97 protein-coding genes (1 of these 97 running past the window's edge) are annotated in these 115343 nt (G+C 35.6%); 46 read left to right on the top strand and 51 right to left on the bottom strand.

Translation table 11 applies throughout. The annotated features are described in order from the left end of the window. Together secDF and VB264_RS02555 are read right to left on the bottom strand one after the other, a co-directional pair. A protein-coding gene (secDF, locus tag VB264_RS02560; protein WP_323246488.1) for a protein translocase subunit SecDF crosses the window boundary here: on the bottom strand, positions 1–1120 show its beginning. Its footprint begins 1835 nt before the window's first position; the window shows 1120 of its 2955 coding nt (coding positions 1–1120); it begins with the start codon at positions 1118–1120; the stop codon falls past the left edge of the window. Between the two features lie 123 nt (positions 1121–1243). Further along, positions 1244–1606, bottom strand: coding sequence for a hypothetical protein (locus tag VB264_RS02555; protein ID WP_323246486.1), 363 nt, complete (start codon positions 1604–1606; stop codon positions 1244–1246). A gap of 119 nt (positions 1607–1725) precedes the next feature. On the opposite strand from VB264_RS02555, the gene nadC reads away from it, so the two are divergent. Continuing rightward, positions 1726–2580 carry a carboxylating nicotinate-nucleotide diphosphorylase gene (nadC, locus tag VB264_RS02550; RefSeq protein ID WP_407654639.1) on the top strand — a complete coding sequence of 285 codons (855 nt, stop codon included), beginning with the start codon at positions 1726–1728 and terminating at the stop codon, positions 2578–2580. An 80-nt stretch (positions 2581–2660) separates the two neighbouring features. Beyond that, positions 2661–3653 (top strand): quinolinate synthase NadA, encoded by a 993-nt coding sequence (gene nadA, locus VB264_RS02545; RefSeq protein WP_323246700.1) that lies wholly within the window; start codon positions 2661–2663, stop codon positions 3651–3653. 308 nt (positions 3654–3961) lie between these two features. On the opposite strand, the gene VB264_RS02540 is transcribed toward nadA, so the two are convergent. Further along, complete coding sequence (locus VB264_RS02540) at positions 3962–4429, bottom strand: hypothetical protein (protein WP_323246483.1); 468 nt, start codon at positions 4427–4429, stop codon at positions 3962–3964. A gap of 156 nt (positions 4430–4585) precedes the next feature. After that, complete coding sequence (locus VB264_RS02535) at positions 4586–7066, bottom strand: ribonucleoside-diphosphate reductase subunit alpha (RefSeq protein ID WP_323246481.1); 2481 nt, start codon at positions 7064–7066, stop codon at positions 4586–4588. 747 nt (positions 7067–7813) lie between these two features. On the opposite strand from VB264_RS02535, the gene VB264_RS02530 reads away from it, so the two are divergent. The 5 genes from VB264_RS02530 to VB264_RS02510 all read left to right on the top strand — a co-directional run bounded on the left by VB264_RS02530 (position 7814) and on the right by VB264_RS02510 (position 12135). Beyond that, positions 7814–8059: a type B 50S ribosomal protein L31 gene (locus VB264_RS02530; RefSeq protein WP_309913032.1), complete on the top strand. Its 246-nt coding sequence runs from the start codon at positions 7814–7816 to the stop codon at positions 8057–8059. Between the two features lie 237 nt (positions 8060–8296). Then, positions 8297–9457: a GlmU family protein gene (locus VB264_RS02525; protein ID WP_323246479.1), complete on the top strand. Its 1161-nt coding sequence runs from the start codon at positions 8297–8299 to the stop codon at positions 9455–9457. A gap of 137 nt (positions 9458–9594) precedes the next feature. Then, positions 9595–10704: a DNA polymerase III subunit gene (locus VB264_RS02520; protein ID WP_323246477.1), complete on the top strand. Its 1110-nt coding sequence runs from the start codon at positions 9595–9597 to the stop codon at positions 10702–10704. A gap of 56 nt (positions 10705–10760) precedes the next feature. Then, on the top strand, positions 10761–11690 hold the full coding sequence (gene hemC / locus VB264_RS02515; protein WP_323246475.1) for a hydroxymethylbilane synthase: 930 nt from the start codon (positions 10761–10763) through the stop codon (positions 11688–11690). A 52-nt stretch (positions 11691–11742) separates the two neighbouring features. Beyond that, positions 11743–12135, top strand: a complete 393-nt coding sequence (locus tag VB264_RS02510) for a hypothetical protein (RefSeq protein WP_323246473.1) — start codon at positions 11743–11745, stop codon at positions 12133–12135. Between the two features lie 97 nt (positions 12136–12232). Here VB264_RS02510 and VB264_RS02505 read toward each other — a convergent pair whose 3' ends face one another. After that, complete coding sequence (locus VB264_RS02505) at positions 12233–13813, bottom strand: GDSL-type esterase/lipase family protein (protein WP_323246471.1); 1581 nt, start codon at positions 13811–13813, stop codon at positions 12233–12235. 228 nt (positions 13814–14041) lie between these two features. On the opposite strand from VB264_RS02505, the gene VB264_RS02500 reads away from it, so the two are divergent. Both VB264_RS02500 and VB264_RS02495 read left to right on the top strand, forming a co-directional pair. Continuing rightward, entirely contained in the window at positions 14042–14752 is a 711-nt protein-coding gene (locus VB264_RS02500; protein WP_323246469.1) for a peptidylprolyl isomerase, read from the top strand. A 24-nt stretch (positions 14753–14776) separates the two neighbouring features. Continuing rightward, a complete protein-coding gene (locus VB264_RS02495; protein WP_323246467.1) occupies positions 14777–15691 on the top strand; it encodes an SDR family oxidoreductase in 915 nt (304 codons plus the stop codon). 258 nt (positions 15692–15949) lie between these two features. Here VB264_RS02495 and VB264_RS02490 read toward each other — a convergent pair whose 3' ends face one another. From VB264_RS02490 to VB264_RS02455, 8 genes are all read right to left on the bottom strand, one after another. Then, complete coding sequence (locus VB264_RS02490) at positions 15950–17665, bottom strand: GMC family oxidoreductase (protein ID WP_323246465.1); 1716 nt, start codon at positions 17663–17665, stop codon at positions 15950–15952. 143 nt (positions 17666–17808) lie between these two features. Beyond that, positions 17809–18339 carry a gluconate 2-dehydrogenase subunit 3 family protein gene (locus tag VB264_RS02485; RefSeq protein WP_323246463.1) on the bottom strand — a complete coding sequence of 177 codons (531 nt, stop codon included), beginning with the start codon at positions 18337–18339 and terminating at the stop codon, positions 17809–17811. A gap of 189 nt (positions 18340–18528) precedes the next feature. Further along, the gene (locus tag VB264_RS02480) at positions 18529–20775 is read right to left on the bottom strand and encodes a GH92 family glycosyl hydrolase (protein WP_323246461.1); all 2247 of its coding nucleotides are present in this window, start codon (positions 20773–20775) and stop codon (positions 18529–18531) included. Positions 20776–20843: 68 nt separating this feature from the next. After that, a complete protein-coding gene (locus VB264_RS02475; RefSeq protein ID WP_323246459.1) occupies positions 20844–21956 on the bottom strand; it encodes an acyltransferase family protein in 1113 nt (370 codons plus the stop codon). Between the two features lie 111 nt (positions 21957–22067). Further along, positions 22068–23651, bottom strand: a complete 1584-nt coding sequence (locus VB264_RS02470) for a RagB/SusD family nutrient uptake outer membrane protein (RefSeq protein ID WP_323246458.1) — start codon at positions 23649–23651, stop codon at positions 22068–22070. Positions 23652–23766: 115 nt separating this feature from the next. After that, positions 23767–27117, bottom strand: a complete 3351-nt coding sequence (locus tag VB264_RS02465; protein WP_323246457.1) for a TonB-dependent receptor — start codon at positions 27115–27117, stop codon at positions 23767–23769. Between the two features lie 254 nt (positions 27118–27371). Then, entirely contained in the window at positions 27372–28376 is a 1005-nt protein-coding gene (locus tag VB264_RS02460) for a FecR family protein (protein ID WP_323246455.1), read from the bottom strand. Positions 28377–28462: 86 nt separating this feature from the next. Then, a complete protein-coding gene (locus VB264_RS02455) occupies positions 28463–29020 on the bottom strand; it encodes an RNA polymerase sigma factor (RefSeq protein ID WP_323246453.1) in 558 nt (185 codons plus the stop codon). Between the two features lie 197 nt (positions 29021–29217). Here VB264_RS02455 and VB264_RS02450 point away from each other — a divergent pair, with 197 nt between their 5' ends. From VB264_RS02450 to VB264_RS02440, 3 genes are all read left to right on the top strand, one after another. Next, positions 29218–30336: a glycoside hydrolase family 26 protein gene (locus VB264_RS02450; RefSeq protein WP_323246451.1), complete on the top strand. Its 1119-nt coding sequence runs from the start codon at positions 29218–29220 to the stop codon at positions 30334–30336. Between the two features lie 200 nt (positions 30337–30536). Further along, positions 30537–31655, top strand: a complete 1119-nt coding sequence (locus VB264_RS02445) for a TolB family protein (protein WP_323246449.1) — start codon at positions 30537–30539, stop codon at positions 31653–31655. Positions 31656–31675: 20 nt separating this feature from the next. Beyond that, positions 31676–32533 (top strand): sugar phosphate isomerase/epimerase family protein, encoded by an 858-nt coding sequence (locus VB264_RS02440; protein ID WP_323246447.1) that lies wholly within the window; start codon positions 31676–31678, stop codon positions 32531–32533. Between the two features lie 55 nt (positions 32534–32588). Here VB264_RS02440 and VB264_RS02435 read toward each other — a convergent pair whose 3' ends face one another. The 9 genes from VB264_RS02435 to mgrA all read right to left on the bottom strand — a co-directional run bounded on the left by VB264_RS02435 (position 32589) and on the right by mgrA (position 40603). Continuing rightward, positions 32589–34037: a nicotinate phosphoribosyltransferase gene (locus tag VB264_RS02435; RefSeq protein WP_323246445.1), complete on the bottom strand. Its 1449-nt coding sequence runs from the start codon at positions 34035–34037 to the stop codon at positions 32589–32591. Between the two features lie 4 nt (positions 34038–34041). Further along, entirely contained in the window at positions 34042–34425 is a 384-nt protein-coding gene (locus VB264_RS02430; protein WP_323246443.1) for a hypothetical protein, read from the bottom strand. Beyond that, on the bottom strand, positions 34409–35248 hold the full coding sequence (gene prs / locus VB264_RS02425) for a ribose-phosphate diphosphokinase (protein WP_323246441.1): 840 nt from the start codon (positions 35246–35248) through the stop codon (positions 34409–34411). Before prs ends, VB264_RS02430 begins: the two co-directional genes overlap by 17 nt. Before the next feature lie 73 nt (positions 35249–35321). Then, positions 35322–36014, bottom strand: a complete 693-nt coding sequence (locus tag VB264_RS02420) for an NUDIX hydrolase (protein WP_323246439.1) — start codon at positions 36012–36014, stop codon at positions 35322–35324. 141 nt (positions 36015–36155) lie between these two features. Further along, positions 36156–37079: an alpha/beta fold hydrolase gene (locus tag VB264_RS02415; RefSeq protein WP_323246437.1), complete on the bottom strand. Its 924-nt coding sequence runs from the start codon at positions 37077–37079 to the stop codon at positions 36156–36158. Positions 37080–37214: 135 nt separating this feature from the next. After that, the gene (locus tag VB264_RS02410) at positions 37215–37979 is read right to left on the bottom strand and encodes a ThuA domain-containing protein (RefSeq protein ID WP_323246436.1); all 765 of its coding nucleotides are present in this window, start codon (positions 37977–37979) and stop codon (positions 37215–37217) included. 35 nt (positions 37980–38014) lie between these two features. Continuing rightward, positions 38015–39001 (bottom strand): aldo/keto reductase, encoded by a 987-nt coding sequence (locus VB264_RS02405; RefSeq protein WP_323246435.1) that lies wholly within the window; start codon positions 38999–39001, stop codon positions 38015–38017. An 11-nt stretch (positions 39002–39012) separates the two neighbouring features. Continuing rightward, on the bottom strand, positions 39013–39435 hold the full coding sequence (locus VB264_RS02400) for a Dabb family protein (RefSeq protein WP_323246433.1): 423 nt from the start codon (positions 39433–39435) through the stop codon (positions 39013–39015). Between the two features lie 163 nt (positions 39436–39598). Further along, complete coding sequence (gene mgrA / locus VB264_RS02395; RefSeq protein ID WP_323246432.1) at positions 39599–40603, bottom strand: L-glyceraldehyde 3-phosphate reductase; 1005 nt, start codon at positions 40601–40603, stop codon at positions 39599–39601. Between the two features lie 825 nt (positions 40604–41428). Here mgrA and ilvD point away from each other — a divergent pair. From ilvD to ilvN, 3 genes are all read left to right on the top strand, one after another. Continuing rightward, the gene (ilvD, locus tag VB264_RS02390; protein ID WP_323246430.1) at positions 41429–43111 is read left to right on the top strand and encodes a dihydroxy-acid dehydratase; all 1683 of its coding nucleotides are present in this window, start codon (positions 41429–41431) and stop codon (positions 43109–43111) included. An 82-nt stretch (positions 43112–43193) separates the two neighbouring features. Further along, entirely contained in the window at positions 43194–44936 is a 1743-nt protein-coding gene (gene ilvB, locus VB264_RS02385; RefSeq protein WP_323246428.1) for a biosynthetic-type acetolactate synthase large subunit, read from the top strand. A 114-nt stretch (positions 44937–45050) separates the two neighbouring features. Further along, positions 45051–45581 carry an acetolactate synthase small subunit gene (ilvN, locus tag VB264_RS02380; protein WP_309912936.1) on the top strand — a complete coding sequence of 177 codons (531 nt, stop codon included), beginning with the start codon at positions 45051–45053 and terminating at the stop codon, positions 45579–45581. Between the two features lie 102 nt (positions 45582–45683). Here the strand turns inward: ilvN and VB264_RS02375 are convergent, their stop codons facing one another. The 14 genes from VB264_RS02375 to VB264_RS02310 form a co-directional block, all read right to left on the bottom strand. Further along, positions 45684–46262 (bottom strand): YdeI/OmpD-associated family protein, encoded by a 579-nt coding sequence (locus tag VB264_RS02375; RefSeq protein WP_323246426.1) that lies wholly within the window; start codon positions 46260–46262, stop codon positions 45684–45686. A gap of 10 nt (positions 46263–46272) precedes the next feature. Beyond that, positions 46273–46686, bottom strand: a complete 414-nt coding sequence (locus VB264_RS02370; RefSeq protein ID WP_323246424.1) for a DUF1761 domain-containing protein — start codon at positions 46684–46686, stop codon at positions 46273–46275. A gap of 75 nt (positions 46687–46761) precedes the next feature. Beyond that, complete coding sequence (locus VB264_RS02365; RefSeq protein WP_323246422.1) at positions 46762–47454, bottom strand: helix-turn-helix transcriptional regulator; 693 nt, start codon at positions 47452–47454, stop codon at positions 46762–46764. A 137-nt stretch (positions 47455–47591) separates the two neighbouring features. Next, the gene (locus tag VB264_RS02360; RefSeq protein WP_323246699.1) at positions 47592–49031 is read right to left on the bottom strand and encodes a TolC family protein; all 1440 of its coding nucleotides are present in this window, start codon (positions 49029–49031) and stop codon (positions 47592–47594) included. Further along, positions 49024–52230 (bottom strand): efflux RND transporter permease subunit, encoded by a 3207-nt coding sequence (locus VB264_RS02355; RefSeq protein ID WP_323246419.1) that lies wholly within the window; start codon positions 52228–52230, stop codon positions 49024–49026. The genes VB264_RS02360 and VB264_RS02355 overlap by 8 nt, the downstream gene beginning before the upstream one ends. A 140-nt stretch (positions 52231–52370) precedes the next feature. Next, positions 52371–53456, bottom strand: a complete 1086-nt coding sequence (locus tag VB264_RS02350) for an efflux RND transporter periplasmic adaptor subunit (protein WP_323246417.1) — start codon at positions 53454–53456, stop codon at positions 52371–52373. 149 nt (positions 53457–53605) lie between these two features. Continuing rightward, a complete protein-coding gene (locus tag VB264_RS02345) occupies positions 53606–54028 on the bottom strand; it encodes a hypothetical protein (RefSeq protein WP_323246415.1) in 423 nt (140 codons plus the stop codon). A 494-nt stretch (positions 54029–54522) separates the two neighbouring features. Then, on the bottom strand, positions 54523–56100 hold the full coding sequence (rny, locus tag VB264_RS02340; RefSeq protein ID WP_323246414.1) for a ribonuclease Y: 1578 nt from the start codon (positions 56098–56100) through the stop codon (positions 54523–54525). 347 nt (positions 56101–56447) lie between these two features. Then, the gene (locus VB264_RS02335) at positions 56448–56738 is read right to left on the bottom strand and encodes a cell division protein ZapA (RefSeq protein WP_323246413.1); all 291 of its coding nucleotides are present in this window, start codon (positions 56736–56738) and stop codon (positions 56448–56450) included. Positions 56739–56822: 84 nt separating this feature from the next. Beyond that, entirely contained in the window at positions 56823–57152 is a 330-nt protein-coding gene (locus VB264_RS02330; RefSeq protein ID WP_323246412.1) for a hypothetical protein, read from the bottom strand. A 140-nt stretch (positions 57153–57292) separates the two neighbouring features. Then, a complete protein-coding gene (locus tag VB264_RS02325) occupies positions 57293–58810 on the bottom strand; it encodes a lipopolysaccharide biosynthesis protein (protein WP_323246411.1) in 1518 nt (505 codons plus the stop codon). Between the two features lie 533 nt (positions 58811–59343). Next, positions 59344–60738 carry an FGGY-family carbohydrate kinase gene (locus VB264_RS02320; protein WP_323246410.1) on the bottom strand — a complete coding sequence of 465 codons (1395 nt, stop codon included), beginning with the start codon at positions 60736–60738 and terminating at the stop codon, positions 59344–59346. A 6-nt stretch (positions 60739–60744) separates the two neighbouring features. Then, positions 60745–62019, bottom strand: a complete 1275-nt coding sequence (locus VB264_RS02315; protein WP_323246408.1) for a TIM barrel protein — start codon at positions 62017–62019, stop codon at positions 60745–60747. Between the two features lie 315 nt (positions 62020–62334). Then, entirely contained in the window at positions 62335–64461 is a 2127-nt protein-coding gene (locus tag VB264_RS02310) for a bifunctional aldolase/short-chain dehydrogenase (protein ID WP_323246406.1), read from the bottom strand. Positions 64462–64916: 455 nt separating this feature from the next. Between VB264_RS02310 and VB264_RS02305 the strand changes: the two genes are divergently transcribed. Beyond that, positions 64917–67589 (top strand): MGH1-like glycoside hydrolase domain-containing protein, encoded by a 2673-nt coding sequence (locus tag VB264_RS02305; protein ID WP_323246404.1) that lies wholly within the window; start codon positions 64917–64919, stop codon positions 67587–67589. Between the two features lie 58 nt (positions 67590–67647). Here VB264_RS02305 and ilvA read toward each other — a convergent pair whose 3' ends face one another. After that, positions 67648–68925: a threonine ammonia-lyase IlvA gene (gene ilvA, locus VB264_RS02300; RefSeq protein WP_323246403.1), complete on the bottom strand. Its 1278-nt coding sequence runs from the start codon at positions 68923–68925 to the stop codon at positions 67648–67650. Positions 68926–69008: 83 nt separating this feature from the next. Then, on the bottom strand, positions 69009–69893 hold the full coding sequence (locus VB264_RS02295) for an AraC family transcriptional regulator (protein WP_323246401.1): 885 nt from the start codon (positions 69891–69893) through the stop codon (positions 69009–69011). A gap of 222 nt (positions 69894–70115) precedes the next feature. On the opposite strand from VB264_RS02295, the gene ilvC reads away from it, so the two are divergent. Beyond that, complete coding sequence (ilvC, locus tag VB264_RS02290; protein ID WP_323246399.1) at positions 70116–71600, top strand: ketol-acid reductoisomerase; 1485 nt, start codon at positions 70116–70118, stop codon at positions 71598–71600. A gap of 69 nt (positions 71601–71669) precedes the next feature. On the opposite strand, the gene VB264_RS02285 is transcribed toward ilvC, so the two are convergent. After that, entirely contained in the window at positions 71670–72164 is a 495-nt protein-coding gene (locus VB264_RS02285) for a hypothetical protein (protein WP_323246397.1), read from the bottom strand. Between the two features lie 293 nt (positions 72165–72457). On the opposite strand from VB264_RS02285, the gene VB264_RS02280 reads away from it, so the two are divergent. The 11 genes from VB264_RS02280 to rnc all read left to right on the top strand — a co-directional run bounded on the left by VB264_RS02280 (position 72458) and on the right by rnc (position 84314). Then, entirely contained in the window at positions 72458–73465 is a 1008-nt protein-coding gene (locus VB264_RS02280; protein ID WP_323246395.1) for a DUF6089 family protein, read from the top strand. A gap of 174 nt (positions 73466–73639) precedes the next feature. Continuing rightward, positions 73640–75886: a RelA/SpoT family protein gene (locus VB264_RS02275; RefSeq protein WP_323246393.1), complete on the top strand. Its 2247-nt coding sequence runs from the start codon at positions 73640–73642 to the stop codon at positions 75884–75886. A 106-nt stretch (positions 75887–75992) separates the two neighbouring features. Then, positions 75993–76493, top strand: a complete 501-nt coding sequence (locus VB264_RS02270) for a Fur family transcriptional regulator (RefSeq protein ID WP_309912874.1) — start codon at positions 75993–75995, stop codon at positions 76491–76493. 283 nt (positions 76494–76776) lie between these two features. Further along, positions 76777–78057: an adenylosuccinate synthase gene (locus VB264_RS02265; protein ID WP_309912871.1), complete on the top strand. Its 1281-nt coding sequence runs from the start codon at positions 76777–76779 to the stop codon at positions 78055–78057. A gap of 75 nt (positions 78058–78132) precedes the next feature. Then, positions 78133–79323 carry an AAA family ATPase gene (locus tag VB264_RS02260; protein ID WP_323246391.1) on the top strand — a complete coding sequence of 397 codons (1191 nt, stop codon included), beginning with the start codon at positions 78133–78135 and terminating at the stop codon, positions 79321–79323. A 4-nt stretch (positions 79324–79327) separates the two neighbouring features. Beyond that, positions 79328–79987, top strand: coding sequence for a hypothetical protein (locus VB264_RS02255; protein WP_323246389.1), 660 nt, complete (start codon positions 79328–79330; stop codon positions 79985–79987). Beyond that, positions 79984–80508 (top strand): YkgJ family cysteine cluster protein, encoded by a 525-nt coding sequence (locus VB264_RS02250; protein WP_323246387.1) that lies wholly within the window; start codon positions 79984–79986, stop codon positions 80506–80508. Before VB264_RS02255 ends, VB264_RS02250 begins: the two co-directional genes overlap by 4 nt. A gap of 163 nt (positions 80509–80671) precedes the next feature. After that, positions 80672–81583, top strand: a complete 912-nt coding sequence (locus tag VB264_RS02245) for an ROK family protein (RefSeq protein ID WP_323246385.1) — start codon at positions 80672–80674, stop codon at positions 81581–81583. Positions 81584–81705: 122 nt separating this feature from the next. Then, complete coding sequence (locus VB264_RS02240; RefSeq protein WP_184128888.1) at positions 81706–81942, top strand: acyl carrier protein; 237 nt, start codon at positions 81706–81708, stop codon at positions 81940–81942. A gap of 257 nt (positions 81943–82199) precedes the next feature. Then, positions 82200–83450: a beta-ketoacyl-ACP synthase II gene (gene fabF, locus VB264_RS02235; RefSeq protein WP_309912862.1), complete on the top strand. Its 1251-nt coding sequence runs from the start codon at positions 82200–82202 to the stop codon at positions 83448–83450. Between the two features lie 132 nt (positions 83451–83582). Then, on the top strand, positions 83583–84314 hold the full coding sequence (rnc, locus tag VB264_RS02230; RefSeq protein ID WP_184128894.1) for a ribonuclease III: 732 nt from the start codon (positions 83583–83585) through the stop codon (positions 84312–84314). A gap of 66 nt (positions 84315–84380) precedes the next feature. Here rnc and VB264_RS02225 read toward each other — a convergent pair whose 3' ends face one another. Next, positions 84381–84776 (bottom strand): hypothetical protein, encoded by a 396-nt coding sequence (locus VB264_RS02225; RefSeq protein WP_323246383.1) that lies wholly within the window; start codon positions 84774–84776, stop codon positions 84381–84383. 331 nt (positions 84777–85107) lie between these two features. Between VB264_RS02225 and VB264_RS02220 the strand changes: the two genes are divergently transcribed. The 5 genes from VB264_RS02220 to VB264_RS02200 all read left to right on the top strand — a co-directional run bounded on the left by VB264_RS02220 (position 85108) and on the right by VB264_RS02200 (position 92836). After that, a complete protein-coding gene (locus VB264_RS02220; protein WP_323246381.1) occupies positions 85108–86235 on the top strand; it encodes a hypothetical protein in 1128 nt (375 codons plus the stop codon). Between the two features lie 97 nt (positions 86236–86332). Next, the gene (locus VB264_RS02215; RefSeq protein ID WP_323246379.1) at positions 86333–88402 is read left to right on the top strand and encodes a ComEA family DNA-binding protein; all 2070 of its coding nucleotides are present in this window, start codon (positions 86333–86335) and stop codon (positions 88400–88402) included. Positions 88403–88618: 216 nt separating this feature from the next. Next, on the top strand, positions 88619–89164 hold the full coding sequence (locus VB264_RS02210) for a GNAT family N-acetyltransferase (protein WP_323246377.1): 546 nt from the start codon (positions 88619–88621) through the stop codon (positions 89162–89164). A 99-nt stretch (positions 89165–89263) separates the two neighbouring features. Continuing rightward, positions 89264–92206 carry an HD domain-containing protein gene (locus tag VB264_RS02205; RefSeq protein WP_323246375.1) on the top strand — a complete coding sequence of 981 codons (2943 nt, stop codon included), beginning with the start codon at positions 89264–89266 and terminating at the stop codon, positions 92204–92206. Positions 92207–92359: 153 nt separating this feature from the next. Continuing rightward, on the top strand, positions 92360–92836 hold the full coding sequence (locus VB264_RS02200) for a hypothetical protein (protein WP_323246373.1): 477 nt from the start codon (positions 92360–92362) through the stop codon (positions 92834–92836). Between the two features lie 185 nt (positions 92837–93021). On the opposite strand, the gene VB264_RS02195 is transcribed toward VB264_RS02200, so the two are convergent. Together VB264_RS02195 and VB264_RS02190 are read right to left on the bottom strand one after the other, a co-directional pair. Beyond that, on the bottom strand, positions 93022–93642 hold the full coding sequence (locus VB264_RS02195) for a hypothetical protein (protein ID WP_323246371.1): 621 nt from the start codon (positions 93640–93642) through the stop codon (positions 93022–93024). 66 nt (positions 93643–93708) lie between these two features. Continuing rightward, complete coding sequence (locus VB264_RS02190) at positions 93709–94701, bottom strand: YHYH protein (protein ID WP_323246369.1); 993 nt, start codon at positions 94699–94701, stop codon at positions 93709–93711. Between the two features lie 557 nt (positions 94702–95258). Between VB264_RS02190 and VB264_RS02185 the strand changes: the two genes are divergently transcribed. Next, the gene (locus VB264_RS02185) at positions 95259–95618 is read left to right on the top strand and encodes a bleomycin resistance protein (protein WP_323246367.1); all 360 of its coding nucleotides are present in this window, start codon (positions 95259–95261) and stop codon (positions 95616–95618) included. A 133-nt stretch (positions 95619–95751) separates the two neighbouring features. Here VB264_RS02185 and VB264_RS02180 read toward each other — a convergent pair whose 3' ends face one another. From VB264_RS02180 to VB264_RS02160, 5 genes are all read right to left on the bottom strand, one after another. Continuing rightward, a complete protein-coding gene (locus tag VB264_RS02180) occupies positions 95752–96156 on the bottom strand; it encodes a putative toxin-antitoxin system toxin component, PIN family (protein ID WP_309912833.1) in 405 nt (134 codons plus the stop codon). A 4-nt stretch (positions 96157–96160) separates the two neighbouring features. After that, on the bottom strand, positions 96161–96364 hold the full coding sequence (locus VB264_RS02175; RefSeq protein ID WP_309912831.1) for a hypothetical protein: 204 nt from the start codon (positions 96362–96364) through the stop codon (positions 96161–96163). 93 nt (positions 96365–96457) lie between these two features. Continuing rightward, positions 96458–96937: a 2-C-methyl-D-erythritol 2,4-cyclodiphosphate synthase gene (ispF, locus tag VB264_RS02170; RefSeq protein ID WP_323246365.1), complete on the bottom strand. Its 480-nt coding sequence runs from the start codon at positions 96935–96937 to the stop codon at positions 96458–96460. 134 nt (positions 96938–97071) lie between these two features. After that, on the bottom strand, positions 97072–97845 hold the full coding sequence (locus VB264_RS02165; protein WP_323246363.1) for an alpha/beta fold hydrolase: 774 nt from the start codon (positions 97843–97845) through the stop codon (positions 97072–97074). A gap of 379 nt (positions 97846–98224) precedes the next feature. Then, complete coding sequence (locus VB264_RS02160; protein ID WP_323246362.1) at positions 98225–99442, bottom strand: MFS transporter; 1218 nt, start codon at positions 99440–99442, stop codon at positions 98225–98227. 261 nt (positions 99443–99703) lie between these two features. On the opposite strand from VB264_RS02160, the gene VB264_RS02155 reads away from it, so the two are divergent. Next, positions 99704–100894 carry a Gfo/Idh/MocA family protein gene (locus tag VB264_RS02155; protein ID WP_323246697.1) on the top strand — a complete coding sequence of 397 codons (1191 nt, stop codon included), beginning with the start codon at positions 99704–99706 and terminating at the stop codon, positions 100892–100894. A 76-nt stretch (positions 100895–100970) separates the two neighbouring features. On the opposite strand, the gene VB264_RS02150 is transcribed toward VB264_RS02155, so the two are convergent. From VB264_RS02150 to VB264_RS02140, 3 genes are all read right to left on the bottom strand, one after another. Beyond that, positions 100971–101192, bottom strand: coding sequence for a hypothetical protein (locus VB264_RS02150; RefSeq protein WP_323246361.1), 222 nt, complete (start codon positions 101190–101192; stop codon positions 100971–100973). Positions 101193–101200: 8 nt separating this feature from the next. Continuing rightward, positions 101201–101359 carry a hypothetical protein gene (locus tag VB264_RS02145; protein WP_323246359.1) on the bottom strand — a complete coding sequence of 53 codons (159 nt, stop codon included), beginning with the start codon at positions 101357–101359 and terminating at the stop codon, positions 101201–101203. Between the two features lie 85 nt (positions 101360–101444). Then, a complete protein-coding gene (locus VB264_RS02140) occupies positions 101445–101717 on the bottom strand; it encodes a YHS domain-containing protein (RefSeq protein WP_323246357.1) in 273 nt (90 codons plus the stop codon). A gap of 196 nt (positions 101718–101913) precedes the next feature. Between VB264_RS02140 and VB264_RS02135 the strand changes: the two genes are divergently transcribed. From VB264_RS02135 to VB264_RS02115, 5 genes are all read left to right on the top strand, one after another. Next, positions 101914–102966: a sensor histidine kinase gene (locus tag VB264_RS02135; protein ID WP_323246355.1), complete on the top strand. Its 1053-nt coding sequence runs from the start codon at positions 101914–101916 to the stop codon at positions 102964–102966. A 105-nt stretch (positions 102967–103071) separates the two neighbouring features. Continuing rightward, positions 103072–103785, top strand: coding sequence for a LytR/AlgR family response regulator transcription factor (locus VB264_RS02130; RefSeq protein WP_309912815.1), 714 nt, complete (start codon positions 103072–103074; stop codon positions 103783–103785). A gap of 161 nt (positions 103786–103946) precedes the next feature. Beyond that, complete coding sequence (locus VB264_RS02125) at positions 103947–106793, top strand: TonB-dependent receptor (RefSeq protein ID WP_323246353.1); 2847 nt, start codon at positions 103947–103949, stop codon at positions 106791–106793. A 59-nt stretch (positions 106794–106852) separates the two neighbouring features. Then, positions 106853–107713: a DUF4249 family protein gene (locus tag VB264_RS02120; protein ID WP_323246351.1), complete on the top strand. Its 861-nt coding sequence runs from the start codon at positions 106853–106855 to the stop codon at positions 107711–107713. A gap of 7 nt (positions 107714–107720) precedes the next feature. After that, positions 107721–108692: a GSCFA domain-containing protein gene (locus VB264_RS02115; RefSeq protein ID WP_323246350.1), complete on the top strand. Its 972-nt coding sequence runs from the start codon at positions 107721–107723 to the stop codon at positions 108690–108692. Here the strand turns inward: VB264_RS02115 and VB264_RS02110 are convergent. Beyond that, the gene (locus tag VB264_RS02110; protein WP_323246348.1) at positions 108689–111907 is read right to left on the bottom strand and encodes an efflux RND transporter permease subunit; all 3219 of its coding nucleotides are present in this window, start codon (positions 111905–111907) and stop codon (positions 108689–108691) included. The two genes, VB264_RS02115 and VB264_RS02110, sit on opposite strands and share 4 nt — an antisense overlap. Positions 111908–112053: 146 nt before the next feature. On the opposite strand from VB264_RS02110, the gene VB264_RS02105 reads away from it, so the two are divergent. From VB264_RS02105 to VB264_RS02080, 6 genes are all read left to right on the top strand, one after another. After that, entirely contained in the window at positions 112054–112230 is a 177-nt protein-coding gene (locus tag VB264_RS02105; RefSeq protein ID WP_323246346.1) for a hypothetical protein, read from the top strand. Positions 112231–112416: 186 nt separating this feature from the next. Then, positions 112417–112632, top strand: a complete 216-nt coding sequence (locus VB264_RS02100; protein WP_323246345.1) for a hypothetical protein — start codon at positions 112417–112419, stop codon at positions 112630–112632. A gap of 20 nt (positions 112633–112652) precedes the next feature. Beyond that, positions 112653–112853 carry a hypothetical protein gene (locus VB264_RS02095; RefSeq protein ID WP_323246344.1) on the top strand — a complete coding sequence of 67 codons (201 nt, stop codon included), beginning with the start codon at positions 112653–112655 and terminating at the stop codon, positions 112851–112853. A gap of 82 nt (positions 112854–112935) precedes the next feature. Next, complete coding sequence (locus VB264_RS02090; protein ID WP_323246342.1) at positions 112936–113133, top strand: hypothetical protein; 198 nt, start codon at positions 112936–112938, stop codon at positions 113131–113133. A 111-nt stretch (positions 113134–113244) separates the two neighbouring features. Continuing rightward, on the top strand, positions 113245–114312 hold the full coding sequence (locus tag VB264_RS02085) for a hypothetical protein (RefSeq protein ID WP_323246341.1): 1068 nt from the start codon (positions 113245–113247) through the stop codon (positions 114310–114312). Between the two features lie 10 nt (positions 114313–114322). Further along, complete coding sequence (locus tag VB264_RS02080) at positions 114323–114745, top strand: MauE/DoxX family redox-associated membrane protein (RefSeq protein WP_323246339.1); 423 nt, start codon at positions 114323–114325, stop codon at positions 114743–114745. Positions 114746–115343 lie beyond the last annotated feature (598 nt).

Raw genomic sequence — 115343 nt, 5'->3', positions numbered from 1 at the left:
CTTTTTTCAAGAATTCAAAAGGAATAATTTCATCACCATTTGTAGCAGGAATTCCAATTGCATTCCAAGCGAATTGAAGATCCGAAGGGAACATGATTTTTACTTCTGGGCGTCTGAATAATTCGTTTACACGAGCAGTATCTTTACGGAAAACACCCCAAGATCTTCCTTGTCCATCCAAAGGCAAGAACAGTTTAGTAAGTGCTGAACCTGTAGTAGTATCTTTCGCAGCAGAATCTTTCTTGGCTACTTTCGCTGCACCAGATAGCTGGCTAGCTAAGCCGCTTGCTTTAGTCGTATCTGTTGCTGTAGTTTTAGTAGCAGTAGCCGCTTTTTTAGCTTTTTCTTCTGCGGTCAAATATTCGCCCAAACTATTTAAGCCAGGACCCCATTCTGAAATCTCAGCTACTTCGATGAATTCTAATTTTGAAGCAGCAGATAATAATTTTCTAGCACGTTCTGGATTATCAACACCTGGTAATTCAACTTGGATACGGTTGGTACCTGGCAAACGTTGAATGTTCGGGTTGGCAACCCCTAATTTATCAATACGCGTTTGAATCGTTTTATAAACACGATCAACAGCACCATCAATTTCGTCGTTAATTACTTTTTTTACTTGTGAATCAGAAGAATTAGAATTTAATTTTTCACGGTTAATTGAATTAGCAAAAATTGTTGCCAATTTTTGATTCGGAGCAATTTTTGCAAAAGCTTCATAAAACAAATCATTGAATGTTTTTGTCGAAGTTGCTTGTGCAGTAGTTGCTAGGTCAAGAGCTTTGATAAAGTTAGGGTCATTGCTTTTGCCTGATAATGCACGAAGGATTTCTACTGGAGAAACCTCTAATACGGCATGAAGACCACCTTCTAAGTCCAAACCTTTATGCAATGCATAAGTAGTTACTTCTTGTAATGTAAAGCCTAAATAGATAGGTTGTTTCCACAACGAATCAATATAGTGAGTTTTCTTAGCAGGATCTAATTCACCAGATTTTGAAGTAGCATAAGCAAGAGCATCTTCACGAACTGAGCTTGCTTTCCATGTGAATGAAAGAAAAAATAGACATAAGGCCGAAATAATTCCAGTCAGCCAAACTATGGCACTTTTATAACGCATTTTTGTAGGGAAAAAGTAATTGTGAGTAAATAAACGGATGATTAGGGTTGTAACAGCTTAGCCAGACATGGCAAAACGTCTTTACTTTGATAGGGAATCTATCAAAAATATGTACGAGAAAAATTATGGGGCGTTGGTAACGATAAAATGTTCGAAGAGGACTTCGAGATGTGGTAGGCGAAATGCTAAATTTTGAACCGCTTGAATAGGGCGTTGTACTGATAAAAAAGCAAATTCGCAGGGACTAAAAATAAATTCTTGTGCAAAATCAATGTTGACAGGTACAGAAACCTGCATGACCGAAAGCTCTGAAATAGAACATTGCTTAGGCGTATTATTATCCTGAGTTTGTTCTGTTTTGACTTTAGATACCGCTATTTGGTTTCTTTGTGAAGCATTGATTGTTTTACCAAAAACGGTAAATACAATAACCAGCGACATAAAAAAGACGCTTACCAAACGAGCTATGTGAGAATTTTTTTGCATTTTGAATTACAAAACTATCACTTTTTGTTTGGTATTTCCAAATTCTGACTTAAAATAATTGTTCTGCCTGTTTGAAAATATTTCTTACTTTTGAGCCATCATTCATAAATTGCTCAGAAATGTTTAATTATTTAGAACCAATATATATCAAGAAATTCATTCAAACAGCCCTAGCCGAGGATATTGGTGATGGTGACCATACGTCATTATCAACCATTCCGAGTACTGCTACTGGACGAGCAAGATTGCTTGTGAAAGAAGACGGGATTTTAGCGGGTGTGGCTTTGGCAACAATGATTTTTGAAGAAGTAGATAAAAATCTTGAAGTACAAATATTACTTGAAGATGGCATAGCAATTAAAAAGGGCGAAGTTGTTTTAACCGTTGCGGGTTCTTCGCAATCTATTCTTAAGGCAGAGCGACTAGTACTAAATTGTATGCAGCGAATGTCGGGTATTGCTACTTATACGGCTTCAATGGTAAAATTGTTGGAAGGAACAAATACAAAATTATTAGATACCCGTAAGACAACACCCAATTTTCGACTTTGCGAAAAGTGGGCTTGTAAGATAGGCGGAGCTGAAAATCATCGTTATGCCTTGTTCGACATGATTTTGATTAAAGATAACCATGTTGATTATGCTGGAGGTATTAAAAATGCTATCAACCAAGCCAATGAATACTTGAAAGAAACAGGCCGTGATTTAAGAATAGAAATTGAAGTAAGAAACTTAACAGAGCTTCAAGAGGTTTTAGCTATAGGCAATATCCATAGAATTATGCTAGATAATTTTTCTTTTGAAGATTTGCGTGAAGCCGTACGATTGATTGATGGGAAATATCCTACGGAGGCATCTGGAGGCATCAATGAAAAAACCGTCAGACAATATGCTGAATGTGGGGTAGATTATATTTCTTGTGGTGCTTTAACACACCATGTAAATAGTTTAGATTTGAGTTTAAAAGCATACTAGGGTCATTAGTGATTGGTGAATAGGAGAGGAATTTGTCCCCAATCAATAAAAGATGTCTTTTCTTACGGTATAAAATTTTAATAATGAATTTATTAGACGAATCACAAAGAGTAGGCTATGTTAGTCGCTCGGTGCCCTTTAAAGGAGATGATTTAAAGGAACAAATTTTAAAACTGAAAAAGGAAAAAAATGCGGTAATCTTAGCGCACTATTATGTAGATGCTGAGATTCAGGAAATCGCAGATTTTTTAGGGGATAGTTTGGGGTTAGCACAGGCGGCAGAACAAACAGATGCAGATATGATTGTATTCTGTGGGGTGCATTTCATGGGCGAAACAGCTAAAATTTTAAACCCAAATAAAAAGGTGGTTTTGCCAGACTTAAATGCGGGTTGTTCTTTGGCAGATGCTGCTCCCAAAGAAGAATTTGCCGCCTTTAAAGCAAAGTATCCTGATGCGGTAGTAGTAAGTTACATTAATTGCACGGCCGATATCAAAGCCATGACTGATATTATCTGTACTTCATCCAATGCGGTAAAAGTAGTAGAATCGATTCCTGCTGATAAGCAAATTATTTTTGCCCCAGATGCTAATTTAGGTCGATATGTAGCCAAGAAAACAGGCCGCGAGTTGATTTTATGGGAAGGTGCTTGTATCGTTCATATTGATATTTCTTTAGAGAAATTAAAGAAAGCCAAAGAAGAAAACCCTAATGCGTTGTTGATTGCTCACCCAGAATGTAAAGAGGTTATTTTATCTCAAGCTGATTTTGTGGGTTCGACTACAGCATTGTTGAGCTTTGTACAAACATCAGACTGTCAGGAGTTTATTGTGGCGACGGAAGCAGGTATTTTACATAAAATGAAAATGGCTGTGCCTCATAAAAAGCTTATTCCTGCGCCAGCTAATGAGAAAAACTCTTGTGCTTGTTCAGAATGCCCATACATGAAAATGAATACAATGGAAAAATTATACAACGCTATGTTCTATGAATTACCAGAAATTCAGGTACCAGAAGAAGTAAGGATTCCAGCCTTGAAAGCACTAAAAGCGATGTTAGAAATTAGTAAATAGTTTGTTGCAAATATAAAATAAACATGAGTCATCCCGAATTTTTCCTAAAATTGTGCGTTTTGGAGACAATTTGTGAGGTTTTCTACTTAATTATCGTCTAGTCCTTACTTTTCTTTCCTTGATGAAAGAAAAGTAACCGCGCGGCGGACCGCAAAAGAAAATCAAGAATTCCTAATCGCATCGGCGAACCGACTCGCTCCGCTCAAACAGTAGGAATTCGGTGTTCATCAATCATAAAAAAGCGGTCGAAATTTGTTTTTCGACCGCTTTTTTATGATTTTGAAATTCGGGATGACTCATGCTTGTGTTTAATAATTATCCTTCTTTTTCAAATAAATTTGAAACTGTTCTTCTGTTAAAATCGCTTTCAGTTCTTTATCTCTCTCTTCTTTTATGCTTAAAGCTTTTGTCCTAATTTTTGTACGAACTTCTTCTGATATAGGCGGTACAAGTTTTTTTACCTCTTCTGAAAAATCCATTCTTTTAAAAGCATAGTTAATATTGGCATTCTCTATTTTGGGTAGTTGCTCTTCTGTTAATTTAAGTTTTTTGGTCATCCAACGGGTTTCTTCAGTAGCAATTTTTTCTGGGTCCATACTTTCTGGTTTCCTTTGCATACCTTCTCCTGCTTGTGGAAGCCTGCCACCACCTAAGCCACCTCTTCCGTATCCTCCTTGTCCATATCCTTGCCCGTATTGCGCTTTGCTTTCATTGATATGTAAAAAAATAGAAACAGATAACACAATTAAAAATGATAAATAATTATTTGATTTCATTGGAATCTCGACTGTTTTAGTGATTTTTTGATGTTACTTCAAAGAACAGACGGTTAAATTAATAATTTTCTGGAATTGTTTTAAGTTATTTTATATGAAGTTTATAAAAAAGCCCTCAACCTGTTAAGATTGAGGGCTTCCATTACACTGAAACTATTAAGACCCGCAGGCTTCGCATCCATCAGGATCGTCAATTGAGCATTGCATCGCCGACCAGTTTTGTTCGACTACGGTGTCTAAACCTCCTACAACGAGAGAGGCAGCTGATGATTTTGCTTGTGCGGCTTGTGCGGCATAAGCTTCATAACTCATCTCGTGCTCTTGCACAACATTTGCTTGCTCAATGGCCACTTCGGCTTGTTTTTCGACAGTAAACTTGATAGCATCGGCAGCAGCTTTTGTTCTAAGATAATACATCCCAGTTTTCAAGCCTTTTTCCCATGCGTAGAAGTGCATCGAAGTAAGTTTACCAAAGTTCGGGTCTTGAATATGTATATTTAATGATTGCGACTGGCAGATATAAGCACCTCTGTCGGCAGCCATTTCAATAATTACCTTTTGTTTAATTTCCCAAACTGTTTTGTACAAATCTTTCATATCCTGAGGAATCTCAGCAATGTTTTGTACTGAACCGTTAGCAGAAATCAATTTGTTTTTCATCGAATCGTTCCATAGGTTCAATTTCACCAAGTCACGAAGAAGGTGTTTGTTCACTACCGCAAATTCGCCTGAAAGTACTCTACGGGCATAAATGTTTGAAGTATAAGGTTCAAAACATTCGTTGTTACCCAAGATTTGAGAGGTCGAAGCTGTTGGCATTGGTGCTACTAACAATGAGTTTCTTACACCATGTTCTTTTACTTTCGCTCTTAATTCTTCCCAATTCCAACGTCCTGATTCTGGCGTTACTCCCCACATATCAAATTGGAAAATACCTTGTGAGATAGGTGAACCAGCCCAAGTTTCATAAGGGCCTTCTTTGATTGCCAACTCCATCGATGCTTCCATGGCGGCATAATACATTGTTTCAAAGATGTCTTTATTTAATTGTTTTGCTCCTTCCGATTCAAAAGGCATTCTTAACAAAATAAATACATCTGCCAAGCCCTGTACTCCTAAACCGATTGGGCGGTGACGCATATTTGAACGTCTTGCTTCCTCAACAGGATAATAGTTACGGTCGATGATTTTATTTAAGTTTTTAGTCGCAACCTTCGTTACTTTATACAAAGCTTCGTGGTCAAACTCTTGAAAACCTCTTGCGTTAGTTTTTAAGAATTTTGGTAAAGCCAAAGAAGCTAAATTACAAACAGCTACTTCGTCTTTAGAAGTATACTCCATAATTTCAGTACATAAGTTTGAAGACTTAATAGTACCTAAATTCTTTTGGTTTGATTTGCGGTTTGCATGGTCTTTAAACAACATATAAGGCGTACCTGTTTCTGTTTGAGATTCTAAAATCTCGAACCATAAATCTTGAGCCTTAATTACTTTGCGAGCTTTACCCGCTAACTCATAACTTGTATAAAGTTTTTCAAATTCTTCACCATAAGTATCTGCCATACCTGGGCATTCGTGTGGACAGAATAACGACCAAGTATCATTGTCTTTTACACGCTTCATGAATAAATCTGGAATCCACAATGCATAGAATAAATCTCTTGCACGCATTTCTTCTTTACCATGATTTTTCTTTAATTCTAAGAAATCAAAAATATCAGCATGCCAAGGTTCTAAGTAAACAGCAAAAGAACCTTTTCTTTTTCCACCGCCTTGGTCAACGTAGCGAGCAGTATCATTGAATACTTTCAACATCGGCACAATACCGTTTGAAGTACCGTTTGTTCCTTTGATATAAGACCCCGTAGCACGGACATTATGGATAGACAAGCCAATACCACCAGCAGACTGAGAAATTTTTGCACATTGTTTTAATGTATCATAAATTCCTTCGATAGAATCGTCTTGCATCGTTAATAAGAAACAAGATGACATCTGTGGTTTTTGTGTACCTGCGTTGAAAAGCGTAGGGGTAGCATGCGTAAACCAACGTTCTGAGAGCAAATTGTAGGTTTCAATAGCACTTTCAACGTCAGCACCGTGAATACCAATCGCTACACGCATCAACATGTGTTGCGGGCGCTCAGCAATCTTACCTTCCATTTTTAGAAGATATGACTTTTCTAAAGTTTTGAAACCAAAGTAATCATACCCAAAGTCTCTATCATAAATAATAGCAGCATCTAATTCTCCTGCATTTTTCTTGATGACATCATATACTTCTTTAGATAATAACGCTGCGTTTTCTCCAGTTTTCGGGTCTGTATAATTATAAAGGCGTTTCATTGTTGCTGAAAACGACTTCAAAGTCTCTTTATGCAAATTAGAGACAGCAATTCTAGCTGCGAGCACAGCATAGTCTGGGTGCTTGGTTGTCATCGAAGCCGCCGTCTCTGCTGCTAAATTGTCTAATTCGCTCGTGGTTACTCCATCATAGAGCCCCGTAATAACTTTTTTAGCTACTTCGAGAGGCTGCACAAAGAATGGATCGAGACTATAGCAAAGTTTTTCGATTCGGGCTGTAATCTTGTCAAACTTTACAGACTCACGTCTGCCATCTCTTTTTATAACGTACATAATAACTCGGGTTTTTGTTGTGTTTGATTCAGAAAAATAATAAAACAGGTTTAAATATAATCATTTTAAGAAATCAAATAATCATACCATGACTATATCATTCATACCAATTTGGTGGTGTTCAGATGAACACAAACTGTTTGTTTTTCATTCCGCAATCTCCATTATTTTTTATTCAAATCATTGTTTTTTCTTTGAAAGGGAAAAATGATTTAAAATGATTGAATCTAAAATTTTGAGAATTTATATAATAGCTATCGCAAAGAAATCAAAATCTGATTCGATAGGCTAAATCTTTAAATAACTGCAAAGGCTTTTTGCTGGATGGTTTCGGTATGCACTTCAAAGATAACAATTTCTTAATCTATTCGCAATGTACAATTGACTAAGAAAAACATTCATAAAAAGTAAACTATTCGTTATGTACAATAAGTTTTGGTTTTTTGCCACGCTACGAAGTATTCAACTTGGAATAATTATACGGGAGCACACGAAAAAAAAATCGAAAAAAAATCGATTACTTTTTCTTAAAAACTTAAATCAAATTACCTTAAAAAAGTTTTTGAAACCACCAAAAAAAATGTAATTTTGCACCCTCAAATAGAAAAGTGCCTTTGTCGATTGTTATCAGTAATTCGTTTAATTTACCTTAAACACTTTGAATACTGTATCTCCCAATTTAACAACAGACTAATTATATACAAATACAGAGACGGCGGGGAATCGTCTCAAAATCAAAATATTACCATGAAACAAGGAATTCATCCAGATTACAGACCAGTGGTTTTCCATGATTTGTCTGCTGATTACAAGTTTTTAACGCAGTCATGTGTTAAAACTACTGAAACTACTGAATTTGAAGGAGAAACTTATCCAGTATTCAAAATCGAAGTTTCTTCTCAATCACACCCATTCTATACAGGTAAAAACGTATTGTTGGATACTGCGGGTCGTGTTGATAAATTCTACAAGCGTTTCGGTGGAAAGAAATAATTCTTCCGCTCAACAGGAGTCGAAATTAACAAAAAGCCTTTTAGAGAAATCTGAAAGGCTTTTTTGTTGTAAAATATCGGCAATATATCACGTATCTTTGTAGGCATAAACCTGTTGATGATAAACAGATAATATTTAAGGTATAAAGTGGCTGTTATTCATCTGCTAATTTTGTATCATTACAACATATCATAAAATAATCTTGCCCTGCGGACGGGACCGTCCGTGCTAAGCTTTATGAATTTTATTCTTTTTGATGAAATACAGATTCGTCAGTCTTTGTTGCCTCTAACTTTTACGCGCCCTGTTAGTGAAATCCGCATAGGGATACAAACCATCAGTCAGAAATGGCAGGACTTCCTAGGGAGCGATGTGTCATTTTATACACAAGATTATTTACAAGCCAAATATCCCCTCGTGTTGGCTGATGATAATGTATTTATCAATGGTGCTGTTTGCCCTACCGCATTATTAACAGAAGCTATTTTAGGGTTAGCACCCGCTACTGCTTTAGTACAAGGAGAACTTATTCTTGCTTATAGAAGCAAAGCTGTAACTGATGTATTTGACGATACAGTGGCTTTTGAAGGAGAACTCAGAATCATCCGCCAAGCGATTGATATTTATACACACAATGGCGAGCAAATTATGAGTGACTTCCAAAGAATTACTAAAAACAGGACTTCACAGCCCATTAATGATAGATTTACGGCTTTTTATAATGAATCACAGATTTTTATTGAAGAAGGAGTAGAGCTGAAAGCAGTCGTATTGGATGCTAGCAATGGTCCTATCTATCTAGGGAAAGGAGTAAATATCCAAGCGGGAGCCTTGATTCAAGGACCTTTTGCTATCTGCGAAGACTCGGTGATAAATATGGGAGCTAAGATGAGGAGAAATACTACGATTGGTCCGTTCTCTAAAGTGGGCGGAGAAATCAGTAATTCCGTTATCTTTGGCAATTCAAACAAAGGGCACGAAGGTTTCATGGGTAATTCCGTGATAGGAGAATGGTGTAATTGGGGGGCAGATACGAATAATTCTAACTTGAAAAATGATTATTCAAAAGTAGAATTATGGAGTTATGTTACCAATCGATATGAAAATACAGGGTCGCAATTTGTGGGCTTAATCATGGCCGACCATTCTAAATGTGGTATCAATACGATGTTTAATACGGGTACGGTAGTAGGCGTGAATTGCAATATTTTTGGAGCTGATTTTCAACCGAAACATATTCCTTCGTTTTCGTGGAGTAATGGCAACGGAACGTTTAAAACTTATCATCTTCGCAAGGCAAACCAAGTAGCACGTGCTGTATTGGAACGTAGAGGCAAAGCGTTTGATGGAATAGAAGAACAAATATTAAAAGCAGTTTTTGAGCAAACTAGTGTTTAATTTGAAAATTTGAGAATTTGAAGATTTGAAAATGTGGATGGAAGAAAAATTAATTATTTTCAAATTTTCAAATCATCAAATGATGAGAGAACTCACTTTCAAATTTTCAAATCATCAAATTTTCAAATCGAAAGTAAATGTTATTTAAAGATATTCCAGGGTTAAGGGCTATTAAAGATACGCTGATTCGATCGGTGCAGATGAACCATGTGGCTCATGCCCAATTGTTTCATGGAGCAGTTGGTGGAGCCAATCTGGCTTTAGCATGGGCTTATGCCACTTATATAAATTGCGAAGAAAGAGGCGAGGAGGATGCTTGCGGGCGTTGTGCTTCGTGTGTCAAAATGGCAAAAATGGTGCATCCAGATATTCACCATATTTTCCCAACGCCTAGTGCCAAAGAAACCATCTTAGAATTATTGCCTACTTGGCGGAAGTTTTTAATTGAAAGTCCGTATCGTAGCCTGACCGACTGGCTAGAATTTACAGGAGCAACGGGTAATAAACAAGGTATTATTCCGATTAAGGAAGCACATAATATCATTGATAAAATCTCGCTGAAAGCTTTTGAGGCTGAATATAAAATATTGATTATCTGGCAACCAGAGTTAATGAACATAGAATCGGCGAATTCTTTATTGAAAATTTTAGAAGAACCGCCTATCAAAACCTTGTTTATTCTCGTATGTAATGATGCGAATAAGTTATTAACAACCATACTTTCTAGAACCCAAAGGGTGATGATTCCTGCACTTTCGGATGAAGACACTGTTGAGTATCTGGTTCAGAAAGAAGGCGTCGTTAAAGAAAGAGCCAAGCAGATTGCTTATTTATCAGAAGGGAATATTTCAAAAGCCGTTGCCCTGACAGGTCAAGATGGACAAGCACAACATGAGTGGTTTGCTAAATGGATGCGGATGGCTTATAAGCTCGATGCGGCCACCTTGATAAAATTAGCCGACGAATTTGATACATTACCCAAAGAAGAGCAAAAAGGAATGATGGAATACGGATTGAATATTTTCAGAGATTTGTTACTGTGGAAAAACGGTGCGGAGGTTTTAGTAAGGTTAGAAGGAGAGGAGCTTACTTTCGTTCAGAATTTTTCGAAAGCAGTAAAAATAGAAGCCATCGAACAGATTGTACAGGAATTCAGTCAAGTATATTATTATTTAGAACGAAACGCAAGGGCGAAGATTTTACATTTAGATTTATCACTAACCGTCGGTAGATTGTTTAAAAGTTAATAAAAACATTCATCATAAAAGCTTACAGCTTACAGCTCAAAGCTAATAAGTCAACCATGAGTACAATAAAATTAGGAACGAGAGGGTCAAAACTAGCCCTTTGGCAAGCATACTTCATCAAAGAAACACTAGAAAAAGGCGGTTTAGCCGTTGAGATTGTCATTATTAATACTAAAGGAGACCAAATTTTAGACCGCTCGTTGTCAAAAATTGGCTCAAAAGGTGTATTTACAGAGGAATTAGAAGAGAAACTTCGTTCTGGAGAAATTGATATAGCACAGCATTCTGCCAAAGACTTGCAGTCGGAATTAGCAGATGATTTAGAATTGATTGCTTTTACCGAACGTGAAAAAGTAAACGACGTTTTGGTAAGTTTTAATAAAAATATTTCTTTAGAAAGTGGACAGCCCTTTGTAGTGGGAACTTCTTCTACACGTAGAGTGGCAATGTTGAAACACTTTTACCCACATATCCACACGGTAGATATGCGTGGTAATTTACAAACACGTTTAGCTAAACTAGAAAGTGGCGTTTGTGATGCTTTATTATTGGCTTATGCAGGCGTACATCGCATGGGTTATGAAGAACATATCGCAGAATTGATTTCGCTTGATACCTTTACGCCTGCGGTGGGACAAGGCTCTGTTGCCATAGAATGTGCAGCGAGTTTGGATGCTGAAAAGAAAGCCAAAATCAGAGCATTGTGTAACCATCCTGAAACTGAACAGCAATTATTAGCAGAACGTGCTTATCTGAGACGTTTGCAGGGAGGCTGTAGTATTCCTGTTTTTGGACTAGCTCAGCCTACTGAAAATAATGAATTAGCTATGACAGGGGGAATCATCAGTTTAGATGGGCAAGAAATCTTAAAAGAGACTATTACAGGAACAGATGCTATTGCCGTGGGCGAAGCCCTAGCTGAAAAGATTTTGACTTTGGGGGGAGACAGAATTTTGAAAGATATTCGTGCGGGGTTGAATAATTAGTGAGTTTGTGAATTGTGATTTAGTGATTACAGTAATATAACGGTTTTTACTTATGTCTGCTGAAAAGATATTCAAAAAACTTCGTTTAGATAGCGATAAAGCATTATTGATTGTGAATGCTCCGTCAGAGTATGGTTCGTTATTAGAAGGTGTAAATTATGATACTGAACCAAGAGCGGAGGGCATTTATGATTTTGTCCAAGTGTTTGCTATTCAACAAGCTGAATTAGAGACTTTGATGAAATCTGTGGGTAAGGCTGGTAAATTTGATTGTGTTTTCTGGGCTTGTTACCCTAAAGGCACAGGAAAAATAAAAAGTGACATCAAACGTGAAACAGTTTGGACAGCATTTGATTTGATTGAACTTCAAGCGGTATCGCAAGTAGCCATTGATGAAACTTGGTCAGCCTTGCGTGGCAGACCTACAACAATGGTAGGAAAGTAACTAATTTGAAGATTTGAAAATGTGAGAATTTGAAAATTAAATATTTATCAAAAAAATTTTCAAATCTTCAAATTCCCACATTTTCAAATTAAAAGAATTATTTCAAGGCTTTATTAATTGCCTCATTCGCTAATTTCTCCATGATTTTATAGCAACTGATGGTAGGATGTACGCCATCTTCAGCCATTTCTTTACTCAATCCATTTCTTTCATCTTTCAGAGGAGTAAAATAGTCAAGATAAACTAAATTGTTTTGTTTAGCTAATTGTTTAATCCCTTCATTTAATGCTATTACTTTAGCTGGAACGTCTTGAATTTCTTTTCTCCAAGGAAACGCAAATGCAGGCATTACCGAAGCCAAGATTACTTTGATATGATTAGCTTTAGCAATTTCTATCATAGATTGATAGTTTGACAACGTATAGTCTTGCATATAATCACCCGTATTTTCGGCAATATCGTTGATACCAATATTGATGATAACCACTTTTGGTTTCAAAGCCACTACATCCTGACGAAAACGGAGTAATGTTTGCGGAGACGTTTGTCCGCTGATGCCTCTTCCTACATAATTATTGGTGTTGAAAAAATCAGGGTCGGCCGATACCCATCCTTCGGTGATAGAATCTCCTGTAAATACTACCCTTGTTTTACCTTGTTTAGGTTCGCCAATTTCGGCATTGGCTTTTTTGTATTTTACTAGATTTGCCCAATCTCTTTTTTCTCTTTCAGCATTTTGTTTTGAAAACGTTTCTAATTGCTCTTCGCTAAATTGCTGTTCCCATTTGTTTGGGTAACGTTTTTTGAGATAACCTTGTAGCTTCAACCAATCGCCAAAACGTTCGTACCAAGTATCCGTCGGTATTTTTTGTTTATTCATGCCAAAACCATGACCGCCCCTTTCGTAAATATGTATTTCTACAGGTTGACCAGCGGCTTTCCAGTCTAGGTACAACTGTGCATTAGCAGGAGCAAAGCCTAGCTGGTCGTCAGAAGCTAAAGCGATAAAAATGGGCGTTTTGGCTTTAGGAATATTTTTGATGTCGTCTAGTGCTTTGGTATATGGATAAATCGGTGCAATAAAATTGGGTTTACTCTCTTCAGTAGCTTGATAAATAGCGCCTAATGTTAACGTTCCTCCTGCCGAAAAGCCCATCATGCCTATTTTAGTAGGGTCAATGTCATATTTTTCAGCATTTTTTCTAATGTATTTAATGGCTGTTGAAGCATCTTGAATGGCTAAAGGAATAATGGGGGCGTTTTCTTCATCCAAGGTTTTAAAATTAGACATTTTACCCGTTAATTCTTTTACAGGGTCATTTGTGAAACTTCTGGCAACCCTGTATTTCAAGACAAAGGCAGCAATACCTTTTGAGTTTAAATATTTGGCTACCTCAATGCCTTCATTATCAATCGAAAGCGTATGAAAAGCACCGCCTGGAGCAATCAATATGGCTGTTCCTGTAGCTTTTTCTTTATCAGGTAAATAGGCAGTAATACTTGGAGATGATACGTTATAGATAACTCTGGTATTAAATACATTCGTGTTATTTTCGGCTTCTGACCATGTCCAGCTTTCTGAACCTGGGGCTTTGTCTGAATACAATTTGATGACTTCTTGGGCGAATAATGAGGCACTCGTTAACAAGATGCTACAGAAGGTAAATAAAATTTTCATGGTTTGATTTAACATTTGAGAGGGTTTTGTTGAGCGATATTTTGGATAACCAATGTTAGCCAAAAATTCCTTAATATTCATCATGTCTTACGATTTTTTAATGATGACGAAACCAGTCTATTCCTTGAAAACTGCAAGAGGTTTTATCAACAAGATTCTGGCTATCCATTCAAAAAATAGTATATTGAGTTTTCATCCATTCATCCAACTAAATACGCATCGTTTGACATGAATTCAAACAAAAAAATACTCTTATACTTTATTGTATCGTCTATTGCTTTTCAAACTTTCTCACAGCGTAAAAGAAAAGACTACCTCGTAACTTTTACTACTCCTTTTGGAAAAATGCATGCTATTTTGCACAACGAAACACCCCAGCACAAAAAGAATTTTTTGAAACTAGTAGATGATAAATTCTATGATGGATTACTGTTTCATCGTATCATCAACACATTTATGATTCAGGGAGGTGACCCAAATTCAAAAAAAGCCAAAGCAGGAGAATTGCTCGGTAATGGTGATGTGGGCTATAAAGTGCCAGCGGAAATCACGCCTGAATTGTTTCATAAAAAAGGAGTAATAGCCGCCGCTCGTGATAATAATCCCGAAAAAGCCTCCTCGGGGTGTCAGTATTATATTGTGCAAGGACAGGTTTGGAATGATTCAACTTTGGCTAGACAAATGGCTAGGAGTCCGTTGAGAACTTATACTGAAGAGCAAAAAAATGTTTATAAAACCATTGGTGGAACACCTCATTTGGATGGTAATTACACAGTTTTCGGACAGGTGATTGATAACTTATGGGTGATAGATTCAGTGGCTAGTCAGCCAAGAGATAAGAATAATCGTCCTTTGAAAGATATTGCCATGAAAATTACCTGTAAAAAGATGCGTAAAAAGAAGATTACTAAATTGTATGCATATACGTTTGGAGAGTAAATTTTGAAATACAGAAGTAATAATATGTTAAAAAAGAAAATACTAATCACAGGATCAAATGGGCTGTTGGGACAAAAGCTAGTTTCATTACTGGCGAATCACGCTGATATTCATTTGATTGCTACTGCCCGTGGTAACAATCGTTTGTCATTTACAGAGGGCTACGAATATCAGGAAATGGATATTACTAATCCCGAACAAGTAGCGGAGGTAATTGAAAGGATTCAGCCTAATGCCATTATCAACACTGCAGCCATGACGAACGTTGACCAATGTGAATTTGAAAAAGATTTGTGTTGGGCAATGAATGTAAAGGCAGTAGAGTATTTGGCGGAGGCTTGCGAAAAACACAATATTTATCTTTGCCATCTTTCTACTGACTTTGTTTTTGATGGAATAGCTGGTCCATATTCAGAGGAAGCACAGCCAAGCCCAGTAAGTTATTATGGTTGGACAAAGTATGCAGCAGAGGAAGTGGTAAGACGTTCGACATGTCGTTGGAGTATTGCCAGAACAGTTTTGGTCTATGGTATCGTTTCGGATATGAGTCGTAGTAACATTATATTGTGGGTAAAGAAATCGTTGGAAGAAGGTAAAAGTATTAAAGTAGTAACCGACCAGTTTCGCACGCCTACTTTGGCAGAAGATTTAGCCAAAGGCTGTTGGTTGATGACTGATAAAGAAGCAGAGGGGATTTTTCATATTTCGGGAAAAGACTTTTTAACGCCCTATGAAATGGCGATTAAAACGGCTGACTTCTTTCAATTAGATAAATCACTCATTAGTACAGCTAATGCTAATAATTTCACACAACCTGCCAAACGCCCACCGAGAACAGGATTTATTTTAGACAAAGCTATTTCCGTTTTAGGCTATAATCCCGTAAGTTTTGAAGAGGGGATTGCGATTGTGGCAGAGCAAACGCAAGCTTTATTATAATAGACCTCGTTTACTCATGCCATGACTTCAAGTCATGGCATGAGTTTGTTTTACGAACGAGCTTTCGACCATTATCACTAGCGGGTGACTTAAGTCACCCGCTAGTGATAAATACTTTGATTATCAGCAATATATTAACTTGTGGATAATCAGTAGGACTCAAATACCACCTTCTAGTACCTTGCAGAATAAGGTCAACTAATAAAAAATCCCTACAAGAAATCATTCCTGTAGGGATTTTTATTGAGTTGAATATTACTAAAGATTCAATTTCTTCAATTCTTTCACCGCAAAATCTGCTGCTCTGGCTGTAAGTGCCATATACGTAAGCGATGGATTTACACATGATGCAGAAGTCATGGCTGCACCATCCGTCATAAATACGTTTTTCACAGCGTGTACTTGGTTATGGGCATTCAATACCGAAGTTTTAGGGTCACGTCCCATGCGGGCAGTTCCCATTTCGTGAATAGCCATACCTAAATAAGAACCATTATCATAAGTTCTTACATTTTTTACGCCTGATGATTCCAACATTTCTTTGGCATCGTTCATCATGTCGATACGCATTTTCTTTTCGTTTTCACGTAAGTCCGCATCAAACACAACTACTGGCAAGCCCCACTTATCTTTAGTGGTTTTATCAAGGAACATTCTGTTTTCGTAATATGGCAAAGTTTCTCCAAAACCACCAAAGCCCATCGACCAGTTACCTGGTTGTGTTACTTCGTTTTTGTAGTCAGCACCAAAAGTAAGTTCAGCTACGTTACGTTGCCATCCTTGGCGACTTGCACCACCTTGATAACCAAAGCCACGTAGATAATCACGTTTGTCTGAACCAATGTTACGATAACGAGGTACATAAATACCATTCGCTCTACGTCCGTAGTAATATTTATCTAAATCACCTTCCCAAGTACCCGAAGCACCTGTACGGAAGTGGTGATCCATCAAGTTGTGACCTAACTGTCCAGAATCATTACCCATTCCTTCTGGGAAACGGTTAGAAACAGAGTTCATCATCAATGAAGTAGAACCGATAGTACTACCACAAACGAAGATGATTTTAGCAAAATACTCACGGTCTTGCATTGTTACTGCATCACGTACACGTACACCTGTAGCTTTTTTCTTGTTTTCATCGTACATGATTTCTGTTACGATTGAATCAGGACGTAAAGTCAGACGACCCGTTTTAGCCGCTGGTGGTAAAGTGCAAGATTGAGTGCTGAAGTAAGCCCCGAAAGGACAGCCTAATGAACATTTGTTACGATACTGGCAAGACGAACGACCAATACCTAATTGTTCTTTCGCAGCTTCCGAAAGGTTAGCAACACGCCCCATCGTTAGGTTACGACCAGGGAAGTTTTTTTCTAGGCGTTGCTTCACTTCTTTCTCTACACAGAACATTTCCATTGCTGGAAGGAATTCGCCATCAGGCAATTGAGGCAAACCTAATTTTTCACCCGAAATACCAGCGTATTTCTCTACATAAGAATACCAAGGAGCAATGTCTTTATAACGAATTGGCCAGTCAACCGCAATACCATCTTTTAAATTAGCTTCAAAGTCGATGTCACTTAAACGATAAGATTGACGGCCCCACATGATTGATTTTCCACCAACGATGTTTGGACGATACCAGTCAAAACGTTTTTCTTCTTTATATAATGAGTCTGAATCATTCATCCAGTATTTTTCAGTCATTTCATTGTACGGATAATCACGGGCTAATTTTGGATGGGATTCTTTTTGTTCTATTGTTAAACGACCATTGTATTTCATTTCCCAAGGGTCTTTCATGGCATTTTCGTAGCCAGTAACGTGTTCTAATTGCTTACCTCTTTCAAGCATTAGTACTCTTAAGCCTTTTTCGGTTAATTCTTTAGCAGCCCAACCACCAGAAACGCCTGAACCAATTACAATGGCATCATAAGTCATTCCTTTAACTGCATCTATATTCAAATTTGACATCTCCTGATATGAGTTTTAAGCTTTGAGCTACTAGCGGTCAGCTTTTTGTTTTATAAAATAAAATTGGTAATAATTTTGAGAAATGACAGATGAATTTAGATAACAAAGCTTAAAACTCATCACTCACAATTCATCACTCATACTTACAGTGCCCACGCTTTTTGTCCCGGCTTCAACGGTACACAACCTTGGAATTTCCCCGGAATCGGTAGGTATGCCAATGCTTTAGTAGCACCAATTTCAGACGTAAAGTAGCCAGTTACTGTCAATTCTTTCATTCTTTGGAAGAAAGGCTTATCGTTGATAGTACTTAGCTTAACCATTTCATTTTTCTGAGCAGTATCTAATTCCACAAAACCTTTTCCAAATTTAGCTTTGCTATCAGCATCTAATTTTGCTAAACCTGCATAGAATTTTTCTTGATCTTCTTTTTTATAACAATCACGCATGACACGAACAATGAATTTTTCAGCGCCAGCAGCTTTCGCACCAGGAGTATCAGTGGTTGGAATAATAATATCAGCAACCTCCGCAAGCAAAGCTTCTTGCTCAAGACTCACACTTACACTGTTGCCAGTATTAATAATTTGTCCCATTACTCCTGCCATTAAAGGGGCAGAAAGCACACCTCCCATCAGAAGGGCAACTCGTTGGACGGCTTCTCTACGGTTCATATTTTGGTTAAATAATTGATTATTAGATTATTAAAAAACGTTGTACTCAGCAGTTTATACTTTTTAGTAAAGTAAAGAAAAAAACGTTATCAAATTACGGTCAATATAAGTTTTTATTGAAATAGTTTAACTCTGCCCTGTGTTATTATGAGTTTACGAGATGATGAGTTTAGGGTTTAAACCTTAAACTCATAAACCTTTAGGCTTACTGCTCATCGTAAATACTAAAACACCACCTGCCATAATTTGTTGATGAGTAATGAATTTTTCAGTAAAAGGCTTTCCATTGAGTGTAGCCGATTGGATATATGGCGTTTTTATCGAATTACCTTTCGCAATGATCTTAAACTGCTTTCCATCAGGTAAATTGAGGGTTGTTTCATTAAAAGTAGGACTACCAATTACATAGTTTGGCGTACCAGGACAAACTGGATAATACCCCATCATGCTAAAAACCAACCAAGCTGACATCTGTCCGCCATCTTCGTTGCCACTCATCCCACCTGCCGAAATATCGTATTCTTCTTTGATAATCTGACGTACTTTTGCTTGTGTTTTCCAAGCCTGATTAGCAAAAGGGTATAAATATACAATTTGATTGTTGGGTTCATTGCCATGCCAATAATAACCTTGGTCGAATAAGGTATCTAGCTTTTCTATAAAGCGTTTTTGTCCACCAACGTGTTTTATCAAACCTTCCACATCGTGGGGCACGTAAAAAGTATATTGAGCAGGCGAACCCTCGGTAATGAAACTACTACGTTGTGCAAAGGGGTCGAATTTGCGAATCCAACTGCCATCAGAATAACGTCCACGTGCATAGCCAGTTTGTGGGTCTATTACGTTTTGATAGTTTTTAGCACGTTTCATCAAGGTTTCATAATCAGCTTTCTCACCCAGCTTTTGGGCTACTTGTGCTAACACAAAATCATCATAAGCATATTCTAAAGTACGTGAAACTTGCTCTCTTTTGTGGAAAGCCTGCCAAACGGAATCTTCGAGCGGGATATAATTGTATTTTAAATAAGATGCCAAGGCTCTTCTTCCTTTGCCTTCTTCATAGCTCTTTTGGTTTGTGTTTACTTCAAAAGCATTTTTACGCATATATTGATAAGCCGTTTTAATATCAAAACCTTTGATGCCCTTGATGTAGGCATCGCCAATGGCAGCAATGGCGTGGTCGCCAATCATGGCCGCAGTATAATGATTCCAGCACGGAAAAATAGGCAACCAAGTACCTTGTTCTGCTTTTTTGACTAAAGATTGCATCATATCTGCAGTTACTTTTGGTTCTAGCAAAGTATGCAAAGGATGCACCGCTCTGTAAGTATCCCACAGGTTATAATCTTCATAATAATCAAAACCTTTGGCTTGGTAAATGTTATCATCATCGGCAAAACCAGTATAAGAACCATCAATATCCGAGAATACCCTTGGTGTCAGTTTGGTATGATATAAGGCAGAATAAAACAAAGTTTTATCATATTCAGTACCCTTTACTTGGATTTTGCCAAGAGCTTTATTCCAAGCTAAGTTTGATGCTCGACGAGTTTTTGAAAAATCCCAATGGTTGATTTCACCTTCCAGATTCTTTCTGGCTCCTTCCAAACTAGTAAACGAAGTACCAATGCGTACTTTTACGATTTTATTGCCGAATTGTGCATAAGCCCCAACAGCCTGTTTTTGTCCATTTCCTTGTGTTTGTACAGATTTGGCATTTATATCATTGTTCTTCCAAGTGCCATAATCTGTAAAGGCTTGGTCAAATTGAATAACAAAGTATCCACTGAAACCTGCGGGCTTACCAAAACCTTGATAAATTCTGTGGACGGGATTATAACCAACTATTTCGTTTTTTTCAGGATGAATCTCTACAAAACCTTCGCCTTCGTCTGAATTGGGTTCAATCACTATATAATTATCCTGATGTTGGCTAAAAGTAAATTGTAAAAATCCTGCACGAGATAGGGCTGTCATTTCGGATTTGATATTCCCTTTTTTCAGATTTACCTGATAATAATAAGGCTTTACTATTTCAGTTTTTCGGTCGAAATCACTTCCTCTGTCTGTAGTATTCACATTCAGTTTACCAGACATAGGCATGATAGTCACACTGCCATAGTCTTGTACACAGCTTCCATTCATCCAATGAGTTCCTCTAAAACCCTGAATTTTAGTATCGTTATAATAAAAAGGAGGAATACACTTTAATTCAGTAGCTCGGGTTTGGGGCGTCCAAGAGGTCATCCCTTGTGGCACACCGATGGCTGGTACAATCTGCCCTTTCATTTCCGACCCTGCTTCACTATGTTTTTTAGCACTTTCGGTCGTGCTAGGGGCTGAGCCAATGAGGGGATTTACATAATCGACGGGCTGTTTTTGGGCTATGCTTGCTAAAGGAAATAACAAAACCAAAAGAATATTTTTTTTGCTCATTTTATTGAAAATATGTTGCTTCGATTTTTTGGTAATATTTTTATAAAATAGGTTAAGTTGGTATTTTTCTAGACTTTCAAAAACCATTTCTGGCGATATAAAAAATACAAGAAACCCAACTGCACCAAAACAATTCCTGTCGCTAATCCTACAAGTTGCCACGGGGTATTAAGGTGTTGAATTAATCCTCCAAACAAATAATTGGCTGTTGACTCAAAGTTAATTAAACCATGAGCTGCCATATAAATGGTAATGGAATTCATGCCAATCCAAACGAACGGAGCTATCCAAAATTTGATAGCTAGTACATCTATCACTAAATAAAAGAAAGCCATAAACAGTAAACTAAAACCACCCGAGCAAAGTACAAATGAACTAGTCCACATGATTTTATTAATAGGGAAAAATGGATTCCAAAGCCAAGCTAAAGAGATACAAATGATGCCAAAAGCTGACATTATTGCAACTTTTTTAAACCCTGCGATAGAAGTTGATTGTAAAAGTTTTCCTGTAAAAATTCCTAATAATGCATTACAAATGGCAGGTAAGGTTGATAACAGTCCTTCAGGGTCATAAACTTTTCGATGAAGTTTTCCGGGTAAAAAGAGACGGTCGAGATATGCGGATAAATTGCCTTTTTTGGTCAAAATGCCAGCACCAAAATTGGGGACAGGTACATAGTTCATCAGTAAAAAATAGCCTATAAGAATACCGAAGAAAATAAAGATTTGCGTTTTGAGGTCTGTATAAATAAAAATAATTCCTGCGAATAGACAGGAAAGGGCGATTCTGCCTAGCACACTGGCAATGCGTGTGTTTTCATACCCTTGCCATTTGAATAAACCATTGACGATGGTACCAAGAATAATCAAGATGAAGGCTCTTTTGAATAAGCTTTTTAATACCTGATTTTTAGAAGGCTGATTGGCTAATTGTTTGCCAATACTATAAGGCATAGAAACACCAGCAATAAAAATAAACAAAGGAAATATCAAATCATAAAAAGTAAAGCCATTCCAATCGGAGTGGTGTAATTGGCTAGACATCCAATTGATAACCGTGTTGTCAGAGGCTTTTGCCCATTCATGGATTAAGCCTTCGCCACTAATAATCCAAAACATATCAAAGCCTCTGAGGGCATCAAGTGATTGTAAACGCGAGGAAGGATTACTCTTTTGCATAATAAAGGGATACAATTTACATTTTCATAATGGCTCTTGAAAACAATAGCTTTGCACCAAGAAAACTCTTTGATACAAAGCTATTGATAATTAAGCATAATCAACTAAATCTTAATACCCAGGATTCTGAGTTAATGATTTGTTCAATTGCAAAGCATTTGTTGGGATTGGGAAAAGGCGTTTTTTAGGGTCAGTATCGGTTTTTACTCCCCATGTACCTTCGTATTTACCAAAACGAATCATATCGTTACGGTGCCAAGTTTCCCAAGCAAACTCTCTGGCTCTTTCTTCATAAAGTTGTTGTAATGTTACCGAAGTCCAAGGAGTAGAAGTTGTACGCTTACTCCTTACTTCATTCACTAACGAAATAGCCGTTTGTCCGTTTGTAGCAGTACCACCTTTCAAGATTGCCTCAGCTTTCATCAACAATACATCAGCATATCTGAAAATAGGTACATCGTTATTTTGGTTTCTAGTCGCCGAAGTACTATCAGCATAGAATTTATTGTTACGATAACCCATATTCCAAGCTTTCTCATCATTTCCTAAATCAAAAGTGGCAGGTTTTTTAATGATAACATCTGGTGTAATATCTACTTGATAAGTTAAAGCTGCTCCCGCATCTGCACCTTTATAATCTTCGTCATACCCCTGTTTGGTTGTGGCTACAGTTACAGGTACGCCCTTATAGTCGAATTGTTTACCCGTAATCCACTGCTGATTTCTTACGTCTTTAGGGTCGTTGTAATAGGCATAGTATTGTGGTAAAGTACTTGACGCCGAACTTGGTGTAAATGGTAAGCTGAATTTAGCACGTAATGACCTCGGCATGGAGTATCGAGCATAAAACATATAACCATTCGGGGCGGAGGCATCGTAAGGAATAGCAAAAATAAACTCCTTGATTTGCGGACCATTGTTTACAAAAAACATTTTGCGGTAATCACTTTCAATAGCATATTTACCAGAGCTAATGATGTTATCACAAGCAATGATGGCATCATTCCAACGAGCAGTACCTGTATAAACTTCAGCATTTAGATACATCTTTGCTAAGATGGCATAAGCTGTATATTTATTCGGGCGACCGTAAGTTTCTTGCCCAACTACCACACTAAGGTCAGGAAGGCTCTCTTGTAACTCTTTCTCGATAAACTTAAATACATCAGATCTTGCAGTTGTTCTAGCCGTAGTTGTATCACCAAATTTTGTTGAAATTGGGATATTTCCCCACATATCCATCATCATAAAATAACACATTGCACGCATGGTTCTTAGTTCTGCCAAACTTGTAAGTTTAGCTGTGGACTCTGGTGCTTTTGAAATCAAGAAAATATTCTGATTACTTGTACTGATGGTAGTTGTCAGCCATGCCCAAGCACTTTGTACGTGTGCGTTATCTTGATTCCAAGTATGTTTGTGATGTTGTTCATAACGTCCACCATCATACCAGTTTCCACCACGTGCTGGTAAAATCGCTTCATCGGTACTCAACGACTGTAAAAACCAGTAGTCTGTTGAATAGTTTTGACGAAAAGAATTGTACGTTGGTCCCGCAGCTTGGATAAACTGTGTAGGGGTTTGAGGGAAAATCTCTGGCGTTAGTTGTGTTGTTACGGGGACGTCAAGGTCATGACAAGCCATTAATCCACTTATGCTTGCAATGGTTATTATCAATTGAAATATTTTTTTCATCTGTTTCTAGCATTAATAGTTTTGAACAGTACCTAATTCTCTAAGAAGAAATCCTCAAAAACATCATTAATTCAGTAATTGCTTCTAGGTACTGTTTGAATTATTGTAAATGTTTTTAGAATGAGGCGGAAACACCAAACAAGAATGTACGGGTTTTAGGATAAAAATTATTAGAGTCAACACCAGGAGCAATACCGCCTTGATTAATCTCAGGGTCGATGCCTTTGTAGCCTGTTATCACAAACAAGTTATTTACTGAGGCATACAAACGAATACGCTTGATATCTTTAGTGATATTCTTGAATGAATACCCCAAAGTAGCATTGTCTAAACGTAAATAGCTTCCATCTTCCAAGAAACGAGATGAGTAACGATAAGAGTTAAAATCATTGGCTGATTCTTCAGCTACTTCAACAGGAATGTTAGTGAATCTGGCAGTACTTGGTCTGAACAAATCGGCACGCGTTACGTTCATGATTTTGTTACCTAGCACTGCTCTCATGAAGATATTCAAATCCAAATTTTTGTAAGTGAAATTGTTCGACCAACCTAATAATAATTTAGGCTGTGCATTTCCTATAGCTTTGTAGTCTTTTACGCTAACAGGTTTGGTCGTCAATTCACCTTTTGAGTTATAGTATTGCGATACCCCATTGGCATCTTTACCTGCATATTCATATGTAAAAAACTGACCAATTGGCTGTCCTGCTACAATCAATTGAATGGTTTCTCCCGTTTGTCCGCCACCATCTGGTTGAACGATTTTTACCGAGTCAGTTTTTAACGAAGCATTCGAAAGACTTAAAATTTTGTTTTCGTTGTGTGCTAAGTTAAAAGTAGTATTCCAAGAGAAATTCTTAGTTTTTACGGGGCTAGCATTCAAGGTAACTTCATAACCTTTGTTACTCATTTCACCCACATTGGCCGTTAAAGAACCATTTGGATACAACACCGTACTTACAGGATAAGTCCAAATTAAATCAGAGGTCTTTTTGTTGTAAACTTCAATGGTACCGCTAATTTTCCCCTTAGCTACCGAGAAGTCGATACCAAGGTTTGAAGTAGCTGTTTTTTCCCAACCTAAATCAGGGTTTTCGTTTTGTAATGCACCAATCGCAGCCTGTTGAGACCCATTATAGTAGAATGTACCAACGTTTCCGTAAATCAATTTAGTAGTATATGGGCTAAAACCTGCTGAGTTACCCGTTACACCATAACTAAGACGTAATTTTAATTCACTGAAAATCTGTTGTTTTTCCATGAATCCCTCTTGGTCAACTCTCCAAGCAAAACCTACTGCTGGGAAATAACCCCACTGCTTGTTCAAGCCGAATACCGAAGAACCATCACGACGGATTGACCCTTGCAATAAGTATTTGTTTTTGTAATTATAATTAACACGACCAAAGTCTGAGATTAAACGTACTTGTTGGTAATTATCACCACCATAATTTACTCTGAATGAGTTAACCGCATAAGGGTTACCTAAACCTAAATTGTTATAACCAACAGCATCAACGGGGAAGTTAGTACTAGTTGCTTGGAAACCGTCGCCGTTGATACTTTCTTGCCAAGAATAACCCACTACAGCATTAATTGAATGGTCTCCAATTTGTTTATCCCAAGTAAGATAAGTTTCTAATAAGCTCTGAGTATTTTGATACGCATTTCTTGTTGCCAAACCATTTGCACCTACTAAAGTGATGAAAGATGGGTTTCCCGGAGGTTCTGGCGTACTACGAATATTATTATAATATTGTGTATAATAACTGTTGTAGTATGCACCATAATTTGTTTGGAAGTTTTGGTACGAGAATTTTACATCATAAGTAAAACCCAATGGTAGTTTTAACTGACCAAAGAAAGTACCTACCAAAGTTTTATATTTCAAACGTTCTTGTCCATTTTCAATCAAAGAAACAGGGTTGTAATAACTAGTTTTGTTGAAGTTGTCATAAAAAGAACCGTCTGCCTTATGTACAGGAACTGTTGGCAAATAAGTCAACATTTGGGCTAAAACAGTGTTTCTATAAGGAACCCATTTGGCATCACTTACTGAATTGGTTACAGATAAACCCAATTTCAAATTATTGTTAAATGCTTTTTGTTCGATAGATAAACGAGCTACCACACGGTTTAAAGCGCTTGATTTAATGATACCATCTTGGTCGAAATAGTTGATACTTGCATTGTAAACAGTGCTTTCGCTACCACCACCAAATGAAATGTTATGGTTTTGGCTAATGGCCGTACTACGCTGAACAGCATCTTGCCAGTTGGTATTTGCACCTAAATCATCTTCTGGGGATAAAGCTTGCCCATTTTTGGTTAAGAATGCTTTCAATTGTGTAGTATTCATCATTTCATATTGCTTAGATACTTTATCAATCGCCATATATGAACTATATGATACCTGCATTTGTCCTTTGCTAGCACGTTTGGTAGTTACCATAATTACGCCATTGGCAGCACGGTTACCATAAATAGCCGTTGCAGCAGCATCTTTCAGGATGTCCATCGTAGCAATATCATCAGGTGCAATCAATGAAATATCAGCACCTGGCACGCCATCAATTACGAACAATGGCGATTGTGCTCCATCACGAAGCGAAGAAGCACCACGTAAAATAATAGCTGCCGCACGGTTAGGGTCACCACTACGCGTAATGTTTAAGCCCGGAACTTTACCTTGTAATAACTGGCCAACATCACTGATGGCTCCTCTGTTCATATCTTCTGGTTTGATAGTCGTAATAGCACTTGTCAAGTTTTTACGCGATTGCGTACCGTAACCTACTACTACTACTTCATCTAAACTTTGGTTTTCAACTAACATCGATACGTTGATTACCGAGCGACCATTTACTACAACTTCTTGTTTTTGATACCCAACAAAAGAGAAAATCAAGGTGTTGTTTCCGTCGGGTACAGCAATTTTATACTGTCCTTTTGTATCCGTTGAAGTACCTCTGTTGGTGTTTTTTACCAATACCGAAACTCCTGGTAGTGCTTGCCCTTTTTCATCGGTGATGGTTCCGCTGATTGTTTGTTCGGCGATTATTTCGTTTGGGATGATTGATTGAATGTTTTCTCTTTCGGCAACAGCTTTTTTACGAAGAAGAATACGATTATCAATTACTTCATACGAAATATTCAAGGGTGTAAGAAGGTCTGCTAAAACCTTCGATAATTTATCATCAGTAAAATTGAAAGACACAATTTGCCCTGCCTGAATGGCATTTGGGCTATAGACAAACTTAACATCTGCTTTCTTCTCTAGCTGGAATAATACCTTTTTAATAGTACTCGACCCAGTTCTTAGCGTAATACTTTTATTGAGTACCTCTTGCGAAAAAGCACTGTTTGCGAGAGAAATCCCGCAACAGATAATCGAAAGGAATAGTTGGGTAATGGTAATTCGCATCGCTTTGGAGAGAATCTTTTTAAATGATAATTTTTTTTTCATACTTTTAACTGTTTTTAAACTGTGAAATGTGGAAAAACAAACCCTAAGCATCGTTGCGATGCCACCGAATTGGCGTTTGGTGGGGTTTCTAAGGCCGGTAATGCTCGTAACATTATCGGCTTTTTCTTGTGAAAGCGACTATGTTTTCATGGAGTTAATGGGAATTAAGAGTTTTGAGTTTGGAATTAAGAGTTTTGAATGATGAGTTGTGAGTAAAAAAAAATATTCACAACTCACAACTCATCATTCACAACTCACTGACAGCCCACTCCATTGACAAAAATCACCGTTCCACGCTGTTCGTATGTAGCGTTGATGGATTTACAGATTAAATCAAGCTGGCTGTGTAATGGAATTTCATTCAAATCGGCAGTGAATACACATTTGTTTAACTCATGATTTTCAACAACAAATTCAATTTGATATGCTTCTTTTAAGCGATTGAGTACTTCAGTTAAGGGCGTTTCGTCAAAAATAAAATCTAACGCAGTGGCTGGTGTGTTGACAATGATGGGGTTTTCAACCAGACTAGGAATTATTTTTTTTGTTTCTTTATCAAAAGTGATTTTTTGATTAGGCGTCAAAATTACCCCGTTTTTATGAGTGCCTGTTTTTTCTGAATTTTCATAAACAGAAACCCTTCCCGTTACCACCAACACCTCAATCGCTTTTGAATCGTCGTAAGATTTAATGGTGAAACTTGTTCCAAGTACTTCTGTAACCAAATCGCGGGTATGCACAATGAATGGTTTTGATGGATTTCGTTTTACCTTAAAAAAAGCCTCTCCTTTCAAATACACATTGCGGTTTTTATCATTAAAGTGTTCTGGATAACTAATACTACTAGCGGCCTTCAATACAATTTCGCTGCCGTCTTCTAGTTTAATTTTTTGAGATTTAGAGGAGGTGTTTTTTACTTCAATTACGCCTAAGTTGCTATCTATGCTTTCGGTAAACGAGCTTGTATAAGCCGTAGTTTTTTGATAATAGAATAGTCCGAAAATGCCAATCATCAATGAAGCAGCAATGGCAATTGCTGTCCATTTAAAGCGACCAGAAATTACTTTGTTAGGAAACAAACTATGCTGGATTCTTTCCCAAAGGTGGTGTTCAATATTATTTTTTTCAGAAGGGCTCAATCTCAGTTCGCTATGTTTCAACATATTGTCGGACCATTCCTTTATCATCGCCTCTTCTTCAGTCGTGCAATCTCCGTCAAGGTATTTTTCTAATAATTTATCGAAATCGTATTGGTTCATCTTTCGTGAATTTTTCTGCAAGTATGGAGTTGATTTATCAAATGGTAGGCGTTGAATCGAGTTTAATATGCTTTAAAAGTGAATGTTTAGTTATCAGATTGATATACCTTTAAATTCTCTCTTAGTACTTTTAGCGATTTAGTGATATGATATTCTACGGCTTTTTCGCTGAGGTCTAAGCGTAGTGCGATGTCTTTTACCGATTGGTTTTCAAATCGACTCATCTTAAATACTTCGCAGGTTTTTTCTGGTAATTTCTTTAAGGCTTCATCTACTGCTTTTGATAAATCTGCAAAATGTACAATTTCTTCGGTTGAGAAAGACTGCTGTATTTCGTGAAAAATAATATACTCTTGAAACTTCCTATTAGTGATTTGAGACTTGATATAGTTGGTTGTAAGGTGCTTTATGGCTACCACCAAATAAGCACTCAAAAACCGAATGTTTAAATGCTCTCTTTTTAGCCAAAGACTTTCAAACAAGTCGTGTACAAGCTCTTCAGCTTCCTCTTTTGTGCCAGTTTCGTGATAGGCAACACCAAAAAGTTTGTACCAATAACGATGGTAGATTTCCTCAAAGGCCTTTTTGTCGTCCCTTTTCAGAAAGTCTATCAGTTGTTCGTCACTTAGTTGAGAATGCTTCATGTGATTGTTCCGGAATCGATATTTGATGTATAGTCAAACAAGTCGCTAAAATCCCTAAATGATTTTAAAAAATATTTTTAAAGTCCAATTTAAAGAGCTTTGATGTCCTGCTTACACTCAGAAAAGGGTAGAATGTGCATTTCTACGCGATATTTTTATGAATAATACATAATTCACTCAATTTTAAATTTTGAAACATGAAAAAGTTATTCATTTTACTTTTATTAAGTATCGTATTTGTCGAATTTAGCTTTGGGCAAATTGATAATAAAGCCACTAACGAAACCAAAGCCTTATACCAAAGTTTAGCAAAAATTTCCAAGAAAAATATTCTTTTTGGGCATCAACATGCCACTGAGTACGGACATGGATGGTTTGGTGAAGAAAACCGTTCGGATGTGAAATCTGTAACAGGGTCACATCCAGCTGTCATTGGTGTAGATTTAAGTGGATTGTCAGGTAGACCTTCAGCACAAATTGCTAAAACGGCTGAGTTATTAAGGAAAAATGTAGTGGATACCTATCATCGTGGAGGAATAACTACGGTAGCTTGGCATTTTTCTAATCCTGCATCCAAAGGTGGTTTTTATTGGAACGACACTGTTTCGGTAGTATCTATCGCATTGATAAAGCCCGGAGGGTCGCATCATGAAGCCTATAAAGAAATCTTAAAAACAATAGCTGATTTTGCTAAATCGGTAAAAGGGCAGGATGGCACGTTAGCACCTATGATTTTCAGACCTTATCATGAATTTGACGGTGATTGGTTTTGGTGGGGGAAATCTCATTGTTCTCGCGAAGACTTTATATCTGTTTGGCAATTTACGGTTACTTATCTGCGTGATAGTCTGGATGTTCATAATTTCATTTATGCCTTTTCACCCGACTGTAAATTTCATACAGAAAAAGAATTTCTAGACCGTTACCCTGGTGATGCTTGGGTAGATATGGTAGGAATGGACAACTATGCCGACTTTGGTAGAAATGGCAAGTATGATATTCAAACGGGCGTGAAAAAGCTGAAAATTGTAGCTGATTATGCCAAAAAGGCCAATAAATTGGCTGCTTTTACTGAAACAGGGTTAGAGTCAATTCCGAATCCTACTTGGTGGACTGAGACGTTATTGAAGGCACTTAAATCCGAAAAGATGAATTTAGCCTATGTGTTAGTTTGGCGGAATGATAGCAGAAGTCCAACCCACTTTTATGCGCCATTTCCAGAACAAGTAAGCGTACCCGACTTCCTGAAATTTTATAATGACCCTTACACGCTTTTTGAAAATGATTTAAAAGATGTGTATGGTAAAAATAAGTAATTAGCTTATTTATAATACATTTATCACTAGGGACCTCCCTAGTGATAAATGTATTGAAAGCTTACTCTATTTATTTAATAGCACTCGATTTAAGTCCATTTAAATTATCTCTTTATTTACTTTAAAAAATGTTGATAATCAGTTGGACTTAAATCGCTTAATTTTATATTACCATCCTCTCATATATTCAATTTATCACTATGAAAATCTATATTACTTTTTGTTTAATATGCTGTTGTTATTTAGGCTTTTCGCAAAATACTCCAGTCGGAATTTTTCAGAATCATGGCGACGTAGGGAAACCTAAAATTGCAGGTTCAGCACGCTATGATGAAGCCACGCAGACTTATTATGTCAAGGGGGCAGGTTATAATATCTGGTTTCAGCGGGATGAATTTCAATACTTGTACCAAAAGCTAAAAGGTGATTTTGTGTTGACAGCTAATTTTGAATTCATCGGTGATAAAGGCAATAATCACCGTAAATATGGCTGGATGATTCGCGAGTCAGCCGATGAATCCGCTGCGCATGTCAGTGCAGTATCGCATGGTGATGGCTTGACCGTGATGCAATGGAGAGTATTGCGTGGGGCTTATATGCGTGACCCTGAAGATGAAATCTTTTTTACAAAGAAAGGCTTTGAAGTGGTGCAGTTAGAAAGAATAGGCAAGAAAATTACGATGCGAGTAGCACATCAAGGTGAGCCATTACAAACGGTAGGGTCTTATACTTCAGAAATGAAGGATGTTGTTTTAGCTGGATTGTATGTTTGTTCGCATGATTCACTAGCGATTGATGAAGCTAAAATATGGAACGTTCGTATTGATAAGCCAGTCTATAATGCATCAAAAACAGAGAAAATACAGTCATTACCAACCCGTTTAACAAATGTGAATATCACCAATGGCTTGTGTAAAAATCTTTCAGTATCAGAAGTCAATTCCGTAACGGGTAAAGTAATTAATGAAACCAAAGTAGGAGCGAAACTTCAATATTCTTCTGTACTTAGCAAAGGCAATTCACAAATCTGGCGAATGAAAGCTGATGGTTCAGAAAAGGAGCAAGTAACGTTCGACGAGTATCAGAATACTGCCCCAAGTATTTCGCCAGATGGCAAATGGCTAGCTTTTATTTCATTTCCGAATGATACCGAAAATGCTAATCAATATACGCAGGCAATGGTCAGGCTAATTCCTTTAACGGGTGGCATTGGGGCAAAGGTTATTGCTCATTTTTATGGAAATCAAAGTACAAGTAATTCGCTTATTTGGTCAGCAGATAGTAAGTCTTTAAATTTTACAAATAGTATTTCTAATTAATAGAACCCAATTTTATGAATATGAAAAAACAATCTTACTTGATAGCAATTACATTGATGTTGTTGCTTAACATCACAGATACCTTTGCCCAAAAGAAAAAGCCTTTATTTAATTTTCCATTTGGGGTACAGGCTTATACTTTCCGTAAGCATTTCCCTGTTTCTGTCGAAAATACGTTGGATAAAATACAAGCAATGGGCATAACCGAACTAGAAAGTAGTGGAGCGAAGGGGTTGACTAATACAGAATATAAAAAGCTCTGTAATGACAGAGGTATCAGCATTCCTTCAGCGGGTTGTAGTTATGAACAATTAGAGAAAAATCCGCAAGAGATTGTGGATAATGCCAAGGCACTAGGAGCTAAGTATGTGATGTGTGCTTGGATTCCTCATAAAGGCAATGAATTTACCATCGAAGATGTCAAAAAAGCAGTTGAAGTTTTCAACAAAGCGGGAAAAGTGTTGAAAGAAAACGGACTAACTTTCTGTTATCACGATCACGGCTATGAATTCAGACCTTACGAGGGAGGTACACTGTTCGATTATATGGTAAAGAATACCAATCCCGCCTATGTATCTTTTGAAATGGATGTTTTATGGACGCTCCACGGTGGGGCCAATCCAGAAGCATTATTACAAAAATATGGCTCACGTTGGAAGTTGATGCACGTAAAAGATTTGAAAAAAGGGGTGATAGGTGATTCTTCAGGACATACTCCAGCAGAAAATGATGTTGTGTTAGGAACAGGACAAGCCAACTGGCCAGCCATCTTAAAAATAGCCAAAAAGATTGGCATCAAGCATTACTTCATCGAAGACGAAAGCGAACATGAATTAGAAAATGTGCCTTTGAGTCTTACTTATTTGAAGGGATTGTAGAATTTCATAGCAGTCACTCGCTTCAAGCGAGTGACTGCTATATGTATAAATATATTTATCTTACTCTTTGTCTTATTTCCGCTAAGGTTTGGTCTATTAAAAGTTCACCATCTCTAAATACTTCTTTCAATGCTCCTTGTTTTTCAGTTTCCCAATCTACTTGGTCAATAAGTTTATAAGTGCCGTTCTCTAATTCAATTTTCATCAGTCCTTTCGCAGATTTTTTTGTGCCATCATCTGTAATTGGGTCTTTGAAAATCTCTCTCCCTTCGCCATTAACTTCACCATAAGTAGCTTTCATCGCAAATCCGAAAGTATCTCTTGTATTGTACTGGTAGGTATATGAACCAATACCTAAAACTACATTAGTAGAGGCAAACCCTTTAACTTTAAGTCGTTCACAAATTTGTGTTGCTCGGTCAATGGTTATGCTATCTCCGTAAATAGCACCAATTTGTGGAATAAGCTCTTTATATCCTTTGCTATTTATTTGCCCACCAAAAGTATCCCATAGAAGCTCAATAACGCCTTTTCTCTCATTTTCGTTTTTGCCATTTGGGTTTCCGCAAATAATATCAACAGGGTCGCCGCTATCTGGTCTTACAACCACTTTCCCTGCTCTACTTGATATTTCATTTTTTAATGCGGGCAAATATTCTGTTAACACTTTCCATAAATCCCAAGTATCTGAAACAATAGAAACAATACCTTGAGGATAAATATCACAAATCAACCGTTTAAAGGTTTCTAATTCCCCTTCAGTTGTTCCCATGCACATGACAGAATGTTCTGTTGCAGCAACTGAACCACCTATTAATTCATTATCTGAATCTGCATTATAATATTTTTCTAAAAAGTCAACCGCTGGAATGGTATCTGTTCCTGTAAAACTTAATAAGTGTCCGCTTGCAGAAGAAACACCCGCTTCAATTCCAGCCATGCCACGCATTGAAAAATCATGCCCTTGCCAATCTACAAACTCTGGAATAGAAGATGTTTCGTTTGCATATTTATCCAATATTTTACGATACTGTTTGGCAATAGTAGCAGAAGTACAAGGCATCCAAATGACAGCAGAAAGGAGCGTTTCAAAATAATTTGTTAGCCAAAAGAATTCAGGTTTGGTATTATACATGGTGAACATGGGTACTCTTATAGGTACACTTGTTCCTTCTAGTAATGCTTTGATTACCATTGGGATATACCCTAAATCGTGTAAATCCTCAATGTGTTTGGTACCAACTTGATTCTCGCCTAAATAATTATTAATTCTACGACTGTATTCTTTGATAACTTTCTCTTTAGATTGTTTGAAAAAGTAGGTTTCAAAATCTTCTAAGATATATTTTTTTATGAAGTACTGTAGCCCGAAAAATACAACTTCATCAATACCTTGGATTCTACTTTTACGGGGTGTCCAGTTTGAATAAACTAAAGTTGTTCCTGTTGGATATTGTCTGCGATGGTCAACTTTATAGCCATCTGTCAATAATAAAGGATTCATAATTTTAAATGTTTTCTGTTAAATATTTCAATTCATTGTATACTTGAAACAGACCTGCTCTGTCATCTAAGTATGCATTAGCATAAATTTTCTTACTTTTTGATTGATGAAATGGTGGATTTTCATTGATGGCATCAAATGGAATTCCATTTTGGTTAAGGTAATTGCTTACAAATACCATATCTTCTTGACCAGTCCAACAAATCAAATAGCAATTAATTGATTTTAACTTTTTGAGTAAAGCAATAACATCATTGTAAAGTCTTCCTTTATTATGAAAATCATAAACTGTATCATCAAAATCAAAGGCTATTACTAACGATTTATATATGCTGTATTCCTCCATTAGTCTATTTGAAGAATTTTCAGGATTAAGATAGTAGTCCATTGTTCAAATTTATTTGTGTTAAACAAGCATGAAGTTGTTCCTTAAAAGAATTTGTCGTGAAGATATGGGTAAAATGTTTTTCCAATTCTTCAAATCCTTTACTGAAAATACCGTGACTTACTGCCAAATAAAGCTTGCCAGCATTTTTCTTTTTTAGTTCACTTGCTAGACCAATAAATGTTCTGCCTCCGTCGCAAATATCATCCACAATTAAGCAATCATATCCATCTAAATCTTCAGCATAAACTTTAAATCCTGTTAATTTACCTGTCTCTATATCTCTACTTTTACTACATTCTACTACTTCCAGACCATTTAAAAATTCAGAAACTTTATATATTTTCTTCAATGCCCCACCGTCAGGAGAAATTAGTTTTACCTCTTTCCCGATTGCATTAATTACCTGTTTAATAAAATTATGATTTGAAATAGCTACGCAATTATTCAATAAAGCTGGTGTGACGTCTGAGTGCACATCCAGTACAATTACTTTTTTAAAGCCTAAATTATTAACTATATCAGCATATACTTTAACAGATAAAGGCTCACCTTTGGTCATTACTCTATCTTGTCTCGCTGATGGGAAATAGGGTATTATTAATTTAGAAAGAGTAATATCCATGCGCTTTAAAGCATCAACGGCTAAGCAAAGCAATCCTACATCATTGAATGAGTTTAAGCGATGAGTGACAACTACTTCTTTTTGAGTATCTAAATCTGTTTTGATTTTAATGTGAGGTTCTCCGCCTGAAAATGTAAAACTTTCAAATTGTATTTCTTCGCCATCTAATGGTTTGAAATTACTGTCTAGATTGAGTATCATAATTTTATATTTGCGTATATTTTACACAAATATAGGGCTCAAAAATTGAAATCAAATTAATTTTGCGTAAAAATTACGCAAAATTAATTTCAAATAAGAATCCTTCGTTTGTTAACTTATTGTATTTGAGTTTGTTAAATTTAAATAACTTGGCAGGTCTTCCACTTTTTTTAGGAGAAAATTTTTCAGTTTCTTCAATAATACCAAAGCTTAATATTTTTTTTCTGAAATTCCTTCTATCTATTTCCTTTTCTAAGATGGTGCAGTACAAGTTTTCTAAATCTGAGAAAAGGAATTCTTTGGGAAGTAAGTCAAAGCCTATTGGCTGATAAGTAAGTTTGTTTTTTAGGCGTTGATGAGCAGTCTGTAAGATTTCTTCGTGGTCGAATGCTAAGGGGGGGAGTTCTTTTATTGGAAACCATTTTGCATCTTCTGCGTCAGTATCAGCTTTTAAAATAAGCTTGCTAGAGTTCACTAAAGCAAAATATGCTACCGAAATGACTCTAAATCTTGGGTCTCTGTCTAGTTTGTCTCCAAAAGTGAAAAGTTGTTCTAAATAATTTACTTTGATACCTGCTTCTTCTTGTAGCTCTCTGTTTACGGCATTATTTAGTGTCTCATTGTCTTGTACGAATCCCCCAACCAATGCCCATTGGTTTTTTAAAATACCGTATTTTTGTTTTATCAGCAGGACATTTAGGCTGTTTTCTGTATAGCCAAAAACGATTGCATCTACTGCTATTTTAATATGCTGTTCAAGCTCCATTTATATCTATGCGTAAAGTGTACGCAAATCTACATATTATTTCTTGAGCGATTAGTTTATGCAGTTAACACATTGTAGATATTAAATATCGTTACTATTTAAAGTATATAATTTGCCAATCTAAACCACCACATGCTGGCATTATTTAAGCCATTTTTCAATTCCATCCAAAAATGCTTTCTGTTGATCTACAAAAAGGTAATGTGAACAATTATCAATCAATTTAAAATTATTTTTGCCAACTAGCTCTTGCATATACTGTATTTGAGCATTCGAGAAAATACCATCTTGCTTTCCATAAATTGCATAGATTTTCATTTTATCACGCTTTAGTTTTGCTAGGATAGTTTTTGTGTTAATGTTGTTAAGCGGTTCATTTTTATAAAATAATATAGCAGCATTTTTGTTGCGAATATTGGTTTTATAAAACTCACTAGCCTCGTATTCTTTCTTCAACTTTATAGCCTCCTCACTAGGGCTTGGTACTTTAAAGAACCCTCCTTCTCCTGCTAACTCATAACATCCTTTTCTGTATTCAGCAGAATGCTTATCCAAGTTTTCTATGTATAACAACTTCTTTAGCATAGTAGTATCATTGTTATCAGTATAGGTTTTTTTGAGTGTGCTCAGAATATGATTATATGTCTCTTGCTGTGAAAATAAAGCACCAGCTAGTACTAGCGAACTTACTTTTGTAGGATATTTTTCGGTATAAAGTGTTGAAACCAACCCACCAAAACTATGACCAATTATATTTGCTTTGTTTAAGTTGTAGTGTTTATAAAGGCTATTTAAGTCGTTAAATGCTTCCTGATAAGTAAATATTGCAGTGGAATCGATTGACCTTCCTTCACCTCGTCGGTCATAAATAATCACATAAAAACCTTTTTCGGCGAGTTTTTTAGCTGTAGTTCCTTCAAAGAGTGTTCCGTTACCACTTGGCCCACCGTGGATAAATATAATAGGAGTATCCTTTGCATTTCCGTAAGCCTTAGTGTAAAGAGTTTGTCCGCTTACAGAAATAGCCGACAAAAACAGTGTAATAAATAATGTAAAGAGTTTCATAAAAGGTCTTTTAAAATAAGTTAGAACATAAAATTACGACTATGCGTTGGATATTGAGGAATAGTTACTGCTTAAAAACAAAAAGACCTTATATCTACGGATATAAAGTCTTTTTGTTGGAAATGCGATAAACGATTATAGACCTTTACCAGTAGCTGCCCAGTAAATACCTCCATAGATATGATCTAAGAAAGTTTGGTCAGAAAACGTTAATGGAATGTGTCCTAAAGCAGTATAGAATGCTCTACCACCATCGTAGTTATGATACCAAGAAATAGGGTGGAATTTACCCATTCCTTTTCCTTCGTTAGTTCCCCATTTTGCATAAGGGTCGTAAGATTTTTCATCCACTGAAACCAAGTAATGTAAATCTGTTGATTTTAGGTCGCCAAATTCATACCATTCGTCAGTCCAAAGCAATTTTTTAGGGAAACGCTCCATACCAGGGAAGTTGCTATCTTCAACTTTCAAATAGGCTGTTTGTTGTGCAGGGTGAATTTTGAACATCATTCCCACCATTTTAGTGTACCAAGCCCAGTCGTATTCAGTATCCGAAGCCGCATGAATACCTACATACCCTTTACCCGAACGGATGAATTTTTCAAAAGCAACTTGTTGTTCATCATTCAAAATGTTGCCCGTAGTGTTCAAAAAAATTACAGCACTAAAGTTAGCCAAATCTTTGTCATTGAATACAGAGGCATTTTCTTGCCAGTTAACTGTGAAGTTGTTACGGGCTGCCAATTGACGAATAGCTGTTACGCCCTCATGAATTGATTCATGATGAAAACCGTCAGTTTTAGTAAACAATAGTACTTTAAATTGCTGTGCAAAAGTTGTGCTGGTGAATGACAGAGCCAACATTAGCATCAGTGCGTTTCTAAGGAGATTATTTTTCATTTTTCTTGAATGGTTAAAAATAAATTGAAATATACTTACCACAAATGGTGTACTAATGGTTTGATACTTTGTTGATATACCTGATTAATGCTAGAAACTTCTTCAGCAGTCAAAGCTGGAATATTGAAAACATCTAAATTAGATAATACTTGTTCGGGACGAGATGCTCCCGGAATGACAGTACTTACAGCATCGTGTTGCAAAATCCAACGCAAGGCTATAGGTGCTAAATTAGGATGTGCTGGAAATAACGCTTTTAATTCATCCACAGCCGCCAGACCTGTTTCGTAATCAATCCCAGAAAATGTTTCACCTTTATCGAAATGTTCTCCATTACGGTTAAAGTTACGGTGGTCTCCTTCTGTAAAAGTGGATGTTTTTGAGAACTTACCTGTTAACAAGCCACTTGCTAAAGGTACTCTTACAATCACACCGACGTCCTTTTTCTTGGCTTGTTCAAAAAATAATGCTGCTGGTCGCTGACGAAAAACATTGAAAATGATTTGCACGCTCGTTACGTTATCATATTCAATCCCTTTTAAGGCTTCTTCTACTTTCTCGACACTGATACCCAAGTTTAATATTTTCCCTTCGTCCTTTAATCTATCAAACAATTCAAAAATCTCTGGACGATAATATACTTCTGTGGGCGGGCAGTGTAACTGAATCAAATCTAGGGTTTCTAAACCCATATTCGTTAAACTATCTTCCACAAATTTGCGAAGTACTGCTGGTTGATAAGCTTCGTTTACATGTGGGTTTAATTGCCTTCCACATTTAGTAGCGACAAAAAGCCTTTCTGAACGACTTTTTACAAATCTACCAACGGCTTTCTCGCTTTCTCCGTTGCCATACACATCGGCAGTGTCAATAAAATTAATACCAGCATCTACGGCAGTATTAAGGATTTTATCAGCTGTTTCATGGCTAAAATCATCACCCCATTTACCACCTACTTGCCATGTACCTAAGCTGATTTCTGAAATCTCGAAACCTGTTTTACCTAACTTTCTATATTGCATTTTTTTGAATATTATTTTTGCTTTTCTCTTCTTGGTCCTATAGCATCATATACAATTACATGATCCCAGAGGTGCGAGTATTCCTCTACGAATTTCAAGTGAATAGGGTGTTTTTGGTAGATTTCTTCTTCCTCCAAATTATCAAAGAAACATAGCCAAGATACGGCATAGCCTTTTTCTATTACGCTTCTGTTCGTACTTGCGGGTGTCCCGATGTGTACAAATCTGATAGTTGGTACTTTCGTTAACGCATTCAATCCTTCGATTAATTTAGCAGTATCTGCCTCATTGTTCGCATTTTTTAAGTAAAAGTACACATGATGGACAAATAGTTCTTTTGAAGCCTTAGCCTCAGTAGTATTCACCATTGCTAAACCCGCACCAGCAGTTAGTGCAGTGTTTTTAACAAAATTACGTCTGGAAATATTTTTCATAGTTGGCTTTTTTAGTTGATAGCTTTGAGCAATGAGCCTTGAGCTTTTTATGTTTAGTAAATGTTAGTGTTTTAAAAGAAACGAGCCTTGAGTTTTTTCTATTGAGCGAATTATGGCATAAAAAAAACTCATAGCTCAAGGCTCAAAGCTCACATCTCAAAGCTTACTTTAAAATCTCTTCAATCTTCGTTAATTCATCATGGCTAAAAGTTTTATTTTTTAAACAATCTAGCGAGTCTAGTAATTGAGAAACCCTACTTGCACCAATCAGTACTGAAGTAACTCTGGCATCTTTCAATAACCAAGCGAGTGCCATTTGTGCCAAAGTCTGACCACGTTGTAAAGCAATGTCGTTTAATTGCTCTAATTTTGCCACTACCTCTGGTGTAACATGACTAGTTTGCAAAAAACCATGCGGTTTAGATGCCCTAGAATCACTAGGAATACCCTTTAAATATTTGTCAGTCAAAAGCCCTTGAGCTAATGGCGAGAAAGGAATACAACCCACACCTTCGCGACCGAGTACATCTAGTAAACCACCTTCAACCCAACGTTCAAACATAGAATATTTTGGTTGATGTATTAAACACGGTGTTCCTAATCGGTTCAAGATGGCAATAGCCTTTTCAGCTTCTGGAGCTTGATAGTTTGAAATACCCACGTATAAGGCTTTACCTTGTCTGACGATTAAATCCAAGGCTGCCATTGTTTCTTCTAAAGGCGTATCAGGGTCTGGGCGATGATGATAAAAAATATCAACATAGTCTAGTCCCATTCGTTTTAAGCTTTGGTCTAAGCTTGACACCAAGTATTTTTTTGAACCCCATTCTCCATAAGGGCCAGGCCACATCAAATAACCCGCTTTGGTTGAAATCACTAATTCGTCACGGTATTGAGCGAAATCTTTTTTCATAATGACACCAAAATTCTCTTCCGCCGACCCCGGAGGAGGCCCATAGTTGTTAGCTAAATCGAAATGTGTAATACCATTATCAAAAGCAGTTTGTAAAATAGCTCGGTAATTTTCAAATACATCGACACCACCGAAATTGTGCCACAAGCCTAATGAAATAGCGGGTAATTTTAAACCACTGTTACCACAACGGCGATACTCCATTGGGCGGGTTCCTGATTGATCGTAACGAGTAGGGTTTGCTAGGTAAGTCATTTAGTGAGTTCAGAAATTTTTTAGAATAGTTAATAAATCGAGTGAAATGATTCCTCAGGATTTTTAAAAAACCTGTATGTTTTTTACGCTACTTAAAACTAAAATGTATAGCTTTTTAAGCTATACAAATGTAATATAATTCCTTATGTAGATTGATAGGTTTTGTCCTTGTTCGGAGACTTTAAGACAGAATTTTGCTAAAGTTATTTAACCCCATCTTGTAGAGTGAAAATAGACAACTCGTAAAAATACAAATTTCCTTGAAATAAATTACCGACTTTTCATTTAGCGAAATTTCGCTAAATGAAAAGTCGGTAATTTTGTAAAAAATATTTTCTCTGGAATCTTAAAAGTTTTGCAAAATAAAACCTAATGATTTTAACTATTTAAAGAATTATCTTTTGAAACTAAAGGTTCATTCAGAAAATAATAATTGGTTTAAGTATTTATTACTAAAATATTATTTGGTGTTTCCTTGGAATTAAGAAATTAACTCCTGTATATTTGTTAAGTAAACAAAGAAACAATAGCGAAAATTCGCTAGAAAAAATTCTAAGAAAAGATGTTAAACCAATTTATCAATATCGTCCTAGTGGTAATTCTACTCTCCCAATCGGTGTGAGACGGTTTGATATTTTCTAATATACCAAGACCTTTCTCACACCGGAGAAAGGTCTTTTGTTTAAAAGGATTTTGATTCTTAGAAAAATGTAAAAAAAGTAGATAAAGTACAAATCTCATTTTTGATAAAATAACTGTTAACAAAACAATCATTTAAAATTTAGTAAAATAACTAAATTCTGATTCAAAACATTTCAATTCAAGATGTCACAAGAACTAAACAAATTCTCAAGAACCCTTACGCAAGAAGTTACCAACCCAGCAGCAAAAGCAATGTTATACGGCATTGGCTTAACAAAAGAAGACATGCAAAAAGCCCAAATTGGTATTGCCAGCACGGGTTATGAAGGAAACACTTGTAATATGCACCTTAACGGTTTGTCGGTACATGTTAAAAAAGGAATTCAGGAGAATGGCATGGTGGGTTTGATTTTCCATACGATTGGAGTTTCTGATGGAATGACAAACGGTAATAATGGGATGTCTTATTCCCTACCTTCTCGTGATTTAATTGCCGATTCAATCGAAAACGTAGTGGGAGCACAGTGGTACGACGGCGTAATTGCAGTAGTAGGTTGTGATAAAAATATGCCGGGAGCTATGATGGCGATTGCTCGCTTGAACCGCCCAGCGATGTTGGTATATGGTGGAACGATTCGTTCTGGTGAATACAAAGGACAAAAATTAGACATCGTTTCTGCTTTTGAAGCATTAGGAAAGAAATTCGCAGGTAATATTTCAGATGAAGACTACGAAGGGGTAATCAGAAATGCCATTCCTGGGGCTGGTGCTTGTGGCGGTATGTATACTGCTAATACGATGGCTTCTTCAATGGAAGCAATGGGCTTAACCTTACCAAATTCTTCATCATATCCAGCAACACATGAGGGTAAAAAAGCAGAGTGTTTGGCAATTGGTGCAGCCATGAAAAATTTGTTAGAGAAAAACATTTGCCCACGTGATATCATGACACGTAAAGCATTTGAAAATGCTATGACAGTGGTAATGGCAATGGGAGGTTCTACCAATGCTGTTCTTCACTACTTAGCGATTGCACGTGCTGCTGAAGTTGATTTTACCTTAAAAGATATTCAAGATATTTCAGACCGTACGCCATTGCTTGCTGATTTAAAGCCATCAGGTAAATACTATATGGAAGATATGTTGGCTATTGGTGGTGTGCCAGCAGTAATGAAATATTTATTGCAAGAAGGTTTATTACACGGAGATTGTATGACCATTACGGGTAAAACCATTGCAGAAAACTTGGCTGAAGTACCAGAAATTAATTTTGATACTCAAAAAATTATTAAGCCTATCGCTGAGGCAATCAAAGCGACTGGTCACTTACAAATTTTATATGGCAACTTGGCAACAGATGGTGCTGTAGCAAAAATTACAGGAAAAGAAGGAGAAAAATTTGAAGGTGTTGCCAAAGTTTGTGAATGTGAAGAGGAGGTAATTGAATTCTTGGAAAAAGGCGAAATTAAAGAAGGACAAGTAATTGTGATTCGTAACGAAGGACCAAAAGGAGGACCAGGTATGCCAGAAATGTTGAAGCCAACTTCGGCAGTAATGGGTGCAGGCTTAGGCAACAAAGTAGCCATGATTACAGATGGTCGTTTCTCGGGTGGTACACACGGTTTTGTAGTTGGGCATATTACACCAGAAGCACAAGTAGGTGGAAATATTGCTTTAGTAAAAGATGGAGATTTAATTACGATTGATGCCGTAAATAATATCCTTCATGTACATGTTTCTGATGAAGAATTAGCAGAGAGACGTAAAGAATGGAAGCCAACACCATCGCCATTTAAACAAGGTGTTTTACGTAAATATGTAAAAAATGTGTCATCAGCAAGCGAAGGTTGTGTGACGGATTTGTAAGAGCCCTTATAAAATGATTGGTTTATCAATGAAACAAAACCACAATCTGACATTTATTCATTACAAATAAAGAAATTTAACCATGGAAAACTCACAAACCATGACCGTAGAGGAAAAGAAAGCTGAACCTGCTAAGTTTTTGACAGGTGCACAGGCAATCATGCAATGCTTGGTTGAAAATAATGTTAAAACCATATTTGGTTATCCTGGTGGCGCAATCATGCCAACGTATGATGCCCTCTATGATTATCAAGATAGAATCAAACATATCCTCGTCCGTCATGAACAAGGTGCTGGTCATGCTGCACAGGGTTTTGCTCGTATGACGGGTCGTGCGGGCGTTGCTATGGTAACGTCTGGACCTGGAGCAACTAACTTAATGACGCCTATTGCAGATGCTTTGCTAGACTCAACACCAATGGTTTGTTTAGTAGGTCAGGTTAAAGCAAATTTATTGGGTACTGATGCTTTCCAAGAGTGTGATATCATCGGTATGTCGATGCCAGTAACCAAATGGAATTATCAGATTACTGACCCTAACGAAATTCCTGCGGCAATGGCGAAAGCTTTTTATATTGCTGAATCTGGTCGTCCAGGGCCTGTTTTATTAGATATTACTCGTACAGCTCAGGCAGATTTGATGACGATTCCTTTCGAGTACAAGCCATGTACCGAAATCGTTAGCTATCGCCCAAGACTTACACCAAAACAAGACCAAGTAGAAGCAGCCGCAAAATTGATTAATGCCGCTCAGAAGCCTTATATTTTTGCAGGTCATGGTATTATCATTGCCAATGCTCAAGAAGAATTTGATGCTTTTGTCCGTAAAACAGATATTCCAGTAGCTACTACGCTTTTAGGGATGTCGGCAATACCAACAAATCATCCAAATTATATAGGTTGGTTGGGTATGCACGGAAATTATGGCGCTAACGTGTTAACAGATGAAGCCGATTTAGTGATTGCCATTGGTATGCGTTTTGATGACCGTGTAACGGGCGATTTAGCCAAGTTTATCAAGCAGGCTAAAGTAGTGCATATTGATATTGACCCTGCCGAAATCAATAAAAATGTGTTTGCTGATGCTCCTGTAATTGGTGATGCCAAACAAACATTGAAAGCATTGTTGCCTTTGGTAAAAGAACGCAAGCATGAGGCTTGGAAAGCTGAATTTAAAAAATACGACGAAGAAGAATTTGAGAAAATAACGAAACGTGATGTATTCCATGAGGGTGATAAAATCAGAATGGGAGAAGCCGTTACGATGCTTTCTGCAAAAACTAAAGGTGAAGCTGTAACCGTAACGGATGTTGGTCAACATCAGATGGTAACAAACCGCTACTATCAATACAATACTTGGAATTCTTTGGTTACTTCTGGTGGAGCTGGTACAATGGGTTTTGCTTTACCTGCCGCTTTTGGGGCGAAAGTAGGAGCACCCGACCGTGAAGTAATTGCCATTATAGGTGATGGTGGCTTCCAAATGACCCTTCAAGAATTAGGAACTATTGCACAAAGTGGCTTGCCTGTTAAGATTATTATCCTGAATAATAATTTCTTAGGAATGGTTCGCCAATGGCAACAGTTGTTTTTTGACAAACGCTATTCTTTTGTAGAATTACAAAACCCTGACTTTATCACGATTGCCAAAGGTTTTGGTATCGCTGGACATACCGTGAGTGATAGAGCCAACTTGTCAGAATCTTTAGATGTGCTATTAGCTTCTGATAAACCTTATTTATTAGAAATCGTTTGTGAAAAAGAAGAAAACGTTTTCCCAATGGTGCCAGCAGGAGCAAGTGTTTCAGCGATTAGATTAGAATAAATTTATGGAGTGAATGAATCGTGATTGAGTGATTTCTCATCAGTCAATTACTTCTTTTCTAATACTTCTTAGATGTTTATTCTATTAGCTAAAATCTAAATTCAGAACTTTAAAATGACAACATACACATTATCCGTTTTCACAACCAATACCGTTGGTTTGTTAAACCGAATTACCATTATTTTTACAAGGAGGAGGTTAAATATTGAATCTTTAAATGTTTGCGAAACCGAACGTAAAGGTGTTTCAAGATTCACGATTGTGATTCGTCATGAAAGCCGTGAAGCTGTTGAAAAGTTGGTACGTCAAATTCGTAAAGTTGTTGATGTATTAGCCGTTTTTGGTTATCTAGACCATGAAATTGTATTCAACGAAATCGCACTTTTTAAATTGGCAACACCACTAGGCGGTTCTCCTTTGAATATCAAGGAAATAAACCTCGATTGGAATGCAAAGGTCGTTCACTGGGGGCTAGACTACGTTGTGATTGAAAAGAATGGTACTGAAACTGAAATATTGGAGTTTTATCAATACATGAAAAACTGGGAAATTCTGGAATACCTAAAATCTGGAAGAGTAGCGGTAGGTAAAACCGAAAAAGGGTTGGTAGAATATTTACCCGAACATGATTGGGAAATTGTTTAGTATTACAAATGCAATTTTATCACTAGAGAGGAAATTAATTCCCTCTCTAGTGATAAATGATTTTAGAAGGTCAAAATATAATCAACAGAAAAAGTCTTCTGCCTAAAACTGTCTTGGTTTTAGCTTTTGTGCCAACGTTACTACTATCTCGTTTATTCTTTTCGCTCTAGTTTCAGTTCGTTTAGCAAGTACAATCCATTGTAAGATACCTTTCTTTACCGACTTGCTTAAACTCAGGAAATAATCCATTGAATCTGGATTAGCTTTGAATGCTTCTTCCAAATCTGTGGGGATACTTAGGGCTTCTACTTCATCCAGTATTATCCATGAACCATTTTGTTTAGCAATTTCAATGCTTTCATGACCAGCCTGTGTCATCAGTCCTTGTTCAATAAGCAGCAAAACCTTCTCTTTATTAACTTTTGACCAAGTACTCTTCGCTTTTCTTTTGCTGAAAAGCTGGACAAATTTCTCATCGTTTACGGTATTCCTTGTACTATCAATCCAGCCGAAACAAAGGGCTTCTTCCACGGCTTCGCTCCAAGAAAGCGTTGGCATATTAGTCTTTTTTTTATAGCAAACAAGCCAAATAAACTGTTTTGAGCGGTGATTTTCTGTCAACCATTCTCTCCATTCTTGGCGATTTGTGGGATAAAAAGTTTCTAAATCCTTGTTTTGCATCAGTCCTTCGTTATTTCATGATGAATAGAATACTATTTGTTATCAAAATACCTACTAAATGATACGAGCCACTAATGATTCCATAGAGTATTGGTCGAGGAATATTCGGATTGATGGCGATATTAAACGTGTTGGCAACCAAGTATCCAATGCCAGTAAGTAATGAAAATTCAAACATCTGTGCCCATGTGGATATATTCAGTGCATACATTAATATGGCACTTACAATTGTAACCACTAATGTGCAAATTGCAGGGCCAATGATAAAAATGGGTTTGTTGGGTAAAGTTTCGTTTTCTCTTCCCAAAGATATTTTATACTGTTTACTGAATAGTAACGTGAACCACAAAGCACCCTCAAAACAATATAGCGTAAAAGCTATTAAGACACTCATCCAATTTAGATTTGCTAATTGATTGATCATAAAATTATTTTTTTAAGTTTATGATGCAAAGCTAAAGGAGGGTAATGACAGCCCTATGTCAGGGGTAAAAACAAATTAATGATACTTATCAAAATATTCTTGTAAGGTCATTTCATGGGGAGTAAACTGCTCGGTAAGCACCTCTAGTTTTTTGATTCTATCAAGCCGAAAAAAACGAAACTCATTCCGCAAACGACACCATGCTACTAATAACCAATTCTCTTGTGTACTTAATAAGGCAAATGGTTCAATCAGTCTGCTTGTAACGTTTTCTGCTTCGTTGATATATTCAATCCTTGCCAGATAAAAATTTGTCAGAGCAAATTGTAACTCTGATATATTATTACTGTTTCTTTCGTTGTTGATGTTTTGAATAAATAGGGTGCGTTCTGCCAATAGGTTTGCTTTGTCTTTTATACTATGCCCTAATACAGCCTTAATTTTGTCGATAGCTTCTGAGTAGTCTTTAATAAAAGAGGCATCCTTGTTTTTTAATACCAATTGTTCTGCAAGAATTAAAGCATTGGCTTGGCTTTCTGTAAACATTACAGGAGGAATTTTATATCCTTCCATTAACGTATAGCCCTTTCCTTCTTCCGTTAGAATTGGTACTCCTGCTTGCTCCAAAGCCCTAACGTCTCGATAAATAGTCCTGATGCTAACCGAAAATTTGTTTGCTAATTCTCTAGCCGTCAAAAGGCGTTTCGTTTGCAATTGTGTCAAAATTGCAGTTAAGCGTGAAAGCCGTTTTGTGTCGTTATCGTTCATTATTCAAATTTTCAAAATCGTTATTAGGATTCACAGTGTCCTTGAAGGGCTAAATTACACAAAAAGAGTCTGTTTCAAAAACAGACTCTTTTTGTGTAATCCTAATGATTAAATAGCAAATGATTATTGATTACCAATTAATTCCAACCACCACCTAATGCTCTATAAGTATTTACTAGGGCATTCATTTGTAGCATTTTGGTTTCAATCAGCTCCATTCTTGACTCCAAAACATCACGCTGCGTTAATAATACTTCCATATAATCAGCTCTTGCTGATTTGAATAACTTCAGTGAGATGTCCGTTGACTTAGTAAGAGCTTGCACCTGATTGTTTTTCATGGTGTATTTCTTTTCCAGATTACCAATATTAGATAACTGGTTAGTCACCTCAATACATGCATTCAGAATGGTTCGTTCATAATCATAAACTGCCTGTATTTGCTTCGCATTAGCATTTTTGTAAGTAGCAGTAATAGCATTTTTGTTAATTAACGGCCCTGCTATGTCGCCTCCAATTGATGACATTAATGCTTGAGGAATGCTCAATAAATATAACGGACTGTAAGATCTAAACCCTAAACCTGCTGAAAGACCCAAAGAAGGGTAAAAATTAGCTTTAGCTATATCAATATTCAATTTAGCTGCCGACAAATTTAATGCTGCTTGTTTGATGTCTGGTCTGTTTTCCAATAATTGTGACGGAATACCCGCTGAAATTTTATCAGGAACTAATCCATTAAAATTATCCGAATTTCTTTGAACGTGTTGTGGTAATCTACCTACTAAGAAATTAATCCTATTTTCAGTTTCAACAATCTTTTGCTGAATTTCATATTGAAGACTTTGCGTTTTGAATACCTCTGCTTCAAACCTAATTACGGCTAGTTCGGTAACTTTGGCAGCATCTTTTTCTTGCTTGATGATTGATAGCGCATTATTCAGAATAACGATGTTCTTTCTGATAATATCTTGCTGATTATCAAGTGCCATCAATTCATAATAAGACTTAGCGACTTCAGAAACCAAATTAGTTACCAAGAAATTTTTACCTTCAATAGAAGCTAGGTAATTAGTTACTGCTACTTTTCTACCATTACGCAGTTTGTGCCAAATATCTAGTTCCCATCTGGCAAATGCTCCAAAATACATATCTGGCAATACCTCAGGTGTTTCTTTACCAGGTCTGATTTCAGAAGAAGCATCGCTAGCGCCTTGACTAGTATATCTGGATACTTTTTCAACACCTGCTCCTCCGCCTAAATTAACAAAAGGTAGATATTCCCCTTTTCGTGCTTGAATTTCGTTTCTCGAAATTTCAATTTCTTGTAGGGTAATATTCAATTCCTGATTGTTGTGTAAAGCAGTGTCAATCAAAGCAATCAAGTTAGGGTCAGTAAAAAAATCCCTCCACTTTGTCTTTACACTATTGGTAGTATCCTGCGAGCTATTATAGCTCGCAGGGACTGTTTTGTTTGCTGTTCTATTAACCTGAACCAATGAGGCTGGCATACAAGCTGCCACCAGAGAAAGTATGCTACTTGCTACTAAATAGTTCAGGGTCTTTCTATTATTCATCATCTTTGCTGTCGTCTAATTGTGGGAAAGAGTCTATTGAATGAACTAAGCTTTCGGTCAACGAGTCGTCATCTTCGTCTCTGATAAGCTTACGGCCTTCAGCTATAGAGCCGAATATGTAGTACAAGCCAGGTACAATCAGTACTCCGAAAATGGTACCGAAAAGCATACCGCCTAGGGCAGAAGCACCAATGGTACGGTTTCCGATAGCACCAGCACCATGAGCCATCACTAATGGAATTAACCCAGCAATGAATGCAAAGGATGTCATCAAGATAGGGCGAAAACGAACTTTGGCTCCTTCGATGGCGGCCTCCAATACGGTTGCTCCTTCATGATGTTTTTGCATGGCAAATTCTACAATCAACACAGCATTCTTGCCTAGCAAACCAATCAACATGACCAGACCTACTTGTGCATAAATATCATTCGCTAGTCCCATCGACTTGATGAACATAAATGAACCAAACACCCCAGCAGGTAAAGATAAAATTACGGCTAATGGAATAATAAAGCTTTCGTACTGTGCAGCCAAAACTACATAAACAAAGGCTAACACGATTAAGAAGATATAAACAGCTTCGTTACCACGTCTAACCTCATCGTATGAAAGAGCCGCCCAGTCGATATCAAAACCGTGTGGTAAAGTCTTTTTGGCTACTTCTTGTACTGCTGCAATTGCCTCACCACTACTAAATCCTTTGGCTGCACCACCTCTGATAGAAGCCGTTGAATACATATTATAACGGTTGATTTCGTTAGGACCCTGCATCTTTTTGATTTTCATAAAGGCTGAAAAAGGCACCATCTCATCACGATTATTCTTTACATAAAGCTTCATGATATCTTCAGGCAATCTTCTGAATTCAGGCGACGACTGCACAAACACTTTGAAGAAACGTTGGAATTTGATAAAGCCAAGCTCATAAGTACTACCTACCAAAATTGACAAGGTATTCATGGCATTACCAATAGAAACGCCTTTTTGCATGGCCAATTGGTTATCTATCTCCAATTCATACTGAGGATAGTTAGCACTAAAGAAGGTAAATAAACCTGTCAGCTCTTTACGTTTTTCTAATTCTTTCATGAAGTCGTTCTTCACACGTTCCAATTGGTTGTAATCACCGCTATTGGTTTTATCAAGCAATTGTAAGGCAAAACCGCCCGCAGCTCCATATCCTGGTACAGCTGGTGGGTCAAAGAATTCGATTGTCGCTCCAGGAATCTCCTTTGCTTTCTCTTCTAGTTCATAGATGATTTCAGAAACGGAATGCTCACGGTCTGACCAAGGTTTTAAGTTAATTAAACAAGTACCAGCGTTTGAACCACGTCCTTCAGTAAGTACTTCATAACCTGCTAGTGCCGATACCGATTGAATTCCTTCTACTTTCTCAGCAATCGTCTGAAGCTTGCGAGAAATATCATTGGTTCTTTCAAGCGTTGATCCTGGAGGTGTCTGGATAATGGCATAAATCATCCCTTGGTCTTCACTTGGAATAAAGCCAGATGGTAAATTGCTGGTTATTGCTACAATACCCACCACAAATACTATCCACATACCTACGGTAATCCATTTTTTATGAGCAATACGGCGTAATAATGCTACGTATTTTCCAGTCAGTTTTTCAAAACCTCTATTGAAAGCATCGATACCTTTATCAAGAAATGTCTTCTTTTTAGGCTTCCCATGATTGTTTTTCAAAATCATGGCACACAATACAGGAGTAACCGTAAGGGCAATAATACCAGACAGAATAATTGAGCTGGCCATCGTGATAGAGAACTGACGATAGAAAATACCCACTGGACCCGACATAAATGCTACGGGTACAAACACGGCTGTCATCAATAAGGTAATCGCGATAACAGCTCCACTGATTTCACCAAGTACTTTCCGTACAGCCTTATAAGGGGAGAGATGTTCTTCTTCCATTTTGGCATGGACGGCCTCGACGACGACGATGGCATCATCTACCACAATACCAATTGCCAATACGAGTGCAAAAAGCGTAATCATATTGATGGTAAGTCCAAAGAACTTCATAAACGTAAAGGCTCCAATAAGGGAGATTGGTACGGCCAACGTTGGAATAAGCGTAGAACGCCAATCGCCAAGGAATATAAATACAACCAAGGCCACCAAAATAAAGGCATCTCTTAATGTATGGATTACGTTTTCGGTAGAAGCATCAAGGAAGTTAGAAACGTCATAACTGATTTGATAATCCATTCCTGGTGGAAACGACGTCTTTTTCAGTTCATCTAATTTGCTTTTTACGTTCTTAATAACATCACTTGCATTACTACCATAAGTCTGTTTCAATACAATAGCCGCCGATGGATAACCATTCAGGTTAGAATAAATATCGTAATACTCACTTCCTAGCTCTACATTGGCGACATCTTTTAGCCTTAGAATTTCCCCTTTGGCATTGGCCCTGACGATGACGTCTTTATACTGTTCGGGTTTATTAAACCTACCTTGGTAGGTCAACACATATTCCAGTGCTTCTGCTCGCTTACCATCTGCTCTACCTACACGACCCGGTGAACCAATCACACTTTGATCAGACAGTGCTGCCATTACTTCATCTGCTGAAATATTGTAAGCACGCATTCTATCAGGATTTAGCCACACACGCATCGCATATTGACGGCTACCCAAAATACGAGCCTGCCCTATACCATTGATACGCTGTAGTTCAGGAATCATGTTTACCCCAGCAAAGTTGAACAAGAATTTCATATCGGCGTTCTTGTCTTTACTATACAGGTTGACATACATCAACATACTGTTCATTACACGGTTTACAACTACCCCTTCACGTTGTACTAATGGTGGGAGTCTGTTCAACACCTGTGCAATCCTTGTATTAACCTGCACTAAGGCTTGGTCAGGGTCGGTTCCTAGGTTGAATACAATTTGGATGTTAGCCTCACCCGCACTGGTAGCATCGGAGGTCATGTATCTCATTCCCCAAACACCGTTGATGGCTTGTTCAAGTGGAATAAGAACGGATTCTGTCAGTACTTTGGCACTAGCTCCAGGATAAGAGGCACTCACCATGACTACGGGTGGAGCAATCTCAGGGAACTGTGAGGTAGGTAAGGTCTTAATAGACAAAACCCCCAAGAAGATAATGACAATTGATATTACTATGGCCAATACTGGCCTATGAATGAATTTACTAAACATATCCTTGAATTTGTTTGAATACAGATATAAATGAGTGACTTAGCCAATAAGTGATTTAATGAATAATAGCTTGATAGCTAATGGATAAAGGATTTAAGAATCGCTTATTTATCCAATCATTATTTCACAGCACTGCTTGACTACTCCGCATAAACTCTCAAATTAGCAATGACCGATTTAGGGTCTTTGTAATCGTAGATAATCTTATCGTTGTCTCTAACCTTCTTCAAACCTTCAAGAAGTATTTTTTCATTACCAGTTAATCCGCTTTTGACGATATATAAATCTGGCAATTCAGCACCAATCGTAATTTCTTTTGAATTAACTACATTATTCTTATCTACGATAAATACATACTTCTTTTCCAAGATTTCGAATGTAGCTTTCTGTGGAATAATCACAGCATTTTTCAGCGGTACAACCATCTGGATGTTACCTGTTTCTCCATGTCTTAATAGCTTATTAGGGTTAGGAAAAGTAGCTCTGAAAGCAATATTTCCCGTTTCATTATTAAAGTCTGCTTCAATTGTTTGAACAACTCCTGGATATTCAAAAATATCTTGATTAGCCATCTTGAGTTTTACAACTGGCACATTACTATTGTTCGACTTAGTTTTGAAATTTAGATATTCTGATTCTGGGACGTTAAAATATACCCACATTTTGCTGTTGTCAGACAAAGTAGTAAGTAAATCTCCTTCTGCCAGAAGACTACCTTCTCGTACATAAAAATGGTCCATGATACCATCAAAAGGCGCTTTGATTTCAGTGAAACCAAGGTGCACTTTGGCCAACTCCATTTCAGCTTTTGCTTTATCAAATTTGGCTTTAGTTAAGGCCAACTCATTACGAGAAACGATGTTGCTATCAGCTAATAATTTCGTGTTTTTATATTCAATCTCAGCATAATTGGCTTCAGCCTGAGTTTTTTGAAATTCAGCTTGGTATTGCAACGGTAAAATCTGGAACATTAACTGTCCTTTTTTAACAAATTGCCCTTCATCTACGTAGATTTTTTTTAAATAACCCCTTTCTAGGGCTCTCAATTCGATGTGTTGTATCGAGCGAATTTGAGAAACGTACTCATTGATAGCCGTTGTATCTTTTTTTAATGGGCTGGTAACGAGTAACTTAGTTTGCTCTTCTTTTTCTTCCTCTTTTTTTGATTCGCAACTAGTAAGGCACAACATAGCACCTATACTCATGAACATGAGAATTTTTTTCATGACAATTTTTATTGGTTTACTGGATTTTAGAATGTATTACGTGGCATAAGAAAACATTAATCAGCCGTTGAAACTAAAATGCTTTGCCTAAAGAAATAAAATAATTTTATGAAGATTTGGGCAGCATGATCTGCCACAGAGATATTAAATCATATTCTGAAGACACAGAATACTATGTTTAAATCAACTGAAAAGAAAGGTGAATAATGCTTACAGAAAAGTAAGACTTGAGGTAAATCGAGTAGGGTAAATCCAGTATACCAGCCAAAAAAAGGAATTGTAAAATAAGAAGCGGCTTCTGAATTCTTTTTTGGCGTTACAAAGCTTTCTTCTTCTTCAATATTCTCTTCATCGTATGCAAACAAGGTAGTTTCTTTGCCGCCTAAAGAACTTGTAGAGAAAAAAAACTGGAAGGGTACTTCTGTGCTAATGCTTAAATTTTGGGACTCTTTAAGCGTATTTTTGGGCAAATGAAAGGCAGCCTCCTTCTGTGTTTGAGCAAACAATTGACTTGTTATACTCAACAGGAGAACACATAAAAATAAGGGATATTTTATGAATGCCTTTTTCATTTCGAGGTTGAAAGTAATTCGTGATAATTATACTTGCAAAATTTTTAATCTAAAATTTACACTAAGCACCACAACTTCTTTTATTTTTCATATTCTATCTTTCATATTTTACATTGATTCTCATTTATTCAAAAAAAAATTGTTGTCACAACAAAGTTTTTTTGAATATTTTTATTCAAAAACTGTTCCAAATAATTATTTTTTTTACAAATAATTATTAAAAATATTTAAGTAAATACACTAAATATTTGGTAATAAGCTTTTTAACAAGGTTGTTAAAAAAATACCCTAATTCTCAATTTTTATGCTTTTTGAAAACTGATTTAAGTCATTTTTTTTATCAACAAACGCTCTTAATTTAGATGCAATTTTTTGGAATGTGCCATTATCTTTTTGACTGTTTTCGTAGGCAGTTAAAAGACAAATCCCCCTAAAAGAATAATTCTCTTAGGGGGATTTTGTTATTTGGAATATAGCTAAGCTATAAACCGCTATTATTTTGCGTAATTCACGGCCCTCATTTCACGGATAACCGTTACTTTAATTTGCCCTGGATATTGCATTTCTTTTTCAATTTTCTGTGAAATATCGTATGATAGCATGCTCGCTTTTTCGTCAGAAACATTTTCAGCATCTACCAATACTCTCAATTCACGACCAGCCTGAATAGCATAACATTTTTGAACACCGCTAAAGCTAACTGCTAATTCTTCTAATTCTTTTAAGCGACGCATATAAGATTCCATCATCTCGCGACGAGCACCTGGACGAGAACCAGAGATGGCATCACATACCTGAATAATTGGCGAAATCATAGAAGTCATCTCGATTTCATCATGGTGAGCACCAATGGCATTACAAACCTCAGCGTTTTCTTTGTATTTCTCTGCCAACTGCATCCCCAAAATAGCGTGAGGCAATTCTGCCTCCTCATGCCATACTTTACCAATATCGTGTAATAGTCCTGCACGCTTCGCTAACTTCGCATTCAGGCCTAATTCTGCCGCCATAGTAGCACAAAGCTTGGCTACTTCACGCGAGTGTTGTAAAAGGTTTTGTCCATACGAAGAACGGAAACGCATTCTACCTACCATTTTGATTAATTCAGGGTGTAAACCATGAATCCCTAAATCAATAACGGTACGTTCTCCGATTTCAATAATTTCTTCATCGATATTCTTCTTAGTTTTGGCAACTACTTCTTCAATACGAGCAGGGTGAATACGACCATCCTGAACTAAACGGTGTAGCGACAAACGAGCGATTTCGCGACGAACAGGGTCAAAACCAGAAATGATGATGGCTTCTGGCGTATCATCTACAATAAACTCTACCCCTGTAGCGGCTTCTAATGCACGGATATTTCTACCCTCACGACCAATGATTTTACCTTTTACGTCATCAGATTCAATGTTGAAAACAGATACACAGTTTTCAATCGCATTTTCAGCCGCCGTTCTTTGAATAGTCTCAATAACTACTTTCTTAGCCTCTTTAGTAGCTGTTAACTTAGCCTCCTCAATCGTATTTTTAATGATAGACGATGCCTTCGTTTCTGCTTCTGCACGCAAAGCATCAATCAATTGTTGGCGTGCTTCGTCAGCAGTTAAGCTTGCTATTTTCTCCAATTGTGATACTTGCGAAGCCAACATCTCATCCGCCTGAATTCTTTTCTTATCAGCTTCTTCCGTCTTTTTTCTTAGGTTTTCTTCTTTAGAAGTCAACGATTGTTTTTGCGAATTTAACTCAGATTCTAATTTCTTAGTCTGTTCCATCGAAATCTGTAAAGTACGCTCACGTTCTTTTAGTTTTTGCTCATTTTGAACTAAAATCTGCTTCTTTTTATTTGAATCATCTTCAAATTCCGAGCGAAGTTTCAAGAACTTTTCTTTGGCTTCAAGTATTCTATCTTTCTTGATGTTTTCTGCTTGTAATTCAGCATTTTTGACAATATCTGAAGCTTTGGAAGTTGCCTCTTCTTCAATTCTCTGGGTATTCTTTGCAAAAGCAAGCTTACCGACAAATATTCCCGCTATCAGCGAAGCAACTGCGGCAATGATGGGAGTTAGCATTATTTATATCGTTTTAGTTAATAGTTTTCGTGCATTGAATAATGCAATCCGACCAACTATTGAGTGAAAAAAAGGACTAAAACAGACAAATGCCTTGAATGTGAAAAGAAAAATTAAACGCTTGTATATCGTATTTAAAATCAAGAATAGTTAAATTAAACAAGTAAACTAGAAATTTGTATGGCGTTGTTTATGTAAACGAATCCAATCAAAATCATGTTATTAGAATGTATAAGGTTTAATTTATGGTATTCAGGTACTTGTACTAATTTTTATAAATATGATTTATAATCGCTCAATTTTACTACTTAAAACGTTTACAACGAATAATAAAGAAATATGTTAATTCATTCTGTAACAGAACTCAATAAGTTGTCTAATTCAGCAATCTTCCCCATCACAGATTTTTGAAGATCACTATGTTTGACGCCAAATTTAAGGTTACTCATTACAAAGTCTAAAGCAACTATTGCTAACAGACGTTGGTGCGAGTCTACCTTTTTAGTTTCTCGATAAGAATCCATTTTTTCATTAATCAACTTAGCAGCTTTGCGAACAAATTCCTCTTCTTCCTTCCCAACTGATAGGCTAAAAGGTTCGTGAGCAACAACTATATTACAAGGGACTTTTTCGGCCATTATATTTTAAGTTTTAAATTAAAAGTTTTGAGTTATTTAGTCAAGAAAACTATGAACTATGAAACGATTGATTTTGTAAACTTTTTATTTGCTAAGCTGACTAATACACCTATCTATTTCTAAGATATATTGGTCAAGTTTTTCTTTCAATTCGGCAGGATTGCCTGTACTATTTAGATTGTTTACTGCAATCTTAGTGATTTTATCTGATTTTTTAAAGTTTTTTACTCTTTGGTTTAATTTTTTATTTAATTCTTGGTTTTCTTTTAAGGTATCAGCCAATGTATGTTTTAAAGATTCGTTTTCTCGGGTAGCTAATTCAAGCCTAGTTTGCAAATCTTTATATCTTAAGACAACATTCCTTAGTTTTATTTCTAAGGCCTCAAATTGAGTCCGAATTTGATTGTCAGTCATCATGCCTTTATTTAGATAAGTATTTAGATTGCAAAAAATCTAAAGAAATAACGATACATTGAATAAAACCCTAAAATTAATCTAGGCTTTAATCCTAGTTTATTACAAAGTTCTATAATTTACTCGAAAATTTTATGTTTTTATCTTAAAAAAGCATATTTATCTCTGACTTTCAATGGAATAATTGTCTTTCGCTCAACTAAAACAACACCAGCAGCATATAAACTCAGTAATATGAAATGATATGGGATAGAAATCCATAAATTTTCAATGTTAATCTGCATGGTACAAAAAATTAATACACCCGCTGAAATAATATATCCAAAGGCTGAAAGTATCTTATATGGTACGGGATAATACTTTTGTCCGAAGTAATAGCACAAGGCAGTCATCGAAAAGCATGATATCAAAAAGGCTATCGCACAACCCATATATCCCATCTTGGGAATGAGTATAATATTGAAAAAGATAGTGATTGCCAAACCACCAAAAGTGATTCTGGTACCGAAATATGTTTTCTTGTTGAGTTTAAACCAAACAGAGATATTGTAGTAAACACCTAGGAAAAGATTGGCCAGTAATAAAATCGGTACTACTTTCATTCCTTCCCAATAAATAGGCTTTCTTAAGAAAAGGACTTTTATAATATCTAGATTCAGACAAACCCCTAGCCAAATAAATATACAGGTTATCAAAAACCATTTTGTTACATCTGCTAATGTTTCAGGCGAATTTTTATTTTCAGTTTTTGCCAGAAAAAAAGGTTCGGCAGCATAGCGGAAAGCTTGTGTTGCTAATGCCATAAAGATAGAAAGCTTATAGACATTCCCATAGATGCCTAGTGCCTCCTGAGAAGTACGGTTCGGATAAAAACCTTCGGGTAATAGTCTTTCCAGTAATATTCTATCAAACATTAAGTTAAAGGTACTTGCCAAGCCCATTATCATAATAGGATAGGCATATATCATCAAGTTTTTGAAAGTGGCTTTGTCAAACTGAAATTTGAATAGCTTGAACTCTGCCCTCAAAAAATAAAATAAGCTGGCGTTTGCTAGTAGGTTAGCCAAGAAAATATACCCTGCACCAACACTTGGTAAGTATAATTTTTGAGCTAGTGGCTGTAAGAAAAGAAGATAATCGCCATCTGCTATTTTTTTGAAACCTAATAAAAAAATAATGTTCAATAGTACGTTTACAATGATGCTGAAAATTTTTGCTGCTACGAATTTTTTGGTTTTTTTCTCTAGCCTCAATCTGGCAAAAGGAATGGCCGTAATTGCATCGATGGCTACTATCAATGCTATCCAAGTCAAGAAAATCTCTTTGCCCGGTACGCCTAATGCATTGATGATGGGTGTTGAAAAAATAATGATGATACTGGTAAATACCAAACTACTAATGGTGATGGCCGATTGAATGATGTTATAATATTTTTCTTTGTCGTCAGTAGCAAAACGGAAGAAGGCTGTTTCCATGCCATACGTATAGATAATATTAGCAATGGCTACGTATGCATAAAGCTTTACGTTTATATTAAGTTCTGCGGGTGTAAAGGCAGCGGTATGAACAGCCACTAATAGGAAATTAAGTGATCGCCCTAAAATTGTACTTATGCCGTATGATGCTGTTTCGCTGGCTAATTTTTTTAAAACACTCATGTTAATCAGAATTGTGTATCAAACAATCGTTTATCTTTTTGCTTACCACAATGTAGTCGCAATTTACAAGGACTTATGTGTTAATACAATCTTGATTTCAAATGAATAGATAAAAAATATTTTTCAAAATAAGTATAAACACTTATAAATATATGAGTGTTTATACTATATTTGTGGCATAATAATCAATTCGTGGTTGAATTGTGCTTTTAACAGAGCTGAGTGATTAAACGCCCCAAATACGTTTAATCACTTTTTTTTGCCCTTTTAAACATGAGTTATCCCGAATTTTAGAATCATAAAAAGGCAGTCGAAATTAGTTTTTCGACTGCCTTTTTATGATTGATGGATGCCGAATTCCTACTGTTTGAGCGAAGCGAGTTTAGGAATTCTTGATTTTCTTTTGTTACTTTTCTTTTATCAAGAAAAGAAAAGTAAGGACAAGACGATAATAAATATAAACACTCCTAAACTTATTATTCTAATGAAAATTCGGCATGATTCATCTTTAAACAGTATGTTTAGCTAAAGTATTAACTTTCAAGCTGATACTTTTTTAATTCAATCAAATTGTCGGGTAAAGCTTTATCCGTCCAGTATTGATGAATCGAAAGAGCAGCACCCAACGAGGTAGCCTGAGCAACAGAGGCTGCATAAACTTCTAAGGTAGGAAAAGCCATAGCAAGTAATGTCATGAAAATCTCATTTTTCCCAAAACCACCATCCACAAAAAGTTTTTTTACGGGCGAATTATTCAATACTAATTCAGTAGCAATTAATTGTTGAGCAACAATGTCAATAATTAATTGATGATAGGCTTCTTCGTAATTATTGAAAACAGTCAAATCTCTACTTCCAAAAAGAGATTCTTGGAGTGGCGGACGTCGGGCTTCACGCAAATGGTCGTCATCGCCATGTAGTTGACTTTCCCTTAATCTATGTAAAAGTTCCAAGTCAGACTTTACAGTTTTATAATAATCATTTGCCAGATTGAAATGCAATGCCAAACGCTTGGTTTGTTGTTCGTGTTCATAACCAGCAAATAACCTTGAAGCCTTTACGGGCTTACCTTCATAGTGCATATACGACAAACAATCATATTGCAATTCCTCCGCACTCAATGGAATATGATTGAAAGGATTCAAGCTAATACACCACGTACCCGTTGAAAGCAAAATAAAAGGCTCGGTGAAAGTAGCAAGGTAGGGAATCAACGCTGCAGAGCTATCGTGCAGACCAACGCCTACTTGTAATTCATAGTTACCAATACTTTTTTGCTGAACCTGATTTGAAGGGAAGATAGGAGCGAGCTTCTCGTCAACGCCTTCTTCATGCACCCATCTGTGATAAGTGTTTTTCGTAAAATCCCAAAGATTGGTATGACAACCGATACTCGTAATATCTGAATAATAGTTACCCGTAAACAGAAAATTCAAGTATTGGGGTAAATGTAGCGAGTAGTTTATTTTGGCAAATAAATCAGGATTCTCGTATTTCAAACGATAGAGAACCATCCCTGAATTTAAGTTTCCTAATACTGGCGATGCTGTAACTTGTGAAAACTTTTGTTCACCATCATACGTATCATAAAACTGTTTTTTCAGTGTCTCAGAATACGTCTTTAAATAATTATACAAAGGTGCCACCGCTTTACCATTCGCATCAAGATGCACAAAGCTTGCTCCGTAAGTTGAAAAATTTAATGCCTTAATAGCAAAATCAGGAAGGCTTAGCACCTCCTCAAATGTTTGGGTTACCCACGCATTGAGGAGGTCTAAATCTTCACAGTTATCGCCATCTTCGTCTTGAGTTTCGTCGAATTGAGTCGATTTTTCTAAAACAATTTTGTACTGCTCATCAAAGAGGAACAGTTTTTTATTGGTTTTGCCAATGTCAAAAATAGCAATGACAGAAGTTTTGTTTGTCATAAAAAATTAAAGCCCAGTAGAAACGGCTTTCAGGCCTCTTTCTTGAATCAAATTTTCTCTAATTTTCAAGTTGCGATACAATGCAATTGGGTTTAATGCTCCACCAGCACGAAGGCGAGCTTCAGCGACTAATGCACGAACATCGGTACGGAAAGCATCCTGTAAAATCTCTTGACAACGCACTACATCATTTTCCTCTTGAGCAATTTCTAAAGATTTTTTATCAACAGATAATGCCTGTGCATAGGCCGTCATGATGGCTTCTACTGATTGCAATAAGTCTTCTAATGGATCTTTTACATTGTGTGATGCATCAATCATCCATCCTAAATCAGTAGCATGGTTCATTCCTCTTGCATCCATTCCTTCCACTAATTCGTTGAAGATTAAGAACAATTGGTATGGCTTCAATGCACCAGCCGTCAAATCGTCATCACCATATTTAGAATCATTGAAGTGGAAACCACCCAATTTACCTTCCATTAATAATAATGCAACGATTTGCTCGATATTGGCATTTGGCAAATGATGACCTAAATCAACCAATGTAAATGCCTTGTCACCTAATTTTTTAACGTATGAATACGACTGTCCCCAATCTCCAACAGTTGTTGAATAGAAGTTAGGTTCAGCACATTTATATTCTAAGAACAATTTCCAGTTGTCTGGTAAAGCCGCATAAATTTCCTCTAAACTTTCCAACGTATTTTGGTAGGCTTTACGGAAGTTTAATTGTCCAGGAAAACAAGAACCGTCAGATAACCAAACCGTTAGCGATTCAGAACCTAATTCAATACCATGCTTGATTACCTCAATGTTATGGTCAATCGCTTGTTTACGAATAGCCTTGTTAACATTTTGAAGTGAACCAAATTTATAAGTATATTCTTGATTAGCTTGGTCTTGGAAAGTATTTGAGTTTACAGCATCGAATTTTAAGCCGTGTTGTGCCGCCAATACTTTAATAGCCTGAGCATTTTGAGGTATATCCCAAGGAATGTGTAAAGAGATAGCACCACTTGCTTGGTTTAAAGCGTGTAGTAAACCTACATCTTCTATTTTTTCTTCTATACTTCTTGGTTCGCCACCACCAGAAAAACGACCAAAACGTGTACCCCCTGTGCCCAAAGCCCATGAAGGAATAGCGATTTGGAAATCAACTAGTTTTTGGATGATGTTTTCAGCATTTTCAACTTCTGAAAGCGTATATGCCAATTTACGTTGATGTCCAGCAAGTACATCTTCGTTATGTGAATGAATTTTATATTTTTCGAGCTGCATTGGAGAGGAGAAAGTTTATTATTGGATACAAGTCATTGGGAGGATAAACAAAGCATTGTTGAAATACCTTCATCATCTTTATATACTAATAGCCTGTAAATAAAGAAGAGGCTGTCCAAAAAGTTTTTACAACAAAATATTATTCTGCGAAAGACCGAGCGTCGGTCGCCTCATCCCCAACCCCTTCTCCTTCAGAGAAGGGGCTTTTGAGCCTAAAAGTTCCCCTCTCTGAAGGAGAGGGGTTAGGGGTGAGGTTGCAAGCCAAATAATATTTGGCTATGGTTTGCTTTTTAGACAGCCTCAATGAAATTATTTCTAACGATAGAAGCCCATTGCTACACCACCATCTACGTTTAGTGCATTTCCAGTTGATTTACTCAATAAACCACCTACAAAAGCAAAACATGCATTAGCGATATCGTCTGGAAGAATGATTTCGTTCAATAAAGTACGTTTTGCATAGTAAGCTGGTAATTCAGCCACTGTGATTCCGTAAGCTTTCGCACGGCCTTCAGCCCATCCGCCTGCCCAGATATTTGAATCTGAAATTACTGCATCTGGATTTACAGTGTTTACTCTGATTTTGTCTCCACCTAATTCCGCAGCCATCAAACGAGTTAAATGTGCTTGAGCAGCTTTAGCAGAACCGTAACCAGGGTTGTTTGGTCCAGCTACTACGGCATTTTTAGAAACAATATTTACGATGTCGCCACCTAAATTTTGTTTACGCATCATCGCTACACCTACTTGTGAAACCAAGAATTGTCCTTTTACCAAAATATCGTATAATCTATCCCACTCTTCAATAGAATGTTCAGCGATAGATTTAGAAATACTGATACCAGCATTGTTTACCACGATGTCAACACCACCGAAAGCTAAAGCGGCGTCATCAAAAGCTAAAGCTATTGAAGTAGCGTCAGTAACATTTAATAAGGTAGAAGAAACGGCATCTTTACCGAATTTACTTATAAACTCAGCTTTTGCTCCGTCTAAACGTTCTTGATTAATATCGTTAATGATTACGCAAGCACCTTCTTCCGCAAATTTCTTAGCGATTGCCTTACCAATACCACCCGCAGAGCCGGTGATTAAAGCGATTCTACCAGAAAGTGCTTTTGGTTTTGGCATACGTTGCAATTTAGCTTCTTCCAATAACCAATATTCAATATCAAATGCTTCTTGACGTGGCAATGATGTATATTCAGAAACTGCTTCTGCACCTTTCATTACGTTCACAGCATTTACATAATATTCTGAGGCTAAACGTGCTGTTGTTTTGTCTTTCGAGAAAGTAAACATACCTACGCCTGGGTAAAGAATTACCACTGGGTTAGGGTCACGCATTGCTGGAGAGTTATCTCTTTTACAAGTATTATAATACTCAGTGTACATCGCACGGTAGGCTTCAAAAGCAGGTGCTAATTTTTCTTTGATAGTGGCTACGTCTGTCAAATCTTCGTTTGGTGCTAATTCAAGTACTAACGGAGAAATTTTTGTGCGTAGGAAGTGGTCAGGACAAGAAGTACCTAGTGGAGCCAACTTAGCAAGGTCGTTTGAATTGGTAAATTCTAACACACGTGCATCGTCAGTGAAGTGTCCAATCATGTTACGATATGAAGAACAGAAACCACGTAAGATAGGAGCGATAGAAGATGCTTGTTTCTTACGGTCAGCTTCAGGAAGGCTTTCAATTTTTTGACCGCCAAACACGGGAGCTTTCTTTCCGTAATTTGCTTCTAAATACTCAGCGCATTTTTCGATTACTTCTAAGGTATTAATATAAGAATCGAAAGAAGTATCACCCCAAGTAAATAAACCATGAGAACCCAACATGATACCTTTTAATTTGATACCACGAGATGCTGCTTCTTCCAAACACTCACGCAATTGAAGACCCAAGTCGAAACCTGGACGTTGCCAGCCTACCCAGCCAATTTCACCGTTGAACAATTCCTCAGTGATTTGCTTACCATCTTTAGCTGCTGCAATAGCAATAGCGGCATCAGGGTGCAAGTGGTCGATATGAGCGAAAGGTAAAAAACCATGAAGGGGAGTATCAATAGAAGGAGCTTTAGAAGCTAAATCGAAGATACAGTGGTTGAATAATTCTACCATTTCATCTTCAAATTCGATACCGCGATATACGTTTTCTAAAGCACGAAGTCTGTCAACATACAAAGCTGCACAACCTGATTTTTTCAAAGTACCGATGTCACCACCAGAACCTTTAATCCACATCACGTCAGTTTGATTACCCGTCAAAGGATCTTTATCTTTGATTTTTACAGAAGTGTTACCACCACCATAATTGGTTAAACGTAGATCAGCTCCTAATAAATTTGAGCGATAAATGAATAGAGCTACTTCGTCGCCTGCTAATTCGGCTGCTTTGGCTTCGTCCCAAAGATAGCTGACGTATTTGAATGTCTTGGTTGCCATTTTTTATAAAAAATATAATAATTAATGTTCAACAAAACTAGAATTCTCTGTATCTTAAACCGTCCTGTACTATCATGCGGAAAAATGGTGAGTAAATAATGCAATCTATTGTTAACACTTTTAGTATTTGAAATAGTAACTTTTTTGCCTGTTTTTTGATACTATAGTATGCTAATTTTGGTATGAATATTCAGTAATTTAATTATTTGATGATGAATGATTCCCTATTTTTAAGTATAATTACTCTAAAACTTGCATTTTAATCTATTTAGATAGGCTATTATGATAAAGGTTTGGGTGTTTTTTTTAAATTTGATAATATTATTGCACATTAGTGCATAAGATTGAATTAATATTGCATTTGTTTGCAACTACTGGTATTATAAAGGTAAAAATTATAAATAAAAGTAGTATAAAATTTAGAAATTTATTGATAACCATTTATATAAAAAGGTATGAGTAAAAGTATAAGTGCGGAGAAGTTGCGATTGAATACTCGCAAAGATAATAAGGGATGGAAAAAGTGGGGACCTTATCTCTCTGAGCGGCAATGGGGTACAGTTAGAGAAGACTACACAGCCAACCAAGATGCATGGAACTCTGTAACACATGATATGGCTCGTTCTATTGCTTATCGTTGGGGTGAAGAAGGGATAGCGGGTATCTCAGATAATAAGTCTCATATTTGTTTTGGCTTGGCTTTTTGGAACCATAATGATCATATATTAAAAGAACGTCTTTTTGGATTAACGGGAAGCGAATCTAATCATGGGGAGGATGTAAAGGAACTTTATTATTACTTAGACTCTACGCCCACGCATTCGTATATGAAGATGCTATATAAGTATCCTATTAACCAGTATCCTTATGACAAGCTAGTTTCTGAAAGTAGGAGACGTTCGCGCTTAGAACCCGAATTTGAAATACTTGATACAGGTGTTTTTGATGACAACGAATATTTTGATATTTTCATTGAATACTCCAAGGCTGACGAGCAAGATATTTTAATAAAAATAACAGCTCATAACAGAAGTAAAAAAGCTGCACCACTCACGATTTTGCCTACCATTTGGTTTAGGAATACTTGGAGTTGGGGCTATGAAAAATATAAGTATAAGCCCATGATGACGGGGGTGGCCAAAAAAGCCATCGATATTGATAACAAAAATATTGGGCATTATAAATTGTATTGTGAAAATGCCCAAGAGTTACTCTTCTGCGAAAACGAAACCAATTTTGAACGCCTTTATAAAGTAGGCAATGCTTCGCCTTATTGTAAAGATGGTATTAATGACTATATCGTTGATGACAAGAAAACGGCTGTAAATCCTAATAATATTGGTACAAAAGCGGCTGCTCGTTATACTAAAACAATTAAGGGAGGAGATAGCTATACCGTAAGGCTTCGTTTAGTCGATCATTCTATCCTTGAACCTTTCGGTGGTTTTGAAGATACGATGGACAAGCGTATTCGTGAAGGCAATCAGTTTTATGAAGAAGTACAGCAAGGTGTTGAAAACCCCGAGTTGCTAAAAATTCAGCGACAAGCCTATGCTGGTATGCTTTGGACTAAACAATGGTATTATTACAATGTCAACGAATGGATAAAAGGTGACCCTGCGATGCCTAAACCATCGGAATATAGGAAGTATGGAAGGAATGCGGGCTGGCGACACATGTATTCTGCCAATATTCTTTCGATGCCTGATAAATGGGAGTACCCTTGGTTTGCAGCTTGGGACTTAGCTTTCCATACTTTACCCTTAGCAAGGGTTGACCCTGATTTTGCAAAGCGTCAATTAGCAGTAATCCTTCGAGAATATTATATGCACCCTAACGGGCAGATTCCTGCCTATGAATGGTCGTTCTCGGATGTGAACCCACCTGTACATGCGTGGGCTACTTGGAAAGTATATGAGATTGACAAAGAGATAAACGGCAAAGGCGATATAGCCTTTTTAGAGAAAATCTTCCATAAGCTTTTATTGAACTTTACTTGGTGGGTAAACCTAAAAGATGAGGGAGGAAATAATATTTTTGGAGGAGGTTTCCTCGGTATGGATAATATTGGGGTATTCGACCGTTCAGCAACCTTGCCAACAGGCGGGCGCTTAGAACAAGCTGATGGTACGGGGTGGATGGCCATGTATAGCTTGAATATGCTAAGAATTGCAGTTGAAATTGCTATTGAACGCCCCGTTTATCAAGATATGGCTTCCAAGTTTTTTGAACACTTCTTGCATATTGCAGGAGCGATGCAATCTCTTGGTGGTGATGAAATTAGTCTTTGGGACGAAGAAGACCAATTCTATTATGACATGCTTCATTTACCTAATAATAATAGTATGTTATTGAAAATTAGGTCGATGGTTGGTTTAATCCCTTTGTTTGCTGTAGAGGTTTTAACGCCAGAAATGCTTGAGAAACTGCCAGATTTCCGCCGTAGGGTAGAGTGGGTACTTGCTAACAGACCTGACCTTGCAAGCTTGATTTCTCGTTGGTATGAATCAGGAAAAGGAGAAAGTAGGCTATTAGCTATCCTGAGAGGGCACCGTATGAAAATGATTATGAAACGAATGTTTGATGAAACTGAGTTCCTTTCAGACTTTGGTATTCGTTCTCTTTCAAAATATCATTTAGAAAACCCTTATCAGTTCAGAGTAAATGGAGATGTACTAAGGGTTGATTATACCCCTGCCGAGTCAACGGGAAGTATGTTTGGTGGTAATTCAAACTGGCGTGGCCCTATTTGGTTTCCAATGAATTTCTTGTTGATAGATTCTTTGATGAAGTTTCAAGAATATTATGGTAACGATTATGAAGTAGAATATCCTACTAATTCTGGAAATATGGTGAGTATTAGAGAAGCAGCACTAAGTATTTCAGAACGTTTGATTAACTTATTTACAGAAAATAAGGAAGGAAGACGCCCGATGTATGAGAAATATGAGAAAATGCAGAGTGACCCTCATTTTAAAGACTTAATTCTTTTCAATGAATATTTTGATGGGGATACAGGTAAAGGACTAGGAGCTGCGCATCAAACAGGTTGGACGGGTCTTGTGGCTGAATTGATTTTGAGTGTTTCAAAAGCAGAAAAACACAGGGTTAGAGAATCAAGCATATAAATTCGTTTAATGATAAGGCAATAAAAAAGGTATCAGCACTACGCTGATACCTTTTTTGTTACACCAAAACAGAAAACAAATCTGGTTGTTCGTTCAATTTTTGATACACAATATTTTGTTCTATCATTCGCCCTAGTAACGGTTCATAATCTTCTTTGTGTTTCAGTTCAATCCCTAACAGTACTGGACCAGACTCTCGGTTAGTTTTCTTCTGGTATTCAAATAAAGTAATGTCATCTTCTTCACCCAACACATTATTCAAGAAATTTTTCAGGGCACCTGCTCTTTGTGGAAAACGAATGATGAAATAATGTTTTAGTCCTTCATAAAGTAATGAACGCTCTTTTATTTCTTCGGTGCGGGTAATGTCATTATTGCCCCCAGAAACTAAGCACACTACATTTTTCCCTTTGATTTCATCTTTCATAAAATCTAAGGCTGCAATCGTTAAAGCACCAGCAGGTTCGGCTACAATCGCCGATTCGTTGTATAACTCTAAAATAGTAGTACAAACTTTGCCTTCTGGGACTAGGATGATATTATCCAACGTTTCTTTACAAATATTGAAAGTCTTCTCTCCAACACGTTTTACGGCAGCCCCATCTACAAATTTATCGATGGTTTCAAGCTCTAACACATGACCAGCATCAAAACTAGCCTTCATGGAGGCTGCACCAGCAGGTTCGACACCAATAATTTTAGTATGCGGAGAAAGTTGTTTGAAAACAGTAGAAACGCCTGCCGAAACGCCTCCACCACCAATGGCCAAAATGATATAATCTATTTTAATATCTGAATCCTTAAAAATCTCTAAGCCAACAGTCGCTTGACCCGTAATTACATCCATATCATCAAAAGGATGGACATAAGTAGCATTGTTTTCGTCACAATATTGTTTGGCAGCGTTTGATGCGTCGTCATAAGTATCACCTACCAACATTACCTCAATATCGTCTTTACCAAACATCTTTACTTGTTTGATTTTCTGATTAGGCGTAGTAGTTGGCATGAAAATCGTGCCTTTTACTTTCATTTTATGGCACGCATAGGCCATACCCTGTGCATGATTTCCTGCCGAAGCACATACTACACCTTTGGCGAGCTCGTCGGCTGAAAGCATCGCCATTTTATTATATGCTCCTCTGATTTTGTATGAGCGAACAATTTGTAAATCTTCTCTCTTTAAAAAAATATTAGCTTCATAGCGTTCCGAAAGCACAATATTTTCAGTTAATGGCGTATGTACTGCCACCCCTCTGAGGCGTTCAGCCGCTTCATAAATGCTTTCAAGTGTCGGAAATATAGAATCTTTTTTTTGCTCTGTTTTATTAGCCATGTTGATGAGATAAAGCCTTTGATTGTAATACAATTCCTTTTTCTACAAATATAAGATAGTTTGTAGGTAAAAAATGATTTTCCTTACCTAGATAATCCGTTCCTAAATTCCAAAGGCGAAAGATTGGTCAATTTTTTAAAGTATTTTGAAAAATATGATTGGTCTGAAAAGTTGAGTTGATAAGCAATTTCAGAAATTCCCAAATCGGTATGCGTCAAAAAGCGTTTTATTTCCATAATCATACGGTCATTGATTAAATCAGTTGATGTTCTGCCTGTTACACTTTTTACCGTCTCGCTTAGGTAATTGGGTGTAATAGCAAGTAGGTGTGCATAATCTTTTACCGATAAATTTTCCTGACATTTTTCTTCAATCAATTGCTTGAAACGTTTTACCATGATTTTGCCTTTGCTGGTTTTATCATCATAATTACTGAGTGGATAAATTCTTTTGCATTGGATGAGAATTAAATCTAACAAAGCACGAATTGCCTCTTCAGAATCGGTTAAGTTTTGCTGATTTTCGTAAATGGCATTATTAAAAAGCTCGGTAAGCACCTGTTTCTCTGCTTGATTTTCTAAGTAAATCGGTGGTGTTTCTTGATTAAGGTTATAGAAAAACGGAAGTTCAAAAAGCTTGTAAGGGTCAGTCTTGTTAAAATGGTAAAAAGAGGATGTAAAAAGGAATATATAGCCTTTTACATCTTCAGAAAGGTCTAACTCATGAATCTGACCAGGAGAAAGAAAAAAAATAGTATTGGGTTTTATTGTATAATTCTGAAAATCAATCGTGTGAATGCCTTGTCCTTGTGTAAGGAAGAGGATTTCGTAAAAATCATCATGACGATGTGGATAAGTTACCTTAAAATTTCGATTAATATCAAAGGGTTCAATCTGAAATTGAATCGTTTTTTCAGATTTACTATTAAACCTATCGATGCTATAAACAGGAATATCTAATTGTTTCATGTAATAAAATTACACATTTAGCTTTAGTTGTAAAAGTTTTAAAATCATCTACTTAAAATAAAATACAATAACTATGATATGAATTACCCATGAAAAGTACCTAAATAAAACACTAATTTACCATTCATTAATTGATGATTTTTATCAACTTTGTGCATATTTCAGCAATGTTGCGAATTTTAGTCTTCGACAACGTTATTCAAAATCAAAAACATTCAAAAAATGGCAAATTATTTCAATACTCTTTCATTAAGAGAAAAATTAAATCAGTTAGGTGTTTGTGAATTCATGGAAAGTAATGAGTTTGCTGACGGAGTAAGCGCTTTAGTTGGGAAAAAAATCGTAGTAGTTGGTTGTGGTGCGCAAGGATTGAACCAAGGATTGAACTTAAGAGATTCTGGTTTAGATGTTTCTTATGCTTTACGTCAGGAAGCAATTGATGCTAAAAGACAATCTTGGAAAAGTGCTACAGAAAACAATTTCAAAGTAGGTACTTACGAAGAACTAATTCCATCTGCTGATTTAGTAATTAACCTTACGCCAGACAAACAACATACTTCAGTAGTAAATGCTGTAATGCCTTTGATGAAACAAGGAGCTACGCTTTCTTATTCACATGGTTTCAACATTGTTGAAGAAGGAATGCAAATCCGTAAAGATATTACTGTAATCATGGTTGCGCCAAAATGTCCAGGTTCAGAAGTACGTGCTGAATATGTTCGTGGTTTTGGTGTACCTACTTTGATTGCCGTTCACCCAGAAAATGACCCAGAAGGAAAAGGATGGGCTTATGCAAAAGCTTATTGTGTAGGAACGGGCGGTCACCGTGCGGGAGTGTTGAAATCTTCATTCGTAGCAGAAGTAAAATCTGACTTAATGGGAGAGCAAACTATCCTTTGTGGTTTGTTGCAAACAGGTTCAATCCTTTGTTTCGACAAAATGGTTGAAAAAGGAATCGATGCTGGTTATGCTTCTAAATTAATCCAATACGGATGGGAAGTAATCACTGAAGCTTTGAAACAAGGTGGTATTACTGCGATGTTCGACAGACTTTCGAATCCTGCGAAAATCAAAGCATTTGAAATTTCTGAAGAATTAAAAGATATTATGCGTCCGTTGTTCCAAAAACACCAAGATGATATCATGAGCGGAGAGTTCTCTTCAACAATGATGGCTGACTGGACAAACAACGACAAAAACTTGTTGACTTGGAGAGCTGCCACTGGCGAAACTGCTTTTGAAAAAACACCAGCAGGAGATGTTAAAATTGCTGAACAAGAATACTTCGATAACGGATTATTGATGGTTGCGATGGTTCGTGCTGGTGTTGAATTAGCTTTTGAAACAATGGTTGAAGCAGGTATCAAAGAAGAATCTGCTTATTATGAATCATTACACGAAACGCCGCTAATCGCTAACACGATTGCTCGTAGAAAACTATTCGAAATGAACTCTGTCATTTCAGATACTGCTGAATACGGATGTTATTTATTCGACCACGCTTGTAAGCCGTTATTAGCTGATTTTATGACAACTGTTGAAACTGACATTATCGGTACAAACTTTAATGCTGGTAAAGATAACGGCGTTGATAACAGAACAATTATCGCAGTAAACGAAGCACTTCGTTCACACGATATTGAATTTGTTGGTGCTGAATTACGTCAAGCAATGACAGACATGAAAGCAATTTCTACGGTAGCGTAAGGAATTGGTTTTAATAGATAACAAAAAACTCCCGATGAATTTCATCGGGAGTTTTTTGTTAGGAAATTGTTATTTTTTCTCAATGAATGCCCAAAATTTATTTACAAACTCTTCCCTTAAAGTTTTGTCAGTTAGAGTCTCATGTAAGTCTGAATAGATTCTGCAATTCTGACTTTCCTCATTTAGCAAAATTTTAAAATTCAAGTCTAATATGTGTTCGACAGTTATGTTACCATGTCTCCTATATTCTATATCATCATATTTTACAACCGTTAAGCAAAGGAAGGAGTCTTGTGTTAACTCCTTAAATGATTTTATTGAATAATTGTCGAGCTGGAAAGGTTTTATTTGTAATAGTGCTTTTCTAACTGCGTTAACATCAATATTTTTTTTTATAACAACAGTAAGGTCTAGCGTTTCAGCAAACGCTGATGCATAGTCTTCATTTCTAACAATCTCGCCTAATACATCATCAGATCTTTCGGAAGCCATTGAATTTTTTCTAGTTCGTGTAAAAGCAACAAATCCAGCGATAATAGCAAAAGCAATAAACACTATTGACATAATTATTAAATGGTTTATATATGTGAAAATCAAACTTACTGAAAATAGCTAATAATAACAATTAATGTATTTTTTTGTTAAGTTGATTAAGTTCTATTAATCATTTCTTAAAAATTATCGTGAATATGAATTTTTGGAAGGGTATTTCATTAAAAGATGAATAATATATTGGTTGTTTTTTGATGCCTATTCTAGGCAATAATTAGATGTCAATTATCTAATTTGTAAAATTTAGTATATTTTTATACTTTGTTTGTCGTTTATAAGCAAAACATAACCCAATAGATTTCCTAATGTTGATTAAGAACTTATTTAAAATCCTTATTGCTTTATGTATATGTTTTCAAGCTTTTTCACAAAAAAAGCTTTTTGAGAAACATTCTGATATTGCCTTTGGCATAGGAACTGCAAATTATTATGGCGACCTAGTTCCAATAAACCGTCCCGTTCAATCTACTATTGATAACCTCCGTTGGAATATTTCTGTCGATTATACAAGACATTTTACACCTCGATTTTCAGGCAATATAGCATTGACTTGGGTGAGAATTGTAGGGGATGACAATAAGCTGGAAGGTGTCCCTTTGTTAGAAAAGTCGTTTATGAGAAATACACATTTCAGAAATGATGTTCAAGAGTTATCGTTCAAAGGTATTTTTAATTTAATTAGAGAAAGTGATAGATATCAAAAGAGAGCACAAATAACTCCTTATGTTTTCTTAGGCTTTGCTTTTTTTCACCATAACCCCGTTGCTAAAGTGCCTCAGAGTTACAGTGGTTCAGAAGCATCCCCAGGTGAATGGGTAAGTCTTCAACCGCTTCATACTGAAGGACAGGGTTTGCCAGGAAACCTTAATAATAAATATGAACTGTTAGCTATGAACTTCCCTCTTGGATTTGGATTAAAATACAAAATAAATAGAAAAATTGATGTAGGGTTCGAGGTAGGTATTCGCTATAATTTAACGGATTATATTGATGACGTTGGAGGCTATTATACTAGTTTCAATCAAATGTATGCCATTAGTCCCCTTTCTGCTATCATGGGACATAGAGAATACGAATTGATAGCAGCTAGTACTGGAAATAATAGAGAAGCTTCTATTAGAAAATATCTGGCTGAAAATGTTAACCCCATTTATAGTAATCCTAATGTGACTCCTGTAAGCACTTTCCCTGAAATATTCAGACAAGGCACTGTGAGAGATGGAGCAAGTAAATTGAATGATATTTATTTATTAACTAGCTTCCGTTTAGTTTATCACATTGCTCCGAAAATTAAATGCCCCGTAATTCTATAAATCAGTTGTGACTAATTATCAATCAGGACTTTAATTGAATTTCTTTAAAACCCATTGGCTGCTCTTATAAATTAAATGCACTTCCATTTGCCGTTTCCCTCAAAAATCGCTAATTTAGACTAAACACTAAATTAATGTTTCTCAAAAAAAACTCATTTGTCCTTGAATAACACCGTGGAAGTAAAAGAAATAGACTTAGAGCAAGAACGGAAAGAGATTCTAAAGCGATACCGAAAATTACTCAATATTGCCCGTCCATATTTGCAAGATGATGATGCTAAACTGATAAAAAAAGCTTTCCTATTATCTGCCGAAGCTCATAAAGAGATGAGGAGGAAATCTGGTGAGCCTTATATTTATCATCCTATTGCTGTTGCCCAAATTTGTGTTGAAGAAATAGGCTTGGGGGCAACATCTATCATGTGCGCATTGCTTCATGATGTGGTGGAAGATACTGAGATAGAACTGACAGAAATTGAAGCTATTTTTGGAAAAAATGTAGCCAAAATTATCGATGGTCTTACTAAAATTACGGGCGTTTTTGATTATGGAAGTTCACAACAAGCAGAAAACTTCCGTAAGATGTTACTTACGCTTTCGGATGATATTCGGGTAATTCTTATCAAACTTGCCGACCGTTTGCATAATATGCGAACACTGGGAAGTATGCCTCGTGATAAACAACTCAAAATTAGCTCTGAAACATTTTATTTATATGCTCCGCTGGCACACCGTTTAGGACTTCATGCGATAAAGTCTGAACTAGAAGACTTGTGTTTGAAATACACTGAGCCAGAAGCTTATAAAGATATTGCCAAGAAGTTAAAAGAGACTAAAACATCGAGAGAGAGTTTCATCCAAAACTTTATTCGTCCGATTGAGAAAGACCTTAACATAATGGGTTATAAACACATTGTGAAAGGGCGACCGAAATCAATCTATTCTATTTATCACAAGCTCAAGAAGAACAATACTCCCTTTGAGGAAATTTATGATCTTTTTGCGGTGCGGGTAATTTTAGATGTTCCTACTGAATTAGAGAAATCTGCTTGCTGGGCTGTTTACTCGATGGTAACAGACCATTATAAGCCCAATCCCGAACGGTTGAAAGACTGGATTTCTAATCCTAAGTCAAATGGATATGAATCGTTGCATACAACAGTAATGAGTTCTGGGCGACGTGGACGCTGGGTAGAAGTGCAGATTCGGACAACTCGGATGGATGAAATTGCTGAAAAAGGATTTGCTGCACACTGGAAATATAAAGGAAATGATACGCGTACAAACAAAGCTTTTGAGTCGTGGTTAAGCCAAATTCGAGAAGCATTGGATACTACTGATAAATCACAATCAGCCGTTGAATTGGTTGATGATATTAGAAGTAGTTTATATAACGACGAGATTTTTGTGTACACCCCAAAAGGGAAACTGATTGTATTAAAAGACGGTGCTACAGCATTGGATTTTGCCTTTGAAATTCACTCAGAAGTAGGAGCAAGGTGTATAGGAGCCAAGGTAAATAATAAGCTAGTGCCTTTGAGCCACAAACTCAAGACTGGCGATATTATCGAGTGTATGACCTCGGCAAAGCAAAAGCCATCCGAAGATTGGTTAGCTTTTGTAGCAACGACCAAGGCGAAAGCCCGTATTAAGGATTATATCAAAGAAGCCAACAAACAGCACGTCATCATGGGGCGTGATATGATTGAACATCGCTTAAAAGTGTTGGGTGTAAATACGTTAACCTTAGAAATTACCAATCAACTAAGGGCTTATTTTAATGCCAAGGATACGAACGACTTATTTTATCGTTTTGGAAAAGCATATATTAGCTTAGACGAGATAAAAAAATGGAAGTCTGACCGAGAAGCGCATGAAAGAAAACAGGCTACAAAAGCTATTCAAGAGCCCCTAACGAATACTAAAAACTTCGTTAAAGAGCTTAAAAAACTGCATGGCGATGTAAAAAATGCAGATGCAATTTTGATTGGCGAAGACATGGATAGAGTAGATTATACCCTAGCCAAATGTTGTAATCCAATTGCAGGCGATACTGTTTTTGGATTTGTTACGATTAACGAAGGTATAAAAATTCATAGAACTTCATGCCCCAATGCTACAGAGCTATTGTCTCGTCATGGCGATAGAGTAATTAAAGCTTTGTGGACGAGCCAAGTGAAAATGTCGTTCATTGCTCAGTTAATTATTAAAGGCACCGACCGCATGGGCTTGATGAACGATGTGACAAGAGTAATTTCACAAGAATTAAAGGTAAATATTCAAAATCTTTCTATCGGCGTAAAAGAAGGTATTTTTGAAGGAAAAATAGCATTGATGGTTCAAGATACCCAACATCTTGAGACACTCGTTCACTCTTTAGAGCAAGTTGACGGCGTAATTCAAATTGAAAGAGGAGACTAGAATTTCTTTTTGTCTTAAAAATTGATTTATTTTACTTTTCAAAATTGATTTAGTCTAATTATTAAATCAATAAATTTTATTTTTGTTTTTTAGAAAATAGTCAGTAATGCCATCAAACGCCACATTAGAGGCAGTAAAGAAGATTTTTACTGCTTATCTTGAAAATAAAAGTCTTCGAAAAACTCCAGAACGATTTGCCATTTTGGAGGAAATTTACACAAGAGATGACCATTTCGATGTGGAGGAACTATATATTTCGATGAAAAATAAGAAATATCAGGTTTCACGTGCTACGGTATATAATACACTTGACGTATTAGTAGAATGTGATTTAGTTTCTAAGCATCAATTTGGGAGAAATCAGGCTCAATACGAAAAATCTTACGGACGTCGCCAACATGACCACCTGATTTGTACAGAATGCCATCATGTTACTGAATTTTGTGACCCAAGAGTACAAACGATACAGTCGATGGTAGGTGAAATGTTACAGTTCAATGTAATGCACCATTCTTTGATTTTTTATGGTGCTTGTACAAAAACAGAATGTGAACATAAAAAAGCGATGTTAGCTGAAAGAGAATTGTCTAGCAGAGAGCATCATTAACAGTATTTATCAACAAAAAGAAAACTGGCGTTTTATTCGAATGATGAATGAAACGCCAGTTTTTGTGTTTTTAGGAATTTTTTTGGAATACTCTTCAACTAAAACTACAGCATTATTGAAATTCTTGTGAGGTTTTATTTTTGTTTGTTTATCTTTGCGACTTTGATTAGGTGGTTTATTCTTTTTTGATTTTTCTGTTTCCTGTCATCTCGACGTCAGGAGGGAACTGGTCTGCCACCGCCAGATACTTCCTTCGTGAGAATGACAACCAAAAAACAAAAAAATGGCAGTAGATGTATTGTTGGGTTTGCAGTGGGGTGATGAAGGAAAGGGTAAAATAGTTGATGTTTTAGCCCCTAAATATCAAGTTGTTGCTCGTTTTCAAGGTGGGCCAAATGCTGGACATACCCTTGAATTCGATGGTTTTAAACATGTTTTGCACCAAATTCCATCTGGAATTTTCCGTCAGGATGTACAAAACATTATTGGAAATGGTGTTGTGCTTGACCCAATTATTTTCAAAAAAGAAATTGATGGTTTAGCAAAGTATAATTTGAACGTACTTGAAAACCTAGAAGTATCTAAAAAAGCTTCTATCATTCTTCCAACACACCGTTTGTTGGATGCTGCCTATGAAAAAGCAAAAGGCGATGCTAAAATTGGTTCAACGTTAAAAGGTATCGGACCAACTTATACTGATAAAATTTCACGTCAAGGATTAAGAGTAGGTGATATGATTTCACCAAACTTCAAAGCAAAATACGATGCTTTGGTGGCTCGTCATACTGCAATTTTAGATGTCTATAAGTTTGAATATGATTTAACAGCCGCTGAAGCTGACTTTTTTGAAGCCGTAGAGTTTATGAAACAATTCCGTTTGGTAGATTCTGAATACTCTGTAAACAATGCGATTACTGCTGGCAAAACGATTTTGGCTGAGGGTGCGCAAGGAAGTTTATTAGATGTTGACTTTGGTTCGTATCCATTTGTTACTTCTTCAAACACTATCACGGCAGGTGCTTGTACAGGTTTAGGGGTTGCTCCCAAAAACATTGGCGAAGTTTATGGTATCTTCAAAGCTTATGCTACACGTGTAGGTTCAGGACCATTCCCTACGGAATTGATGGATGAAGTAGGCGAAAGAATGCGTCAGGAAGGTCGTGAATTTGGTTCAACTACTGGTCGTCCTCGTCGTTGTGGTTGGATTGATTTACCAGCGCTTAAATACGCAATGATGATTAATGGCGTAACGCAATTGGTCATGATGAAGGCTGACGTATTAAACATATTTGAAGAAATAGAAGTGTGCGTTGCTTATAAATTACCAGACGGTACGGTTACAGAGCAATTGCCTTACGATATGACTGATACGATTGTAGAACCAGTTTATGAAACATTGAAAGGGTGGAACTGTTCGTTAGAAGGATTAAGAAATTTCGAAAACCTTCCAGCTGAATTAACAGGCTATATTACTTTCTTGGAAGAGAAACTAGGTTTACCAATCAATTTTATCTCTACGGGTCCAGACCGCGACGAATGTGTATTGAAAGGAGCTTTGGCTTAATCCAAAACATAATATTTTCAAAAGGTTCGACAGTTTTTTGTAAATTGTCGAACCTTTTTATTTAATAATAGCAAGATGGTCAAAGAAGTAAGGATACAGAATTATAAATCAGTTCAAGATTTAACGCTTGAATTAGGACGTGTCAATATTTTGATAGGAGCAAACGGTTGTGGAAAAAGTAATATTTTGGAAGCAATAGCTTTTGGCTCGGCTGCGGCTGAAAATAAGTTAGGGAATGAATTTTTGTCCTCAAGAGGAATTAGAGTAACTGAGCCTAAAGCTATGAGAAATGGTTTCCTGAAAAACAGTTTGATTGAAAGTGTTACGATTACATTTAATTTATTAGATGAAGTAATAACAAATCATATTGATAATGATAATGAAGCTTTTTCAGTGTGGAATACAGCTTATAATAGTAAATTACTTTTGGAAGCAAAAAAAAAGAAAGAAAAGTACGATTTTGTTAATAGGAATCACAAACCTATATTAAATATAAAAGAAGAAGAAATTATAAGAAGTTTTAAAGAATTTAATCTAATAAAGGAGAATCAGTTATTAGACGAAGTAAAAAATATAATAGATAAACATAAACAAGAGATTAAGAAATTTTTAAATTTCTTAATCTACACTCCCGAAAATAGTTTCCTAAGAAAATTTGAAGAAGAATCTCAGATAGAACCTTTAGGCATTAGAGGGGAAGGTTTATTCAAATTACTTTCTGTGATGAGCCAGGAAACACCAGAGGAGTTTCAAGAAGTAATTGAAAATTTGGAATTAATAGATTGGTTTGAAGGCTTTGAAATACCTAAAGATTTAGTGTTTACGGAAAGAAGAATCAGGATAAAAGACCGTTTTTTGGAAGAAGGATTACAATACTTCGACCAACGAAGTGCTAATGAAGGCTTTCTGTTTTTGATGTTTTACTTTGCTCTATTTATTTCAAAATATACCCCAAAGTTTTTTGCTATTGATAATATTGATACTTCGCTGAATCCAAAATTGTGTAGTGAGTTAATCAAAGTATTGGCAAAATTGGCTGAAAAGCACGATAAACAAGTGATTTTTACAACACATAACCCTGCTATTTTGGACGGACTCAATTTGAATGATGACGAACAGCGTTTGTTGGTAGTATCAAGAAATAAAGAGGGACATACCAAAACAAAAAGAGTTCTACCAATTCCTACTCCCGAAGGAGAAATCCCAGTTCGACTTTCAGAACAGTTTATGAGAGGCTATATCGGTGGTTTACCTAAAAACTTTTAAAATTATGACATTATTTGGACTTGTAGCGGAAGGTCCTTCAGACCATGCAGTCTTGGAAAATATTTTAATAGGTTTGTTTGAGGATGATATTTCTGATGAAATAACCCCTTTACAACCTATTCGTGATGCTACTAATGAAGATGAAATTAAGAAGTTTGGTGGTTGGTATAAAGTATTTGAATATTGTCGTTCACAAGATTTTAGAGATGCTTTTCAACGCATTCGGTATTTCGTTGTTCAAATTGATACTGACGTTTCTGAACAAGTACACTTTGATGTTAAACAAACTAATGAAGAGGGAAGAAAGCTATTACCAGAAGAATTAGTAGAAAAAGTAATAGACAAATTTAAGCTGAGTATTATAGAAGCTTTTGGTCAAGAGTTTTTTGATAAAATAATTAGTAGAATTGTATTTGCGATTTCTGTTGATGAAATAGAGTGTTGGCTATTACCACTTTATTACACTGACAAAATCAAAGAGGCCATCAATAATTGTGATTATAGACTTCACCAAAAAGCTGGAAAGTTTGAGAAGAATTATAACGACTACGATAAGGTTTCAAAAGACTATCGTAAAAATAAAGTGTTGATGAAAGTATATAAATCAAACCCCAGCTTAAAAATTTTCATCGAATCCGTTTTAGAGAAAAAGATTACCCCATGATATATACAGAAGAAAACATAGAAGCTTTCAACGAACAAGCTCGTTTGAAGTTTCCCGAAAATAAAAAGTTTTTTGATAGACTTAAAAATAAAAAAATCAAAAAGTTGGATGAAGCTTTTCATCCTGTGCATGAAGATGTTTTTGATGAAGTAGATTGTTTGAAATGTGGAAATTGCTGTAAAACTACCAGCCCAATCTTTACAGACATTGATATTGATAGAATCGCAAAACATTTGCGTATTCGTCCTGCTCAGTTAGTAAAAGAGCATTTACATTTGGATAACGACCACGACTATGTGCTGAATTCCTCGCCTTGTACTTTCTTAGGTTTAGATAATTATTGTTCAATTTATGACTTTAGACCTAAGGCTTGCAGAGAATATCCACATACAGATCGTAAGAATATTGCTGGAATTTTACCCCTTACTTTAGAAAATACAAAAGTTTGTCCAGCAGTTTTTGAAATAGTAGAACAACTTAAAAAAGCAGGTCTGGGGAATAAGGGCGGAATCGTTGAGTAGTTATAGCTATAAAAAATGCTAAAAAAGTACAAATAGTTTCCATCAATAATACAGGATAGTACATAAAAAGACGTAAATCGTTTTTAGTTTGTATTATTGACTGATAAAAATTCCGTATTTTTGAGACCACAAAACTTTTACTATCACTATACAATAAAAAATAATGGCGGCAGTCGAGTACTTAGGCATAGACATTGGTGGAACGAATGTCAAGATGGGCATCGTAAATTCAGAAACAGGACAAATTTCTAATTTTTATAGTCACGATACTGTGAGCTGGCGAAAATCAGGACATTTCGAAGACCGTCTCGGAGAAGCAATAGGTTTACAACTTATTGATAATAAAAATATCACTAAAGTAGGAATCGGCTTACCGGGAATGATTAATTCGGCTAGAGTAACGCCAATTGAAATTACGGCAATCCCTGAGTTGAACAATGTTCCTTTGGTTGAGATACTTAAAAAACGCTTCCCAGCAGTTGATTTTTTCCTTGAAAATGATGCGAACGCAGCAGCTTTAGGAGAATTCTATTTTGGTGAAGATCGTATTGACGAAAGCTATATCTTTATTACTTTAGGGACAGGTGTTGGCGGTGCAGCCATCATTGGTAAAAAAGTATTTACTGGCGGTAGAGGTAATGCGATGGAACCAGGGCATACGCCTTCAGTAAATGGTAAGGTTTTAGAGAGAAACATTGGTAAAAATGAATTGTTAGACCTTGCTAATACAATGAGAAAAGAATTCAGAGGTGTTACTCAACTACCCGATGATGGAACTATCTCAACAACAGGATTAGTAGCTTCTGCTTCAGAAGGAGATGCATTAGCTTTACAGGTATTTACGAAAGTAGGAGAATTGCTTGGCGAAAATTTATGTCACTTAGTAGCCATCCTTGATATCAATTTAATCTTGATTGGTGGAGGGTTGTCAGCTTCGTTTGACTATATTTTACCATCAATTACATCCACAATGGAACGCTGGTTAACCAAATATCATGCCGACGGATTAACCATTAAACGTGCTACTTTGGGTAATGATGCAGGTCTTTTAGGAGCTGCTTCATTATGTTTTTAATAATATTCTTTAAATAATTATAGTAAATCTTTTCATAGTAATGCGGTATTAAAAAAATGTTTGATAATCTAATTTTTATCATCATCTTTGCACCGTTTTTCTAACCAAAAATCGTTCTAAAAATGGCAGACATTGCAGAAAAAGTAAAAGGCATTATCGTCGAGAAGTTGGGCGTTGACGCAGCAGAAGTTACTCCAGAGGCTTCATTCACAAATGATTTGGGTGCAGACTCATTGGATACAGTAGAATTAATCATGGAATTCGAAAAGGAATTTAACGTTTCTATTCCTGATGATCAAGCTGAAAATATCCAAACAGTTGGTCAGGCAATCACATATCTTGAAGAAAACGCCAAGTAATCTGAACTTCTTTATGTGCTAATTTGAAAGTAAAATTATTGATTCTACCTGAACTATAGTTTTATGACAGATTAGCACATTTTTATTGATTTTCAGGTTAATTATGCTCAAATTTGAGTATTAATTTATATGCTTAGATAAAAGCCAAAGGAGTTAAAGATTAAGAAGTGTTCAAAACAGATAAATTGGATGGTATTTTTTCCTCTAATTTCATCTATCATCTTTTATCTAATACTTAGTTAAATTTTATTTTTCTCATGAAGAGTTTTAAAAGAGTAGTCGTAACGGGAATAGGTGCTTTGACTCCTATCGGAAATACTGTACCAGAATATTGGGATGGACTAAAAAATGGAGTCAGTGGTTGCGATAATATCACAAAATTTGATGCTTCAAAATTTCGTACTCGCTTTGCTTGCGAATTGAAAAACTTTGATGTTACAAAATTTATTCCTCGCCAAGATGCTCGTCGGATGGATCAGTTTACTCAATATGCAGTAGTTGCGGCTGATGAAGCTATTGTAGATTCAGGACTTGACCTTGAAAATATAGATAAAAATAAAGTAGGGGTAATTTGGGGTTCTGGTATCGGAGGCTTAAAAACTTTTGAAGAAGAAATGATTTACTTCGGAAAAGGGGATGGCACGCCAAAAATCAATCCTTTCTTTATTCCAAAAATGATTGCCGATTCAGCATCGGGTAATATTTCAATTCGTCATGGTTTCCGTGGACCAAACTACGTAACTGTTTCGGCTTGTTCATCTGCCAATAATGCGATTATTGATGCTTTTAATTATATCAGATTAGGGCGTATTAATATTTGTGTGACTGGCGGCTCTGAAGCAGCAGTAACGATTGCCAGTGTGGGTGGTTTTACAGCCATGCGTGCGATGTCTGAACGCAATGATGACCCTAAAACAGCTTCACGTCCTTATGATAAAGATCGTGACGGTTTTGTAGTAGGTGAAGGTGCAGGAGCATTAATCTTAGAAGATTATGACCATGCGGTTGCTCGTGGAGCAAAAATTTATGCTGAGTTAATCGGCGGAGGGTTCTCTTCTGATGCTTACCATATTACCGCACCACACCCAGATGGTTATGGAGCATTACTTTCGATGAAAGATGCCCTTGATGATGCTGGAATCCAACCAGAAGAAGTAGATTATATCAATACACATGGTACATCTACCCCTCTTGGTGACCCACAAGAGTTGAAAGCAATTGTAGATTTATTTGGAGAGCATGCTTATAAAATGAACATAAGCTCGACAAAATCTATGACTGGTCACTTATTAGGTGGAGCAGGTGCTATCGAAGCCGTGGCTTCAATCTTAGCAATACAGCATCAACTTGTACCTCCAACGATTAACCATTTTACGGAAGATCCAGAAGTTGACAATCGTTTAAATTTGACTTTGAATAAAGCTCAAGAAAGAAAAATAGATGTTGTTTTAAGTAATGGATTTGGCTTTGGAGGTCATAATGCTACGGTTATATTCAAAAAAATATAGTTTTTAGTTGATAGGGGAATAGGGGATAATTGATAGTAGTTAAGGCGAAGTCAAATTTTTTTATTAATGTTGCAATCTCATTCAATCAGCTTTAGCTATTAGGTTTTAACTATCAATTATCATTTTAGAAATATGCTATCACCAATTATTGATTTTTTTTCAAGTGATCCTAAAGACAAGAAGTTAAAAAATGCAGTAGAACATATTATCGGGGAGAATCCCTCGAATTTAATGCTGTATCGATTAGCTTTTATGCACTCTTCGGTATCCAAAGAAACAATCGCTAAAGGTTACAAGGATTCTAATGAAAGACTTGAATTTCTAGGAGACTCAGTATTAGGGATGATTACAGCAGAATATTTGTTTAAAAAATTCCCTTTTAAAGACGAAGGTTTTTTAACCGAAATTCGTTCGAGAATGGTTAGTCGTGAATCTTTGAATGTAGTAGCTAGAAAAATTGGTCTGGATAGGCTTGTTGAATATGATGGTAACCGTAAAACCGTACTTACCAGAACATCAATGTATGGCGATGCATTAGAAGCGTTAATCGGAGCCATTTACTTAGACAAGGGTTTTCGTTTTACAAGGTCGTTCATTATCAAAAAAATACTTACGCAGCATTTTGATATTGAGACAGTTGTACAAAATAATCCTAATTTTAAATCAATCGTCATAGAATGGGCTCAGCGCGAAGGCAAACCTATTAGGTTTGAAATCATCGAAGAGGGTTCAAAACATAATAAAGAATTTACAGCAACTATTTTTGTGAATGAAGAAGCCTTTTCGATAGGGCAGGGATATTCCAAAAAGAAAGCAGAGCAAACAGCAGCTATGAAGGCTTGCGAAAAGCTAGAGATTAGCTAATAAGAAATTATTTCAATAAAAAAGCCCGAGAAAATTTATTTCTTCGGGCTTTTTTTATTGCTTGTTTCATGGGATAAAACTGACCCAAACTGTACCTTTTAAATTGCCTTTACACTTTTTATTGAATTTGAAGGTTAATTTAACATCATTGGCATAGTAATCACCTCGGTAAACTGTATCGATATCAGTACTTTTAGAAAGTTTAATTACGTTTGTAGTGTTGGACATTAAAATGTCGGTATCTTCGCTTATTTCCCCTTCTATTGCTACAGCAATGTAGGTGTAATTATCATGCTCAGGGAAAGTATGCTCAAATACATATTGTCCATTAATAGGATTAATCTCAAATTTTGCTTTATGACTCGTAAACATTGGTAAAATAAATAAGAATGATAAAATTAAAACAATCATTCCTAATACCACATATAGTATTCCTTTTAGTAGAGGTTTAATTAATTCCATAATTTGGGTTATTTAGCTATTTAAAACACAATTTTCTGTATCAAAAAAGCGTAATATGTGAACGAATTATTGCAATTTACATAATCGTTACCAAGAGTGGGTGTACTGATGAACCATTTTCAATAGTATAATTAATTCACCTATTGATAGTTATTGTAAATCTTTGGTTCAATTTTTGCGATTATTTAGCTAAAATGCTTATTAGTAACGATTTATTTTGATTCATGTAATCTCCCTTCTTTCTGATTCATTAATACATTAACTTTGCTAATAAGTAGTATTATTTTATTACGGTATCTCAAATAGATTTAAAAAGACCCTCTAAGAAATCATGAAGTTAGACTTTTCGGCAATCGAAAATTATGGACAAAAATATGCTAACCAAGTTTGTGATGACTTTTTTAATAGAACTGCCACAATCAATGGACAACAAATTTTAAAACTTAGCAATGTTGCCCAAGTGAATATGTTTGTTGTAAGCGATTTGTTTGAGAAATGGAAAGCTGATACAGAAGCCTTTAAAAGTCCTTACTTTAATTTTGATAGTGACGACGTTAAAGCTGCCTTGAAGACTTTCATGAATACGGCTTCACAAAATATCATGGTGAAACGAGAACATTTTGAACCGATGTTATCGAAAGCTGTTGTAAAAACCATTATTTTATTACTTGATCCAAGTAAATACTTTGATGATTTTGTAAGAGATTCTCCAGAATTTACACTTACTAAAGAACGTCTAGCACAACTCGCAAAATATACCAAGATTAACAGCCACATTGCTAAATCAATGACCGAGAAAATGGGCAATGATGATAAGGTATATGTAACTGTTGCGTTGAATTGGCTGAATGAAATTAGCGACAACGTAGCGTTTGAAAATGTTGATAAGTATTTTGAAACGTTATCCGCTAAAGTACCTTTCAAAAAAGAAGATTTTATAAAAGCTTCGGCGAGACTTGTGGAAGAAATTCCTGTTAAGAAAGCGGCATCACAATCTTTTTTTGATATTGAAGATGAGTTAGATGATGAAAACGCTCCGTTACCAACTGTTGATAAAATTCAAGCTGAAATAGATAGAAAAGGTACGCCTGCGGAGATGAAATTGCCAGGCTTAGATCGCCTAAATGATACCTTCGTAGGAGATTTACCAACGGTTAATGATTTATTGAAGAGAGATAACGTAGCGGGGGGAACACCTTTGGCTGATTTAGCTTTCAATCGTCCTATTAAAAGCATTGCCGATGGGGTAAGTCTAAATCAAAAATTCGTTTTTATTGGTAAATTATTTGATGGTGACATCAATGCATATAGCAATGCCATTGATAAAATAGATGCTTGTAGCAATCTTTCGGATGCTAAAAATTATATGAATAAATATTTAGCGCCTAAATACAATTGGATTTCGGTTGCTGAAGAAGCTAATGATTTTTTAGAAGTAGTTGCTAGAAAATTTCATTAAAAATATTTAAATTGTTGGTATAAAGTCCTTTAAATGATGCTTTTGAGAATGATTACTCAGAGCATCATTTTTTTGTACTGCACTTTAACGGTTTATTATGAAAAAATATCTACTCCTGCTCATCAGCATTCTTTGTTATGCTCATGTAAATGCTCAGGATTATTCTACTAAAGAAAATAATATACGAAACCTTATTCAGGAAATCATGGGCAACCCCGTTGATGGTATTTCTGAAGACTTGTTTGAATCTCTTTACCAGAATTATCTGAGTCCACTGGATTTAAATACTGTTTCTCGTTCCGAGCTCGCTTCTTTGTACATACTTTCTGAAAAACAACTGAATTCCTTCTTTAACTACCGTGATAAAGCAGGAAAATTCCTGTCTATTTATGAATTACAAGCCATTCCAGATTTTGATTTAGCGACTATTTATAAATTCATCCCTTTCGTTACAGTAAAAGCCGATGGACTATCGATTAAAGACTTTCAAAACAGTTGGCAAAAAGCTAATCAATACTTATTGCTTAGATATACTCAATATGTAGAAACAAAGAAAGGCTTTACTGAGCCTGATTCACGCAGTAAAGTGCGTTATGAAGGTTCGCCTATGAAATTGTATGCTCGGTATAAAGTGTCTTTGCCAAAGAATTTTAGTGCTGGCTTTACTGTGGAAAAAGACGAAGGCGAAAGTCAGTTGACCGATTTTACCTCCTTTCACTTTCAAATTCAAAATAAAGGGCATTGGAAAAATATTAACTTGGGCGACTATCAATTGCAGTTTGGTCAAGGATTGATTGCCGCTGCGGGCTTCTATTTAGGGAAGGGCTCAGAAACAGTACTTACCACCCGTAGGAATCATTTAGGCGTTCGTCCTTATACATCTGTTATGGAAAGCAATTTCTTCAGAGGAGGTGCGGCTACTTATCAATTCAAAGCTTTTGAAATGACAGGTTTTTATTCCCGAGTAAATCGTGATGCGAATTTGGCTTTAGATAAAAATACAAATGCCAATTATGTTACTTCATTACAAACAGCAGGTTTGCATAGAACATCTTCTGAAATTGCTGATAAAAGGTCGTTGATGGAAGAAAACTTTGGGGGAGATATTACCTTCAATAACAAAACGAATACTTTTCAAGCTGGGATTACTTTATTGAAAACCAATTTTAGTTTACCACTTGTAAAAGCTGATAAGGCATATAATCAATACGAATTTTCTGGGAAAGAGAATCTTTTGACTGGTCTTCATTGGAGTTATAATTATCAGAATTATAATTTTTTTGGAGAGGCCGCTCGCTCGACAAGTGGTGGTATTGGTGCTGTAACGGGCGTTTTAGCAAGCCTAAGTAATCGGACTGATATATCGGTTTTATTAAGAAATTATGATAAAGATTTTCATAGTTTTTATGGTAATGGTTTTTCCGAAAATTCCCGCAATATCAATGAACGAGGTATCTATGCAGGGATAAAACATTCATTTAATAAAAAGTGGTCGGCCTCGGCTTATTTCGATTATTTTTACTTTCCTTGGTATAGATACCTCGTCGATAAACAACCGACTACGGGTTTTGATTATTTAGGAAGAATCACTTTTCAGCCTTTTAAAAAACTACAAGCCTATTTACAATTCAGGCAAGAGAACAAAGAAGAGAATACCAAAATTACAGAAACCTATCTGGATAAAGGCAAGGAAAAAACCAGAGAAATTACCGTAGTAAGAGAAAGAAGTAAAAGAGCATTATTGGCGAATATAAACTACAGGATGTCTAAAACATGGGAGTTTCAGACGAGGGCATCTTTCAGTACTTTTCAGTTTGAAGGACAAAGCTTGACAAAGGGTTTTGCTATTGCACAGGACGTAAATGCAGATTTAGGACGGTTATCATTATCTGGTAGGATTGCCTATTTCAACACGGATGATTATGATAACCGACAATATTTTTATGAGCAGGATGTTCTCTATGCTTTTTCTTTTCCTGCTTATTATCAACATGGTTTTCGACATTATCTCTTGGCAAAATACAAAGTCAGTCGAAATGTAGATGCTTGGGTTCGCTGGGCGAGGACAGATTTATTAGGAGATGATGCCACTTTTGGCTCAGGATTAGAAGAAATTTTAGCATCACATCGCTCAGAAGTAAAAGTACAGTTGAGGTTGCACTTTTAAAATAGCGATAAGCATTGAGCTCTGAGGGATGAGCTTTTTATTAAGAAGCTGTTTAAACTTTCCGTTTCTAAGGTGAAAGTATTGTATTTTTGAATTGATTTTTTCAAAATTTGGGAAGCATAGCATCGCTACGTTGAGTAAATTTTGGAACAAGCTATTCTAAAAGACTTAGTTTAACCCGAAAGGGAAAGTTTAAACAGCTTCTAAATATTCTGTATGAACGAAGAGGGAAAATACATTTACCAAAGCAAAGCTTTTTCATTACGTCCTTTTCAAGATGGGGACGAAGCATCATTAGTGAGTCATGCTAATAATATCAAGATATTTAATAATGTCCGTGATTCCTTTCCGCATCCATATACGTACGATGATGCAGTTTGGTGGGTGGATGCAAACAAAAAGTTAACTAAGCCTATTAACACTTTAGCGATTGTAATTGACGGCAAAGTAGTAGGAGGAATTGGTATTATAGTGGGCAACGATATTTATCGTATCAGTGCCGAGATTGGCTATTGGTTAGGCGAAGCCCATTGGGGCAAAGGAATAATGTCTGAAGCGGTAAAAGCAATGACCGATTATGTATTTAAAAACTTTCCTGAAATCATCAGAATTTGGGCAGGAATATTTGAATACAACAAAGCCTCTATGCGGGTATTAGAAAAAGCAGGCTATCAATTAGAAAGTATTCAAACAAAAGCATCTATTAAAAACGGGGAGGTGATTGATAATTATTTGTATGTTTGTTTTAGGCAAGCGGAATAGCCCAAAAATACTGGGGGCATGACTTGAAATCATGCTATCAATGAAAATCTCTTAATACTTAGACTTGTGGAATAATAATTATAATAAATATCTAAAAAAATGATAAAATTTCTCGAAGACCTTTTGTATGAAAAAACAAAAGATACTCAAAGTTCAATTCTATTTGCTCAATGGAATTATGATAAAAAAGTTATTCCTGTAGCACTTCAAGCGGTTTCAAATCTTTTTCCACATTATAGTCTTCACGATGAATCTCACTCTATAACTATTATCAATAATATTGCAAGAGTGATAGGAAAAGAAAATTTTACTAAACTATCAGCAATTGACATTTGGTTAATGTTAGAGGCATCATACAATCATGATATTGGGATGGTTGTATCAAGTGAGAAGATGATTCAAGCACTTAATTCAATTGAGTTTATTGAATTTTTTAAAGAGATTATTGATGATACAAAAAGTGGACTTTACCCTTTTGCGTGCCAATTTAATATTATTGAAAATAAAATTAGATTAAAGTCAGACGTATTCAATCTTGAAACAAACGATGCTGTTAAATATATTCTTGCTGAATTTTTCAGATGGAATCATGCTGATAGATCTAAACATATAATTAACAATCCAACAAGTGAGTTTCAATTATTATCACCAAGGGGTGTCATCCCTCAAAGGATAATTGAAATTCTTTCTAACATCTGTTCATCTCATACTAAAGATTTTACGGATGTTATGGCATTACCATTTTGTGAGGTTGGTATTGATACTGAAGATGCTCATCCAAGGTTTATTGCTTGTTTATTAAGAATTGGAGATTTACTTGATTTAGATAACAACAGATTTTCGGAGGTTATTTTGAGTACTCTGACAAAAATCCCAATAGACACATTAAATCATAAAGCAAAACATTTATCAATTAAACATTTTAGAGTTGATAGAGAAAGAATTGAAATTTCAGCACATTGTAAAGACTATGAAGTCGCAAGTATTACACAACATTGGTTTAATTATTTAGATTCTGAAATAAAGAGTCAAATGATTAGCTGGAATAGAATTGTACCATCAAAAGAATTAGGATATTTACCAACAATAGGTACTTTAGAAGTGAAACTAAAAGACTATGAATTGATAGATGGAAAAAAAAAACCTCAATTTACAGTTGATACAGACAAGGCATTAGCACTTCTTCAAGGAGCAGGAATTTATGATGGTGCATATCAATGTGTACGTGAGGTTTTACAGAATGCTGTAGATGCTACTTTACTAAGAATCTGGCTTGAACATAGTGCAGTGAGCGATTTTTCTTACCCCAATAGTGCTGATTTTTTAGATATGGTTAAGAATTATTCTATTTGTATTGAAATTAGAGAAGTTGGATTAGTTGGTGCTTATAAGAATTGGGAAATAAAAATCAAAGATAATGGTATAGGTATTTCAGATAATGATTTGAAATTTTTAATGAATACAGGGAGTTCTTCAAAAAACCATGAGAAAACGAGAATTATTGAAAGTATGCCTTTTTGGATGAGACCATCGGGAACATTTGGTATTGGTTTTCAAAGTATATTCATGTTAACAGACTTAGTCACTATTGAAACTAAAAGCTTTTCAAATGAAGAATTTCAAATCATTGAACTAAATAGTCCTAATTCTTCTAAGGGAGGAAATATTTTAATAAAAAAAGAAAAGACCAATCATTCAGTCAAACCAGGCTCTAAGATTATTTTTACCCACAAAACACAGGTTATTCCAGATAATTACTCGGTAAGCCTCAATCATAAAAATACTTATAGAATTGTAAAAAACTTTGACCCATTTTCCTATGATTCGTTTGATATTGAAATAGGTAGAATTCTTGACGAAATATTTGATTTTGCAAGTAAAAGTTCAATACCTGTTTATTTGTCTTTAAATGGGGATGATATTAAATTAAAAGAAAATACAACAAGTCCACAATTTGATTATTTTGATGATGAAACTTCACTTGAAATGAGTATATACAGCGACGAAGAAGAATCTGTAGTAAACAGGTGGACAAATGATGTATATTACAAAAATCAAAAAGTTGATTATAACTTAAATTTTGATTTTATAGGATTTGATGTAAACATCCACAAAGAAAAAGCTTCAGAAGTGTTGACTTTAAATAGGAATAAAATCAAATCAGAATATTTATACAAACTTCATGATAATTGGTTGATAGCAGCATTTAGAATAATGACTAAGCAGTTCAATAATATTTTTAAAACTGATATAAGTAAATCAAAAGGAAGTATGTTTTTGCATTATTATGCAGATTCTGAAATTTGTAAAAAAATTGATATAAAATCATTTAATCAGTGGGAAGATTTTAAAGTTAGATTGGAAGATGAAAGGCTTTTTACAATGAAGGAACTTATATCAAGTACAAATAAAATTAAGGTAGTTTATAATCATGATACAAGTGTTTATCGTAATGCTCCTGAAATTTTGAATTTACAAAATGATGAATTGGAGATTAAAGTTAGCGGTAATAGCATTGCATCTAAACTAATATTTTTCTTACTTTTCAAATTGAAAAATACTTTTACGTCATTTTCAATAAATTTTTCACCTGACGCTATAATTAGTGGTCTAAATATATTCAAGCATGAGAAGGTTTTTCCTATTGAGGATGATAGTAATTACACTGAAATATTGAAACTATCGTTTAAGCGTGACCTTTCTTCTGCAAGAGTTGTTATCCCTTGCCATAAAGACTTTGAAAAGCTAAGGTTAGAAGAAGAATCTCACAAACGTTATGTTCGTGAGATTCTTTACTACTTAGATTCTAACATTCGTTATATTCCTTTAGGGTATCCCAAGATGATATCTCCTTTTTTGCGGTCTGAAAATACAGCAGGGGAAGTTATTGTTAAAAAAGAAGTTAATGAGAAATTAATCAATTGGGTTTTTGATAATCGCTATGAAAAAAATACCTCAATAAAGGAAATAGCAGAGTCTTATGATAAATTTTGTGAACAATTCAATTCTCTCCAACTGGTCTTAGGCTCTCCTAAAACCTAAAACATAGAAGAGCGTCCCGCTCGAAATTTGTTAAGATAGTTTAAATTATTCGTGGAGACGTATATAATGGCAATGAAAAAGTGGTTATAAAGTATTCACGTATTGATGTGTTTGCCTTAGTTTTAATGCTTAAGTTTTACAATAAAAACGACTATGAAAAAAATATTAATCATTTTGTTTGGGGTATTTGCATTTGAAGGATATTCACAAACTCACAAGGTTATCGTAAATCCAGACGGTACGCATTCAATACTTATTGACAATGGTGGTACTAAAATAATTGTTAATCCTAATGGAACGCATTCTCAAGTTGTTGGCGAAGGTAATATCAAGACAATAGTGAATCCTGATGGAACGCATTCTACGCTTATTGACAACGACAACGCTATTACTAAAACAATAACGAAACCACAAAGGAGACAACCCACAGTTATTGGCAACGGGACTATTAAAACAATCGAGAATCCTGATGGAACGCAAACCATTATTATTGGTAATGGTAATACCAAAGCAATTGTAAATCCAGACGGAACGCTTCATGCAATTATTGAGAACGATAGTATTACGACAATCGTAGATTCAAATAAAAACAAGCAGTATAGAAAAAGAGCGAAAGTAAAAAAACACTGAAAATGAATAAAAAGAAGATGATAAGAGTATCCCTCGCTGTTCTAATTCTTTTCACTACTTGTAACAATAAATAGCCTGTAGCTTCCGCCTCCAAATACCCATTCAAACAATATTTTAGCTTTGCATTAAACAATTAAAATAAGCTTACAGCCATCAATACTACGTCATTGTGTCGGGCGTAATTACTACGTAGTCACACTGTCTAAAGTCTTTTTTTTGATGCTAAAATATATGAATGCAAAGACTGTTAATATAGGAAAAATTAATAGCCAATAATTACTTTTTTTACCTTGCTTTTCTGTAAAAACATGATTGTTGTAGGCTAGGGTAATAGAATAATCATTGTTTTTTTCTAAGATAAAATTCTGTGACTCTTTTGCCAGTGTTATTACTTTCAAAATACAATAATGGTCTTTAAGCGTTTCAAAACCAGACTGTTCTATTTGTAAGTTAGTCAGTTTTTCGGGTAATCCTTCTACCTCAAAATTCACATCGGTTTGATGCCCTAAAATTACTTTTGCATTTTTCAGAATCCCCGTATATTCCTTGTTGGCAGTGATGTTTATTTTCGCAATTAAATGTTCGATAAACATTTTTTGAAACTCATTAGCATTCATCCTATCCAAAGCAAGGGCAGGATGGTTATTTTTAAGCTCAATTTCATACGCACCCAAACTGCAACTTACAATAAGATGCCATTTGTTACCTTGGCTTTGTACTAATGCCACAGAAGAAATCTGAGGATTATGAGCAAAAGAAAGAAGTGACCCTAAAAAAAATAGGGAGAGCAAAATTAATTTTCGCATCAGAAAAAAGTTAGACTATCTATGACCTCCATTTAAGAAAGGTCATAGATTATTATTATGAAAAAACTACAAACTAATTGTCATAGAACCCTGAGCTCCTCTGAAACTATTAATAAAACTATTAGAACCAGCTGCATTGGCATGATAGTGATAACCTCTTTTTGAATCGTAATGACCACCCGAGGCATCTAAATCGGTATATGCTTTTCCAGTTGAAGGGTCTAAGTTTTCAAATAAGCCGTAGCCGTCTATAACGTAGCCAATCATGGCAGCGTGTCCATCACTTTGAGCAACGGTTTTGCTTTTGCCCGTGGCAGCATGATAGTGGTAACCAGAATGAGTGTTTACATGCCCTCCGGCATCATCAAATGGAGCTAAGGTATGGGCACCAAGAATGGCTGATACTGGAGCGGGAGGGTCAAAATTTACGCCATTGAAAGCGATACCAATCACTACTCCCATACCATTTGCAGTAGCGGCTGAACTTAGTTTTACTGGTTTTACAGGAATATAAAATGTTTTTTTAATACCCGTTACATAAGATGGTTGGCATTCTACACAATAATTATTATAAGCAGGGTCAACATCTGGTCGAGCGGCTGCCTCGCAGGAAGCCTTTGAATTTGTAACCTTTATTGTGCCGTCTGAATTATACAATTTCCAGACAGCATCATTATAAAAAGTAGCTAGATTCTTAACAAATGCTCCATCAACGTCATACAATTTACCATTACTAGCCCATATTCCCCCTTTGCTTGCGTCGTCGTTGATATTAGTAGGACACCACGGCCCCATAGCGTGGTCAGAAGGGGTGTTATTTGTAACAATTTTGTAACATTCTACCGATGACCCATCTGATAGTGTTCTGGTCACCTTAGTGATACTTTCTGTTAAACCTGATGCAAGAAAAAGAGTAGGGTCAACAGCTACAACAACATCGTCATTAGTTGTTGGTGTTACAGTTTCAGAATTAGAACAAGCAATTACAATAAATAACCCAAATACTGTCAATAACGTTAATTCAGTTAACGCTAGCTTTAGCTTTGATTTTGTTTGCATAATTAAATTTGTTAATTGTAATGATTATAGTATTTGCCAACTTAGACGTTAAAAACTTTCTATTTCCTTCGGTACTAAGTGAAAATATTTTTCTTTGTGCCAAAAGGATTTTTTTTGCATAAAATTTAGCAAATGTCAGAGTAGATAATTAGGGCAAAATAGTTGTTACAAATAGCCAGTTACCTACCTGATTACTTATGTATCATGAAGGTAAATTTAACAATGCTAATATTTGTGGTTTTGGGTTGAATGGTTCTTTTAATCTTTACCCTTTTGGGAATAAAAAATGGTTGTTTAAAAAAAGCCTAAGGAAAAATATACTATTGAGCAGATTTTAAAGAGGAGATGGCAAGATGTTGAAAGACAGATTCAATGTTTTTCAAGGTGGATTGCTTATAGTTTCTAAAAGTTCATTGACGATTATTCGTGAATCAATTTTAAAAACTTTAATAGTAAAGCAGTACAAAAACGGTAAAAAATATTAGCTTTATATCATTTAAAGCTTATTTAAGGAGCTTTTAAAGTACTAATAGCACAAATACTCAACCATTAAAAATATGCTTACCGACATCAATCCGAAACTTCCTATGCGTAATAAAGCTATTACAAGGGATTTTTATGTAAACCAATTAGGCTTTCAAGAATTTGGTAGTGCTGATTTTGAGGGCTACTTGATGGTACAAAAAGACGATATTCAAATACACTTTTTTGAGTTTAAGGAAATTGATCCCAAAGAAAACTATGGTCAGGTATATATCAGAACAGATGATATTGACAGGTTGTACCAAACGTTTTTAGACACTAAAACAAGCATTCATCCAGCAGGACATTTAGCATCAAAACCTTGGGGACAAAAAGAGTTTTCAATCCTTGACCCAGATAATAATTTGCTGACTTTTGGGCAGCGTATTTATTAATGTTTTGCTGGTTTGCAAGGAATAAGAAAGAATACAAATCACGAAGTAATAAGGGTATTATTACATGGTGAATACTCTTGATAGCTAAAGTCAAGCTTTGCTTAATATTTGAAATAGAGAGAGTAATAATTGTTTAAGCTAATAATTGCTTAAAATTTTCCGCAGTAATTACAGGTATTTTAGGGAAGTCAAGCTTTTTTAGGATATTAAAATGTTTGTCGTCAGTTACAATATAATGGGCATTTCCAACAAAAGCACAATCAACAAATTTATTATCATCAGCATCAGACTGAATGATATTAAGTTGAAAGAATACTTCAACTTTTTCCACATTTGGTAAGATTATTAAGAAGTCAAGGAAGTTTTTAGCGACATCCTTATTGAAAAATTGCGTTATTTTTTCCTCATATTCCAATAGAATTTCTGTACTTACCAATGCTGAGTAGCTTTGTATATACAATTCATCAATCAGCATAGCATATTCAGATTTACTTGAGATAGCTCTTAATATTACATTTGTATCTAATACGACCTTCATACTGCTAATCTACTGCTTGCATTTGAGCATCTGTGTATCCCTTATCTTCCCAAATTTTATCGGCTGATTGACGCACTTTATCCAAGAAAAACTTTGCCATTGTCCTCTTTAATTCTAATAATGTTTCATCGGATACACCTGTTGCATAGAGTTTTAATAGCTCTAATTGAACATTTGAAAGTGGAGGCTTAATTGTTGATTCTGTCATCGTAAATTAATTTTTATTAAAAATAAAACTTTTTTACAAATAGTTGTCTATGGCAGTATTTTATTCTGTTTAATAGTTTCAAATCAATTCAATTTATTCCTTACAAATCAAAGCCACACATTGTGCTGCAATGCCTTCACCACGCCCTACAAAGCCAATGTGTTCAGATGTTGTAGCCTTGATAGCTAAATCTTCTTCTGGTATATTCATTACAGTTGCTAAGCAGGTCTTCATCGCTGGAATATGTGGATTCAGTTTGGGTTCTTGTAAAATCACTGTTACATCAAGATTGTTTACTTCCCAACCTGCTTCACGAATCATTTCTAGTACTCTTTTTACTAAAACCTTAGAATCAACACCTTTATATTGAGGGTCTTTGTCAGAAAAATGATAACCTATATTTCGCATATTGGCAGCCCCCAATAAAGCATCACAAATTACATGACAAACAATATCAGCATCCGAATGCCCCACAGCACCGTGCGTATGTGGAATGATGATACCACCTAACCAAAAAACTCGTCCTTCTTCAAGGCGATGCACATCATAGCCTTGTCCTACTCTTAATTTCATATTTTTAGTTTTGAGCTATAAGCTTTGAGAGATGAGCTTTAGACTTTATTGGATAGAACTGATGGCATGACTTCAAGTCATGCCATCAGTATTAGTAAAACTCATAGCTCAAATCTCACTGCTCAAAGCTGTTTTTACAACTCTTTTAAAATGGCATTCTTAATTAAAAATGGATGTGACCATGGCACAAAATGATTCATGGTATCTATCCTAACAATCTCTACTTTAGCTGAATTGACCAACATTTTCTCAGCAAAATCAGCGTTCTTTAGACTGACCAACATATCTTTTCCACCTTGAATTACGATAACAGGTTGGCGAATATTTTTCCACAAAGGTAACATCTTTTCTAATTCTGGTTTCAAATATAAGATTTCATCGTTAGAAGCACGAAAAGATGCAGGAATTAAAATACTAATAGGTTTAAATGTCATCGGAATCCTAAACCATTTCTCATTAGGTTCCAAGTCTGGCGAGATAGAACCTGCTACAATGATAAGGTTATCAATCAATTCGGGATAATCCATCGCCATTCGGGCAATTATTGGGCCGCCTAAGGAATGCCCAATTAGGATAATTTTTTTTCCAAAACGTTTTTCATGGGCTAAAATCGGTTTTAATAATGCTACTTGCCTTTGTAAAGATTTTTCACCTTCACCTAAATCTGAATCTCCAAAACCAATTCTATCGACCGAAACCATTTTTACTTTTTTCAACAAAGAAGTGTCTTTCATGAAATCAATAAAGGCTGTCCATGAACCCGGAGAACCATGTACAAAAAAAGCTACTGGGAGGCTATCATTCCCAATTTCAGCATAATTCATTTTTATTCCTTGTACATCAATTTGATGTTGTATTGGTTTGTTCTTCAAACCCGAGAAAGAAGTATCTATTGCTTTTTGACTCATTTTGAAGTTAAAGCAAGAAGACAATATTTGTGAGATGACAAAAATGGTGAGATAGACAATGAGTAACCTTTTTCCGATTTTTAGCATTAGTTTCAAATTTATGAATGCATCAATATTAACCTTTTATTGTTACGTAAAAGTCGGGAAAATGACAAAGAAGCTGTTTAGACTTTCCGTTTCTAAGGCGAAAGTATTGTATTATTGAATTGATTTTTTCAAAATTTGGGAAGCATAGCATCGCTACGTTGAGTAAATTTTGGAACAAGCTATTCTAAAAGACTTAGTTTAATCCGAATGGGAAAGTTTAAATAGCTTCAAAGAAAACCCCACAGAATAACAAGTATTTGTGGGGTTTGTTTTTGATATAACGATAAAACTTTTATTTATATGCAGGAGTACGTTTACGCATATAGAAATACAAGCCTATGAATGCAAAAATCAAGATAGCAGGAAAAATCGTCATGTTAACAAGTGTTGCCTGCCCCGCAGTTAATTCAGCAATGTCACCAGTAAGTCCAGCTTCAGCAGCTTTTACTTTTTCGTCATCTATCCAAGAACCAATAATTGGTTGGAAAATAGAAGTAGAAAACATTCCCATACCACCCATAATTGAAAGACCAAATGCTCCAGTTCTAGGTAAGTTTTCAGCTACAAAGCCAATCATTGTTGGCCAGAAATAACATACGCCTACCGCAAAAATTACAGCAGATACGTAAACCATTCCACCTGTTGCTTGGCTCAATAGAATTACACCAATAGTTGTGAATATTGCCGATGCTAATAATACACCTGTCGGATTGATTGAGTGAACGATAGGACCAGCAAAATAACGACCTACTGCCATTAATCCTGTTACTAAAGCCAAGATAATCATTGGACTAGCTCCTGCTTTACCAAGAACTGGACCAATCCATTGCTCAGGACCGAACTCAGAAATAGCTGTTAAAGCCATACAAGCTAGCATGAAAAGGTATAAAGGCGATAACATAGATTTTAGGTTTTCTCCTGTAGATGCCGCACCTTCCTCTACACTAGCAGGAAATGCTTGTCCGAAGAACAAGAATGCATAGCCTACAGCTGGAATCAAAATTGCTCCAATTTGTAATTGCCAACCCATGTTAGCAGAAGTCATGAATTGAGAAAGAAGACTTCCGATTACGATACCGCCAGGAAACCACATGTGAAAACGATTCAACATTTTGGTTTTTTCATTTCCTTCATACATGTCAGAAATCATCGGATTACAAGCGGCTTCAACGGTTCCATTACCAAATCCAACAAAGAATGTTGAGATTAATAAAGTCCAGAATCCACCAGAAAAAATAGTCATAACCAGACCAAGTACGTGGGTAAAGAAGGCTACCCAGATGATTTTTTTAGGGCCAAGTGCATTATATAAAGGACCACCAATAATCATAGCGATTGGAAAGCCCAAAAAAGCCATTTGATTTACGTAACCTAGTTCTTGTGACGAAAGTTGAAATTCTGCACCAAGTTGAGTAAGAACACCAGCGCGGATACCGAAAGCCATTGCAGTGGTTATTAAGGCAAAACAACTTCCTAGGAAAAGCTTGTCGCGGTTAACGATTTGAGACATAGTTGATTAGGGATTAAAAAAGTGTTAAATAAATTAGAAATCTTGGTTTTATGAAATATCATCAGAGAAAAATCTATCAAAAAAACGAATTTTTTTCGAGATTCTCTGTAAGTTCTTATCAGTATTTTTATGAAATTTTGTACTTAGTTTATCACAAGAAAGGATTTAATTAAAATACTATGCGGTAAATTTGTGATAAATAAAATTCATAAATAATTACTTACCGACTGATTGATACGAAAAATGGCAAGAAAAGTTAGAATGGGTATGATTGGTGGAAGCTTAGAAGCTTTCATCGGAGCTGTTCACCGCCGTGGTGCGGCATTGGATGGCGAAATTGAATTGGTTTGCGGAGCATTTAGTTCTGACCCAGCTAAATCAAAAGCGACAGGTGAGGCTCTTTATCTCTCTCCAGACCGTGTTTATGGTTCATTTGAAGAAATGATTTTGGCTGAAAAAGCACTTCCCGAAGGAGAAAGAATGGACTTCGTTTCTATTGTTACTCCAAACCATGTTCATTTTCCTGCGGCCAAGATGGCATTAGAAAATGGTTTTCATGTGGTATCTGATAAACCAGCTACCTTGAATTCAAAAGAAGCCTATTTATTAAAAGATATTATTGAAGAGTCGGGATTGATTTATGCGTTGACGCATAACTATTCGGGTTATCCAATGGTTAAAGAAGCTCGTGAATTAATCAAAGCAGGAGCAATTGGTAAAATCCGTAAGGTAATCGTAGAATATCCACAGGGATGGTTAGCACAATTGGTTGAAGCTACTGGTCAAAAACAGGCTGCTTGGAGAACCGACCCTGCTAGAAGCGGTGCGGCAGGCGGAGTAGGAGACATCGGTACGCATGCTGAAAACTTGGCAGAATATATCACAGGCTTAAAAATCACAGAGATTTGTGCTGATTTAACAATTTTTGTGGAAGGTCGCCAACTAGATGATGATGCCAATATGCTTTTACGTTTTGATAACGGCGCAAAAGGGATTTTACACAACTCGCAAATCTGTAATGGGGAAGAGAACGATTTGAACATTAGAATATATGGAGAATTCGGAGGTTTGAAATGGAAACAAATGGACCCTAACACGTTGATTTTGACTAATCAAGAAAATGGTTCAAGAATCCTTCGTACTGGTGTGGGTAATCTTTCAAAAGCAGCTCAGGCACATACTCGGCAGCCAGCAGGACACCCAGAAGGATACATCGAAACATTTGCAAATATTTATAGAAACTTTACCTATGCACTGAGAGCAAGATGGGGAGAAGAGGCTCAGAAAAATGCAACAGGTGGTTTAAAAGGGGAATCTGCTAGTTCATCGGGATACGACCCAGCAATCCATGATTTTATGGGTATTGAAGAAGGTTTACGTGGAATGGTATTTATTGACACCGTTCTGAAATCAAATGCAGCAGGAGCTGTTTGGACTAAAATGGAAGTTTAGTTTTGTTGGATAACAAAAAACATCCTCTAAAAAATAAATATTTATTTTTTAGAGGATGTTTTTAATCAGAATTCATTTATTGAACCAATTTTGCCTCAAAGTCATGACTCATCAATGTTATTTTTTGTTTCAATAATTTAGCTCGTTCTAATAATAAATCAGCAACTCCTTCTATGGGTTGCTCATTATTTTCTTTCAATATTATATCAACTTCATTACTTAAAGCTTCAATTTCCGAAGGATTTCGAGCATTATCTATCTTTAAGAAAATAGCGCTGAGTTTTTCAAGAGGCTTCATAACAAATATTATTTTTTGAGTTCAGCTAACTGTTTGTTAATTTCTAAGATTAAGTCAAGTAATTCGTCTATTTCGGTTGCCTTAAGAAAGACTTGCTGGCTATTTAAGACTTGCTCATATACTTTCTTTTCAGCCTCAAGCATCATTACTTTTAATTTTTTGTTCATAGATTAAGTAGTACTAAGGTCAGAAACTATACAAAAGAGATGTTAAACAAATATAACAAAATTACTAACACGAATATTATTGCTCTTAATGTTTAACAGCATATTTTTCGGGATTCTTATCAAACATTTCTTTGCAAACTACACTACAAAAACTAACTTTTTTGCCTTGATAAGTAGAAGTATGTTTGGCATCTTTTTCTACATGCATTTTACAAATAGGGTCTTTGCCCTCTTCTAACACTACCTCTTTTTTTATTTTGCTGATGTGTCCCTTAACAACTTTTGCTGGCTTTTCTTGAGAATAGCCGCTATGGACAAATGCTAAAAAAGTAACTGTGGTGATGATTAATTTCTTCATTCCTGTATTTGATTATCGTTTTTACTAAAAAGCATATCTAATTTTCAATGGTCGCTTTTATGAGGTGAATGGTCTGCACAAATTTACGGAATATACCATTATATTTTTTAACAGTTTATCTTTAATTAAATTTGTCTAAGTCTCTCTTTTATAAGGCTTTTTTTAAGGAGTGATTGCTAATAAATGAATGTCTAAAATGACCAAAAATAATTTATCAAAATATCAAATTATATTTCTTCATATTGCTTTTTGGGCTTTTATGCTGGCATTACCGTTTATACTTCAAGCACAAAATGCTGAACCTGCTCGGGCAATTATTCACCGTCCGCCGCCGCCACCAAGGGTATCTATTACTATTTTCTTTGCAGTCTTTACCTTATTGAATATTCCATTTTTTTACCTGAATAGCAATTTTTTGATTCCCAAGATTTTAAAAGTTAAAGGCATTGGATGGTATTTGCTTTCTATTGTTTGTTTGATAGTTGCGGTGTTTTTTCTAAACGGAATTATCAAAAACACTTTTTTTAATGCACGAACAATCCCCAAAACGGGTTTTACCTTTCAATTGCTTTTCTTTTTAGCCATCAGTACATCATATCGGATTGTATCAGATAGCATGGAAGACGAAAAGTCTAAAAAAGAACAAGAAAATGAAAGACTGAAGTCTGAACTATCCTTTTTACGCTCTCAAATTAGCCCGCATTTTATTTTTAATGTATTAAATAGCATTGTTTCACTCTCAAGAAGAAAACCAGAAAAAGTAGAACCTGTAGTCGTAAAACTATCAGATTTGATGCGCTATATGCTATATGAATCTGATGATGCCATGGTGACCTTAGAAAGGGAATATCAATACCTCAGAGCTTATATTGAACTACAGCAATTACGCTTTGGAGACGATATTGCTATTAATTTTCAAGTGGGTGATTTAGATAAGAACCAAACGATAGAACCTATGTTATTGATTCCATTTGTAGAGAACTCGTTTAAACATGGTGTGGGTATGATTATCAATCCAACCATTGATATTGTATTGACCACAGAAAAAAACAGCCTGACATTTGAGGTAAGTAATAAGGTGAATCGTCAATTTCAGGAAAAAAAGGATGATGCTTCGGGTATTGGGCTAACCAACGTAAAACGAAGATTAGAATTACTTTATCCAGAGAACCATCAATTAATTATTAAAGACGAGGCCGATTATTACAAAATAAAGCTCATCATTATTCGTAAAGATGACGATGCTTAATTAGTTTTTGTAATGTTACAATCAACAAAAAGAGTATCTTTGATGTTAGATAAGACATGATTTAATCCTATTTTAGGGGAAAACGTGTAATAAATAAAATTGCTTATGCTTAATTGTATTGCCGTAGATGATGAAAATCTAGCCCTTGATTTACTTGAGGATAATATCAACAAAGTGCCATTTTTGAAATTGGTAAAACGTTGTAAAAATGCTTTTGATGCCATCGAAGTTGTGCAAAATGAAGAAATAGACTTAATATTCTTGGATATACAAATGCCAGGCATCACTGGTGTGCAGTTTTTGCATAGCCTGAAAAATAAGCCGATGGTAATTTTTGTAACGGCTTATAAACAGTATGCACTAGAGGGATTTGAGTTAGATGTGGTAGATTACCTCCTAAAGCCTATTGATTTTGAGAGATTCCTAAAAGCTGTTAATAAAGCTTTTGAACTATATACTTTAAAAAACAAGCCTCAGGTTTCAGAAGAAATTCATGAAGATAAAATCTCTGCTATTTTTGTGAATGCAGATTATTCATTGGTAAAAATCAGGGTATCAGAAATTACTTATATTGAAGGATTAAAAGACTATATTAAAATCTACATTTCTACTTCTACCAAGCCCATCGTAACAAGAATGACGATGAAAGCCATCGAGGAGAAATTGCCAACGCCCGATTGTTTTAGAGTACACAAATCTTTTATTGTTTCGCTTGATAAAATAGAATCTATCAGAAATTTAAAGATTAAAATCGGCAATGCTCAAATTCCAATCAGCGAAAGTTATTCTGAAGGCTTTTTCAAAATCATAGGTCAATAAGTATACACATTTCTCGATTTCATATCAAATCATAGGCTTTTAACAATTTTTAACGCAACTATTCCACAATAATAGAGGTCTATTTGATGTATTCTTAAGTATGTGGCAATTTATGAGAAGATTGCCCTAACTTTGTACTTCGGATTAACCAACTGTATTTCATGAAAAAACTTTTTCTATTAACCACTTTAATACTATTCTCAGTGAAGGTATTTTCGCAGGTTACAACAACTACTGGGATTACTATCAAAGATGAATTCTATAATAATCGCCCCTTAGCTGAAATTCTAGCAGACTTAGAAGCAAAATCAGGCGCTAAATTTATTTATGACCCCACTAAAATTAAAGGTTTATATGCAAGTTACTGGTTTGATAATATGACATTGGAAACTGGAATGAGAGGACTTTTAAAAGGATCGGGTCTGAAATTCTATGTGGATGATAACCAATTAGTGCATATTGTTCCTAAAACACAGAAGGTGTATATAAAGAGTAGCTATAATAGTGGTACTTACTATGGTGGTAACTCAGCAGTGCCTGCACCTGCTATTGCTGATGCTGCCATCAAGGCTCCAAGTACAAATGGTACTACTCCGCAACTTTCTGTTAATCGTCTTGCGATTGAAGCGATTCCACAAACAACTCGCCGTCAGGCTGCTTTAAAACCAGCTACTAAATTTGACTTTACCTTCACAGGTAAAATCCTTGACGCACGTTCTGCTGAGCCGCTTCCCTTCGTGAATATCATGATTAAGAGTAAGAAAACGGGTACACAAACCAACGTGGATGGTTATTTTACACTCTTGAAAGTTCCGACAGATACGACTACGTTAATTTTGAGTTATATTGGTTATGTAACTACTACAATTAAACTTGTTCCAGATGCGCCTATTAGTGGTATTACCATCGAAATGGAGCCTGATAATACAGAATTAGATGAAGTAGTTGTAAAAGGGGAAAAAACGGAGGTATTGAAAGCTGCCGAAACCATCGGTATGTTTAAAATGACTCCACGTAATATTGCTAAATTACCAAACGTTGGGGAAAAAGATATTTTCCGTTCTTTCCAGCTAATGCCAGGGATTAGTGCTGCCAACCAGTCTTCTTCTGGTTTGTATGTGCGTGGTGGTACGCCCGATCAAAACCTTGTGCTTTATGATGGATTTACCGTTTATTATGTAGATCACCTTTACGGGTTCTTCTCGGCTTTCAACTCAAACCCAATCAAAGATGTTCAGCTTTATAAAGGTGGTTTTGATGCCAAATTCGGAGGAAGAATTTCATCAGTGGTAGAGATTACCAGTAAAGATGGTAATAAAAGAGAATTTAACTTTGGTGGAGATTTAAGCTTAATCAGTGCGAATGTATGGGCTGAAGGACCAGTTACTAAAGATAAAAAGATAACTTTCTCAGTAGCAGGTCGTCGTTCATGGGCAGGTCCTTTGTATAATAAAATCTTTAATACCTTTAACTCAAGTACTACCACTACACAAGGCGGTGGTTTTGGCGGAGGTTTCAGGAGTGCGCAGAGTGCACAAACTGCCACATCATATTTTTATGACTTGAATGGTAAAGTGACTTTTAAACCATCTGAGAATGAAAATATAAGTTTGAGTATTTATAACGGAGAAGATTATTTAGATAACTCTCAGAATTTAGGCTTACCCTTTGGTGGTGGCGGAGGTGGTTTTAATAACACCGACCTTTCTAAATGGGGTAATACAGGAACAAGTTTGAAATGGTCTAAAAAATGGAGTGATAAATTCTATACAAACACTTTGATAAGTTATTCTAACTTCTTCAGTGGAAGAGATAACACAAGTGTAAATAGTTTTGTAAGAAATAATGAAACGACTACTGTTAAATTTGGTTCGATAGAAAGTAATGACTTAAAAGACTTTTCTGCTAAAACAGATATTGAATATAACACTTCTAAGAGCAATCAGTTGGCGTTTGGTATCCAAGCTACAAGGCTGAATATTCAATACTCAAATAGCCAAAATGATACAACAGTTATTATTGCTAAAAACGATAAAGGAAGCTTGTTAACAGCGTACTTGCAAGACCAATTAAAATTATTTGATAACAAACTTGTTTTAAAAGGAGGTATTAGAGCTAACTATTTTGATGTTACTGGTAAAAACTATTTTGAACCAAGATTATCAGGTACTTATGCGGTAAACGACCGTTTGAAATTCAAAGGAGCTTGGGGTATTTATTATCAATTTGCGAAACAAGTTGAAAGAGAAGATATTTCTAATGGTAGCCGTAATTTCTGGGTATTGGCTAATGATTCTTATCTGCCAGTTACCTCTTCAACACATTATATATTTGGATTGAGTTATGAATTGAATGATTATCTGTTTGATGTTGAAGGATATTATAAAGATATTCAGAATGATACGCGTTATACGCTTCGTTTTGCGCCACAGATTGGTCGTGGTTTAATTGCTAACGAAACTTTCTTTAATGGTACTGGTAAAGTAAAAGGTATCGACTTTTTGGTTCAGAAGAAGTTCGGTGACTATACTGGTTGGGTAGGTTATACTTTTGCTCATTCGGATAAATACATTGCACAGTTTTCTGCTAACTCATTCCCTTCAAACTTTGACGTAAGACATGAATTTAAGTCTGTCAATATATATAAAATGGGACGTTGGGATCTAGCCGCTACTTGGATTTATGCCTCAGGAAAACCTTATACTTCAATTGTAGGAGGATATACAGTAAAATTACTTGACGGAACAGAAAAAGACTTTACAGACCCATCTATCACTAACGGTAATCGCTTACCAGCATCACACCGTTTAGATATATCGGCTACGTATAATTTTGGACATGGTAGTATTGGTCTTTCAGTGTTTAACGTTTATGGAAAAACAAACGTTTGGTACAAAAAATACCAGACTGTTACAGACGAAACTACAGGTAACAAGTACTTGTCTATCACTGATGTAAATTATTTGGGCTTTACTCCGAATCTTACTTTTAGCTATAAGTTTAAGTAAATAAGATTTTCTTTGTCTCGTAGATTTTGAAGGCAAAGAGGCTAAATTAAAAACGACAAATGAAATCATATATCAAATTTATATCATCAAAAAATAACCTTTTGGCCATCATAATCTTTGCTTCATTGTTAGGGATTGTGGCTTGTGATAAAGATTCCAACTTTATCGAAGGTGGTGCAAGACCCGTTGTTGAAGCGTATTTAGTAGCAGGCAAGCCAATTTCTTTATCGGTGAAAAAAGAAATTGCTTATAATGAAGATACCTCAAATACGGAAGCTCCAATCAATGGATTAAATATCAAAATTTCGGATGGTACCAATACCTATTCGTTAACTTCTAATGGTGCGGGTGTGTACAAATCTGATTCAACGGTGAAATTAAAAGTAGGCGTTACTTACAATTTGTCATTCACTTATAATGGTAATGCTGTAACTGCGAGTACAATTATCCCTACAAAACCTGTTGGTTTCAAAACGGATATTACATCTATCGCAAGAACTAAACTGAACTTATCATCTGGGGGAGGCTTTGGGGGAGGCTTTGATGAGAATACCGATGTGAATTTATCATGGAGTAATCCAAACAGCGATTATCATTTTGTGGTAGTCGATAACATTGAAGCTAACCCTGTGTTGATTATTACCTTGCCAACTACAAGTAATTTCAATGATTTGACAAGACGTTTCAGAAGTCAGCCTGTACAAGGAACTACTACACAGTTGCGTTCTCAGCAGTTTCAATATTTTGGTAAACACAATCTTGTATTATTGAAAGTAAACCCAGATTATGCAGCTTTGTACAATAGCACAGGAAGTACTTCACAAAATATTAGTACGCCACCTACTACCATTACAAATGGACTAGGTATCTTTACTGGAGTAAATGCAGACACATTGGCATTTACAGTAAAACAAAAATAAGCTATAGATGGCTGAATTTAGGACAACCTTTACTATTCCAGTTGTACAAAATAAAATTTCAATTGATTCCCAATTAATCACGCTAGGCTCTTGCTTTGCTGATGTAGTTGGGAATCAGTTGAAAAATAATAAGATTAAAATCGAAGTAAATCCACTGGGGACATTATTTAACCCTCTTTCGATTTTTAAAATCCTCTCTCCAGATTGTCAATTTGCCGACGAACGCTTGTTTGTCGAGCATCAAAAAACTTGGTTTCATTACGATTTTCATTCACAATTCTTTGCTCAATCTAAGGATGTGCTTAGGGATAATATCGACAAACATCTTAAAGGCTTATCTACTCAATTACTTCATACAGATTTCCTGATTATTACCTTCGGAACAGCTTTTATCTACAAGCTTTTGGAATATCCTGCTTATGTAGCTAATTGCCATAAAATGCCAAGTAAATATTTTGAAAAAGACTTACTAAGCGTAAAAGATGTATGTAAAAGTTTTGCTATACTTTATAAGCAATTGAAAGAAATGAATCCGAATTTGAGAATCGTCCTCACGGTTTCGCCAGTAAGGCATACAAAAGACGGTATTTCCGAAAATCAGGTTTCAAAATCTATCCTACGTGCAGCTTGTCATTATCTAACGACAGATTATAGCGATGTTGAATACTTCCCATCTTATGAAATAATGATGGATGATTTGCGTGATTATCGCTTCTATAAAGCAGATTTAATTCATCCGAATGAAGTAGCAGAACAGTATATTTTTGAAAAATTCGCGGACACTTATTTTGGTGAAGAATTAAAGGCATTCGTAGTAGAATGGACTCAAATTAAAAAAAGGCTTGCACACCGTCCGTTTAATGAGCAATCAGATGCACATCAGAAATTTCTAAGCAATCTTTTATCAGATTTAAGCCGAATAAGCTCGACAGTTGATGTGTCAGACGAGATTGAGCTTGTCCAAAAGAGAATTGTTTAATGATGAGTTGATATCATATTATCATTAGAATTAAATTTTAAAAATAAAGGTAGGTAGAAAATAATCCCAATCAGCGATATTATTAATCCTCCAATTGTCCCAACTCCTAAAGCAAACCAAAAAGCTTCATTTTGACCATAAATTAAAAAGGGAATAAGTCCTACTACCGTTGACAAAACAGTAAGCAGTATAGGAATAATTTTATGGTTGAATGCTTTAATATATAATTTAAAATCACTGGTATAAGGGTGCAATCTTCTCAGATTATTAAATTCGGAAATGATAAATATTGCTGCACACACTACATTACCACTCAGTAATACAAAGGAAGCATAGCCCCCTTGGTCAAAATTAAAATCAAACCAGTAAAAGGTTAGGAAAACGCCAATAAACGAAATAGGAATTTGCAGAATCAAGGCAATGGGTTGAAGTAAAGACTCAAAAATAATAGCACAAATAATATAGATTAAAACTATTACCAAGCCCAATAACCAATATTGCTGTTTTGCTTCTTCTCCAAACCAATTATAACCTTGTTTTTTGGCAGTATAACCCAACGGTAATTGCGTTTTTATTTCCTTTAAGGTTTGCTCTAAAAATTTATCTCCAAAAGTTTGACTTCCAAAATACTCGAAACTAATCATTCGTAAATACTCTTGATTCTCTTTATTAATTTCTGGGCTAACTTTCTGTTTTTCTGTTCTTGTAAAAGATGATAGTTTAATGACATTTTTATCAATATTCACTTTTTGATTCATTAACGACCAAACATCAAACGTTTTGCTATCCACTGGCACTACCTTAATCTGTTCATATTCACCATTCATTAATTGGTAAATATCAGGGTTCGACCGCACGTTTTGGCGTTGCAAATAGTCATATACTTCCGCATTGGTTCGTCCATAAAGCGCCAAGTGCTTCGGTTCTGTTTGCAACACAAATTCATATAGACTCTTGTTATTCCAAAAATTGAAACTATTGTTAATATTTACTTCTTGGATTCTTGGGTGGGTTTCTAATCGTTGTTTCAAGATATTGGCTTGTCGTTCTAATTCATTATAGTTGTAGCCCTTCATCAGTACATTAAAGGTTGGAGTACTATTGGCGTCTAAATTCTGACTAAACCCTTGCCCAACCCCATAAATATCCCAATTGATACCACTCATTTCTGTTGATAGGGCTATCATTCTATTTTTTAAAATATACGGAAAAGAACTATTTTCATATTGTGGTTTAAAATAAATGGTCATACTTCCGTTCTGACCATTATAAATTCTTGTAATAAAACGGTCTATTTCCTTAAACTGACCAAGGTAGTTTTCAACGCGTAAATACAAATCATTCATTTGTTCAATTGTAGATTGATTAGGTAAGCCTGCATTGACGTATAAAGAAGTTCGTTCATTTTTTGAATAATATGATTTTTCATAAACATAATTTGCAAAAAGTCTTAGACTCCCTCCAAAGACTTTATTAATAATAGGTTGAATATTTTCTTGGTAGTTTTCACTGCCTATGGTAGCATTGTAAAATTCGGCATAAGGCTTGGTGGCTTCCAACCGATTGGGCAACATAAAAACAGGAAGCCCAAAAGCGAGTATCATCAAAACAAAAGCTGTTTTGCGAAAACGTAAAAAGAATAATACTAAAACGGAATAAATTTTACTGAGTTTAGCTATTCTTTTAAGCTTGTTTGTTTTTGTAATACCTTTACTTTCAATTCTTATATTCAGTCTCTCTATCATGGCAGGAACAAAAAACAAGGCTACCAATAAAGAGATTCCCAGCGTAATAATCATTACAATGGCAAAGTCTAAAAGGTCAATTTTTGTTTCTTCTGGTAAAAACCATATTACCATCAGCCCCGCAATAGTAGTAAGAGTTGCCCCTAACAAAGCCGTGAAAACACTTAGATTTCGGTATCTACGATAGTGGTCAATCATCACAATGGTATTGTCTATCAAAATACCAAGCGACGTAGTAATGGCTGCCAATGAATACAGGTGAATTTCTATGTTAAGGAAATAAAAAACAATAAATGAAATGGCTAAATTGACGGTTAAGCTCAAGACTATCAACATCGTATAAGCCCAACTTCTAGTAGTAAGCCACACAAAAATTAATAAAATCAAGATGGCTAAACCTGATTGCACCCAAATTTTATCCAGATTCTCACGGATATATTCAGTGGCATCATACTCAATATTGGTTTGATACGTTGGGGGCAATGTTTTCGATATTTTCGTCAATTTAGCTCGAATATTCTTCGCTAATGTTAATTGATTCGCTCCCAAATCTGCCTGTATCACTATTGTAACAGCATTTTTGCCGTTTATTCTATAGAACTCCTCAATAGGTCGCTCATTGCGGCTTACTTTTAAAATATCAGAAAGATGAATGATTCTATCAACCTTTTGGCTATCCTTTACTCGTATTGATAAAGCTATGTTTTCTAACTCTTTTACGATTTCATCAGCAGATTTATGAGTTAAATAATGAGATGATTTAGGGGTTAATACCACATTCATTTGTTGACCGTCCTTAGTACGGACTAAACCCAAACTACTTTGTTGATATTGGTTTTTAATAGCATTGACTATTTGACTTTCAGTGATTTGCAAGCTTTCTAATTGAAGTCTATCATAAGTCAAAACCCATTCTTGTCGATTACCACCATAAACATTTACATTATAAATACCCTTTATTTGGGCTAATTTTGGTTTTAGTTGTTCTTCGGCATAAACTTTCAAGTCACTCAAGCTAGTTTGTCCATTAAACTGTAAAGACATCAATGGTTTTTGTTGAGTTTCTTGGTTGGGCGAATTAAGGTTGATAATAGGGTAACTCACCTCCTTAGGCAGTTGTGGGTACAATTGCCTGATAAGGGTTGCTACTTCAAAACGAAGTTGGTCTAGGTTTGCAGATTTATCAATTTCTAACGTAATATAGCCATTGCCATAACTTGAAATAGAACTCAATTTTTTGATACCCTGCAAAGTGCTGAATGCTCCTTCTAGCTTTGCCGTAACCTGACGTTCAAGCACTTCTGGTGAAACATTACCCCAATAATAAGATACATTAATACTCCCAGAACTATTAGAAGGGTTTAGTTGAACAGATAGTTTTGGAATCAAGGCAAAGCCTATGATTGATAACACTACGAAAGCAATAAGAATACCGTAGGATGATTTTGGAGCTTTTGTCTCTTGAAGCATAGTATGTAGTTAGGTTCCGAAAATTGTATTATTCTTATTTTGAAACATTCTTAAATAAAATTAATATTATTTTTGATATTTATCCGCAATTTTCTAACTTTAAATTCATAAATCTACTTAAATCATATAATTTAATAATCTGTAATATGTTAGAGCATACTCAAAATAGACCCATGACACGCCAACAATTGGCTGAGCAGCTCGGAATTTCCACCAAAACACTTACACGGTTTATTCAAAAAGAAGGGATTAATATAAGCCCTCGTTCATTGCTAAAACCCAAATTAGCATCTTTTATCTTTCAAAAATTTCACGAGGCTTAAAAATTGTCTGAAAAAGTCCAATCATGTCCAATTAAGTCCCGTGACAGCTATTGACTTTAATAATTTTAAAGGAAAACTTTGGTTAATGAAAAACGTTTTTCAAAATGCCGAAAGTTTTGAAAGTTTTGACGAAAACATTTCTGACTTGGTAGCGATTTTTTTTATCTAAATAAACAAATTGTCATCATGAAAAAGTTAAAAGTGTTATGTACGATTGTAATATCGACAGGTATTTTTTTTGTTTCCCAGAAAGCAAATGCTTTAGTTGAAGCAGGAGGCACTACAACAATTTGCCCTGGTTCAGGCGTAACTTGTAAAGTTACGACAACTGTTAATGGGAATGAATATACCGTAACGTCGGAAAAAGATAAAGATAAAGGAGCAGTAGTTGTTCAACCATAATAACTTAACAATCAAAGACCATGAAAATTATAAAATTGTCAGCATTACTATTACTATTATCCGGATTTGTATATAATGCTAATGCTTTAGCTGAAGAATCGGGTAGTGGTACAATTATTGTTTGCCCAGGAACAGGAGTTAGTTGTGTTGTAAAAGCTCCTAATGGAACAGTTACTTCTGAGAAAGATAAAGATAAAGCTGCTGTTGTGGTACAACAGTAAATAGTTCTCAGTTTAATACGCTTACTCTTTGACTACAAGGTTAGAAGATATTAATCTAATAAAACTTAAATCTAATATAATAATGAAAAAGAACATATTTTTATTTGCTGTCGTATTAACCTTTTCACTATCCAAAGTATATGCAGTTGTTGAAGAAGAAGGTGGAGGAACTACAACGATATGCCCAGGAAAGGGTGCCTTGTGTAAAAAATCTAATGGCTGGATAACTATTAATGATGAGAAGGATAAAGCTGGTCCAGCTATTGTTATTACTTTTTAATGCTTTAAAAAGGTACGGAGAAATATTGCCGTACCTTTTATTTTAATTCATCACGTTGAGATTATCACATTAATATAACTTAATTAGTCAAGCAAAAACCTTAACCCTAAAATGAAAATATTTCGGAGTATATATACCTACATAATAATTGTAATATTCATAATAGGGTCAATATTTTATTTTAAAGCATCTTATGAAAATAAAATAAAATTGCCTAATGGTTTGAGTATTAAGAAGAGAGTTTTCATGAATGAAAAACTAGTTAAAATAAATGATTTTAACTGTTTAGGGAAAATTATTAGAATTTACAAGTATCAGGGATTTTTATGGTATATAGATTCACATTCACAGATTATTCATAAAATCGATAGTAGTGGAAAAACGGTAAGTACATTTGGAGCTCCTAAAGGAGAAGCACCCTGGGAAAATTCATCTATCTGGTATTTTGATAAAGATGATTCAGAAGAAGGATATTATGTAATAGATAAAACTAAAAATATGTTTAAAAAATTCTCTGATAAGAATCAGTTAGAATATTATTACAAAAGTGATAAAACGATAAGTAATGGAGTAAAATTATCAAGTAACATTTTTCTTTATACAGAAGATACAGGAAAAGACTTCAATTTTATAACATCTGACATAAGAAAAAAAATGAATAGCTCTGCATTTACAATAAAAGATATTGTGAAAAAAGAGTACGGTTATTTTCCCAATAAAAATCTTGATTTAGTATTTGAAGGCAATTTTACCCGAAACAGTAATATGAAAGCTATTTATTATTGTTACAAAGCTGGATTATTTTTTTCTTTTGATACTAATGGTAATCTTCAATATTATGCTAAGACTATTGACAATTTTCCAGTCCCAAAACCTGTTTCAAAGGAGATTATGCCAAGAACATTTGAAGAAACTGTAGAGCCAAATGTTTTTGTGAATTATTCTGGCTGTGTTGATAAAAAAAATATCTACATTTTATCAAATATCATAGATAAATCACATGAAAAAACAAGAATCGTTGATATTTATGATATTATAAATGGTAAGTATAAATTCAGTATATCACTACCAGCTTTAACTGACACTCAAAAACCTACAGAGATTTGTATTGCCGATGATAACATATTAACTGTAATGTATGAAAACTTAACTTTTACAAATTTTAAATTAGTTTTATAGAATTACTTTAATGAAAAAAGTATATATTCAAACGTGTTTTGAAATAATAATTTCTTTATTGTTTGCTTACACTGCAATCGAAAAATTGGTTCATTTCTCTACTTTTCAGATTCAATTTGCCAAGATTCCTTTTGTATTTGCTACAAAGACATGGTTTTTTTCATATTTCATCCTTTTGCTAGAGGCTTCAATTCCCATTCTTTTACTTTTTGATAGATTTAAAAAAATAGGCGGTTGGGTCTCCACCATTTTACTCTCTATTTTTACCTCGTATTTAATAAGTAAAGTAATTTTTAATGATAACAGTGAATGTTCATGCGGAGGTGTATTTAATTCAATTAGTATTGAACATCATATTATCTTAAATGTAGTATTCCTATTTTTATCAATTGCAATTGTTAATTTTAATTATCAACAGCAGCGTGTAAAATAGGTCATGAATTGGGGTGATAAAAGTAGAACAATAAATACTTTAGATTATTATCATAACACAATAAAGCAAGTACCATCAGTATAATTATGATGTATCATCCTTACTATAAGTAAAGTAAGTGATAGTTGTTGTATATGTTCTAGATAAAATATTAAAGTCACAATCAACCATCCCGTGTAATGTGAATGGTTGATTAGTTCTAAATGTTAAAACTTAATTCCAATGGTCTATGCTAACAAAATGTATTTTTTATTTATTACTAGTTTCTTCTTTTTATTCATGCGATACTAAGCATAAAAATATTGAAAATAGTAGCGAATCACAGAACGATATACTTGCTATAAACTATAAAGACTCGGTCTCTATCTCATTAAAAAATGATACTTCTCCAAATAGTATAGCTACATTTCCACTTGTAGCAAATGATACCTCATACCTTTTATTACTAAACAGAGTTGATAATAGTATTAGGTGGTATTTGAATTGGTTTGTTAAGTTATACCCAGAGCAAACTTCGTCCAAATTGGATGTTGTTTTTGTGCTTTTTGAATTGGCGTTAAGTTATCAATACCCTGATGTGGTCGTTGGAAATTATATT

It is taken from the genome of Arcicella aquatica, from assembly GCF_034928825.1.
In the GTDB taxonomy this organism is placed as follows: Bacteria; Bacteroidota; Bacteroidia; order Cytophagales; family Spirosomataceae; genus Arcicella; species Arcicella aquatica.
Note: the sequence above shows the minus strand (reverse complement) of the source record. Positions and strands in the feature narration are given on the sequence as shown.

Coding starts and splice junctions, on each gene's coding strand:
- VB264_RS02210 (WP_323246377.1), top strand. CDS start 88,619: ATGAACGAAGAGGGAAAATACATTTACCAAAGCAAAGCTTTTTCATTA.
- ilvN (WP_309912936.1), top strand. CDS start 45,051: ATGACAACATACACATTATCCGTTTTCACAACCAATACCGTTGGTTTG.
- fabF (WP_309912862.1), top strand. CDS start 82,200: ATGAAGAGTTTTAAAAGAGTAGTCGTAACGGGAATAGGTGCTTTGACT.
- VB264_RS02405 (WP_323246435.1), bottom strand. CDS start 39,001: ATGCAATATAGAAAGTTAGGTAAAACAGGTTTCGAGATTTCAGAAATC.
- prs (WP_323246441.1), bottom strand. CDS start 35,248: ATGATACTCAATCTAGACAGTAATTTCAAACCATTAGATGGCGAAGAA.
- VB264_RS02165 (WP_323246363.1), bottom strand. CDS start 97,845: ATGAGTCAAAAAGCAATAGATACTTCTTTCTCGGGTTTGAAGAACAAA.
- VB264_RS02470 (WP_323246458.1), bottom strand. CDS start 23,651: ATGAAAAAAATATTTCAATTGATAATAACCATTGCAAGCATAAGTGGA.
- VB264_RS02445 (WP_323246449.1), top strand. CDS start 30,537: ATGAAAATCTATATTACTTTTTGTTTAATATGCTGTTGTTATTTAGGC.
- VB264_RS02160 (WP_323246362.1), bottom strand. CDS start 99,442: ATGTCTCAAATCGTTAACCGCGACAAGCTTTTCCTAGGAAGTTGTTTT.
- VB264_RS02335 (WP_323246413.1), bottom strand. CDS start 56,738: ATGGCCGAAAAAGTCCCTTGTAATATAGTTGTTGCTCACGAACCTTTT.
- VB264_RS02345 (WP_323246415.1), bottom strand. CDS start 54,028: ATGAAAAAGGCATTCATAAAATATCCCTTATTTTTATGTGTTCTCCTG.
- VB264_RS02450 (WP_323246451.1), top strand. CDS start 29,218: ATGAAAAAGTTATTCATTTTACTTTTATTAAGTATCGTATTTGTCGAA.
- VB264_RS02085 (WP_323246341.1), top strand. CDS start 113,245: ATGAAAATATTTCGGAGTATATATACCTACATAATAATTGTAATATTC.
- VB264_RS02495 (WP_323246467.1), top strand. CDS start 14,777: ATGTTAAAAAAGAAAATACTAATCACAGGATCAAATGGGCTGTTGGGA.
- VB264_RS02135 (WP_323246355.1), top strand. CDS start 101,914: ATGACCAAAAATAATTTATCAAAATATCAAATTATATTTCTTCATATT.
- VB264_RS02200 (WP_323246373.1), top strand. CDS start 92,360: ATGAAAAAAATATTAATCATTTTGTTTGGGGTATTTGCATTTGAAGGA.
- hemC (WP_323246475.1), top strand. CDS start 10,761: ATGAGTACAATAAAATTAGGAACGAGAGGGTCAAAACTAGCCCTTTGG.
- VB264_RS02540 (WP_323246483.1), bottom strand. CDS start 4,429: ATGAAATCAAATAATTATTTATCATTTTTAATTGTGTTATCTGTTTCT.
- VB264_RS02180 (WP_309912833.1), bottom strand. CDS start 96,156: ATGAAGGTCGTATTAGATACAAATGTAATATTAAGAGCTATCTCAAGT.
- VB264_RS02190 (WP_323246369.1), bottom strand. CDS start 94,701: ATGCAAACAAAATCAAAGCTAAAGCTAGCGTTAACTGAATTAACGTTA.
- VB264_RS02520 (WP_323246477.1), top strand. CDS start 9,595: ATGTTATTTAAAGATATTCCAGGGTTAAGGGCTATTAAAGATACGCTG.
- VB264_RS02325 (WP_323246411.1), bottom strand. CDS start 58,810: ATGAGTGTTTTAAAAAAATTAGCCAGCGAAACAGCATCATACGGCATA.
- VB264_RS02365 (WP_323246422.1), bottom strand. CDS start 47,454: ATGAACGATAACGACACAAAACGGCTTTCACGCTTAACTGCAATTTTG.
- ilvB (WP_323246428.1), top strand. CDS start 43,194: ATGGAAAACTCACAAACCATGACCGTAGAGGAAAAGAAAGCTGAACCT.
- VB264_RS02280 (WP_323246395.1), top strand. CDS start 72,458: ATGTTGATTAAGAACTTATTTAAAATCCTTATTGCTTTATGTATATGT.
- VB264_RS02150 (WP_323246361.1), bottom strand. CDS start 101,192: ATGAAGCCTCTTGAAAAACTCAGCGCTATTTTCTTAAAGATAGATAAT.
- VB264_RS02105 (WP_323246346.1), top strand. CDS start 112,054: ATGTTAGAGCATACTCAAAATAGACCCATGACACGCCAACAATTGGCT.
- VB264_RS02110 (WP_323246348.1), bottom strand. CDS start 111,907: ATGCTTCAAGAGACAAAAGCTCCAAAATCATCCTACGGTATTCTTATT.
- VB264_RS02270 (WP_309912874.1), top strand. CDS start 75,993: ATGCCATCAAACGCCACATTAGAGGCAGTAAAGAAGATTTTTACTGCT.
- VB264_RS02455 (WP_323246453.1), bottom strand. CDS start 29,020: ATGAAGCATTCTCAACTAAGTGACGAACAACTGATAGACTTTCTGAAA.
- VB264_RS02260 (WP_323246391.1), top strand. CDS start 78,133: ATGGTCAAAGAAGTAAGGATACAGAATTATAAATCAGTTCAAGATTTA.
- VB264_RS02185 (WP_323246367.1), top strand. CDS start 95,259: ATGCTTACCGACATCAATCCGAAACTTCCTATGCGTAATAAAGCTATT.
- ispF (WP_323246365.1), bottom strand. CDS start 96,937: ATGAAATTAAGAGTAGGACAAGGCTATGATGTGCATCGCCTTGAAGAA.
- VB264_RS02265 (WP_309912871.1), top strand. CDS start 76,777: ATGGCAGTAGATGTATTGTTGGGTTTGCAGTGGGGTGATGAAGGAAAG.
- VB264_RS02420 (WP_323246439.1), bottom strand. CDS start 36,014: ATGGAGCTTGAACAGCATATTAAAATAGCAGTAGATGCAATCGTTTTT.
- VB264_RS02375 (WP_323246426.1), bottom strand. CDS start 46,262: ATGCAAAACAAGGATTTAGAAACTTTTTATCCCACAAATCGCCAAGAA.
- VB264_RS02555 (WP_323246486.1), bottom strand. CDS start 1,606: ATGCAAAAAAATTCTCACATAGCTCGTTTGGTAAGCGTCTTTTTTATG.
- VB264_RS02080 (WP_323246339.1), top strand. CDS start 114,323: ATGAAAAAAGTATATATTCAAACGTGTTTTGAAATAATAATTTCTTTA.
- VB264_RS02525 (WP_323246479.1), top strand. CDS start 8,297: ATGAATTTTATTCTTTTTGATGAAATACAGATTCGTCAGTCTTTGTTG.
- VB264_RS02500 (WP_323246469.1), top strand. CDS start 14,042: ATGAATTCAAACAAAAAAATACTCTTATACTTTATTGTATCGTCTATT.
- VB264_RS02115 (WP_323246350.1), top strand. CDS start 107,721: ATGGCTGAATTTAGGACAACCTTTACTATTCCAGTTGTACAAAATAAA.
- VB264_RS02435 (WP_323246445.1), bottom strand. CDS start 34,037: ATGAATCCTTTATTATTGACAGATGGCTATAAAGTTGACCATCGCAGA.
- VB264_RS02350 (WP_323246417.1), bottom strand. CDS start 53,456: ATGAAAAAAATTCTCATGTTCATGAGTATAGGTGCTATGTTGTGCCTT.
- VB264_RS02530 (WP_309913032.1), top strand. CDS start 7,814: ATGAAACAAGGAATTCATCCAGATTACAGACCAGTGGTTTTCCATGAT.
- VB264_RS02360 (WP_323246699.1), bottom strand. CDS start 49,031: ATGAATAATAGAAAGACCCTGAACTATTTAGTAGCAAGTAGCATACTT.
- VB264_RS02220 (WP_323246381.1), top strand. CDS start 85,108: ATGAAGTTAGACTTTTCGGCAATCGAAAATTATGGACAAAAATATGCT.
- ilvC (WP_323246399.1), top strand. CDS start 70,116: ATGGCAAATTATTTCAATACTCTTTCATTAAGAGAAAAATTAAATCAG.
- VB264_RS02250 (WP_323246387.1), top strand. CDS start 79,984: ATGATATATACAGAAGAAAACATAGAAGCTTTCAACGAACAAGCTCGT.
- VB264_RS02440 (WP_323246447.1), top strand. CDS start 31,676: ATGAAAAAACAATCTTACTTGATAGCAATTACATTGATGTTGTTGCTT.
- VB264_RS02465 (WP_323246457.1), bottom strand. CDS start 27,117: ATGAAAAAAAAATTATCATTTAAAAAGATTCTCTCCAAAGCGATGCGA.
- nadC (WP_407654639.1), top strand. CDS start 1,726: ATGTTTAATTATTTAGAACCAATATATATCAAGAAATTCATTCAAACA.
- VB264_RS02415 (WP_323246437.1), bottom strand. CDS start 37,079: ATGAAACTCTTTACATTATTTATTACACTGTTTTTGTCGGCTATTTCT.
- VB264_RS02475 (WP_323246459.1), bottom strand. CDS start 21,956: ATGCAAAAGAGTAATCCTTCCTCGCGTTTACAATCACTTGATGCCCTC.
- VB264_RS02205 (WP_323246375.1), top strand. CDS start 89,264: ATGATAAAATTTCTCGAAGACCTTTTGTATGAAAAAACAAAAGATACT.
- VB264_RS02320 (WP_323246410.1), bottom strand. CDS start 60,738: ATGACAAACAAAACTTCTGTCATTGCTATTTTTGACATTGGCAAAACC.
- VB264_RS02400 (WP_323246433.1), bottom strand. CDS start 39,435: ATGAAAAATATTTCCAGACGTAATTTTGTTAAAAACACTGCACTAACT.
- VB264_RS02510 (WP_323246473.1), top strand. CDS start 11,743: ATGTCTGCTGAAAAGATATTCAAAAAACTTCGTTTAGATAGCGATAAA.
- VB264_RS02535 (WP_323246481.1), bottom strand. CDS start 7,066: ATGTACGTTATAAAAAGAGATGGCAGACGTGAGTCTGTAAAGTTTGAC.
- VB264_RS02130 (WP_309912815.1), top strand. CDS start 103,072: ATGCTTAATTGTATTGCCGTAGATGATGAAAATCTAGCCCTTGATTTA.
- VB264_RS02120 (WP_323246351.1), top strand. CDS start 106,853: ATGAAATCATATATCAAATTTATATCATCAAAAAATAACCTTTTGGCC.
- VB264_RS02125 (WP_323246353.1), top strand. CDS start 103,947: ATGAAAAAACTTTTTCTATTAACCACTTTAATACTATTCTCAGTGAAG.
- VB264_RS02305 (WP_323246404.1), top strand. CDS start 64,917: ATGAGTAAAAGTATAAGTGCGGAGAAGTTGCGATTGAATACTCGCAAA.
- VB264_RS02295 (WP_323246401.1), bottom strand. CDS start 69,893: ATGAAACAATTAGATATTCCTGTTTATAGCATCGATAGGTTTAATAGT.
- VB264_RS02255 (WP_323246389.1), top strand. CDS start 79,328: ATGACATTATTTGGACTTGTAGCGGAAGGTCCTTCAGACCATGCAGTC.
- rnc (WP_184128894.1), top strand. CDS start 83,583: ATGCTATCACCAATTATTGATTTTTTTTCAAGTGATCCTAAAGACAAG.
- VB264_RS02430 (WP_323246443.1), bottom strand. CDS start 34,425: ATGGACTACTATCTTAATCCTGAAAATTCTTCAAATAGACTAATGGAG.
- VB264_RS02490 (WP_323246465.1), bottom strand. CDS start 17,665: ATGTCAAATTTGAATATAGATGCAGTTAAAGGAATGACTTATGATGCC.
- VB264_RS02355 (WP_323246419.1), bottom strand. CDS start 52,230: ATGTTTAGTAAATTCATTCATAGGCCAGTATTGGCCATAGTAATATCA.
- VB264_RS02155 (WP_323246697.1), top strand. CDS start 99,704: ATGGGTATGATTGGTGGAAGCTTAGAAGCTTTCATCGGAGCTGTTCAC.
- VB264_RS02485 (WP_323246463.1), bottom strand. CDS start 18,339: ATGAACCGTAGAGAAGCCGTCCAACGAGTTGCCCTTCTGATGGGAGGT.
- VB264_RS02225 (WP_323246383.1), bottom strand. CDS start 84,776: ATGGAATTAATTAAACCTCTACTAAAAGGAATACTATATGTGGTATTA.
- VB264_RS02505 (WP_323246471.1), bottom strand. CDS start 13,813: ATGAAAATTTTATTTACCTTCTGTAGCATCTTGTTAACGAGTGCCTCA.
- mgrA (WP_323246432.1), bottom strand. CDS start 40,603: ATGACTTACCTAGCAAACCCTACTCGTTACGATCAATCAGGAACCCGC.
- VB264_RS02145 (WP_323246359.1), bottom strand. CDS start 101,359: ATGAACAAAAAATTAAAAGTAATGATGCTTGAGGCTGAAAAGAAAGTA.
- VB264_RS02330 (WP_323246412.1), bottom strand. CDS start 57,152: ATGACTGACAATCAAATTCGGACTCAATTTGAGGCCTTAGAAATAAAA.
- VB264_RS02460 (WP_323246455.1), bottom strand. CDS start 28,376: ATGAACCAATACGATTTCGATAAATTATTAGAAAAATACCTTGACGGA.
- VB264_RS02195 (WP_323246371.1), bottom strand. CDS start 93,642: ATGCGAAAATTAATTTTGCTCTCCCTATTTTTTTTAGGGTCACTTCTT.
- VB264_RS02245 (WP_323246385.1), top strand. CDS start 80,672: ATGGCGGCAGTCGAGTACTTAGGCATAGACATTGGTGGAACGAATGTC.
- VB264_RS02095 (WP_323246344.1), top strand. CDS start 112,653: ATGAAAATTATAAAATTGTCAGCATTACTATTACTATTATCCGGATTT.
- VB264_RS02310 (WP_323246406.1), bottom strand. CDS start 64,461: ATGGCAACCAAGACATTCAAATACGTCAGCTATCTTTGGGACGAAGCC.
- rny (WP_323246414.1), bottom strand. CDS start 56,100: ATGCTAACTCCCATCATTGCCGCAGTTGCTTCGCTGATAGCGGGAATA.
- VB264_RS02140 (WP_323246357.1), bottom strand. CDS start 101,717: ATGAAGAAATTAATCATCACCACAGTTACTTTTTTAGCATTTGTCCAT.
- VB264_RS02240 (WP_184128888.1), top strand. CDS start 81,706: ATGGCAGACATTGCAGAAAAAGTAAAAGGCATTATCGTCGAGAAGTTG.
- VB264_RS02175 (WP_309912831.1), bottom strand. CDS start 96,364: ATGACAGAATCAACAATTAAGCCTCCACTTTCAAATGTTCAATTAGAG.
- VB264_RS02100 (WP_323246345.1), top strand. CDS start 112,417: ATGAAAAAGTTAAAAGTGTTATGTACGATTGTAATATCGACAGGTATT.
- VB264_RS02410 (WP_323246436.1), bottom strand. CDS start 37,979: ATGAAAAATAATCTCCTTAGAAACGCACTGATGCTAATGTTGGCTCTG.
- VB264_RS02315 (WP_323246408.1), bottom strand. CDS start 62,019: ATGCAGCTCGAAAAATATAAAATTCATTCACATAACGAAGATGTACTT.
- VB264_RS02370 (WP_323246424.1), bottom strand. CDS start 46,686: ATGATCAATCAATTAGCAAATCTAAATTGGATGAGTGTCTTAATAGCT.
- ilvA (WP_323246403.1), bottom strand. CDS start 68,925: ATGGCTAATAAAACAGAGCAAAAAAAAGATTCTATATTTCCGACACTT.
- VB264_RS02285 (WP_323246397.1), bottom strand. CDS start 72,164: ATGTCAATAGTGTTTATTGCTTTTGCTATTATCGCTGGATTTGTTGCT.
- ilvD (WP_323246430.1), top strand. CDS start 41,429: ATGTCACAAGAACTAAACAAATTCTCAAGAACCCTTACGCAAGAAGTT.
- VB264_RS02480 (WP_323246461.1), bottom strand. CDS start 20,775: ATGAGCAAAAAAAATATTCTTTTGGTTTTGTTATTTCCTTTAGCAAGC.
- VB264_RS02215 (WP_323246379.1), top strand. CDS start 86,333: ATGAAAAAATATCTACTCCTGCTCATCAGCATTCTTTGTTATGCTCAT.
- VB264_RS02090 (WP_323246342.1), top strand. CDS start 112,936: ATGAAAAAGAACATATTTTTATTTGCTGTCGTATTAACCTTTTCACTA.